General features: G+C 41.9%; 109 protein-coding genes and 1 tRNA gene (2 of these 110 cut by a window edge). 65 read left to right on the forward strand and 45 right to left on the reverse strand.

Features of this window, described 5'->3' with window-relative positions:
* Positions 1–1165, forward strand: partial view of a bifunctional aspartate transaminase/aspartate 4-decarboxylase gene (locus J3U67_RS01240; protein ID WP_100140570.1) — the 3' portion only. Its footprint begins 428 nt before the window's first position; 1165 of the gene's 1593 nt are visible here — the last part of the coding sequence; its start codon lies off the left edge, out of view; it ends in the stop codon at positions 1163–1165.
* 149 nt (positions 1166–1314) lie between these two features.
* The gene (locus J3U67_RS01245; protein WP_267403467.1) at positions 1315–2040 is read left to right on the forward strand and encodes a glutamine amidotransferase-related protein; all 726 of its coding nucleotides are present in this window, start codon (positions 1315–1317) and stop codon (positions 2038–2040) included.
* Positions 2041–2066: 26 nt separating this feature from the next.
* Here the strand turns inward: J3U67_RS01245 and J3U67_RS01250 are convergent, their stop codons facing one another.
* Together J3U67_RS01250 and J3U67_RS01255 are read right to left on the reverse strand one after the other, a co-directional pair.
* Entirely contained in the window at positions 2067–2429 is a 363-nt protein-coding gene (locus tag J3U67_RS01250; RefSeq protein ID WP_267403469.1) for a YkvA family protein, read from the reverse strand.
* A gap of 26 nt (positions 2430–2455) precedes the next feature.
* Positions 2456–2920 (reverse strand): SixA phosphatase family protein, encoded by a 465-nt coding sequence (locus J3U67_RS01255; protein WP_267403471.1) that lies wholly within the window; start codon positions 2918–2920, stop codon positions 2456–2458.
* Positions 2921–3169: 249 nt separating this feature from the next.
* On the opposite strand from J3U67_RS01255, the gene ubiA reads away from it, so the two are divergent.
* The 12 genes from ubiA (at position 3170) to J3U67_RS01315 (ending at position 14230) form a co-directional block, all read left to right on the forward strand.
* Positions 3170–4009 carry a 4-hydroxybenzoate octaprenyltransferase gene (ubiA, locus tag J3U67_RS01260; RefSeq protein ID WP_267403783.1) on the forward strand — a complete coding sequence of 280 codons (840 nt, stop codon included), beginning with the start codon at positions 3170–3172 and terminating at the stop codon, positions 4007–4009.
* A gap of 136 nt (positions 4010–4145) precedes the next feature.
* A complete protein-coding gene (gene ptsN / locus J3U67_RS01265; RefSeq protein WP_267390489.1) occupies positions 4146–4601 on the forward strand; it encodes a PTS IIA-like nitrogen regulatory protein PtsN in 456 nt (151 codons plus the stop codon).
* Between the two features lie 12 nt (positions 4602–4613).
* Positions 4614–5576 (forward strand): HPr(Ser) kinase/phosphatase, encoded by a 963-nt coding sequence (gene hprK / locus J3U67_RS01270; protein WP_267390412.1) that lies wholly within the window; start codon positions 4614–4616, stop codon positions 5574–5576.
* Positions 5557–6417 carry an RNase adapter RapZ gene (gene rapZ / locus J3U67_RS01275; RefSeq protein WP_267403473.1) on the forward strand — a complete coding sequence of 287 codons (861 nt, stop codon included), beginning with the start codon at positions 5557–5559 and terminating at the stop codon, positions 6415–6417. The genes hprK and rapZ overlap by 20 nt, the downstream gene beginning before the upstream one ends.
* An 85-nt stretch (positions 6418–6502) precedes the next feature.
* Positions 6503–7426 (forward strand): ribosome biogenesis GTPase YlqF, encoded by a 924-nt coding sequence (gene ylqF / locus J3U67_RS01280; protein WP_267403475.1) that lies wholly within the window; start codon positions 6503–6505, stop codon positions 7424–7426.
* A 53-nt stretch (positions 7427–7479) separates the two neighbouring features.
* Entirely contained in the window at positions 7480–8079 is a 600-nt protein-coding gene (gene scpB / locus J3U67_RS01285) for an SMC-Scp complex subunit ScpB (RefSeq protein WP_267403477.1), read from the forward strand.
* Between the two features lie 2 nt (positions 8080–8081).
* Entirely contained in the window at positions 8082–9143 is a 1062-nt protein-coding gene (locus tag J3U67_RS01290) for a pseudouridine synthase (protein WP_267403479.1), read from the forward strand.
* Between the two features lie 219 nt (positions 9144–9362).
* Positions 9363–9854: a PAS domain-containing protein gene (locus J3U67_RS01295; protein ID WP_257378004.1), complete on the forward strand. Its 492-nt coding sequence runs from the start codon at positions 9363–9365 to the stop codon at positions 9852–9854.
* Complete coding sequence (locus J3U67_RS01300) at positions 9851–10600, forward strand: PhnD/SsuA/transferrin family substrate-binding protein (RefSeq protein WP_267390407.1); 750 nt, start codon at positions 9851–9853, stop codon at positions 10598–10600. Before J3U67_RS01295 ends, J3U67_RS01300 begins: the two co-directional genes overlap by 4 nt.
* A gap of 79 nt (positions 10601–10679) precedes the next feature.
* On the forward strand, positions 10680–11702 hold the full coding sequence (locus tag J3U67_RS01305) for a tRNA dihydrouridine synthase (protein ID WP_267390406.1): 1023 nt from the start codon (positions 10680–10682) through the stop codon (positions 11700–11702).
* Positions 11699–12502, forward strand: coding sequence for a TrmH family RNA methyltransferase (locus tag J3U67_RS01310; RefSeq protein WP_267390405.1), 804 nt, complete (start codon positions 11699–11701; stop codon positions 12500–12502). Before J3U67_RS01305 ends, J3U67_RS01310 begins: the two co-directional genes overlap by 4 nt.
* Positions 12503–12646: 144 nt before the next feature.
* Entirely contained in the window at positions 12647–14230 is a 1584-nt protein-coding gene (locus J3U67_RS01315) for a YdgA family protein (RefSeq protein ID WP_100140581.1), read from the forward strand.
* A gap of 118 nt (positions 14231–14348) precedes the next feature.
* On the opposite strand, the gene mutL is transcribed toward J3U67_RS01315, so the two are convergent.
* Positions 14349–16280: a DNA mismatch repair endonuclease MutL gene (mutL, locus tag J3U67_RS01320; protein ID WP_267390404.1), complete on the reverse strand. Its 1932-nt coding sequence runs from the start codon at positions 16278–16280 to the stop codon at positions 14349–14351.
* 39 nt (positions 16281–16319) lie between these two features.
* Positions 16320–16964 (reverse strand): DedA family protein, encoded by a 645-nt coding sequence (locus J3U67_RS01325; RefSeq protein WP_100157092.1) that lies wholly within the window; start codon positions 16962–16964, stop codon positions 16320–16322.
* A gap of 148 nt (positions 16965–17112) precedes the next feature.
* Here J3U67_RS01325 and ettA point away from each other — a divergent pair, with 148 nt between their 5' ends.
* The 6 genes from ettA (at position 17113) to J3U67_RS01355 (ending at position 25910) form a co-directional block, all read left to right on the forward strand.
* Complete coding sequence (ettA, locus tag J3U67_RS01330; protein ID WP_267390403.1) at positions 17113–18780, forward strand: energy-dependent translational throttle protein EttA; 1668 nt, start codon at positions 17113–17115, stop codon at positions 18778–18780.
* A 240-nt stretch (positions 18781–19020) separates the two neighbouring features.
* Positions 19021–21426, forward strand: coding sequence for an endopeptidase La (gene lon, locus J3U67_RS01335; RefSeq protein ID WP_100140678.1), 2406 nt, complete (start codon positions 19021–19023; stop codon positions 21424–21426).
* 193 nt (positions 21427–21619) lie between these two features.
* Complete coding sequence (locus J3U67_RS01340; RefSeq protein ID WP_100140679.1) at positions 21620–21889, forward strand: HU family DNA-binding protein; 270 nt, start codon at positions 21620–21622, stop codon at positions 21887–21889.
* Between the two features lie 153 nt (positions 21890–22042).
* On the forward strand, positions 22043–23578 hold the full coding sequence (locus J3U67_RS01345) for a peptidylprolyl isomerase (RefSeq protein ID WP_267403481.1): 1536 nt from the start codon (positions 22043–22045) through the stop codon (positions 23576–23578).
* Positions 23579–23688: 110 nt separating this feature from the next.
* A complete protein-coding gene (locus tag J3U67_RS01350) occupies positions 23689–25035 on the forward strand; it encodes an aldehyde dehydrogenase family protein (protein WP_267403785.1) in 1347 nt (448 codons plus the stop codon).
* 110 nt (positions 25036–25145) lie between these two features.
* Complete coding sequence (locus tag J3U67_RS01355) at positions 25146–25910, forward strand: toxin-antitoxin system YwqK family antitoxin (protein WP_267390401.1); 765 nt, start codon at positions 25146–25148, stop codon at positions 25908–25910.
* Positions 25911–25926: 16 nt separating this feature from the next.
* Here J3U67_RS01355 and J3U67_RS09195 read toward each other — a convergent pair whose 3' ends face one another.
* The 5 genes from J3U67_RS09195 to J3U67_RS01380 form a co-directional block, all read right to left on the reverse strand.
* The gene (locus tag J3U67_RS09195; RefSeq protein WP_367423161.1) at positions 25927–26223 is read right to left on the reverse strand and encodes a CHY zinc finger protein; all 297 of its coding nucleotides are present in this window, start codon (positions 26221–26223) and stop codon (positions 25927–25929) included.
* Between the two features lie 180 nt (positions 26224–26403).
* Positions 26404–27642 carry an NADP-dependent isocitrate dehydrogenase gene (gene icd / locus J3U67_RS01365; protein ID WP_100140587.1) on the reverse strand — a complete coding sequence of 413 codons (1239 nt, stop codon included), beginning with the start codon at positions 27640–27642 and terminating at the stop codon, positions 26404–26406.
* A gap of 177 nt (positions 27643–27819) precedes the next feature.
* Positions 27820–28890, reverse strand: coding sequence for a DNA polymerase IV (gene dinB / locus J3U67_RS01370; RefSeq protein ID WP_267390399.1), 1071 nt, complete (start codon positions 28888–28890; stop codon positions 27820–27822).
* A gap of 439 nt (positions 28891–29329) precedes the next feature.
* Positions 29330–30397, reverse strand: coding sequence for a lysozyme inhibitor LprI family protein (locus J3U67_RS01375; RefSeq protein ID WP_267390397.1), 1068 nt, complete (start codon positions 30395–30397; stop codon positions 29330–29332).
* Between the two features lie 157 nt (positions 30398–30554).
* Positions 30555–31685 (reverse strand): M14 family metallopeptidase, encoded by a 1131-nt coding sequence (locus tag J3U67_RS01380; RefSeq protein ID WP_267403483.1) that lies wholly within the window; start codon positions 31683–31685, stop codon positions 30555–30557.
* Positions 31686–32083: 398 nt separating this feature from the next.
* Between J3U67_RS01380 and lepA the strand changes: the two genes are divergently transcribed.
* The 6 genes from lepA (at position 32084) to J3U67_RS01410 (ending at position 38807) form a co-directional block, all read left to right on the forward strand.
* Positions 32084–33874, forward strand: coding sequence for a translation elongation factor 4 (gene lepA, locus J3U67_RS01385; protein ID WP_267403485.1), 1791 nt, complete (start codon positions 32084–32086; stop codon positions 33872–33874).
* 3 nt (positions 33875–33877) lie between these two features.
* Entirely contained in the window at positions 33878–34864 is a 987-nt protein-coding gene (lepB, locus tag J3U67_RS01390; protein WP_267390392.1) for a signal peptidase I, read from the forward strand.
* A 124-nt stretch (positions 34865–34988) separates the two neighbouring features.
* Entirely contained in the window at positions 34989–35714 is a 726-nt protein-coding gene (gene rnc / locus J3U67_RS01395; protein ID WP_267390390.1) for a ribonuclease III, read from the forward strand.
* 575 nt (positions 35715–36289) lie between these two features.
* A complete protein-coding gene (gene era / locus J3U67_RS01400; RefSeq protein ID WP_267390388.1) occupies positions 36290–37213 on the forward strand; it encodes a GTPase Era in 924 nt (307 codons plus the stop codon).
* 138 nt (positions 37214–37351) lie between these two features.
* Positions 37352–37912, forward strand: a complete 561-nt coding sequence (locus J3U67_RS01405; protein WP_267403487.1) for a class I SAM-dependent methyltransferase — start codon at positions 37352–37354, stop codon at positions 37910–37912.
* 31 nt (positions 37913–37943) lie between these two features.
* The gene (locus tag J3U67_RS01410; protein ID WP_267403489.1) at positions 37944–38807 is read left to right on the forward strand and encodes an ATP-binding protein; all 864 of its coding nucleotides are present in this window, start codon (positions 37944–37946) and stop codon (positions 38805–38807) included.
* A gap of 236 nt (positions 38808–39043) precedes the next feature.
* On the opposite strand, the gene xseA is transcribed toward J3U67_RS01410, so the two are convergent.
* Complete coding sequence (gene xseA, locus J3U67_RS01415; RefSeq protein WP_267390385.1) at positions 39044–40396, reverse strand: exodeoxyribonuclease VII large subunit; 1353 nt, start codon at positions 40394–40396, stop codon at positions 39044–39046.
* 120 nt (positions 40397–40516) lie between these two features.
* Between xseA and lpxK the strand changes: the two genes are divergently transcribed.
* The 6 genes from lpxK (at position 40517) to J3U67_RS01445 (ending at position 44942) form a co-directional block, all read left to right on the forward strand.
* Positions 40517–41557, forward strand: coding sequence for a tetraacyldisaccharide 4'-kinase (gene lpxK, locus J3U67_RS01420; RefSeq protein WP_267390384.1), 1041 nt, complete (start codon positions 40517–40519; stop codon positions 41555–41557).
* A 295-nt stretch (positions 41558–41852) separates the two neighbouring features.
* Complete coding sequence (locus J3U67_RS01425; protein WP_267390383.1) at positions 41853–42041, forward strand: Trm112 family protein; 189 nt, start codon at positions 41853–41855, stop codon at positions 42039–42041.
* Positions 42038–42796, forward strand: a complete 759-nt coding sequence (gene kdsB, locus J3U67_RS01430; RefSeq protein ID WP_267390382.1) for a 3-deoxy-manno-octulosonate cytidylyltransferase — start codon at positions 42038–42040, stop codon at positions 42794–42796. The genes J3U67_RS01425 and kdsB overlap by 4 nt, the downstream gene beginning before the upstream one ends.
* 59 nt (positions 42797–42855) lie before the next feature.
* Complete coding sequence (adk, locus tag J3U67_RS01435) at positions 42856–43503, forward strand: adenylate kinase (protein WP_267390381.1); 648 nt, start codon at positions 42856–42858, stop codon at positions 43501–43503.
* Between the two features lie 122 nt (positions 43504–43625).
* On the forward strand, positions 43626–44156 hold the full coding sequence (locus J3U67_RS01440; RefSeq protein ID WP_267390380.1) for a CNP1-like family protein: 531 nt from the start codon (positions 43626–43628) through the stop codon (positions 44154–44156).
* A gap of 12 nt (positions 44157–44168) precedes the next feature.
* Positions 44169–44942 (forward strand): sulfite exporter TauE/SafE family protein, encoded by a 774-nt coding sequence (locus J3U67_RS01445; RefSeq protein ID WP_267403491.1) that lies wholly within the window; start codon positions 44169–44171, stop codon positions 44940–44942.
* A gap of 72 nt (positions 44943–45014) precedes the next feature.
* On the opposite strand, the gene tadA is transcribed toward J3U67_RS01445, so the two are convergent.
* Positions 45015–45770, reverse strand: a complete 756-nt coding sequence (gene tadA, locus J3U67_RS01450; protein WP_267403493.1) for a tRNA adenosine(34) deaminase TadA — start codon at positions 45768–45770, stop codon at positions 45015–45017.
* A gap of 221 nt (positions 45771–45991) precedes the next feature.
* Positions 45992–47041 carry a biotin synthase BioB gene (gene bioB, locus J3U67_RS01455; RefSeq protein WP_267390377.1) on the reverse strand — a complete coding sequence of 350 codons (1050 nt, stop codon included), beginning with the start codon at positions 47039–47041 and terminating at the stop codon, positions 45992–45994.
* A gap of 470 nt (positions 47042–47511) precedes the next feature.
* Here bioB and J3U67_RS01460 point away from each other — a divergent pair, with 470 nt between their 5' ends.
* Positions 47512–48228 carry an SDR family NAD(P)-dependent oxidoreductase gene (locus J3U67_RS01460; protein ID WP_267403495.1) on the forward strand — a complete coding sequence of 239 codons (717 nt, stop codon included), beginning with the start codon at positions 47512–47514 and terminating at the stop codon, positions 48226–48228.
* Between the two features lie 50 nt (positions 48229–48278).
* Positions 48279–49370, forward strand: a complete 1092-nt coding sequence (gene trmA, locus J3U67_RS01465) for a tRNA (uridine(54)-C5)-methyltransferase TrmA (protein WP_267403497.1) — start codon at positions 48279–48281, stop codon at positions 49368–49370.
* A 95-nt stretch (positions 49371–49465) separates the two neighbouring features.
* Here the strand turns inward: trmA and aspS are convergent, their stop codons facing one another.
* Entirely contained in the window at positions 49466–51274 is a 1809-nt protein-coding gene (gene aspS / locus J3U67_RS01470) for an aspartate--tRNA ligase (protein ID WP_267403499.1), read from the reverse strand.
* A gap of 70 nt (positions 51275–51344) precedes the next feature.
* A complete protein-coding gene (locus tag J3U67_RS01475) occupies positions 51345–52061 on the reverse strand; it encodes a DUF502 domain-containing protein (protein ID WP_267390374.1) in 717 nt (238 codons plus the stop codon).
* A 511-nt stretch (positions 52062–52572) separates the two neighbouring features.
* Here J3U67_RS01475 and J3U67_RS01480 point away from each other — a divergent pair.
* Positions 52573–54825, forward strand: coding sequence for a DNA internalization-related competence protein ComEC/Rec2 (locus J3U67_RS01480; RefSeq protein ID WP_267403501.1), 2253 nt, complete (start codon positions 52573–52575; stop codon positions 54823–54825).
* Positions 54826–54903: 78 nt separating this feature from the next.
* Positions 54904–55332, forward strand: coding sequence for a hypothetical protein (locus J3U67_RS01485; protein ID WP_267390372.1), 429 nt, complete (start codon positions 54904–54906; stop codon positions 55330–55332).
* Between the two features lie 52 nt (positions 55333–55384).
* On the opposite strand, the gene lolA is transcribed toward J3U67_RS01485, so the two are convergent.
* Positions 55385–55999, reverse strand: a complete 615-nt coding sequence (gene lolA, locus J3U67_RS01490) for an outer membrane lipoprotein chaperone LolA (protein WP_267390371.1) — start codon at positions 55997–55999, stop codon at positions 55385–55387.
* 188 nt (positions 56000–56187) lie between these two features.
* Entirely contained in the window at positions 56188–56601 is a 414-nt protein-coding gene (locus tag J3U67_RS01495) for a DUF1090 domain-containing protein (RefSeq protein WP_267390370.1), read from the reverse strand.
* A gap of 124 nt (positions 56602–56725) precedes the next feature.
* Here J3U67_RS01495 and J3U67_RS01500 point away from each other — a divergent pair, with 124 nt between their 5' ends.
* Entirely contained in the window at positions 56726–57607 is an 882-nt protein-coding gene (locus J3U67_RS01500) for a ferritin-like domain-containing protein (protein WP_416384668.1), read from the forward strand.
* Positions 57608–57662: 55 nt separating this feature from the next.
* On the opposite strand, the gene J3U67_RS01505 is transcribed toward J3U67_RS01500, so the two are convergent.
* From J3U67_RS01505 to J3U67_RS01535, 7 genes are all read right to left on the reverse strand, one after another.
* Positions 57663–58550: a metal ABC transporter substrate-binding protein gene (locus J3U67_RS01505; protein ID WP_416384669.1), complete on the reverse strand. Its 888-nt coding sequence runs from the start codon at positions 58548–58550 to the stop codon at positions 57663–57665.
* A gap of 42 nt (positions 58551–58592) precedes the next feature.
* Positions 58593–59468, reverse strand: a complete 876-nt coding sequence (locus J3U67_RS01510) for a metal ABC transporter permease (RefSeq protein WP_267390369.1) — start codon at positions 59466–59468, stop codon at positions 58593–58595.
* Positions 59469–59472: 4 nt separating this feature from the next.
* A complete protein-coding gene (locus tag J3U67_RS01515; RefSeq protein ID WP_267390368.1) occupies positions 59473–60201 on the reverse strand; it encodes a metal ABC transporter ATP-binding protein in 729 nt (242 codons plus the stop codon).
* Positions 60202–60403: 202 nt separating this feature from the next.
* The gene (gene mnmC / locus J3U67_RS01520) at positions 60404–61969 is read right to left on the reverse strand and encodes an FAD-dependent 5-carboxymethylaminomethyl-2-thiouridine(34) oxidoreductase MnmC (protein ID WP_267403503.1); all 1566 of its coding nucleotides are present in this window, start codon (positions 61967–61969) and stop codon (positions 60404–60406) included.
* Positions 61966–64128 (reverse strand): AsmA family protein, encoded by a 2163-nt coding sequence (locus tag J3U67_RS01525; protein ID WP_267403505.1) that lies wholly within the window; start codon positions 64126–64128, stop codon positions 61966–61968. The genes mnmC and J3U67_RS01525 overlap by 4 nt, the downstream gene beginning before the upstream one ends.
* Before the next feature lie 221 nt (positions 64129–64349).
* Complete coding sequence (locus J3U67_RS01530) at positions 64350–64823, reverse strand: copper chaperone PCu(A)C (protein ID WP_267403507.1); 474 nt, start codon at positions 64821–64823, stop codon at positions 64350–64352.
* A gap of 84 nt (positions 64824–64907) precedes the next feature.
* Positions 64908–65699 carry an inositol monophosphatase family protein gene (locus J3U67_RS01535; RefSeq protein ID WP_267390364.1) on the reverse strand — a complete coding sequence of 264 codons (792 nt, stop codon included), beginning with the start codon at positions 65697–65699 and terminating at the stop codon, positions 64908–64910.
* 244 nt (positions 65700–65943) lie between these two features.
* Between J3U67_RS01535 and J3U67_RS01540 the strand changes: the two genes are divergently transcribed.
* The 4 genes from J3U67_RS01540 (at position 65944) to clpP (ending at position 69849) form a co-directional block, all read left to right on the forward strand.
* Positions 65944–66756: an RNA methyltransferase gene (locus tag J3U67_RS01540; RefSeq protein ID WP_100140618.1), complete on the forward strand. Its 813-nt coding sequence runs from the start codon at positions 65944–65946 to the stop codon at positions 66754–66756.
* Between the two features lie 40 nt (positions 66757–66796).
* Positions 66797–67669: a DUF1853 family protein gene (locus J3U67_RS01545; protein WP_267390363.1), complete on the forward strand. Its 873-nt coding sequence runs from the start codon at positions 66797–66799 to the stop codon at positions 67667–67669.
* A gap of 162 nt (positions 67670–67831) precedes the next feature.
* The gene (gene tig / locus J3U67_RS01550) at positions 67832–69151 is read left to right on the forward strand and encodes a trigger factor (protein ID WP_267390361.1); all 1320 of its coding nucleotides are present in this window, start codon (positions 67832–67834) and stop codon (positions 69149–69151) included.
* An 86-nt stretch (positions 69152–69237) separates the two neighbouring features.
* Positions 69238–69849 (forward strand): ATP-dependent Clp endopeptidase proteolytic subunit ClpP, encoded by a 612-nt coding sequence (gene clpP, locus J3U67_RS01555; protein ID WP_100140621.1) that lies wholly within the window; start codon positions 69238–69240, stop codon positions 69847–69849.
* A 122-nt stretch (positions 69850–69971) separates the two neighbouring features.
* Here the strand turns inward: clpP and rodA are convergent, their stop codons facing one another.
* Genes rodA through J3U67_RS01580 form a run of 5 tightly spaced genes read right to left on the reverse strand, consistent with a single transcriptional unit; the run spans position 69972 to position 75575 of the window.
* Entirely contained in the window at positions 69972–71078 is a 1107-nt protein-coding gene (gene rodA, locus J3U67_RS01560; protein ID WP_100140622.1) for a rod shape-determining protein RodA, read from the reverse strand.
* An 11-nt stretch (positions 71079–71089) separates the two neighbouring features.
* Positions 71090–73129, reverse strand: a complete 2040-nt coding sequence (gene mrdA, locus J3U67_RS01565) for a penicillin-binding protein 2 (RefSeq protein ID WP_267403509.1) — start codon at positions 73127–73129, stop codon at positions 71090–71092.
* A complete protein-coding gene (gene mreD, locus J3U67_RS01570; protein ID WP_100140624.1) occupies positions 73126–73623 on the reverse strand; it encodes a rod shape-determining protein MreD in 498 nt (165 codons plus the stop codon). Before mreD ends, mrdA begins: the two co-directional genes overlap by 4 nt.
* Positions 73616–74506, reverse strand: coding sequence for a rod shape-determining protein MreC (mreC, locus tag J3U67_RS01575; protein WP_100152611.1), 891 nt, complete (start codon positions 74504–74506; stop codon positions 73616–73618). Before mreC ends, mreD begins: the two co-directional genes overlap by 8 nt.
* Positions 74507–74537: 31 nt before the next feature.
* Entirely contained in the window at positions 74538–75575 is a 1038-nt protein-coding gene (locus J3U67_RS01580) for a rod shape-determining protein (RefSeq protein ID WP_037405504.1), read from the reverse strand.
* A gap of 190 nt (positions 75576–75765) precedes the next feature.
* Here J3U67_RS01580 and gatC point away from each other — a divergent pair, with 190 nt between their 5' ends.
* From gatC to polA, 18 genes are all read left to right on the forward strand, one after another.
* On the forward strand, positions 75766–76053 hold the full coding sequence (gatC, locus tag J3U67_RS01585; protein ID WP_267390358.1) for an Asp-tRNA(Asn)/Glu-tRNA(Gln) amidotransferase subunit GatC: 288 nt from the start codon (positions 75766–75768) through the stop codon (positions 76051–76053).
* 90 nt (positions 76054–76143) lie between these two features.
* Positions 76144–77601: an Asp-tRNA(Asn)/Glu-tRNA(Gln) amidotransferase subunit GatA gene (gene gatA, locus J3U67_RS01590; protein WP_267403511.1), complete on the forward strand. Its 1458-nt coding sequence runs from the start codon at positions 76144–76146 to the stop codon at positions 77599–77601.
* A 15-nt stretch (positions 77602–77616) separates the two neighbouring features.
* On the forward strand, positions 77617–79059 hold the full coding sequence (gatB, locus tag J3U67_RS01595; RefSeq protein ID WP_267390356.1) for an Asp-tRNA(Asn)/Glu-tRNA(Gln) amidotransferase subunit GatB: 1443 nt from the start codon (positions 77617–77619) through the stop codon (positions 79057–79059).
* A 16-nt stretch (positions 79060–79075) separates the two neighbouring features.
* Positions 79076–79561, forward strand: a complete 486-nt coding sequence (gene lptE, locus J3U67_RS01600) for an LPS assembly lipoprotein LptE (protein WP_100157000.1) — start codon at positions 79076–79078, stop codon at positions 79559–79561.
* Positions 79558–80541 (forward strand): DNA polymerase III subunit delta, encoded by a 984-nt coding sequence (gene holA, locus J3U67_RS01605; protein WP_267390353.1) that lies wholly within the window; start codon positions 79558–79560, stop codon positions 80539–80541. The genes lptE and holA overlap by 4 nt, the downstream gene beginning before the upstream one ends.
* A gap of 49 nt (positions 80542–80590) precedes the next feature.
* Complete coding sequence (locus J3U67_RS01610) at positions 80591–81025, forward strand: type II toxin-antitoxin system RatA family toxin (protein ID WP_100140631.1); 435 nt, start codon at positions 80591–80593, stop codon at positions 81023–81025.
* The gene (locus J3U67_RS01615) at positions 81015–81299 is read left to right on the forward strand and encodes an RnfH family protein (RefSeq protein WP_267390352.1); all 285 of its coding nucleotides are present in this window, start codon (positions 81015–81017) and stop codon (positions 81297–81299) included. The genes J3U67_RS01610 and J3U67_RS01615 overlap by 11 nt, the downstream gene beginning before the upstream one ends.
* A gap of 55 nt (positions 81300–81354) precedes the next feature.
* A complete protein-coding gene (pth, locus tag J3U67_RS01620; protein ID WP_267390351.1) occupies positions 81355–81930 on the forward strand; it encodes an aminoacyl-tRNA hydrolase in 576 nt (191 codons plus the stop codon).
* 18 nt (positions 81931–81948) lie between these two features.
* Positions 81949–83427 (forward strand): 4-hydroxy-3-polyprenylbenzoate decarboxylase, encoded by a 1479-nt coding sequence (gene ubiD / locus J3U67_RS01625; protein ID WP_267390350.1) that lies wholly within the window; start codon positions 81949–81951, stop codon positions 83425–83427.
* Between the two features lie 61 nt (positions 83428–83488).
* A complete protein-coding gene (locus J3U67_RS01630; RefSeq protein ID WP_267390349.1) occupies positions 83489–85132 on the forward strand; it encodes a phospholipase D family protein in 1644 nt (547 codons plus the stop codon).
* A gap of 57 nt (positions 85133–85189) precedes the next feature.
* Positions 85190–85759: an aminodeoxychorismate/anthranilate synthase component II gene (locus J3U67_RS01635; RefSeq protein WP_267390348.1), complete on the forward strand. Its 570-nt coding sequence runs from the start codon at positions 85190–85192 to the stop codon at positions 85757–85759.
* A gap of 46 nt (positions 85760–85805) precedes the next feature.
* A complete protein-coding gene (trpD, locus tag J3U67_RS01640) occupies positions 85806–86849 on the forward strand; it encodes an anthranilate phosphoribosyltransferase (protein ID WP_267390346.1) in 1044 nt (347 codons plus the stop codon).
* Between the two features lie 90 nt (positions 86850–86939).
* Entirely contained in the window at positions 86940–88247 is a 1308-nt protein-coding gene (gene serS / locus J3U67_RS01645) for a serine--tRNA ligase (protein WP_267390345.1), read from the forward strand.
* 104 nt (positions 88248–88351) lie between these two features.
* Positions 88352–88427 (forward strand) — tRNA-Lys (locus tag J3U67_RS01650).
* Between the two features lie 381 nt (positions 88428–88808).
* The gene (locus J3U67_RS01655; RefSeq protein WP_267390292.1) at positions 88809–89792 is read left to right on the forward strand and encodes an SHOCT domain-containing protein; all 984 of its coding nucleotides are present in this window, start codon (positions 88809–88811) and stop codon (positions 89790–89792) included.
* Between the two features lie 165 nt (positions 89793–89957).
* Positions 89958–90488: an inorganic diphosphatase gene (locus J3U67_RS01660; RefSeq protein WP_267390291.1), complete on the forward strand. Its 531-nt coding sequence runs from the start codon at positions 89958–89960 to the stop codon at positions 90486–90488.
* Positions 90489–90639: 151 nt separating this feature from the next.
* Positions 90640–91059 (forward strand): type VI secretion system amidase immunity protein Tai4, encoded by a 420-nt coding sequence (locus tag J3U67_RS01665; protein WP_267390290.1) that lies wholly within the window; start codon positions 90640–90642, stop codon positions 91057–91059.
* A 300-nt stretch (positions 91060–91359) separates the two neighbouring features.
* A complete protein-coding gene (gene polA / locus J3U67_RS01670) occupies positions 91360–94155 on the forward strand; it encodes a DNA polymerase I (RefSeq protein ID WP_267390289.1) in 2796 nt (931 codons plus the stop codon).
* A 176-nt stretch (positions 94156–94331) separates the two neighbouring features.
* Here polA and rpe read toward each other — a convergent pair whose 3' ends face one another.
* The gene (gene rpe, locus J3U67_RS01675) at positions 94332–95033 is read right to left on the reverse strand and encodes a ribulose-phosphate 3-epimerase (protein ID WP_267390288.1); all 702 of its coding nucleotides are present in this window, start codon (positions 95031–95033) and stop codon (positions 94332–94334) included.
* A 115-nt stretch (positions 95034–95148) separates the two neighbouring features.
* Between rpe and J3U67_RS01680 the strand changes: the two genes are divergently transcribed.
* On the forward strand, positions 95149–95550 hold the full coding sequence (locus J3U67_RS01680; RefSeq protein WP_100140178.1) for a Spy/CpxP family protein refolding chaperone: 402 nt from the start codon (positions 95149–95151) through the stop codon (positions 95548–95550).
* Positions 95551–95658: 108 nt separating this feature from the next.
* Here the strand turns inward: J3U67_RS01680 and J3U67_RS09160 are convergent, their stop codons facing one another.
* From J3U67_RS09160 to dnaB, 6 genes are all read right to left on the reverse strand, one after another.
* On the reverse strand, positions 95659–96114 hold the full coding sequence (locus J3U67_RS09160; RefSeq protein ID WP_323811345.1) for a type IV pilin protein: 456 nt from the start codon (positions 96112–96114) through the stop codon (positions 95659–95661).
* 32 nt (positions 96115–96146) lie between these two features.
* Complete coding sequence (locus J3U67_RS01690; protein WP_267390287.1) at positions 96147–96761, reverse strand: pilus assembly PilX family protein; 615 nt, start codon at positions 96759–96761, stop codon at positions 96147–96149.
* Between the two features lie 36 nt (positions 96762–96797).
* Positions 96798–97739, reverse strand: coding sequence for a PilW family protein (locus tag J3U67_RS01695; RefSeq protein WP_267390286.1), 942 nt, complete (start codon positions 97737–97739; stop codon positions 96798–96800).
* On the reverse strand, positions 97739–98215 hold the full coding sequence (locus J3U67_RS01700) for a type IV pilus modification PilV family protein (protein WP_267390285.1): 477 nt from the start codon (positions 98213–98215) through the stop codon (positions 97739–97741). The genes J3U67_RS01695 and J3U67_RS01700 overlap by 1 nt, the downstream gene beginning before the upstream one ends.
* Positions 98216–98247: 32 nt before the next feature.
* Positions 98248–98958, reverse strand: coding sequence for a GspH/FimT family pseudopilin (locus J3U67_RS01705; protein ID WP_267390284.1), 711 nt, complete (start codon positions 98956–98958; stop codon positions 98248–98250).
* Positions 98959–99063: 105 nt separating this feature from the next.
* Positions 99064–100455 carry a replicative DNA helicase gene (dnaB, locus tag J3U67_RS01710; RefSeq protein ID WP_100140173.1) on the reverse strand — a complete coding sequence of 464 codons (1392 nt, stop codon included), beginning with the start codon at positions 100453–100455 and terminating at the stop codon, positions 99064–99066.
* A 213-nt stretch (positions 100456–100668) separates the two neighbouring features.
* Here dnaB and J3U67_RS01715 point away from each other — a divergent pair, with 213 nt between their 5' ends.
* The gene (locus tag J3U67_RS01715; protein ID WP_100140172.1) at positions 100669–101253 is read left to right on the forward strand and encodes a superoxide dismutase; all 585 of its coding nucleotides are present in this window, start codon (positions 100669–100671) and stop codon (positions 101251–101253) included.
* A gap of 55 nt (positions 101254–101308) precedes the next feature.
* Here the strand turns inward: J3U67_RS01715 and J3U67_RS01720 are convergent, their stop codons facing one another.
* The 10 genes from J3U67_RS01720 to radA form a co-directional block, all read right to left on the reverse strand.
* Positions 101309–102121 (reverse strand): MetQ/NlpA family ABC transporter substrate-binding protein, encoded by an 813-nt coding sequence (locus tag J3U67_RS01720; protein WP_267390283.1) that lies wholly within the window; start codon positions 102119–102121, stop codon positions 101309–101311.
* A 293-nt stretch (positions 102122–102414) separates the two neighbouring features.
* Entirely contained in the window at positions 102415–103083 is a 669-nt protein-coding gene (locus J3U67_RS01725; protein ID WP_100152537.1) for a methionine ABC transporter permease, read from the reverse strand.
* Positions 103080–104093, reverse strand: a complete 1014-nt coding sequence (locus tag J3U67_RS01730) for a methionine ABC transporter ATP-binding protein (protein WP_267390282.1) — start codon at positions 104091–104093, stop codon at positions 103080–103082. Before J3U67_RS01730 ends, J3U67_RS01725 begins: the two co-directional genes overlap by 4 nt.
* 179 nt (positions 104094–104272) lie before the next feature.
* On the reverse strand, positions 104273–105067 hold the full coding sequence (locus tag J3U67_RS01735; RefSeq protein WP_267403514.1) for a ChbG/HpnK family deacetylase: 795 nt from the start codon (positions 105065–105067) through the stop codon (positions 104273–104275).
* A complete protein-coding gene (locus J3U67_RS01740) occupies positions 105048–105461 on the reverse strand; it encodes a GtrA family protein (RefSeq protein ID WP_267390280.1) in 414 nt (137 codons plus the stop codon). Before J3U67_RS01740 ends, J3U67_RS01735 begins: the two co-directional genes overlap by 20 nt.
* On the reverse strand, positions 105458–106420 hold the full coding sequence (locus J3U67_RS01745) for a glycosyltransferase family 2 protein (protein WP_267403516.1): 963 nt from the start codon (positions 106418–106420) through the stop codon (positions 105458–105460). The genes J3U67_RS01740 and J3U67_RS01745 overlap by 4 nt, the downstream gene beginning before the upstream one ends.
* A 92-nt stretch (positions 106421–106512) precedes the next feature.
* Positions 106513–107988, reverse strand: coding sequence for a glycosyltransferase family 39 protein (locus J3U67_RS01750; RefSeq protein ID WP_267403518.1), 1476 nt, complete (start codon positions 107986–107988; stop codon positions 106513–106515).
* 176 nt (positions 107989–108164) lie between these two features.
* Positions 108165–108815 carry a fumarylacetoacetate hydrolase family protein gene (locus tag J3U67_RS01755; RefSeq protein ID WP_267403520.1) on the reverse strand — a complete coding sequence of 217 codons (651 nt, stop codon included), beginning with the start codon at positions 108813–108815 and terminating at the stop codon, positions 108165–108167.
* Positions 108816–108961: 146 nt separating this feature from the next.
* Entirely contained in the window at positions 108962–109279 is a 318-nt protein-coding gene (locus J3U67_RS01760; protein WP_267390276.1) for a putative quinol monooxygenase, read from the reverse strand.
* 82 nt (positions 109280–109361) lie between these two features.
* Positions 109362–110735 (reverse strand): DNA repair protein RadA, encoded by a 1374-nt coding sequence (gene radA / locus J3U67_RS01765; protein ID WP_267403522.1) that lies wholly within the window; start codon positions 110733–110735, stop codon positions 109362–109364.
* A gap of 561 nt (positions 110736–111296) precedes the next feature.
* On the opposite strand from radA, the gene putP reads away from it, so the two are divergent.
* From putP to secD, 4 genes are all read left to right on the forward strand, one after another.
* The gene (putP, locus tag J3U67_RS01770) at positions 111297–112784 is read left to right on the forward strand and encodes a sodium/proline symporter PutP (protein WP_267403524.1); all 1488 of its coding nucleotides are present in this window, start codon (positions 111297–111299) and stop codon (positions 112782–112784) included.
* Positions 112785–112904: 120 nt separating this feature from the next.
* A complete protein-coding gene (gene radC, locus J3U67_RS01775; protein WP_100140161.1) occupies positions 112905–113579 on the forward strand; it encodes a RadC family protein in 675 nt (224 codons plus the stop codon).
* A gap of 125 nt (positions 113580–113704) precedes the next feature.
* Positions 113705–114004: a preprotein translocase subunit YajC gene (gene yajC / locus J3U67_RS01780; protein WP_100140160.1), complete on the forward strand. Its 300-nt coding sequence runs from the start codon at positions 113705–113707 to the stop codon at positions 114002–114004.
* Positions 114005–114092: 88 nt separating this feature from the next.
* Positions 114093–115343: the 5' portion of a protein translocase subunit SecD gene (gene secD / locus J3U67_RS01785; protein WP_100140159.1), read on the forward strand. Its footprint extends 603 nt past the window's final position; the window shows 1251 of its 1854 coding nt (coding positions 1–1251); it begins with the start codon at positions 114093–114095; its stop codon lies beyond the right edge, outside the window.

Genomic DNA, 115343 nt, shown 5'->3' on the forward strand with positions numbered 1-115343 from the left:
TTTGTCTGAAGAAATCGTTAAAACCTACGTTCTTGAAGAAATGGGTGCCAAAACACTGGCTAACGATGATATCGACTTATTTGCCACTGAAGGTGGTACCGCCGCTATGGCCTATATTTTCAGCTCGCTGAAACAGAATGGTCTGATTCGTAAAGGTGACAAAATTGCTCTGGGTGCCCCAATTTTCACGCCTTATCTGGAAATTCCAGAACTGAATGATTACGAACTGGAAGAAGTATTAATCAATGCTGATCCGAAACTGGACTGGCAGTATCCTGAAAGCGAACTGCGTAAACTAGAAGATCCTTCCATCAAAGCATTCTATCTGGTTAATCCGTCCAACCCACCTTCAGTGAAAATGGACGACCGCAGTCTCCAGATTATCGCGGACATCGTGAAAAAACGTCCTGATTTGATTATCTTGACTGATGACGTTTACGGTACTTTTGCTGAGAACTTTGAGTCTCTGTTTACCATGTGTCCGTACAACACCATTCTGGTTTACTCTTTCTCCAAATACTTTGGTGCAACCGGTTGGCGTTTGGGCGTAATTGCCATGGCCAAAGAAAATGTACTAGATAAGAAAATTGCAGAACTGCCGGAAGAAGAACGCAAAATTCTGCATGAACGTTACTTGTCTATTACTCCGGAACCAGAAAAACTGAAACTGATTGACCGTATGGTAGCTGATAGCCGTGCTGTAGCGCTGAACCACACTGCTGGTCTGTCTACTCCGCAGCAGGTACAGATGGTACTGTTCTCTCTGGCCGAAATGATGGATACCAAGAAACAGTATAAAGACGCATTGATGGCTCTGATTCGCAATCGCAGCGCCGCTATGTACAAACAGCTGGGTATCAAACACGAGTTCAACGAAAACAGCGTAGATTACTATACTCTGGTGGATATGGAAGATACTGCCCGTCAGTTGTATGGTAACGAGTTTGCTGAATGGGTAGTTAAAACCAAAAACCCAAATGAACTGCTGTTCAGAATTGCAGATGAATCCGGCGTAGTATTGTTACCTGGTAAAGGCTTTGCGGTACGTCACCCATCTGGTCGTGTATCTCTGGCCAACCTGAACGAATACCAGTACAAAGCCATCGGTGCTTCACTGCATAAACTGGCTTGCGAGTATTACGAAGAATTTAAAGCCAGCAAATAATTAATTTTGTTTGAGCTTTAAATCAGCGCCGTACTTTAGAAAGTACGGCGCTATTATGTTCGCCTTTATCATGCACAGCTTTTGTTTTAGCTAGGATATTAGTATAGTTTAGTATAATTATTTAGCTGATTTATATGGAGGAGAACAGAATGCGAATACATTTTATTGTGCACGAAAATTTTGAGCAACCGGCAGTATGCCTTGAATGGGCGCAAAGTAGAGGGCATAGAATTTCGTTATCTGCTATTTATCAGGGAGATAAAGTGCCAACATCTGCCGATGATTTTGATATGCTCATTATCATGGGTGGCCCTCAGTCACCACTAACTACAATACAGGATTGTGCCTATTTTGACAGTGCCGCTGAGCAGCACCTTATCCGCCAAGCCATTGATAATGGTAAAGCAGTACTGGGAATTTGTTTGGGAGCACAATTAATCGGACAAGCGCTGGGCGGTATGGTAGAAAGCAGCCCTAATAAGGAAATCGGTAACTTTCCGATTCAGCTTACAGCGGCAGGTTTAGCCGATGAGATGATAGAACATTTTGGTCAGGAATTGACTGTGGGTCACTGGCATGGAGATATGCCTGGACTACCCCCACAGGCACAGATTTTAGCTTATAGTACTGGTTGTCCACGCCAGATTATCCGGTTTGCGCCAATAGCATACGGATTTCAGTGTCATCTTGAATTCAACCGCGCAGCAATTGAATCATTAATTCCCCATTCAAAGCTAGATTTACAGCATGCCGGTCAGTATCCGTATATACAACCTGCATCTGAAATTTTGGACTATGATTACGTTCCCATGAATCAGAAACTGTGTGTTTTTCTGGATAAATTATTGCATAGATATCAGACACAGAAGCATTAACACATAGCAAAATGCTTAAACCAGCTCTAAGCCTTGTTGGTAAAAAAACGGTTGATTGCGTTTTGAGCCTGTTCTTTCAAAGCTGGTGTGAGAGCAGTTTGTAGTTGTTTGCATACCATAGCAATAACGGCAATATCGTCGGTGAAACCAAGCGGCCCAAGAAAGTCTGGTATGAGATCTATTGGGCTAAGAAAGTAAAGCAAGGCACCTAGAATCAACATTTTACTGCGTAAAGGCGTATGCGGAGATTTAAGTAGCAGAAATAAAGAGTACAGCTGTATAACCACCGGTTTGCCCAAACGCAAAGCATTTCTGGATAGTTTGGCAAAAAAGCTTTGCTCATTAACCCATCCATGCAGATTGACCACACTTTTCGAAAAAAACTTCATGGCATTGTGTTTTCTTAATAATGGATTTATTTTAAATTTGACGGTGATAAAACCACTTTTACTCGTGCTTGATGGCGTTGCTGGTAAAAACGGACATCAAACCACCAAAAAGCCGATTTTTTTACTGACCAGAATTGTTGTGGCAGCCAGACACCATTAAGAAGATAAGCACAAAACTGGCCAATCCATGGCTGATGTCCTACCCATATCTGAGTGGATGCAGGGGGCTGCTGTTGCAGAAATGTGGCTAGATCAAGCGGGTGGCAGTCCGGATTGAATAATTTGTTTACAGTAAACGGCTGCTTCAGATAACGAGCAGTTTGCTGAGACCTGACAGCTTCTGAACAGTAAATTTGACAATTACCCGGCAAATGCTGACGCAGCCACTGCGCGCTCAGCTTTGCTTGCAGTTGGCCTTTAGTGGTGAGTTTGCGTGCCATATCCTCCCAGTTATCCTCGGCTTCGGCATGGCGCCATAAAATTAAGTCCATATCTTACTCCTTTGGATTATGGTGTCTGAGTGCAGTGTACTGTTATGCTTATGTTACAATTGTTTGGTTTCCATTCACAGTTTGATAGTAGAGCTAACCAGATGGTCTGGCAATGTCACTCGGGCTATCTTTGTATTTTTTAATCAAGCATTAACATTGGAAGACTAAACTGGCGTGAATCGATTTTCTGTAGAAGGTAAACTGGGGCAGAATCAAAGCTGGCGGCTGGCTGACCGTCTGCAAGTTTATATGCAGTTAATGCGTATAGACCGTCCTATCGGCACATTATTGCTGCTCTGGCCCACGTGGTGGGCACTGTGGATTGCAGGTGATGGCCATCCAGACTGGCTAACGGTATTGGTATTTACTATTGGTACTTTTTTAATGCGCAGTGCAGGCTGTGTGATCAACGATTATGCCGACCGCGACTTTGACGGTGCGGTAGACCGTACCAATCAACGCCCGTTTGCTTTGAAAAAAGTGAGCAAAAAAGAAGCGCTTTTGCTTACGCTGGTGCTGTGTATTTTGGCTGCACTGTGTCTGGAGCCACTTAATCGGCTTACTTGGTTGATGAGTGTACCGGCTTTGTTTTTGGCTATGACTTATCCCTTTACCAAGCGCTTTTTTCCGTTGCCGCAACTATATCTTGGCCTGGCATTTTCTTTCGGTATTCCGATGGCTTTTGCTGCAGTGAGCAAACAGGTACCCATGATTGCATGGGTTTTACTCGCAGCCAATACATTATGGACTCTGGCCTACGATACCATTTACGCGATGGCAGATAAAGAGGACGACCTGAAAATTGGTATCCGTACTTCTGCTATCACTTTCGGGCAGCATGATATTACTGCCGTGATGTTGTGCCATCTTGGTTTTGATATATTCATGATTATTGCTGGCGGGATGATTCAGGCCACTATATGGTACTGGCTTGCTTTGCCGCTGGTGCTGGTTTTACAGTATATACAGTGGCGGAATATTCGTACACGAGACCGCAAAATATGCTTTGCTATGTTTTTACGTAACAACCGTATCGGACTTATCTGGTTTGTAGGGCTATTGCTGCATTTTTGGCTAGGCCATCCTTAATACATAACCGTCTGTGCGATTAAAAGATAATATAATTGGGTAATTGATTAATAGTAATGGAAGAAATTGCACATCCTGTAGCTCAAGGGTTTAAGAACCGCTGCAATGAGCAATTTGATAGGAATAGAAAATGAGCATGAGTTTAATTGGGGATATATTACCGGTTTCACACGTGGTTCTCGATTTAAATGTTAGCAGCAAAAAAAGATTGTTTGAGGAAGCCGGAAAACTATTATCCGAGCAGGCCGGTCTGTCACAAGAAGATGTATTTAACTGCCTGTTTGCACGTGAAAAACTGGGTTCTACAGCTTTAGGCAAAGGCGTTGCTATTCCCCATGGTCGAACTGGTACCGTAAAAGATACTGTAGGCGCGTTTTTCCGGCTGCAAACCCCCATTGCCTTTGATGCACCGGATGAGCAACCTGTAAACATGGTGTTTGTGCTATTAGTGCCGGAAAATGCTTCCACTAAACATCTGAATGTATTATCAGAGCTGGCAGGAAAATTTTCCCAGAAATCAGTTCGCAATGCACTTTTGTCTGCTACCAGTGCTGAAAGTGTGCGCGATATACTTGTTGCCGAAGAGCTATAAGGACAGACTTTTATGCCCAGCATATCGGTACGGCGTCTGTATCATGATAACCAGACTAAGCTTAAATTGGCGTGGTCTGCCGGCACCGCTGGCGCTGATAACCGCATCAGTATCGATGCTGATAAACCGGTATTGGCTCTTGTCGGCCATTTGAACTTTATCCATCCCAATCAGATACAGGTAATCGGTATTGCCGAAGTTGAGTATTTGAATAAGATTGAGGCCGGAGAAATCAAAACTACCCTCAATGAATTATTCGACCTTACCATGTCTTTGATCATTGTGGCTAATGATTTACCAGTGCCTTATATGTTGCGTGATTATTGTCATACGCATAATGTGCCACTGTTAACATCAAAAACAGAAAGTCCCTTCCTGATGGATGTGCTGCGCATCTATCTGCAACGGGTACTGGCTGCCTCAACTGTTAAATACGGTGTTTTTTTAGATGTATTTGAAATCGGCGTACTTATTACCGGCCAGTCTGGACTAGGAAAAAGCGAGCTGGCACTGGAGTTGATATCCCGTGGCCATGGCTTGGTCGCAGATGATGCTGTAGAGCTGTACCGCATTGGGCCGGAAACGCTGGAAGGGCGCTGTCCTGCCATGCTGAAAGATTTTTTGGAAGTGCGTGGTCTAGGCGTGCTCAACATCCGTGCCATTTTCGGTGAAACTGCCGTGCGCCCGAAAAAACAGCTACAGCTCATCATCAATCTGGCACTTGCCGATGATAGCCACATGCAACGAATGGACCGTCTGAGTATCAAAAGTGAAACCGAAAGCATTCTGAATGTCTCTATACGTAGTGTGACCCTACCTGTGGCCGTAGGGCGCAATCTGGCCGTTTTGGTGGAAGCTGCAGTAAGTAATTTTATTTTACAAATGAGAGGTAAAGACAGTACCAAGGAATTTTTGGATCGTCATAATTCAATGCTGAAAGAGGATGCGGTGAATCATGAGGATAATATTGATTAGTGGATTATCCGGTTCTGGAAAATCTATTGCTTTGCGTTTGCTGGAAGATGTTGGATTTGTCTGTGTGGATAATCTACCAGTTAAGCTTTTACCCGGTCTGATTGAGCATTATGCCGCTAGCCAAACAGCTCAATTGGGTGTAAGCGTAGATATTCGCTCACGCTTTAATCCAGCAGAAGTGTTAGAGCTAGTAAAAAGATTGCGGCAGCTAGGGCATCAGGTAGATCTGCTGTTTTTAACTTCATCGGTACCTGTTTTGCTGCGTCGTTTTTCAGAAACGCGCCGCAGCCATCCTCTGGCGAAAGAGCACCAGACACTGAATGAAAGTGTCGCTGCCGAACAGGAATATATGTCTACATTACAAAGCTTTGCTTATGTAATCGATACTTCTTTGCTCAACGTACCTCAGTTGCGCCGTCAAATACAGCAATGGTTGAATCTGCCGGTAGCTCCCCTGCGTGTGGTACTAGAATCTTTTGGCTATAAATATGGAGTACCAGCAGGACTGGACTTTGTCTTTGATGTACGGTTTCTTCCCAATCCTTATTACGATTTTGATTTGCGTCCTTTCACCGGACTGGATGAACCAGTAAAGGATTTTTTTGCTCGCCAGCCGGTCATGGCAGAAATGATTGCAGATTTATCTGGTTTTTTATGCCGCTGGTTGCCCGAAATGGAAAAGGAAAGCCGCAGCTATGTTAATATCGGCATTGGTTGTACCGGTGGGCAGCATCGCTCTGTATATATTGTTCAGGCACTCGCACAGCAGCTTAATGCATATTCGGTAATCGTTCGGCATCGGCAGCTGGAATTGAGAAAAAATTCTGAAAAAACGGTATAATAAGTACAGTGAATTATTCAGGCAGCCTGAAATCAGGCTGCCTGAGTGTTTTCTGTGTTGGATTTTTAGCAGACAAGGACAGTTTATGGCGATTCAATGGTATCCCGGGCACATGAATAAAGCCAAAAAAGCCATTGCCGAGCGTATTAAAAGTGTGGATATGGTCATTGAGGTACTGGATGCACGTTTACCGGCTTCAAGTGCCAATCCATTGCTGGCCAAGCTAGCTGCCGATAAACCCAAACTGAAAATACTTAATAAACAAGATTTAGCCGATCCAGAGCGTACGGAGCTATGGCTGACCGACTATCGCGCCCAGCCTCATACCAATGTACTGGCACTGGATGCATCAGAAAAACAGGCAGCAAGTAAAATCATTGCAGCGTGCCGATCGCTGGTACCCAATCGCCATGGGTTAGACCGTCCGTTAAGAGTGCTTATTTGTGGTATTCCTAACGTAGGTAAATCCACATTGATTAATGGTATGCTGGGTAAGCGCAGTGCCAAAACCGGCAATGAACCAGGTATCACTAAGGCAGAGCAGCGGCTAATATTGGCAGATGATTTCTGGTTATATGATACCCCCGGTATGCTGTGGCCTAAAATCATTGTCGAAGAAGCCGGTTATAATTTGGCCGCTAGTGGAGCAGTGGGTCGCAACGCACTAGATGAGGAAACAGTGGCACTTGAATTACTAGATTATCTGCGCCGCCATTACCTTTCTTTACTGCAACTGAGATATCAGGCAGATTTGAGTGAAAGTCCGCACTGGCGTGATGATAATTGGCTAGAATGGATTGGTAAAAAACGCGGTGCCTTGTTAAGCGGAGGCCGTATTGATTACCAGAAAGCAGCTGAGCGTGTGCTCACCGATTTTCGCGATGGACTGATTGGCCGAATTACATTGGAAACCCCAAACCAATGGGCAGTGTGGCTGAAAAAAGGACAAATGCAGGAAGCTCTGCTAAAGGCTGAGCGCGCAGCCAAAAAAGCTGCACGAAAAAGTTGATTTCTTTTCTAGACCTTATCATGACTGCACTGACAGCGTAGGAACTCATGGCTATGAATCATACAGTCTCTATCGAAGCTTTGATTGAAGCTGCATTACTCACCCAAAGTGAGGCACTGAGCGAGAAGCAATTGTGCTCACTCAGGAAGCCGCCTTTATCAGCAGATGAACTGAGTAGTGTATTGTCTCATTTGCAGGAGTGTTGGCATGAACGCGCATTGAATTTGGTGCATTGTGCCGAAGGTTGGCGATTTCAGGTCACACCGGTAGCATATCCGTTGCTGGCCAGTCTGGATGTGCAACGCACACCGCGCTATTCACGTGCAGTATTGGAAACACTAGCAATAATTGCCTATCAGCAGCCGGTTACACGTGGTGATATAGAAGCAATACGTGGCGTGGCTGTTTCCAGCAATGTGTTACAAACATTGCAGGATCGTGGCTGGATAGAGATTATCGGACAACGCGACAGTGTAGGGCGACCCAACTTATGGGCCACTACCGCTACATTTTTAAGTGATTTACAGCTGGAAGATTTAAATCAGCTGCCACCTTTAACCGAATTGGGTGAACTGGTTTTACCTGAATTAAGTGAACCTGCGGAAGTTTCAACAACCGCAGAAGAACCGTCGGATGACGGATCGGGAGTTTAAACATGAGTCAAGCCAACAAAAAATTAACCAAGCGCCAGATACGCGATGGTGTGGCCTCAAAGAGTAATAAAGTCAGCAGTAAAGGCCGGCAAAATAATGAGATTAAAAAGGCTGCATCAGAACATAAAAATGCAACCACCAGAAAAAACACCGCTTTTGAACAGAAAGTGGATAACAAAGCACGTATCCAGCGCGCCAGAAAGCTGGTGCAGCGCACACCCAGTCAAGATATATTGCAACGTTCCCGTATACTGAAAGAACAGCGTGTTAACCTGGAAAAAATGGAACCAGTGCGCTTGCAAAAAGCCCTGGCTGCTTCTGGAGTCGGTTCACGGCGTGAAATGGAGCAGTGGATCAGTCAAGGACAGGTGCGAGTAAATGGCAAAGTAGCGCAGTTAGGTGACAGAATCACGCCAGAAGATGAAGTCAGCGTAAGAGGTTCTGCGATTAATATTAAATGGCCAGATCGCCTGCCGCGCATCATGGTGTATTACAAGCAGGAAGGCGAGATTGTCAGCCGTGACGACCCGCAGGGGCGAATTAGTATTTTTGATCGCCTGCCGCAAGCGGCCAGCAGCCGCTGGGTGGCAATTGGTCGTCTGGATATCAACACCTGCGGCTTACTGATACTGACAACTTCCGGTGAATTAGTGAATCGTTTTGCTCATCCGAGTTTTGAAGTTGAGCGTGAATATGCAGTACGCGTATTGGGTGAGCTCAGTGACGAGCAAAAACAAAACCTGCTGAATGGTGTAGAACTTGAAGATGGTATAGCAAAGGCTCAACATCTGTGGGAACAGGGTGGCGAAGGAGCCAATCGATGGTATAACATCATCATCAAAGAAGGGCGTAACCGTGAAGTACGGCGCTTGTTTGAAAGTCAGGGATTAACGGTAAGTCGATTAGTACGCGTACGCTTTGGTCCAATCTCCTTACCTAAACGTTTAAAACGCGGGCAGTATTATGAATTTAATGAATTTGAAGTTGCCGGTATCATGAAATGGGCAGGATTGTATCAATCTGATTATGCAAGAAAAAAAATAGATTCTTGGCATAAATTCTGAGCTTATAAGCACCCTATTTTATGTTATATCTGATTTACCCATGCAGGAAATTATTTACATAATTTCCTGCATTGTTTGATTTTTATCAAGAAATTGTGTGATTTTTTATACAAATTAATCAAATGCTTTGTATTATTTTGCTAATCGGCGCAATATATAAGGTATATAAGCTTTTGCATTATTCGTCTGGTTGTCCACATTCAAGAAAATGGAGTCAGAATGATTTCACCGATGCAGGTGCCTGAAATTGAGCACCGTACATTTGAATTGACACATTACGATGGGGTAACACGCACCGTATATTGTACTGATGTAGAAACAGAATTTCCTGATGGGTGTCTGATTACTTCTACTACAGATTTAAAGGGAATAATTACACATGCCAATGAAGTATTCGTGCATATGAGCGGCTGGTCGCGCGAAGAGCTGATGGGTGCTGAACATTATATCCTTCGTCATCCCGACATGCCGAAAGTGGCTTATAAAGATTTATGGGATACCGTGCAAGAGGGTAAGAAATGGCACGGCTATGTTAAAAATCTGCGTAAAGATGGTGGATTTTACTGGGTATATGCAACAATTGTGCCTAATATAAGGGATGGTGTGATTCAGGGATATACCTCAGTGCGGCGAAAACCATCTCGCAGCAAGGTGCTGGAAATGCAAAGTCTGTATGAAGGACTAATGAAAGAAGAACGGGGTAATTCATGACCATTAATTTTCTGATTGCACCAGATTTTCCCCCTGAATTCTATGCTGGCTGGCATTTTCTTAATACCCGTCTGCAACGCCTAATTGATGCTCCAGTGCACCTGTTTATGGCCAGCAATGCTGAAGAAGAGCAGCAGGAAATTGACAAAGACAATGTTGATATTATCTATGCAAATCCATTTAATGCTTCTAAGCTGATTAGAGAGCTGGGTTATTTGCCGGTCGTTCGTCCTGTTAATCGTTTCGATGAAATGGTGATTGCCAGTGCGGCTGACAGTGAAATAAAATCACTTCAGGATGTCAAACCAAGTATGAAGATTTTATGTACCGAAAATTATGATGTCAAATTGATTGCTTTACGTCTACTAGAAGCAGTAGATATTGAAGAAAAAGACCTTACTTGGGTAAAAAGTGAATCATTTTCAGCAGTGGCTCGCGGTTTGATTCAGCACGAAGGTGATATAGGCTTATTTATGTCTTCTGCCTATCATAAGCTGACTTCAATTACACTCAGCCGCCTAAATTTATTGATTGAAAGTAAAATCAATGATTTATATCATATGATTTTGCTACATCCGCGGCATGCAGAGATGCTGGATACTTTACAGAATGCATTTACATCCATGCATGAAACACCGGCAGGAGAAATGCTGCTGGAAGATCTGGGTCTGAATGATGGGTTTGCTGTTTTGAAGACAGAAGAAGTAGAATTATTGATCGACCTAATTGAAACATTACGCGATTAAACCTGCTACAACCATTTTTATTTTATAATTAAATACGCAACTTGTCAGACAACAGGTTGCGTTGTTTTTTGTAAGAGCAATGGTTATACGCGTGAGCAGTCCTGATATACAGACGAAAATATCTTTTCCCAGAATATTACTTGCCCCTATGCAGGGACTCATAGATGCCCCTATGCGCGATTTATTAACTCGTATAGGTGGCTTTGATATTTGTGTCACTGAATTTGTACGGATTACCCATACCATACACGGTAAGTCTATGTGGCTGAAATACATGCCAGAGTTGGTACAGAATAATCAGACTCAAGCCGGCACAGCTGTGGCTGTTCAGTTACTGGGTAGCCATGCGGAAAATATGGCTTTAAATGCATTGAAGGTAGTAAAATTAGGTGCCAACCATATAGATTTGAATTTTGGTTGTCCGGCTCCTACCGTCAATCAACATCAGGGTGGAGCCGTACTTTTGCAGTATCCAGAAAAAATCGAACAAATTGTTGCTACCGTACGTCAAAGTTTACCAGCAGAAATCAAACTGAGTGCAAAAATGCGACTGGGCTATGAACATAAAAATCTGGCACTAGAATGCGCTTACGCAATCGAACAGGGTGGTGCTGGTGAAGTCACCGTGCATGCACGTACAAAAACAGAAGGCTATCGACCACCCGCACACTGGGAATGGATAGGACGCATTCGCAAAGCTTTAAGCATTCCAGTTATTGCCAATGGCGATGTGTTTACTTTAGCCGATTATCATCAGATTCGCGAAATCAGTGGTTGTACCGATGTCATGCTCGGACGCGGTGCTGTTCAATGTCCGGACTTAGCCAGACAGATTGCCGCCACCAATCGGGGGATCAATCTTCCTGCTTTAACATGGACCGAAATTTTGCCATGGATTGAGGATTTTTTTAATGGCTGTTGTCAGCTACGAAATAGCCATGCCAATTATCCGGTGGCGCGTTTAAAACAATGGCTTGGCATACTCAGACTGCACTATGCAGAAGCCGGAGAGTTATTCATACAACTACGTAAAATAACGGCCATTGCAGACATTCAAAAAGAATTAAATCTACACACAGCAGAAAATGGAATTTCGGTATGAACTACAAAATTATCCAGTCAGCCAGTAATACCGAACTCAAGCATCTGTCGCGGTTAATTGCACAATCACATTATCGACGTCAGCACCGGCTTGCTGTAGTGGAGGGAATACACCTGATTCAGACATTTATGCAGGCAGGTCACCCCATCCACACAATGTTTGTACCGCAAGTTCGTGCAAATGATTTTGAAATAGTTGCCTTAATGAGAGAGCTGCCGGCACGGCAAATTGTACTAGTTGCCGACCATTTGTTAGAGAAAATCAGCGATTTAGCTCACTCAAAAGAACCAATTGCCATCTTATCCCTGCCTACGCAGATTAAAGCACCTATAGATAACGATGTAGTTGTGTTAGAACGGGTACAAGATCCAGGTAATGTTGGTACAATTTTACGCAGCGCTCTTGCGGCCGGTGTTAAGCATATTGTGCTCAGTAAAGACAGTACTGACGTTTGGTCTCCAAAAGTCTTACGGGCCGCCATGGGTGCACATGCTTATCTTTCTATACAGACGGTTGCTGATTTGGATATTTGGCGTGCAGAATACGCTCATCCCTTATACGCTACCGCATTAAGCACTGCAGCCAGAAACTTGTACACACTGAATCTGACTCATCCTGTTGGCTGGCTATTTGGTAATGAAGGCAGTGGCTTAAGTGCAAAAATGCTACACAGCGCTACCGAGCATGTAATAATACCAATGATCGGACAAACAGAATCACTTAATGTTGCCATGGCTGCAACTGTCTGTTTATTTGAACAACAGCGTCAGCGACTGACGGCTGGCGGTACACTAAATTAACCAAATTATGTGTCGGGTACATGCAAATCAAAATTGTTCACATTTGAATAAGTCTGTTTACACCGATAAACACCGCGGACAAACAGCCAGTTTGATGTTATCCTGCAACTCTTCCAGAACGTGGATATATAAGACATTTCGAGCATGAATAAACGGATTTTAACCATTATTGCCGCCATCGTGGCTGTCATATTGCTTGTCGTACTCGCTTTACCTTGCTATTTAGGGGTAAAAACGCAGCAAAGCATGGATGAACAACGCGATTTACTGGCTAAAAGCTCTTTTTTAATTATCGATAAACAAAGCTATCAGCGTGGATGGTTTACCTCTACTGAAACCATGCAGATTCGCTTTAAACCAAGTTTTTTTGCTGGTATTCAGCAACAGCTTCCTGATAATGTGCGTACCGTATTACAACAGCCTATTACCGTGGTTAATCATGTACGGCATGGTTTATTTGCCGGCAGCATCCGGCCGGTACGAGCACATGTGGAAACAGAATTGCGCTTTACCCCGCAGGCACAGCAGATTCTGGCTCGTTTTTTCGGGCAGGAAGCTCCGGTTAAACTTGAAAACACCATCAATTTGAGCGGCAGCGGGCAGATGCATGTAGTGATACCTAAATTTAATTATGAAGAATTATCTGGTATTAAAATAAATTGGCAGGGCTTGGATTCTACTATTGATTACGCTGAAGATTTCAATAGTTATGACAGCCATACAGTCAGCCCTGGTCTGGACATGATTCTGTCGACCAAAGGCCGTGCTTCTTATCAGGATTTGCAGTTTACCAGTCATACTGAGCATGGAAAGACATCCTTGGCTCTTGGAAACAGTGACCTTAGCATAAAAGATATTACTTTTATTTGGAATGATACCGCTGACAACAACATCCGTCTGGATCAGCTGGTTAATCTGGTTACTAATCTGCAAATAGGTGCCTTTATCAGTCCGGCCGGCAATAATATGCCCACCAAAATCAATATTCAGAATTTGAAACTTTCTACATCCACCAAAGAGCAGGATCAATGGATTAATAGTCAGGGTAAATTCGGCTTTGAAAGAATGCAGTACGGCAATGATGTCTATGGCCCTCTGGATATTGATGCAGCCGCAGAACATTTGGATGCAGCCAGTCTGGTAGCCATCAATAACAAAATTACTCAGCTATCTACCCAGAACCTGAATAATGATCAGCTACGCGCAGCCATTGTTTCTGCCGTACGAAACGAAGGATTGGGTTTGTTTACGCATGATCCTTTAATCAAACTCAATACCTTTAAACTGCAAATGCCACAGGGATTGATTGATATTCATGGTAATCTTGGTTTTAAAAATCTGCTTGCATCTGATATGCAGCAACTGAGCACCATGCTGAATAAAACTGAATCCGAAATGGATTTCGCCATACCGCAGGCAATAATGGAAAATTTTGCCATAAGTCAGGCTAGAGCTTTGTTTACTGTTGATGCCAGTGCTGGCGGTGCAGAAGCGCTAGAGGATATTGACCAGACCATACGTCTAATGATTGATAGTGCAATTAAATCCATGCAGGCAAAAGGCTACATTCAGGTGAGCAACGGTATTGTGAAAACCCATCTGAAATTAATCAATGGCAAAGTTTACCTAAACGGCAAAATGTGGAATATAGAGCCGGAGCCAGAAACCGAACCTGATTATGCTGAACTGCCAGCTGCATCTGCAGTAGCCGCTAGTACAAGCCATTAGACTGTTACTTTAGTCATAATCAACAAACCCTCTTTATCTTTTTAGATAAAGAGGGTTTTGAATTAAGATTATTTATAAAAGTACTGATATTTGTAATGCTTCTGAATATTGCACTGTTTTACTGTCCACGTAAAAATAAAGCATCTAAATCTTGCAAGCGCAATTTTACCCATGTCGGACGGCCATGATTGCACTGATTAGCACGTTCAGTCTTTTCCATATCCCGCAGTAATGCATTCATTTCTGGTAAAGTTAATCTACGTCCAGCACGAACTGAACCATGGCAAGCAAGAGTAGAAAGAATTCGATTTTCACGTTCTTTTACTACATCACTGCTGCCAATAGTTATCATATCAGCCAATACTTGCTGAACTAGTTGCTGAATATCACTTTTTATCAACATGGCCGGAACGGAATGCACCACCAGCTGCTGGTTATTCTCAATCTGAATGTCTAAACCATATTCCCGCAGCGAAATAGAATAGTCCTCTGCTGTAGCCACTTCTTCATTGCTCGCTTGAAAGCGTACTGGAATGAGTAATGTCTGACTACTTACTTTACCTGTAGCATCGCGTTGTTGTTTCATCTTTTCATAATTCACTCGCTCAGCAGTAGCATGCATATCTACCAAAATGAGTGCCTCTTCAGCTTGAGCCAAAATATAAATATCCAGTAACTGAGCAATGGCATAGCCCAATGGCGGAATTTCCGTATCATTTACCGTTGTCTGCTGCGTTGTTGAAGCAGTTGCTACACCTCGAGCCTGTTCCCACATTACGAGTTCACTATCTGCTTCCGACTCAAAATTGGCCGCTATAGAATTGTCTGTCGTAGACGGTTCCTGTTTATATAGCTGCGCATAAGTGTTCAGAGCAGCTTGCGATTCTCTTAGACTCAAGTTACGGTGCAGTGGCGTATGGCTACGCTGATAAGGAGCCGGAGTCTTCTGTAAATTGCTTTTATTTTCAGAATTTGCAAATAGCTGCTGTACATCAGCCGGTTGCTTTTGCATGATGTCAGCCAGTATGGTGGCTGGTTGCGAAACTGATTCGGTTTGAGCGGCATTTGTTGCCGCCAGACATTTATTCAGAGCATGGAAAATAAGCTGATGTACGGCCTGACTCTGCCGGAAGCGTACTTCCGATTTAGTAGGGTGCACATTGGCATCTACCTCTGTTGGTGGCAGAGTTAAAAAAAGCACGAATGCCGGTGTGAGCGCCTGATGCAAAACATCGTTATAAGCTTGTTTTACAGCATGTAAGATGATTTTGTCACGTACAAAGCGCTGATTAACAAATATATATTGCTGACTGGATTTTCCCTGCATAAAGGTCGGTTTGCCAATCAGCCCATACACACGCATGGTATTCATGCTTTCGTCCACATTTAGACTGGCAGCCGCAAAATCTGTACCCATAATAGCGGTACAGCGCTCAAACAGCGATTGAGCTGGCAGATTAATAACATCTTTGCCATTATGCTGCAAATCAAAAGCTACATCAGGATGTGCCATCGCCAGACGCTCAACCATAGTGCGGCAATGGGCAAATTCGGTACCTGCAGATTTGAGAAATTGTCGTCTGGCCGGAGTATTGAAAAAGAGCTCCACTGCTTCTACTGTAGTACCAGCCGCATGAGCAGCAGCTTTGATAGGGCTGAGCCGGCCATCTTCTGCGTATATCTGCGTGGCATGGTTGGCATCAGCAGTGCGACTGGTTAAGGTCAGACGGCTTACAGAAGCGATGCTGGCCAGACCTTCACCGCGAAAACCCATGCTCATAACTTTTTCCAAATCTTCCAAACTGCCGATTTTACTCGTGGCATGGCGATGCAGAGCAAGCGGTATATCGGATTCACTCATGCCTTGTCCATCATCTGTCACACACAAACGTTTGATACCACCAGCTTCCAGTTTTATATCAATATGGCTAGCACCAGCATCGAGACTGTTTTCAATAATCTCTTTTAGCGCATTGGCCGGACGTTCAATTACCTCACCGGCAGCTATCTGGTTGATTAAATGATCTGATAACAGATGTATCTGGCTCATATTTTTCCTGTAAATAGTTATTCAGCAGCAGATGAAGAATTATTTGTTTGTGCCTTTGCCCAGCTTATGGCGCATGATTTCAATAATTGCCGGTAGCAGTGAGATAGCAATAATGATTATCAGGGCCAAAGATAGATTCTCTTTGATGAACGGCAGATTGCCAAAAAAATAGCCTGCATATGAAAAGAGCACCACCCAGAGAATAGCACCAATACAGTTATAGCGAAAAAAATGACCGTAATGCATGTGCCCCATACCGGCGACAAAGGGGGCAAAAGTGCGCACAATCGGGACAAAACGAGCAATAATTATGGTCTTTCCACCATGTTTTGCATAAAACTCCTGAGTTTTGTGCAAATAAATCTGCTTAAATATCCGCGACTGTGGATTGGCAAACAGATGTGCACCGAATTTCTGACCCACATAAAAATTAACTGCGTCGCCAATAATAGCTGCCAGCAGTAATAACACTACCATACAATGAATATTCATTTCCCCGACGGCAGCAATACCACCAGCAGCAAACAACAATGAATCACCAGGTAGAAAAGGGGTAACCACCAACCCCGTCTCACAAAATATCAACGCAAACAGAATCACATAAATCCAGACACCATATTGAGAGACAATAAATTGCAGGTGCTGGTCAATATGTAAAATAAAATCAATCAGAGCAGAGATAATATGCATATGCTAAGGCGGCAAAATAAAAGGGGGTATTTTAACGCAAAGCTTTCCGCGAAAGCAGGAATATGCATGCTAAAATCAAAATCATGACAACCAGCCCCTAAATTGAGGCTGATACACATTAATTTAATCTACAGAATAAACTATGAGCCAATATGTGTACTCCATGCTGCGCGTAAGTAAAACCGTGCCGCCACAGAAACAAATTATCAAAGACATTTCCTTGTCGTTTTTTCCAGGCGCCAAAATTGGCCTGCTGGGTCTGAACGGTGCAGGTAAATCCACTGTACTGAAAATCATGGCCGGTGTAGACACCGAATTTGAAGGCGAAGCCATTCCAATGAGTGGCATTAAAATCGGCTATTTACCACAAGAACCCCAACTGGACGCTAATAAAACTGTTAGGGAAGAAGTTGAATCCGGATTGGGCGATGTGGCTACCGCGCAAAAGAAACTGGAAGAAGTTTATGCTGCCTACGCCGAACCGGACGCAGATTTTGATGCGCTGGCTGAGGAACAGGCTCGTTTAGAGGCCATCATTTCAGCAGGAGCTGGTGACAATATAGAGCATCAGCTGGAAATTGCTGCAGACGCCTTACGGCTGCCGGAATGGGATGCCCTTATCGGCAATCTCTCTGGTGGTGAAAAACGCCGTGTGGCTTTGTGCAAACTACTATTGAGCAAACCAGACATGCTTTTGCTGGACGAACCTACCAACCATCTGGACGCCGAATCCGTAGAATGGCTGGAACAATTTCTGGTTCGTTTTCCTGGTACTGTAGTAGCTGTAACGCACGACCGTTATTTTTTGGACAATGCTGCTGAATGGATTCTGGAATTAGACCGCGGTCACGGCATTCCATGGAAAGGTAACTACAGCTCATGGCTGGAACAAAAAGAAGCCAGACTGGAACACGAAGCCAAAGCCGAAGCAGCGCGAATAAAAGCTATGAAACATGAGCTTGAATGGGTGCGACAAAATGCCCGTGGGCGTCAGGCCAAGTCCAAAGCTCGATTGGCACGCTTCGAAGAAATGAGTAACTACGAATATCAAAAACGCAATGAAACGCAGGAAATCTTTATTCCTGTAGCAGAGCGTCTGGGAAATGAAGTTATCGAATTCGAACACGTCAGTAAAAGTTTTGGCGACAAATTACTAATTGATGATTTGAGTTTTAAAATCCCGCAGGGAGCCATTGTCGGCATCATTGGACCAAATGGAGCTGGTAAGTCCACATTATTCAAACTGATTACCGGACAGGAACAACCAGATCAGGGACAAGTGAAGATTGGTCAGACTGTTAAACTTTCTGTTGTAGATCAGAGCCGGCATGGCCTGCATGAAGATAAAACCGTTTTTGATGAAATTGCCGAAGGCAGGGATATTTTACAGGTAGGACAGTTTGAAATACCGGCACGAGCCTATCTAGGAAGGTTTAACTTTAAAGGGAGTGACCAGAGTAAAATCGTCGGCAAACTCTCCGGCGGTGAGCGCGGTCGGCTGCATCTGGCAAAAACTCTAATTTCTGGCGGCAACGTGCTTTTGCTGGATGAACCCTCCAATGACTTGGATGTAGAAACCCTGCGCGCACTCGAAGATGCTTTATTAGAATTTGCTGGCTGTGTACTAGTGGTATCCCACGATCGTTGGTTCCTCGACCGTATTGCCACCCATATATTAGCGGCAGAAGGCGATTCGAAATGGGTCTTCTTTGATGGCAATTATCAAGAATATGAAGCAGATAAAAAACGCCGTCTGGGTGAGGAGGGGGCCAAACCCAAACGTATCCGTTATAAACCGGTTACCCGCTAATTAGCTTTGGCCGGTTCAGCGATCACAATAAATCTATCCTGGCCGGCCTTTAGTTTATAGGCATATTAAATCCATTTATGCCTTTATCCAAAATCACATCAATGATTAATCAGCTCAAAAGCACTTGAAAAACGCTGGTTCAGCACCATTTTCTCATCCAATTTTATAGCATATTTACAGGAAAGATTGAGGCATTACATGGCTGAAGTTTATGATTCTTCTCCGGTGCAGCCAACAACTATGGCAATGTTGCCCCTACGCGACGTTGTTGTTTACCCGCACATGGTACTGCCCCTTTTTGTCGGGCGCGAAAAATCCATAGCAGCGTTGGATGCAGCTGTGGAGCATGACGAGCCCGTATTCTTACTGGCACAGAAAAATGCCGATACAGATGAACCACATGCAGAAGATATGTATGCAATGGGTACTGTAGCCAACATTCTGCAAGTACTCAAACTACCAGATGGCACAGTTAAAGTGCTGGTAGAAGGTCTGTATCGTGCACAAGTACAGTATATAGATGAGAGCGGACCTTACGCCGAAGCGCACATAGAAAAATGTGCCGACATCAATACCGATTCTCATGATGATGAAGCATTACGGCGTACATTGCTTTCCCAGTTTGACCAACTGGCAAAGTTAAACAAAAAAATTCCTGCTGAGGTAGTAACTACCATTCATGGGATTGAAGATTTAAGTAGACTTGCTGATACTATTGCCGCCCATTTGCAACTTAAACTAGATCAGCGTCAGCAAATATTGTCTATGATAAATGTTACAGCAAGACTGGAACATTTATTGCATCTGCTTGAATCAGAACTGGACATCCTTCAGGTAGAAAAACGTATTCGAGGCCGCGTCAAACGGCAGATGGAAAAATCTCAGCGGGAATACTATCTGAATGAACAGGTAAAAGCGATTCAGAAAGAGCTGGGTGAAGAAGATGATGATCTGGTTAATCTGGAAACTCAAATTCGTGACGCTGGCATGAGCAAAGAAGCTGAAGAAAAATGTCTTTCTGAATTCAAAAAATTACGCATGATGCCACCAATGTCAGCAGAGTCTACCGTAGTTCGCAACTACATTGACACTCTGCTGGAGCTTCCGTGGAAGAAAAAATCTAAAGTAAGCAAGGACATTGCCAAAGCAGACCTAATTCTGAATGCAGATCACTACGGATTAGAAAAGGTCAAAGAGCGTATTCTGGAATACCTTGCCGTACAGAAACGCATGAATCAGCTTAAAGGTCCTATTTTGTGTCTCGTAGGACCACCGGGTGTAGGTAAAACCTCACTGGGCGAATCCATAGCTAAGGCTACAGGACGAAAATATGTACGCATGGCATTAGGCGGTGTGCACGATGAAAGTGAAATCCGTGGCCACCGGCGCACTTATATTGGTTCCATGCCTGGTAAAATTCTGCAAAACATGGCCAAAGCCGGAGTGAAAAACCCACTGTTTTTGTTGGATGAAATTGATAAATTAGGTAATGATTTTCGTGGTGATCCAGCCAGTGCTTTACTGGAAGTGCTGGATCCTGAACAAAACCATTCATTTTCTGACCACTATGCAGAAGTAGAATTTGATTTGTCGGATGTAATGTTTATTGCCACATCCAACAGTCTTAACATCCCTTCTCCTTTGCTTGATCGCATGGAAATTATTCGTCTTTCTGGCTATACCGAAGACGAAAAAATCAATATTGCCATGAAATATTTAGTGGCTAAGCAAATCAAACAAAACGGTGTACGGGAAGGCGAAATCAGCATCGAAGAATCTGCAGTACGCGATATTATCCGCTATTACACTCGTGAAGCCGGTGTTCGCTCTTTAGATCGAGAAATAGCCAAAATTTGCCGTAAAGTAGTGATGAAACAGGCTGTTGCAGAAGAAAAACTTAGTGCCGGTAAAGCTAAAAAAACCAAAACCAAGCCTGAAGCAATCGTAATTAATGCTGATAATCTGCATGATTATCTGGGTGTTCGCCGCTTTGATTATGGCGTTGCAGAAAATGAAAACCGTGTTGGTCAGGTCACCGGGCTGGCTTGGACTGAAGTCGGTGGTGAGCTTTTAACCATTGAGGCAAGCAAATTTCGTGGTAAAGGCAATATTTTGCGCACCGGTAAGCTTGGTGATGTTATGCAAGAATCTGTTAGTGCTGCATGGAGCGTGGTACGTTCCCGGGCTGAAAGCTTAGGCATTGAACCTGATTTTTATGAGAAAAATGATATTCATGTTCATGTACCCGAAGGAGCGACCCCTAAAGATGGACCCAGTGCTGGCAGCGCCATCACACTGGCTTTGGTTTCTGCGTTTACCGGTATTCCGGTACGTGCAGATGTGGCAATGACTGGTGAAATCACTTTGCGCGGCGAAATATTGCCTATTGGCGGTCTTAAAGAAAAGCTGTTGGCTGCATTACGAGGTGGTATCAAACATGTGTTGATTCCAAAAGACAATGTCAAAGATTTGGAAGAAATTCCTGCCAACATCTGCGAAAAACTCACTATTCACCCAGTACAGTGGATTGATGAAGTGCTCAATCTCGGTCTGGCTTATCCGCCTACTCCATGGACAAGCGTGCCTGAAGAGGGGGTAATAGCTAAATCTGCGGCCAAGTCAACTACTAAAACCGTAAAACATTGATATGCAGCCATTCACCAACACTAATTGGTGAATGGCTTTGTTTTTGGCATGATTTAACCTTATGCAGCGGTGACGATGCTTGACATAAAGAATTTGGGCTTGTTATAAAGTAATCGTAATGTATTGTTCAGGTTCCACTGCACATATGGTTCCTGAAAATCAAATGAACATAACAACAGAAAGGGACTTTATTGTGAATAAGTCTGAATTGATTGAAGCCATTGCCCAAGAGGCTGATTTATCTAAAGCTTCTGCCGCCAAGGCTCTGGACGGTATGATTAGTGCTGTTACCCGCACTTTGAAAAGTGGCGACACAGTTACGCTGGTAGGCTTCGGTACTTTTTATGTTGGTGAGCGTGCAGCCCGTGCTGGACGTAATCCTAAAACAGGTGAACCGTTAGAAATCAAAGCAGCTAAAACGCCTAAGTTCCGTGCCGGTAAAGCACTGAAAGATGCTCTGTAATACAGTTTTATGTTTTAAATCAAGGCGGGATATCCCGCCTTTTCTTTTGTCTGTCGTTTTTGTGCATTAGCTGTACAAACAGCATGGTTGAGCCTCACAAAAAACGATACAATAGGCTTCTTTTATCTGCTTTAGAAAAGTTAACTGAATCTCATGTTCCACATTGTAGAAAAATATAGAACACCGGCTCAGATTATTCTCGGTGTGATTTGCTTGAGTTTTGTATTTGCCGGTGGTTACACACTCGCTGTTCCCGGTACAGATTACATCAGCAAAGTTGGCGACATTAAAATCAAAGTAAATGATGTTAATGATTTTCAGCGACGAATACAAAATGCTTCTGGGAATCCGGTAAGCAAAAAGCTGGTATATGATTCACTGGTGGATCAGGCATATGTGCAGCAGGGTGCAAATGATATGAATATCACTGTACCTATAGATCAGATAAAGCAGGTTATTGCATCTGATCCCAGTTTTCAGGAAAACGGAAAATTTGTAGAAGCCAAATATCGCGCTTTCCTGCAACAAGCAGGTATGTCTGAAGATGCGCTTATTGACGGTATGCGTAAACAATATGCCATGCAATCCATGCTTAATTTGATGAAAGCGGGAAATGTGGTCAGCGATGCTCAGGCCAAACAAATGGTAAATCTGTTACAGGCTGCTCGTGAAGTACAGACATTGACATTTCCTGCCGCTGATTTCACTCATAGGGTAGTAGTAGACGACAGCAAACTGAAAGCTTATTACGAAGCGAATAAGAAAAAATATTATTTGCCGCAGGCTGTCAAATATGAATATGTCCAGTTGTCTGCCATGGAACTTGGTGCTAAAGAAAGCGTGAGTAAAGCAGAGATACAGGAAGCCTATAATCAGATTCCGACTACGGCCTCAGCACCCAAACCGGCACTAGAGAACGTCCGTACGCAGCTGACACAGGAAATTCAAGCCCGTAAGGGTGCGGCTGTGGTAGCTAAATTAAAAGAAAATGTTAGTGACTTGGCTTTTAATAATCCGAAAACCTTGCAACCGATAAAAGACAAGCTAGGTTTAACGATTCATAAAATAGATCAGGTGTGGCTCACTCGAGACATGGCTAATAATAGTGGCATGCCCAAGGCGTTACAGGATGCATTATTTGGCAACGATGTTCTGGTTAAACGCTACAACTCTGAACCAATTGATATAGGCAATGGCAACTACTGGGTAGTTCGTGCTATCGATGTGCGTAAAGAACACCAGGCATCCTTTACGGAAATCAAAGCACAAGTTCAACAAGATTATGTGGCCGCAGAAAGCAAAAAATTGGCTTTAGCAGCAGCAAAGCAAGCTTTAAACAACGTTAGTACAAACGTCAATGCCAGTTTGAGCTGGTCGCAAACAGCTGATTTAACGCCGCAGCAGGCTGTAGCCATGATGTCTAAAACTGATTTTCAGAGCTGGATTAAAGCCAAACCTGTTAGTGGCAAACCTGCATACATTCTTTTGAGTGATCAGCAAAATCCAGTACTTGTAAAAGTTAATGCCATAAAACAACCACAGGATATGGCGAATGTTCTGCCGCAGGCAAAACAGGTAATCAGTCAGAATTTGGCACAGAATCTGGCCACCAGTAATTTGGCCTGGTTAAAGAGTCGTTATAAACTAAAACAAGGGGCACAAAAGCTGGATACAGCTGACGAGCAGTAATTTATACCATTGACCTTATAAATTTTATAAGGTCAATATTATTTGGGACACTGAATTTTTCTGTACTGCATGCAGTCTGAAACACTTCATGCAGATAAAGGATTGTTGTGTTGTATAACAGTTATCATGCTGTATCGGGTGAACTCCTATTTAGCCATACATGTCTGACAAAAACTGAATTTGATGTGCAAAGTCAGCAGCTCAGCCAGCGTCAATATGATTTTGCCAGTAAAAATGTTCAAACTCGTACACAGTATTTACTGAGCTTTGCATCCCGGCTTGAAGAGGCGCGAGACGAGCTGGCCTATCAGATTTGTATAGAGGTAGGGCGGTGTCTGCGTGAGTGTGAAGCTGAAATCACAAAATCGATAGCCCTTATCCGATACTACGCTCATCTGGCTCCAGAGCTGTTGGCGCATAAAACAATTGCTACACAGGCGAGTTTGAGTCAGGTACGCTTTGAACCGTTGGGTACGGTACTGGCAGTGATGCCCTGGAATTATCCAGTATGGCAAATTTTACGCTTTGCTATACCAGCCTTATGTGCTGGCAATGCCTGCATGGTTAAGCCCGCACTTTCTGTTGGCAAAATCAGCCAGATGCTGTTTGAATTGGTGGGTGAGGATTTACCTTTCCAACTAGTCTGGTTGGAGGAGGAAGATATTGAATATGCCATATCTCAGACACAGGCGCTGGCTTTCACAGGTTCTACCCATACTGGTCGGCATCTGGCGGCACTAGCAGGAAAACATCTGCGTAAATGTGTTATGGAGCTCGGTGGTAGTAATGCATTTATCGTGTTAAATGACGCAGATATTGAGCAGGCAGCTGCTGAAGCATGCTATTCACGCTTTCGGGACGCTGGCCAATCATGTAATGCAGCCAAACGCATTATTGTTCATGCTGATATAGCTGAAGAATTTATCGCAGCTTTTAAACGCCATTGTCAGAAATTACAGATGGGGGCTCCATGGTTGTCTGCAACCACACTTGCTCCTTTACATCGACAGGATTTGCGCGACAGTGTACACGCACAAGTGATGGATGCACTGGCACATGGCGCAGAATGTTTGCTGGGAGGAGAAATACCAGAAAATCTGCAGGGCTGGTTTTATCCCGCTACGATTTTAGATAAAGTTAATCGGCACTGCCGTGTATACAATGAGGAAGTATTTGGACCTGTAGCGCTCATTCTGAGAGCTGAAGACAGCGAACATGCCATAATGCTGGCCAATGATAATCCTTTCGGGCTTGGAGCCAGCATTTACAGCAATGATACAAATCATGCATGGCAGTATGCTGAACGCCTCAACGCTGGCAGTGTTTTTATTAACCGTCATACCAGCAGCGATCTGCGTTTGCCTTTCGGTGGCGTTAAAGATTCGGGTTTCGGACGAGAGTTGTCGGAATTTGGTATATATGAATTTGTCAATGTTAAAAGCTATTGGCAAAAATAGGCCATTTATTCAAATAGTAATGAATCTGTTTGAAAAATAATGTAATAATGATAGTAATAATTTTTATTGCATAAAATAATGATTCTGCTTAGTGAAAAGGGATATAAGTCATGTATGTAGCCAGACGTATTTACTGGTACGTACTCGCCGTAATACTCATTCTGATTGTGTTAGTGTGGCTGATATTTTCTCACACTCACAAAACTGTGTATTTTGATGCAAATGGTCAGATTGTAAACAAACAATCCGAAGCTCAATATGTACGTCAGTTTCATGATGATGGTAAAAAAATCGAAGTTCAGGATTTTTACTATCCAGACAAGAGCAAATATAGTGACAGCTATGCTTTACCGATAGATAAGCTGCAACAATTTATACCCGCAATGAAAGAGGGTAAATTGCAACTCTGGTATCCGGACGGCCAAAAAAAAATTCAAGGTAATTACAAAAACGGTAAACCTGTTGGAAAATGGCATACCTGGTATCCAAACGGCCAGATGGCGATTGAAATGAGCTGGCAGAAAGGGCAGCCTAGTGGCCGTACTATGAGCTGGTATGAAAACGGACAAAAGCGTGGCGAGCTGAATTTTATTAATGGCAAAGCTGAAGGGCGCTGGCAGCGCTGGTATCCGAACGGTCAGTTGAAACAGGATATGTATGTGCATCATGGTATCGTACAAACCATGACAACATGGGATGATAAAGGCCATTTGCTAGCCGATGTAGCCATCCACGAAAATAAAGTCAGTGGTGTGGTTTTGAGCTGGTATGACTCAGGGGCTAAAAAAAGCGAATCGGTTTTTGAGAAAAACGAACTAATGCGTAAAACCGAGTGGGATGAGGATGGTTTGGTTGTTGACCTGAATGACAACTAATCTAAATTTATAAAATTTATTTAAAATAAATATCTTTATGAAGTCCACAACGCGGATTGAATGCTGACTGACAAAATGGGCAACGGTGTTGCTGATATTGCGCATAGGTCAGAAGATGTCTACATTTACCACACATCACGGGTTTGCTGTTTTGCACCGGCATGGCAACAAACTTATGATTGCACAACTGGTCGTGACATTTGAAGCAGGCGTAATACAGTCTGCATTCTGCACATTGCAGCGCGGCAATGTCAAACTCTGTATGATAATGAGTGCAGCGACCACATGAATCGGTATCAATTCCAAGAATCATAGATATATTTATCAGCACACTAGCTCAGCAATTTAGATTAATTTTATTTTATCAGAATAGAGGCAACCTTTGGGCAGTAATTAAGACAGCATATAAAAAACTGATTTGGCAACGTGAAGTCTGAATATAAAAAACCGAATCTTAAGATTCGGTTTTTTTAGGACATTATCACATTACGCTTTACATGCGCTCAATCAAGGCTTTACCAAAAGCAGAGCATGAAACTTCTTTAGCGCCTTCCATCATACGAGCAAAATCGTAGGTAACAATTTTATCAGCAATGGCTTTTTCGATTGAGGCATTAACCAATTCAGCAGCCTCTTTCCAGCCCAGATGACGCAACATCATTTCAGCAGAAAGAATAATGGATCCTGGGTTAACTTTATCCTGACCAGCATATTTAGGTGCAGTACCATGGGTAGCTTCAAATACGGCATATTCATCAGAAATATTGGCACCTGGGGCAATACCGATACCCCCTACCTGTGCAGCCAGCGCATCAGAAATATAATCGCCATTGAGATTCAGTGTCGCGATGACATCATACTCTGCCGGACGTAGTAGAATCTGCTGGAGGAAAGCATCCGCAATGCAATCTTTAATTACAATATTTTTACCAGTTTTCGGATTTTTAAATTCGCACCAGGGTCCTTCACCAATTAATGTAGCACCAAACTCATTTTTTGCTACTTCATAAGACCAGTCTCGGAAACCGCCTTCGGTGAATTTCATGATATTACCTTTATGAACAAAGGTAACGCTGTCGCGGTCGTTATCAATAGCATAGCGAATGGCCGCACGGGTTAAACGCTGAGAACCTTCTTTAGATACAGGTTTGATACCGATGCTGGAGGTTTGCGGGAAACGGATTTTGGTTACGCCCATTTCACCTTGCAGGAAATTGATAATTTTTTTGGCATCAGCTGTTTCAGCCATCCACTCAATCCCTGCGTAGATATCTTCAGTATTTTCGCGGAAAATAACCATGTTTACCTTGCTCGGGTCTTTCAAAGGTGAGGGCACACCGGTAAAATACTGCACTGGACGGACACATTGATATAAATCAAGCTGCTGACGGATGGCTACGTTCAGTGAGCGGATACCACCTCCCACGGGTGTAGTCATCGGCCCTTTGATGGCTACTTTATATTCTTTAATCGCTTCTAATGTTTCATCCGGCAGCCAAGTATTTTCACCATACACTTTCGTGGCTTTTTCACCGGCATAAACTTCCATCCACACAATTTTTCTTGAGCCGTTATAGGCTTTGGCTACTGCTGCATCAATCACGTCTTTCATTACCGGCGTAATGTCAACACCAATGCCATCCCCCTCAATAAACGGAATAATTGGATCATTCGGAATGGGTTGGCCGGAAACGATTTTGTGACCTTCAGTAGGCACTTTAATGTGACTCATGGTAACTCCTGTAATGTTACTTTTTCTGATAGATGACTACATATTTCAGTTTGTAGTCCGTCACAATGATTATCCTTTATTTTGTTAACTTAAGCCAGCAAAATGTAGTGCAATGTAGTCAGAAATATGTCTAAAGCCATTCAGACATATAGCAGGTATAGATCTGAATGTGAAGTATTAGCAGCTGTGTTCTGGACTCCATAAATCAGCCTGATACTCATGCTGATAAAAATCGCTGATCCCAAGACCAATCAAACGAAACAATGCCTCATCATCAGGCATTCGTTGCATCAGATCCTTCCCAGCTGCTACCAAGGCAGTTGCATCCGGCAGTGGTGATGAATAGGTTTGAGAACGGGTATAAATCTGAAACTGAGTATTTTTTAATTTCAAAGTAATGCAATTACCCTGAAGACCCTTTCGCTGCATATTTTGTACTAAAACCTCAGCCAGATCGGGCAGATGGCTAGCAATTTCTTGCAGGCTTTCATTATTTTCTAGCGTAATTTCAGTAGAAATCTGCTGTCGGTTGCGTTCTGGTGTAACTACACGGTCGTCACGGCCTTGTGCCAAATCAAAGAGGCGATAACCCCAGCGGCCGAAATGGTGTACCAGAACCGACATGCTTACTTTGCTTAAATCTCCAACAGTTTTCCAGCCTAAGGCATTCATTTTCTGCTCAGTTACTTTGCCGACACCGGGAATCTTGCCTAAAGGTAGATTGTGTAGAAAGTCTAATACTTGTACTGGCGCAATCACAAACTGGCCATTGGGTTTACGCCAGTCGGAAGCAATTTTGGCAAGAAATTTATTAGGGGCGATACCGGCAGAAGCTGTAAGACCCGTTTCTTTCAGTATAGACGCACGGATTTCCCGTGCAATATCGCGAGCATAAGGCAAACGACCTTTGTAATCGGTAACATCCAGATAGGCTTCGTCTAAAGATAAGGGTTCGATTTGGTCAGTATAGCGCCTAAATATATTGTGAATCTGACTGGATACAGCCCGATATTTATTAAAATCTGGTGGGATATAAATTGCCTGCGGGCACAATCTTTTGGCTGTTGTTACCGACATGGCTGAATGTAAACCATATTGACGTGCCGGATAGGATGCAGCACAGATAACCGATCTGGGACCATCCCAGGCCACCACAACAGGTTGGTCTTTTAGTTCAGGACGGTCGCGTAATTCAACTGAAGCATAGAAAGCATCCATATCTATATGGATTATTTTTCGTTCCGTCATATTAAGTCAATAAATACAAAAGGATGATTTACAATTTTTCAGATTTGTTTAGGCTATTCCTCGTAGGCTTATCTTTTATCACCGCAAATACTTACCATCTTATTGTAAGCAGGAATCTAAACCCGTATTTGAGAATAGTCTACAATTTTTACCAAAAATCAGTTTATCAGAATAAAAGTGCTGATATATAACCATTCATTGCTGTAAGGATAATAGCCGCTAGTACCAATGCAAATGTGTACAAAGCAGAATAGACAGTATTTTTCTGTAAAAGATTGAGATTGTTTTTACACAGATTATAAACTTTGGAAACCTGAATGAAATATAAAAGTATTCAGTTTAAGGTATTCTGGCCGATGTGATTTAAGATATTTTTTCCACTCAAATTAAACAGACACCAATATTCAGCAGAATTATTGGTGCCTGTCTGGAAAATCAATTAGCGCAAAGTGTAGCCGTTGAGGTATTTGATGCGTTCATTAGTCAATTGAGTATCGCATTCCAGCCGCAGAAATTCTGCATAAGTTGCTGAGCTTGCTTTAGCTCCACGTGCCTGACACTGACTGGTTTTATTAGCTATCCATTTTTGTTCTTCGTGCTGTAAGGTTTTGCGCACGGTGTCGTCCAGATTACGCCATAATGTGTTGATTACATTGTTAGCGTTACGGTTGTTGTCACGTGCCAGCTGTAGCTGACTAGCATTTATCTCGCCCTGTCTGGCAGCATTTTCAGAATTCCGACTCATTGCATTATCATTAGCCTGATTGTCGTTAATTACAGCTGCTGCGTGGCCGTTCAGAATGGCACTGGCCATCTGTGCAGACTGGCTTTGTTGGTCAACCGGTGTAACTTTAGCATTAGGATTATTAATTAACTCAATGGCGTCAGCTCGTTTATAGGTATGGCCATTAATCACTACTATATCCTTGATACCGTAGGGCAATAACGCGTTGCCCAGTACAGTACCTAAAGTCTGTATGCCAGCCAAATCGAAGTTAGTAGCCGCACTGGTCGCAGACGCTGCATTAGATGCAGCATTGCCATTAATGGTTACAGGTGAATATTGAATGGGTTTAGTAAACTCATTGTCATGCAAAACCACTTCATTGCCTTGCAATTGCTTATTCATGCGAGCAATAAAATCTGTTTTACCAAAAAGCAGTGGAGCATTGGTTTTAATCTGCTGCCAGATATTGGTAGGGACAGTTACTTTAAGTTCACTGCTGCAAACCGGATTACCATTTCCATCTTTATCTAATTTACCTTCAGACAAAGCAATATTTAATTCGCCGCCGGCACTGATTACTTTATCGGCATCAACATACTGACGCCTATCAGTCTGAGCAAATTGACGGGCATTGTTATCAATACCAGTGTGCAGAGTATCTTGGATCTGGTTGCGGATTTGTTCGGTGTTACAGCTTAGTTTTTCTGATGAATCATCGCGAGAACAGGCAGCCAGTGAAAGAATGCTGATAATGCTATATACGAGTACGCTTTTTTTCATGATTATTTCCTAAACAAACATGGATAAAATACAGACAACTCAATTACATATAACCCAAGTTCATTATGCTGCGTATGTAACCATTAATCATTTGATTTTACTAAAAAATACAAAAAAGCCTGAACATTGTTCAGGCTTTGGATAATCGAGGTGAAAATTAACGCAAACTATCAAGAATAGAATAAATTGGGCTTAGAATTGCTTCCCCAAGACGCAGAGAGCGCTGACCATTCCATCCGAAATCATCATCTGGCCACTGATTATTATCTTTAAATGGCATTTCCAAGGTGTATGCCAGACATTTAAATGTTTCACCGATATAGGAAGTAGCAATATTCAGATTGGCCTGACCAGCTGCATCTTTTTCATAGCCATATTTATCTTGAAAATCGGGACTGGCCACCAAAAAAGCCTGTTTGAACTGCTCCTGTAATTGATGCAAACGCTCATCAAAAGAAGGAATACCTTCATTACCAGAAAGGAATACGTAAGGAATAGATTCGTCACCGTGTATATCCAAAAACAAATCCACGCCGGTCTCATGCATTCTTTCGCGTACCAGATACACTTCGGGGCTGTTATGCATACTCGGATGCAGCCACTCACGATTCAAATTGGCTCCGGCGGCATTGGTGCGCAAGTTGCCCAGTACCGAACCATCAGGATTCATGTTGGGAACAATATAAAAAGTAGCTCGATCCAGCAAGGCTCTTGCTGTCGGGTCTTGATGGTCCAGTAAGCGTCCAAGCACGCCTTCGATAAACCATTCAGCCATGGTTTCACCCGGATGCTGGCGCGCAATAATCCAAATTTTTAAATCACTGGCAACTTGATTGCCGATAGTGAGTAAATTGATATCACGTCCTTGGATAGTGCTGCCTAAATCTTCTATCTGACACAATCCACTACTTTGACTGTCACCCAGTAAATTCAGATGCTGTTCATAGGTATATGGTTCGAAATAGGCGTAGTACACACTGTTGGACAATGGCGTATGGCAAATGGTTAAGATGCCATTTTCTAAAGTTGTAGGGACACGAAACCAGTTTATTCTGTCATAAGAGCACATGGACTGATAATCTTCCCAGCCGGCTGGATAAGCTGATTCGGCTGTGTTGATAAAATTCAGACGAAGATTTTGGTAGGCTACGCCCTGCACGCGAAAATAAAACCACTGACGAAATTCGGCAGCATTGTCTTTGGGAAGTTTGAGCAGGATATTAGATGGATCATTGGCTTCAACAATTTCAACCTTACCACCATCAAACTGTGTGCTGATTTTAAGCATGCAACCACTTTCATTTAAACAACGGTCTTAATTCTTATTGTAATCTTTCTGTATTCGACTTACCACGTCTGCCAGAAAAATTTATGGCAATTTGATAATCATTTTATATTGAGCGATAAATTGCGATTGATAAAGGATTTAACGATTCCGCCAATGGAATGCTTTTTTCTGGACGTTCAATGCAATCAGAATCACTGGCAGCAGAAGTGATACCAGTCTAGGTGCGGCTATGAAACTTTTAGATTACTATTGTTTGAATTTTAAAATCTTTTTAGGATTATGATAAATTCTTCGGCGCACAGCAGCGCATTCCGCTAAAATAAGCAGTTATTTTCTGGTTTTTGGCTTTGCAATGGCCAGAATACTCCTATCAGAATTAATTTAAATTAATGGCTTACATGAACAATATACGCAATTTTTCTATCATCGCCCATATTGACCATGGGAAGTCGACCTTGGCGGATCGCTTTATTCAGTATTGTGGCGGTCTGGAAAACCGGGAAATGAGTGCTCAGGTGCTCGATTCGATGGACATTGAAAAAGAACGCGGCATCACTATCAAGGCGCAGACAGCAGCTTTGCAATACAAAGCGCAAGACGGGCAAGTGTATCAGCTGAATCTGATTGATACTCCAGGACATGTGGATTTTTCCTATGAAGTATCCCGCTCGCTGTCTGCCTGTGAGGGAGCTTTGCTGGTAGTAGACGCCTCGCAGGGGGTGGAAGCGCAGACAGTAGCCAATTGCTATACCGCAATTGATTTGGGCGTAGAAGTCCTGCCGGTGCTGAATAAAATTGATTTACCGGCAGCTGAGCCTGAGCGAGTGATTGAAGAAATAGAAGATATTATCGGTATCGAAGCCATGGATGCAGTGCGCTGTTCAGCTAAAAGTGGTGTCGGTATTGAGGATGTACTCGAAGAAATTGTCAAGAAGGTACCCGCACCCTCAGGTAAAGCAGATGCTCCATTAAAAGCTCTAATTATTGACTCATGGTTTGATAATTATGTAGGTGTGGTAATGCTGATTCGCATGGTGGACGGCTGTGTCCGTTTGAAAGATAAAGTGCGTTTCATGGCTACTGGTGCGGAAACACAGGTAGAACAACTTGGTATATTTACGCCCAAATCGGTGCAGAAACAACAATTAAATGCTGGTGATGTGGGTTTTTTGATTACGGGAGTGAAAGAACTCGGTTCGGCCAAGGTAGGCGATACCATTACACTGGCTCGAGAACCCGCCAGTGAACCTTTACCCGGATTTAAAGAAGTACAGCCACAGGTATTTGCTGGGCTATATCCGGTAGAAAGCCACGATTATGATGCTTTGCGTGAAGCGCTGGAAAAATTGCAACTGAATGATGCGGCGCTTAAATTTGAGCCAGAAGTTTCTCAAGCACTGGGCTTCGGATTCCGTTGTGGCTTTCTGGGTCTCCTGCATCTAGAAATTGTACAAGAGCGACTGGAACGCGAATTTGACATGGATTTGATTACCACTGCGCCAACAGTGGTTTATGAAGTGTTGCTAAAAAGTGGCGAGCGCATTGAAATTGAAAATCCATCTAAATTACCAGATATCGGCACACTCGAAGCCATTTATGAGCCAATCATTACCGCAACCATTTTATTGCCACAAGAATATGTTGGTGCTGTGATGACATTGTGCAACCAGAAACGCGGTGTACAGAAAAACATGCAGTACATGGGACGGCAGGTGATGCTGACTTATGAAATGCCAATGAATGAAGTGGTAATGGATTTCTTTGACAAACTCAAATCAACATCGCGTGGTTATGCTTCACTGGATTATGAATTTTTGGAATTCAGAGCAGCCGATTTGGTGAAATTGGATATTCTGGTCAACAGTGAAAAGGTCGATGCACTGAGCCTGATTGTACACCGTAGCAATTCAGTCCATCGTGGACGAGAGCTAGTTGCCAAGATGCGCGAACTGATTCCACGGCAGATGTTTGATATTGCGGTACAAGCTGCCATCGGCGGTAAGATTATCGCGCGTGAAAATGTTAAGGCATTGCGTAAAAATGTGCTGGCCAAATGCTATGGCGGTGATATTACGCGTAAGAAAAAACTACTGGAAAAACAGAAAGCCGGTAAAAAACGCATGAAGCAGGTAGGCAATGTAGAAATTCCGCAGACAGCCTTTCTGGCGATTTTACAGGTGGGAGATTAATACATGTCCAAGACAATGATTATCGGTGCTGCAGTATTGCTGGTACTGGGTATTTTGCTGTTTCTGAAAAGCACAAAAAAGCGTGAAGAAAACGGTGAATGGAGCGGTTCGCTGCAATGGGGCTACCTGCTGATGTTGGTAGGTGCGTTTGGTCTGTTATCAGTGCTGATGAGTTTTACTGCAGTACTACTGTTGTTTGTGCTGTTTACAGGCATAGCCTGGTTTAGTCATCGCCGGAAAAGGAAAAATTCTGCTCAGCCCGATGATAATCACTTTACTGATTACATGAGCGGTTTTTTTCCCATCATTCTGGTGGTTTTCATTCTGCGTACTTTTGTCGCCGAACCTTTTCAGATTCCCTCTAGCTCAATGCGGCCGGGGCTGATTCCGGGTGATTTTATTTTAGTAAATAAATTCGCCTATGGTATTCGCTTGCCTATTCTAAACAATGTACTGATTCCGGTACACAAGGTAGAGCGGGGTGATGTAATGGTATTTAATTACCCTCGTGACACTCGAGTAAACTATATCAAACGTGTAATCGGCTTGCCGGGAGATGTGATTACTTATAAGGACAGAACACTGACCATAAATGGTAAGGTAGTTAATGATATTGATGAGCAGAAAATATATAGCTACCAAGAACAGGTACCTAATCTGGGCAAAATTATGATTCAGGCACAACAGCAAACTGAACAGCTAGGTAACAAGGCAATCGAAGTATTGAAAATGCCGCAGCAACCAGCAGTTATCTTAGAAGGTGTTCATTCTGATTTTCCGAATAGAGAAATGTGCTCATATTATCCTGACAGTAGTGGCTTTAGCTGTACTGTACCAGCAGGCCAGTACTTTATGATGGGTGATAATCGTGACAACAGTGAAGACAGTCGTTACTGGGGTTTTGTGGATGATAAGCTGGTAGTGGGTAAAGCGTTTTTGATATGGCTGAATTTGGGTGATATGAAACGAATCGGCACTAAAATTCAGTAATGTCTGATTTTAAGCGCAAGAATCTGTCTTGCGCTTTATCTTTTGTAGTGCACCTGCAGTTAGTATGCGAATGTAGGAAATGTTTGTCGGTAAAGAAATTAGATACAGGATTTATAAATAATAAATGAAAAAAAATGATTTACGCCATGAAAATGCTTTGATTAATGTACAAAAAATGCTTGGCTACCACTTCAAACGCACTGATTTTATACAACAGGCATTGACGCATCGCAGTTACAGCGCGTTACACAATGAGCGGTTTGAGTTTATTGGCGACTCAATTTTAAATTATTCGGTAGCTAAAATGTTGTTTGAGGCCTTTCCACGCCTGACAGAAGGGGAGCTTTCCAGAATGCGTGCCAATCTGGTGAATCAGGATACTCTGGCTCAGATTGCGGCCGAATTGAAAATAGGCGATGCACTATTGCTGGGTAGCGGCGAACTGAAAAGCGGCGGATTTCGCCGGCCTTCAATATTGGCCGATGCCATGGAAGCCCTGTTTGCCGCGGTGAGTTTTGATGCAGATTTTAATACTGCTGAAGCCGTGGTAAGGCGTTTGTATGCGGAGCGAATCCGACATATTAATCCTCAAGACAGCGGCAAAGATGCTAAAACCCGCTTGCAGGAAGGTTTGCAGGCACGACACATGCCCTTGCCAAAATACCGAATTGTAGACCAGATTGGGGAAGGACAGGATCAGCAGTTTTTGGTGCAATGTGATCTGGGTGAAACCGGCTTCCAGACTGAAGCTGCAGGGCATAGCCGCCGTGAGGCAGAGCAGCAAACCGCACAAACAGCTTTGGATTGGATGGAAAAGCATTTTCCACTGGCCAAAACCAGAAAAAAATAAGAATTCATGGCTAAACTATAAATGATATTTCTCGGTTAGCGGCTTGCTCTAAAAGCAAGTTTTTTCAGCAGATGAAAATATCGGCATGAAATGTGAGATTAGATTAGATTAGCTTTTCTTTTGCTATGCTAAAAGCCTATCAAGTTTGGACAAATATTTTACAAATAAGCAGATATATATTGTCAATTCAAAGCTTTGCGTTAAGAAAAGCGATAGGTAATTTTGTATCCTTCTCCAGAAGGTTAATGCATTATTTGGTATTGTTAGATAGCAAAATAGCAAAAAAGCTTGATTATCTGGACTACCGGTTCATCTTAAAAAAAGCTAAGTTATTTTTTATTGATGGATTATGATATCTTCGATTTATCCTTTTACTGAAAAGCACCTCTTCAGAACATTGATTTAATAAGAAAAAAACTTTGAGTTTAGTTTTGGCGCAAATCATTTGTCTAAATGATAAGTAATCATTTATTCTGATGGCTAAGTAGGAATGAATAAATTATATGCACTTGCTTTTGCACGTTTTGTATTAATTTTAGCCTCGGCAAGGCTGTCTGTATTTTTTGAAAGAATGTATGTCTGTAAAGCCCGATTACCAGTATCCCTCCTCATCCGATAATTTCCGTTGCGGTTTTGTGGCCATCGTAGGCCGCCCGAATGTGGGTAAATCCACATTGATGAATCATCTGATAGGCCAAAAAATCAGTATTACCAGTAAAAAAGCTCAAACTACACGCCATAAAGTGAATGGTATCTATACCGATAACGAAGCTCAGCTGGTATTTGTGGATACACCCGGTTTTCAAACATACCATCGCAATGCATTAAATGACCGTTTAAATCAGAATGTCACCGAAGCAGTTGCCGGTGTAGATGTGATTGTATTTGTTGTTGAAGCTTTGCGCTTTTCTGACGCAGATCGTGAAGTTTTGCAGCAACTACCTAAGCGTATTCCAGTGGTATTGGTTATCAATAAAGTGGATAAGGCGAAAGCCAAAGACCAGAGCGTGATGCAAGCATTTATTGAGGAAGTGCAGCAAGAATTTACTTTTGCCAGCATTACCTTGGTCAGTGCCAAGCATGGTCTGGGTGTTGCACAGCTTGTACGCACGCTTAAGCCAATGCTTCCACACGGTATACCGCTTTATCCGGAAGACATGGTTACCGATAAATCGGCACGTTTTCTGGCCATGGAAATTGTTCGCGAAAAACTGTTTCGTTATCTGGGCGAAGAACTGCCCTATGCGATGAATGTAGAAGTAGAGCAGTTTGCAGAAGAAGAAGGGCTGTATCGCATATATATTGCTGTACTGGTGGATAAAGACAGCCAGAAGGGCATTCTGATTGGTAAGGGTGGTGAAAAGCTAAAAAAAATATCTACTGAGGCTCGGCTAGATATGGAAAAATTGTTTGAAACCAAAGTATTTTTAAAAGTTTGGGTAAAAGTGAAATCGGGCTGGGCGGATGATATTCGTTTTCTGCGTGAACTGGGTATGTAAGCTGTTTGGGGCTACCGATAGCAATCAATCAGTCATGGTAAATGATTTTGTTTACATCAAAATATTCTGATATCCTTAACATGTTGCAGAACAGATAACTGCAATGTTGCTGTGTTTGGAAAATCAGATGTCTACACAATGCTATTAAATATTCTAGATTTTGTTCACACTACAATCCGTCAGGTTGTACAGGCTGGAGATACTGTAATAGATGCTACGGCAGGTAATGGATACGATACGTTGTTTTTAGCATCCTGTGTAGGTCCTACTGGGAAAGTAGTGGCCTTTGATATTCAACCTGCAGCTATTGTATCTACACGTACCAAACTGGAAAGTGCTGGTATGAGTGATTGGGTAGATCTGATACAGACAGGCCATGAACATATGAATGAATATATCATAAGCGAAGTTCGTGCCATTATGTTTAATTTGGGCTATTTACCAGGTGCGGACAAAAATTGTACCACTACAGCCATTACCACACTTAAAGCCATGCAGACTGGATTAGCACATCTAGCACCTGGTGGCATACTGGCAGTGGTAATTTATCCTGGTCACGAGCAGGGTAAAATTGAGGCAGAGGCCGTTCTAAGCTGGGCAGAAGAATTGCCGCAACAGCAGATATCCGTGCTGCAATATGCTTTTATCAATCGTGTTCACGATGCACCCTTTGCTTTATTCTTACAAAAGCGCAATTAAAAAACTACGAAAATAATCATGAGGAAAACACATGAAACGCAAGGAACTCATACAGCTGGCTGCTACAGTATTGCAGCGGCTTGATGCCATACTACCGCCTTTGGCTCAGAAACCAGACTGGACAGCTATTGCCTACCGCTGGCATAGGCTGGGTAATAAAGGAGTTCTGGAAAGCCTGCCGCATCCGCATACATTTGATCTTAACTGTCTAGCCGCTGTTGATGAGCAACGCAAGCAACTAGTACGCAATACTGAACAGTTTCTAGCTGCTCGTTCTGCAAATAATGTATTGATGACCGGTGCACGTGGTACAGGCAAATCCTCACTGGTAAAAGCTTTATTGCATCAATATGCCAGCAAGGGTCTGCGACTGGTGGAAGTTGACAAAAATGATTTACTTACTTTGCCTGCGTTGCTGAATATACTAAAACAAAGGCCGGAAAAATTTATTTTGTTTTGTGATGATTTGTCGTTTGAAGATGGCGACGAAGCTTATAAGGCTTTGAAAACCACACTGGACGGCGGTTTATCACAACGCTGTGATAATGTATTAGTCTATGCAACTTCTAATCGACGTCACTTGATGCCGGAATATATGGCTGACAATATGGCTCAGACAAGCCAAGGCGGGGAAGTCCATCCACAGGAAGCGGTTGAAGAAAAAGTGTCTTTGTCTGATCGTTTCGGATTGTGGCTAAGTTTTTACCCATTTGACCAGAATGCTTACTTGCAGGCCGTAGAAAACTGGCTGGCTGAGGCAGGTTTACAAATGGATGATACTGCCCGACGCGCAGCACTAAACTGGAGCCAGAGCCGCGGCAGCCGTTCGGGCAGGGTGGCATGGCAATTTGTGTGCGATTGGGCTGGACGAAAACCAGAAGAGCGCACTCTTTAAGTATTGACAGCTTTAATCGTTGATATATTGGTGTCTCTAAACAAACATAAGACTTTTGATAAGGTATATTTTTATCAAAAGTTTTTTCAATGAGTAGTGGCTTGAGATTCTGAAACTAAGAATTGCGAGGAATCAGTTTTAAACCTTGATCAGCTAACGGACAGCAGTATGAATGGATGTTAAAAAGCTTTTATTCTCATCCTTTTGTGTCAGAATTGCTATCTTAAAATTCCAATTCAGTTATCAAATAAATCCGATTGAACTTTGGGCGGAGCGACCTGTACACTGCGCTCGCCGCTGGCAAAACGAATATTGAGAAACTGACCGGTTTTCAGTTTGTTACCATCACTAATGATATGTCCACGCTGATTGGTTACCACACTATAACCTCTGGCCAAAATCTGCAAAGGTGATACAGCCTCAAGTAACGAATTCTGCTGTTGTAATCTTTGCTGTGCCTGTAGCAGAATGTGTTGCCATAACTGCTGCAATTGCTGATGTTGAAAAACAAGCCTCTGGTGCGCATGGTCGGTTTGAGGCCGCAGATTGATTAAAAGGTGCTGTTGCTGTAAAAGATTTTGCTGGTGCTGCCTGAATTGCCGCTGCATGCTGAGCTGCAATACGCGCTGCATATCTGATAATTGCTGCTGTTGTTGCTGCCAATTTTGCTTTGGGTGTCTTAATTGACGTGCTAGCCAATCAAGTCGTTGTGAAGCATCATAATAGCGTTGCTGCAGTATTTGATAGACACGGTTCTGCAATAAAGCGACATTGCGCCGCAATTGTGCCATATCTGGGCTAACCAATTCTGCGGCAGCAGTAGGCGTAGGCGCGCGCACATCAGCGGCGAAATCTGTCAGGGTGAAATCAGTTTCATGACCCACACCACTCACGGTCGGAATAATGCTATCGGCTACAGCACGAACAACCATTTCCTCATTGTAAGACCACAAATCCTCAATACTGCCACCACCACGGCAGACAATCAGTACATCAGCTTGAGCATGTTGATTAGCACTGGCAATAGCCGCTGCAATCTGCATTTCACTGCCGGCTCCCTGTACCGCTGTAGGGTAAACAATCACACGAATACCACTATGGCGCCGGCGTAAAGTTGTCACCACATCGCGTAAGGCTGCTGCCGCCAGACTGGTTACCACGCCGACTACCTTCGGATGAGCAGGTAAAGGGCGTTTACGTTCGGCTGCAAACAGGCCTTCTACTGTTAATTGTTGCTTGAGTCGTTCGTAAGCTTCGTATAACTGTCCCAAGCCTTTATGGCGTACGGCATTAACGGTAATCTGAAATTCTCCACGGGCTTCATAAATACTGATTTTGCCGGAAACTTCCAGATGATCACCCTCTTGCAATGGCTGGCTCATTTGCTGTGCTACACCTTTAAACAATACACAGCGAACCTGCGCGCGCGCATCTTTTAGTGAAAAATAATAATGTCCACTGGCTGCACGGGTAAGATTGGAAACTTCTCCGCCTACCCACATACCAATCAGATTCTCTTCGAGCAACTGCCGCGCACATGCGTTTAGCTCAGAAACACTCAGCGCCGCAGGCGCAAAGAATTCAGACATAGAAGACACCATTATTTTTTTGTAAATTTATTAGGTGAATATTATACGGACTTTTATGTTGAGTTTCAGTTCCGTCTGCGCGCCATGGTATAGTAGTATTTTATCGTTGAGAGCCACAACATGGACTGGTTAGCCGGTTTAATACAGCGTCACTGGCAGCATCCTCAAATGGCTTTGAGTATCGCATTGTGGCCGCTTGCCAGAATCTTTCAGACCATAACCTGGCTGCGTCGATTATTTTATCGGACAGGTATATTATCTAGCACCAAATTGCCATGCCCTGTAGTGGTGATTGGCAATATTCATGTTGGTGGAGTAGGTAAGACACCGCTTGTAGCAGCTTTGGTAAAGGCACTGCAAGCGCGACAAATAAAAGTAGGTATTATCAGCCGGGGATACGGGCGCAGCAGTAAGACGACTGTTATTGTTGAAAATGGCGCTGTTGTCAGTGAGGCCGGAGATGAACCTCTAATGCTGTTTCAGCAAACACAGGCACCAATTGCAGTGGCCACCACACGTGAAGCTGCCGGCCAAGCACTGTTAGCTGCCTACCCAGACATACAGCTCCTGATTAGTGATGATGGCCTACAACATTATGCTTTGAAACGAGATATGGAAATCGTGGTTTTTCCATCTGCTGATATCGGCAGAAAAATGGATGTACTGCCAAACGGTCCTTTACGTGAACCTTTACGCCGGCTGCAATACGTAAATGGTATTATTTTTAGTCAGGGTAACCAGCAATCTATACAACAGGCCAACCAAGCGGAGCTAATCATTAATAACCAATGGAAAGGTTATAGCTCAATCAATTATGGCGCTTTTTATTCTTTGAATGAGCCGCATCGTACGGCACAGGCTCAAGAATTTAGAGGCAAACATTGTGCTGCCATAGCTGCCATAGGGCGTCCGCAGCGTTTTTTTCTGGCATTGCAAAATTTAGGGATTGAGCTTGTACAAACCGTAGCATTAAATGATCATGCCAGCATTGAATCGGCAGACTGGCCAGAGGCAGACGTGGTATTTATCACCGAAAAGGATGCAGTTAAACTGACCACATCCGTGCCTAACAACATCTGGGTTTTACCGCTTTCTGCACAGATATGTCCTGATTTAGCGCAGTTTATTCAGACTGAATTACAACTACAACAGCGCCCATAAATTCCGATAGTTATTTAATTAAACAGATGCCATCAGCACTGGCTGCTGGTAAAATTTGTTCTAGGAAAGTATCTTGGCTGATATCAATTGCCTCATTTACACGAGAGCATATTCAGAATAAAGCGGGATGAGTACGTAACGGATAGAGAAATGTTGTACTGTCTCACTATTCCGTTATATGGTAAAGTCATTGATGATTGCGATTGGAAATTAAATAAGCGGCTGTGCCTGATTCAAATACAATCCGAATCGATAAGGATATAGCTTGCCACTACAGTGGTATGAAGGACTAAAAATGGATCAAAAATATTTGGATATTCTGGTATGCCCCGAATGTAAGGGGAAACTACAATGGCATACACAGCAGCAGGAACTGTGGTGTCGGGCATCTCGTCTGGCTTTTCCGATTAAAGATGGTATTCCCTATATGCTGATTAATGAGGCACGTCAGCTATCAGATGAAGAATGTGCGGCTAGCGCATGAGTAATTTTATCGTATTAATTCCGGCTCGTTTGTCTTCCAGCCGTCTCCCTAATAAGGCTTTAGCAGATATCCATGGTAAACCCATGGTGGTACGCGTAGCCGAGCGTGCGCAACTAAGTAATGCAGACAGAATAGTTGTAGCTACAGACCATGCAGATATTCAGGCTGCCTGTCAGGAGCATGGAATTGAAGCAGTGCTCACAGCCACCGAGCATGAAAGTGGTACCACTCGGCTGGCTGAAGCTGCAAGGATTTTGAATTTGGCTGATCAGGATTGTGTTATCAATGTGCAAGGGGATGAGCCACTGATTGAACCAGAGCTAATAAATGCTGTGGCTATGCAGTTGGCGCAAAGCAAGGCTCCCATGGCTACCGCTGCACACAAATTAACTGATTACGCTGATTTTACCGATGCGAATTGCGTTAAGGTTGTGCTGAACAATCAAAATAATGCCCTTTATTTCAGCCGTGCCCCGATACCATGGCCGCGGGAACTAATGCGTAGCGGCGCTGAAGTAATGCCTACGGATATCTCCGTGTACCGGCATATCGGTATATATGGCTATCGGGTACAGTTTCTGCACCAATATACTGAGCTAACTCCATCACCATTGGAACAAATTGAGTCACTGGAGCAGCTACGGGTGTTATGGCATGGTTTTAGTATCGCAGTACAAATTACCTCTCACGCACCGGCGGCTGGCGTGGATACAGCAGCTGATCTTGAACGCGTACGTGCCAGCTGGACAAACTGACAACATCAAATCTGAACAGTTTATCTTTTATTTAACTTAAGTGTTTTTCAGGAGTTGCAATGAAAATTCTATTGTTAGGCGCGCCAGGAGCCGGAAAAGGCACTCAGGCACAATACATTACTGCTGCTTTCAATATTCCTCAGATTTCTACCGGAGACATGCTTCGTGCGGCTGTTAAAGCCGGCACACCTCTGGGTGTTGAGGCCAAAAAAATTATGGATGCCGGCGGATTGGTACGAGACGATATTATTATTGGCTTGGTTAAAGAACGGATTGCTCAGCCAGATTGTGCCAATGGTTTCTTATTTGATGGCTTCCCGCGCACGCTGGCTCAGGCTCAGGCAATGGAAAAAGCAGGTGTGCATTTGGATGCAGTGGTAGAAATCGCTGTACCAGATGAAGTTATTATCGAACGCCTATCCGGCCGCAGAGTTCATCAACCGTCAGGGCGTACCTATCATCTGATTTACAATCCACCCAGAGTCAACGGCGTAGACGATGAAACCGGCGAACCGCTGATTCAACGGGACGATGATCAGGAAGAAACCATCAAAAAGCGTTTGCAGGTTTACCATGAGCAGACAGAAGTGCTGATTGATTTTTATGGCAAACAGGATGGTGACAATGCGCCAGATTATATCCGTGTAGACGGTACACAGCCAGTAGATGCAGTGAAAACTCAAGTGTTGGCAGCATTAAAACTATAATATCAGTAAAATCATCAGGCTGTCTGTTCGAAAGGGTAGACAGCCTGAAAATTAGCTGCTATGTACCGAACGATTTCATAATCAAGAATACTGAATAGATATTCTGTTCCGGAGAATTTGGTATGAATATTGCCAAAACCGTGCTTGCAACCCTATTACTTGGTATATGTGCTCTAGCACTGGCACGAAAGGAAACCTTATATAACGAACACTATATAGGTCCAGACGAAAATCAGGCATGGGAAGAGCAGGCTGTACCATTACCCGCCTATCCTGCAGGTAACCAGCAGTGGGTAGATGTATATATCAACCAGACTTACAGCGGCCACCCCAAGCTTTTGCTCAACAGCATTTCCATCAATCCCGATCGAACTGTGCACTATATTCTGAATCAGCAATCTGCGCAGGGCATTAACAATCTTTCAGCAGAAGCGATTCATTGTCCTACACGACGCATGAAAGTATTCGGCTTTGGTGATGATGTTAACAAACGCTGGATCCAGCCACGCAATGGCCAATGGAAGGTAATCGGTACTTCACTGAATGAACTGGATAGAGTGCGCTCTGTACTGTATCAGACCTTCTGTGAAGACGGCTTGCCGCGGAACCACAATGAATTAATGCAGCGCATCACAACTCGCGCTATGCGCTAGACAGGAAGATATGTGGATTGGTTAAATGATGCCCATATTTGGTGGCTGTTAATTCTAGGATTTAGTGCTGGTCTGATGGATGCTGCAGTGGGTGGGGGTGGGCTGTTGCAGATACCTGGCCTCTTTGGTGTACTGCCAGCACAAACTCCCGCTCCAGTTGTTTTGGGGGTGAATAAATTCGCTTCAGCCAGTGGCACACTAGTGGCCACTGCTCAATATACTCGCCGCATATCTGTACCCTGGGCTATGCTGATACCTGCAGCTGTACTTGCATTTGGTTTTTCGTATCTGGGCTCTCATATTGTTGTATACTTGCCAACGTCATGGATTAAGCCGTCTATTCTGGTTATTTTAATCGTGATGGCGGCATATACGTTTCTGAAAAAAGACCTTGGACAAGTTGAGCGCCTAAGTGTGCTTACAAAGCGCGAATACATACATGGTTTGATAATCGGTGCTCTTATCGGCTTATACGATGGCGTTTTTGGCCCAGGCACCGGCAGTTTACTGGCTTTTGTGTTTGTGCGGTTTTTCGCCTTTGATTTTATTACTGCTACGGCTTCATCCAAAGTTATCAACCTGACCACAAATTTTGCGGCTTTGTGCTTTTTTATTCCTCATCACTATGTAATATGGCATTGGGCAATTCCTCTGGCCATAGCTAATTTAACGGGCGGGCTAATTGGAGCCAGACTGGCCATGCGTGGCGGTACTAAATTACTACGCAAAGGATTTATTGTTCTACTATGTATTATGATTGGTAAATTTGGCTACGATTTGATGTGATTGATAATAGAATAAATGATGCATATTTAAGATGCAAACGCGGCAGTAATTATTCAAATATCTATCTATAGTTCAGATTGAATTGTCTTCTGTGGAAAAAGAAGATGAACGCCTTTTACAGAAAAACTGTTGTAATATTTGTCGCGATTCTGATTCCATTATTCCGCCTAGAATGGCAGTGTGCTGATTAAGCCGGCGATCGGCAAATAAATCTATCACACTGCCGGCTGCACCAGTTTTGGGTTCTGCAGCGCCATAAATAACTCTATGTACTCGAGCCTGAATCAAAGCACTGGCACACATGGCACAAGGCTCAAGAGTCACGTAAACGTCACATTTCTGTAAACGATAGTTCTTTTGTTTTTGGCTTGCTTCTGTCAGTGCCTGAATTTCCGCGTGATGACTCACATTATGATCAGTGATGCAACGATTGTAGCCTAGACCAATAATATTATTTTTATAAACAACTACCGCGCCAACAGGTACTTCATCCAATAACTGTGCCTGATGCGCTGCCATTAATGCATGACGCATCCAAAATTCCATGTTTTCTTTTGCTGGAAATATTGCTACTGGCGGATGTTGTTTGAGTTGTTGTCGCCAATTTTCTTTCTCTTCTGTGCCTATGCTTTGAACATTACAGTTTTCAGCCAGTGCAATCAATTGCCATAATACTCTTTCAGTAGTACCTGTACTAATATTTCGCAGTTGTAAAAAAGTTGTAATCGGGCCACGGCGCCGCAAATCTTCCACATTATGTATATTAATTTGTTTTAAGAAAGTAATCGTTTTATGTGGTAATGGGGGCGTGGTCATTAAGGTATTCATATGTCAAAACAAAATTAATGCACTTTATCTTACTATAATTCAATTTGATTCAAGTGAATAAATTATGTCTCATTATTTTAAAATAGTATTATTTTTAAATAAAATCGAACGACATCACATTAAATATTCATCCTTAAATATTCATCCTTATATTTAACGGCAGGATATCGAAAAAAGATGTTTTTAATTTCAGTTAAAAACTTTTAGGTTTTGATTTCTAGTTAGGAAACTGAAGTTTTGTTTGAGTTATTAATCTGTCTTTGTTCATTAACGGCCTGAGCGATGGCTGCTAGATGAATTTCATCGCTGTGATCCTCATGTTTTTCTGGAATAATCCCGAGCTTCTGGAAAAGAGCCTGATCCTTTTCTACCTGAGGATTTGCAGTTGTTAATAACCTATCGCCATAAAATAATGAATTAGCGCCGGCTAAAAATGCAAGAGCTTGAGTTTGTTCATTCATCTTTTCCCTTCCTGCGGATAAGCGAACATGGGATTTTGGCATCATAATACGGGCTACAGCTAGGACTCTAATAAAATCGAACGGATCAATATCTTTTTCATTTTCCAGTGGGGTACCTTTAACCTTAACTAAATTATTAATGGGTACACTCTCTGGATGTTCTGATAAGTTGGCTAATTGAATTAACAGATTTGCTCGATCTTTAATTGACTCACCCATGCCAAGAATGCCGCCACAGCAAATTTTCACACCGGCTGCTCTGATATAAGCTAGTGTTTGTAATCTTTCGCTATAAGTACGAGTAGTAATTATATGACCATAAAATTCAGGTGAAGTATCAAGGTTATGGTTATAGTAGTCCAATCCCGCATCGGCAAGGGCGGTTGCCTGTTCTTGCGTCAAACTACCCAATGTCATACAGGTTTCCATTCCCAATGCTTTTACTCCTTTTACCATTTCTAAAACATAGTGCATGTCTTTAATAGTAGGATGCTTCCATGCTGCACCCATGCAGAAACGAGTGGAACCTGCTTCTTTAGCAGCTTTCGCTTTATCAATTACTTTCTGTACTTCAAGCAATTTTTCTTTATTCAGCCCGGTATTATAATGGCCTGATTGGGGACAATACTTGCAATCTTCAGGACAGGCACCTGTTTTGATAGATAAAAGTGTCGATATTTGTATTTGATTGGCTGGAAAGTTTTGTCTGTGCACAGTTTGTGCCATAAAAATTAAATCATTAAACGGCAATTTTAATAATTCCATAACTTCCGGCAATGCCCAGTTATGGCGAATAGCACCTAATGACATATAAATTTCCTTTTGGTGTCAATCTGATAATTACAGTGCATCTTAATATGTAAAACTTTGTTGTCAACCGTTTTGAATATATTTTTATATTAAAATAATAAATTTTGAATTACATCTCTTTGAATTAGTTTATTTTTCATTTATAAATTAAATTTTTTTATCAGGTAAAAGCAATAATGTATTTACTGCTTTATATGAGAAAATTTATTAGAATCGAGCCAATCAAAGGGTTAGAAATTTTATTTATTTCAGCGATATTATGTGTAGATATTAATTCAAAATTTAATTAAATTGTTGAATCAACAATGTTTACAAATTAAATATCAGTAAGTGTTAAAAATTAGTTTGTTTTTGCTATCTTTTAGCTGGAAAATTTATCTGGGGCTGTTTTAGAATAAATATAATTTGATTAGCTCAGTAGATATTCTTTTCTGCATGGAATGAGCAAAATACTGGAAAGGGAAATCAATATGCAAAATTGTGTCATAATCACTGGACATAGCCGAGGATTGGGGCGCGCATTGGCTGAATATTATCTGAATCAAGAGGTTAAGGTGATCGGATTATCGCGCCATGGCTGGGATAATCCGCCGGAAAGGCTATTACAATATGCTATTGATTTTGCCAATACTGAAGCTATATCCACACTGGTGCAATCGGCCAGTTGGCAAAACGGACTGGAAAATAAAAATGAGGTCACGCTGATAAATAATGCCGGAATAGTGGAGCCAAATGCTCTGGCGGGTCAGCAAGGCTGTGATGCCATTTCCAAAGCCATAGCTGTAAACATCACTGCGCCTATGCTGCTCACTAATGCAGTAATTGCAGCTGCCACCAAAGCTTCTATACGCATTGCCCATATCAGCAGCGGTGCCGGTCGCCATCCCATTGCCGGCTGGAGTGTATATGGTGCCACTAAGGCAGCTTTGGATCAGCATGCGGCTGTCATTGCTGCGGAGCAGCATCCACGCGTGCGTATTGCCAGTATTGCACCTGGTGTAGTGGATACCAATATGCAGCAATGCATCCGTACAGCAGATGCCGCCAAATTTCCCATGGTAAACAATTTTATTAACATGAAAACAAATAGCCAGTTGCAGAGTGCAGCCGAAACCGCACAGAAGATTGCGGCCATGATCGCTGCAGACGATTATGGTCAGCAAACACTGCGGGATGTGCGGGAGTAGACAAGGGTTTGTTATAATGGCTCCCTTTTTGCTTTGCCTGACAAAACTCCATGACCTCTGCCGCCTACCAGCAACAGCTTACTGAGAAACAATTTTATCTGAATAAATTATTTGCCGACTGTGCTTTTCCTGCGATGCAGGTTTTTACTTCACCTGCATCACATTATCGCATGCGTGCTGAATTCCGCATCTGGCATGATGGCGAAACATGCAGCTATGCCATGTTTGCTCCATGGGAAAAGGCTGGTAATGGTAATGTGCAAAAATTGCAGCACTTTGCTGTCGCTCACAAAAATATCGATTCACTGATGCCAGTATTGCTTGATTGCATACAGACTAGTGAGTTACTTAAATCACGATTATTTCAGGTAGAATTTCTGACTACACTGGCTGGAGATACGCTAGTTAGCCTGATATATCACAAAAAACTGAATAACGACTGGATGCAGGCAGCTAAAGTCTTAGCCTCTGAGCTGGGTATTCAGATCATAGGACGCAGCCGTGGACAAAAAGTGGTACTTGAGCGCGATTACGTTATCGAACGATTAAGCGTAGATAATGAAGTGTTTCAGTACAAACAATTGGAAGGTGGCTTTACCCAGCCTAATGCAGTAGTGTGTGAGTCGATGCTTAGCTGGGCGACAAATGTTGCGAAAGCTATTCATATGGGAGATTTACTGGAGCTTTATTGCGGTAATGGAAATTTTACCTTGCCATTGGCACGTCATTTCCGCCGCGTACTGGCTACCGAAGTATCAAAAACCTCAGTACAGGCTGCCCGCTGGAATATAGATACCAACCAAATTCAGAATATAGCTATTGCACGGCTTTCGGCTGAAGAATTTACTGAAGCCTATACCGGTGTAAGAGATTTTAAGCGTCTTGTCAGCGAACAGATTAATTTGGCTGATTATGAATTCAGTACGGTATTTGTGGATCCACCACGAGCCGGTATTGATGCAGACACGCTGCAACTATTACAGAAATTCGACAATATAATTTATGTATCCTGCAACCCAGTTACCCTGCATGATAATCTACAATCCTTGTTAACAACACATCAGGTAAGGCAGGCTGCGATGTTTGACCAGTTTCCGTTCACGCCGCATATTGAATCAGGTGTCTGGTTACAGAGATGTTAATATCTAATTCATAGCATGTTTTTCTATTTATTATATTTTATATCAATAAAAAAACTGCCTGATATTTGCAGGCAGTTTTTTTGCAGAAAAACATTTTAATTCTGTTCTTCAGTTTGTACTTTCTGGCGCAGGCGCAAGCCTAGTTCCCGCAGTTGCTTTTCATCAACATGGTTTGGTGCATCTACCAGCAAGTCTTGTGAGCGTTGGGTTTTCGGGAACGCAATCACGTCTCGAATGGAATCGGCACCCGCCATTAAGGTTACCAAACGATCTAAACCGAAAGCCAGACCGCCATGGGGTGGAGCGCCAAATTTCAGATTATTCAGTAAAAAGCCGAATTTATTCTGCTGCTCTTCAGGCGTGATTTTTAGCGCAGCAAATACTTTTTCCTGAATATCTGCGCGATGGATACGGATAGAACCACCGCCGATTTCCCAGCCGTTTAATACCATATCGTAAGCACGGGCAATACATTCTTCCGGAGTGCTTGCGAGCAGGTCTTCGTGGCCAGCCTTAGGAGCGGTGAACGGATGGTGCATAGCAGACCAGCGTTGTTCTTCCTCATCATATTCAAACATGGGGAAATCAACTACCCATAACGGGCGCCATTCATCAGTAAAGTAACCATTGGCAGCACCATGTTCGTGGCCAATTTTGATTCGCAAAGCACCAATAGCTTCGTTTACCACTTTGGCTTTATCGGCACCAAAGAAGATAATATCGCCATTTTGAGCACCGGTTTTGTTAATAATTGATTGCAACGCGGTGTCTGACAGGAATTTCACAATTGGTGACTGTAAACCACTGTCTTCGCTGTTATTTACTTTGCTAATATCATTAACTTTGATATAAGCCAGACCTTTGGCTCCATAAATACCCACAAATTCAGTATAGGTATCAATCTCCTTACGGCTCAAAGAGGCACCGTTCGGTACACGCAAAGCTACAACACGGCCATTTTTCATGTCGGCAGCCGCACGGAATACTTTGAATTCTTCCGTTTTCATTACGTCGGTGAGTTCGGTAAATTGCAGGCTAACACGTAAATCCGGTTTGTCTGAACCATAAAGGAACATAGCATCATGCCAGCTCATGCGAGGAAATGTAGGCAATTCAACGGACAAGGCTTTCTGAAATACCAGTTTTACCATGTTTTCAGTGATGTCCATGATTTCGTTTTCGTTCAGAAACGATGTTTCAAGGTCGATCTGGGTAAATTCCGGCTGACGGTCAGCACGTAAATCCTCATCACGGAAACATTTAACAATCTGATAATAGCGGTCAAAACCGGCCACCATCAGTAATTGTTTGAATAATTGCGGTGATTGCGGTAAAGCGAAGAATTCACCTGGGAATACACGGCTGGGCACCAGATAATCACGCGCACCTTCTGGAGTGGAGCGGGTAAGCATCGGTGTTTCAATATCGATAAAACCTTGGCTATCTAAATAGCTGCGCACGGCCATAGCAACACGATAGCGCAAACGCAAATTATTTTGCATTACTGGACGGCGTAAATCGATAACGCGGTTGGTCAGACGAACATTCTCGCTGATGCCTTCATCGTCAATCAGGAAGGGGGGCGTAGCTGCAGTATTGAGAATCTCAATTTCTTTGGCAAGCAATTCAATGCCACCAGAAATCATTTTGTCATTTTTAGTACCTTCCGGACGTGCGCGCACGCGGCCGGTAATGCTCAATACGTATTCATTACGTGCAGAATCAGCCAAGCTGAATGCTTGCGGTGTATCCGGATCAATTACAACCTGTACAATGCCTTCTCGGTCACGCAGATCTATGAATATCACTCCGCCATGGTCTCGGCGGCGATGAACCCAACCCTTCACGGTGACGGTTTGGTCGAGGTATTGTTCGTTGATTAAGCCACAATAGTTGGTTCGCATTTTGATGCCTTTGTTACTGTGATTACGGTTAATTGTGTTATCAGGAATATCCATTCCGGCCAGTTGTATGCTAATTTGGTCTGGCAGGCTTATGTAAAGAAAATATTGCCTGTAAAGATTGGTTGTGCGGTGGTTCATCCGGCTGCACCATTCCCAATGAAATAACATATTTCAGTGCATCGTCCACACTCATATCAATTTCACGTACATCTTTACTGTTGACCATAATATAGTAGCCACCAGTGGGATTGGGAGTAGTGGGCACGTAAACCGAAATATATTCATTGGACTGGGTAGCATCAGACTGCTTTGGCAATGCCGACGCAATATTATCCGGTATATGTCCAGATACAAATCCGATTGTCCAGATATTGGGTTGCGGAAACGGAATGAGAACCGGTGTTTTAAATGACTGGCGCGAATCTGACAAAAGAGATTCAGAAACTTTTTTTACGCCAGAATAGATACTTTTCACTACCGGAATACGTCCCCACAAGGCGTCCCATGCGGCAAATATTTTACGTCCGAGCATATTTGCAGCCAATAGGCCAGTGAAGAAAACCACGATTATAGCTGCTACAAGACCCAGACCATGAATTTTAAAACCGAAAAGTGCCTGTGGCTGCCAACGTGCCGGTAAAATATTCACCAGCTCATCAGCCATGCCGATGATATAGCTGATTACCCAAATGGTGACAATAATGGGCAACCAGACCAGCACGCCGGTGAGCATGTACTTTTTCAGAGATTTTTTTAGTTTTCCGCCCTCGGCAGGCTGTGGTGCCATATTTTGAGAAAGTCCTTTTAATCTGTTCTGATTACAAATATCAAACTTTATATTATACCCATATTTGGTTGTTTTCACAGTGGCTATTACTGATGTTGATTAAATTTTATTTTAAGGGGCAAACAAAGATTCAGAATTGGTTTGATGATGTCTGAGATACATCTTTATTAAATGTTATATGTGTTTGATTTGTATCGTCAGCATCGGTATGCTGAATTGATCAAATGTATGTATTTATATTTTCGTATACAATTAATTTGTTTGATTTTAAATTTTTGATATTAAATAAAAATAATAGAGAACCTTTTATTTTAGATTCTGCAAGCATTGGTTTACCGAATTTTTGAAGATTCACATTACCATATCAGCAAAATCGATTTAATTTCTTATTTGCAATTTATAACTAATGAATAATTAATAATTACAAATAAATTTTTATGTTAATCTATTTGGTATAATCTGTACCTTGATCAATATTCTTATAACGTTTTAGGAAGTTATAGCTTTCTGTATGGCCAGTTTCCGTTTTTTCTGTGCGTGGCTGACATGGTGGGTAACAGGTGTTTGCGGTTCTTTTTTACTACCTCAGGCTTATATCTGGCCATGGATTAGTGTTTTTTTCGTATTGTTGATACTGTTTGTGTGTTCTGGTTGGCTGTGGTGTCGTTGTGTTGCAGCACTATGTGCAGGTGTAATTTTTGGGTTATGGCGCACCGATACAGTCTTACAACAGCAGTGGCCAATAACCGATAAGGCTCAACTACAGATTGTGACTATTCAGGTTAAAGATATACCGCAGCAGGATACACAACGCAGCCGCTTTGTTGCTCAAGTAAACCTACCCGACGGCCGGCAGCAACAATGGTTGATTACTGATTACAGCAGGCAAGAATGGCCAGTGGGGAGCCGATGGGAGATTAAGGCCAAAGTTCGCGCTGTTATCGGGGAAAACAATATGATTGGGTTCAATCGTGAAGCGTGGGCGCTCAGTAATGGTATCGGAGCTATGGCTAATGTCGTTAAGGGACAACGTAAAGCTTTAACAGCTGCTTCAGATTGGAAAATAAAACTTGCTAAGTGGCGCATGTGGTGCAGCGCACGTTGGCATAATCAGGAGCAAAAATATCCGCAAGGTGTAGCTCTCCTGAAAGCGCTTGCTGTGGGGGAACAATCTGCATTACCAGCAAGCGCATGGCAGATATTCCGCCCGTTGGGACTAAATCATTTAGTCAGTATTTCCGGATTGCATGTGGGGATGTTGGCTATGCTGGCAGGATGGCTATGCAGCAAGTGCTTGCAGTATATGCCGGTACGAATCCATCAGCCGTGGATATATACGCGCTCTACAGCAGTTATAACTGCCATTGTTTACAGCGCTCTGGCCGGCTTTGCTGTACCTACACAGCGGAGTATGCTGATGATTATTATACTGGCACTTACGTGGCGTCGCGGTTATTTACGCGCTTTTCAAGTGTGGTGGCTGACCATAGCATTAGTGCTGCTGTTTGACCCGCTAGCGTCATTAAGCGTGGGTTTCTGGCTTTCTTTTCTGTTGGTAGCAGTGCTGATGTGGGCAGGTGACGGTAATAGTCAGCATGCTAAATGGCGGCAGATGGTACAGGGTCAATGGGCTGCCGGTATGGCTTCCGTGGTGCTGGTGGCTTATTGTTTCGGTTCGGTAGCCATTATCTCGCCACTGGTTAACGCTGTTGCCATTCCCTGGTTTACCTTGGTACTGGTACCACTGGCTTTGCTTTCGTTGATATTGCCATTAGATATCTTACGCACGATGGCGGCTTATCTGGCTGAGCGAACCATGCGTATGCTGCATTGGATTGCTGATTACGCTCCAGAATACTATCCGGCACAGGCACCGTTAGCCTTGTGGTTGATTGCTGCTGTTGCAGTTATGTTGTTACTTTTGCCTAAAGGCTGGTATTTGCGGCCTTTGTGTTTGCTTATTTTGCTTTTATTGCTGTGTTACCGGCCTCCTAAACCGGCTTTTGGCGAAACTAATATCAAAATATGGGATGTAGGGCAGGGACTAGCCATCAGCATTACTACCGCCAGACATGAATTGCTATTTGATACTGGTACAGCTTACGCGGCACAGTCTGTGCTTATGCCCAACCTGCGTGCGGCTGGTATCAATCGTTTGGATACGCTGATATTGTCACACCATGATAATGATCATGATGGTGGTGCTTCGTTAATTAGGCAACAGCTGCAACCACTGAAAATTATTGCTGGACAGAGCAAAGCCTATAACTTTCCGGTGCAACCCTGCCTAGGTGGTGAAAACTGGAAATGGGATGGAGTATGGTTTGAGTTTTTGAATCTACCAGTAACACAGAATAATAAAAAAAATGATTACAGTTGTGTTTTGCGAGTGATCAGCGCTGATAAGGCACTGCTAATAACTGGAGATCTGGGAAAACAAGGAGAACGAGCTTTAGTAGAGGCTTATGGTGATGATTTATTTAGTCAGATTCTTGTATTAGGCCATCATGGTAGTAAACATTCCAGTGAAAAAAACTTTCTTCGTACTGTGGCTCCTATCTATGCAGTAGCCAGTGCCGGCTTTGCCAATTCTTATAGCCATCCTCACACAGAGGTTCAACAGTTACTGAAACAAGAAGGTGTTACTCTATTACGCACCGACCGGCAGGGAGGATTACAGACAACTCTATCTTCACACCCACTACATTGGAAGTTATTACAAAACTACCGGCCTTATTGGCAGCGTAAACCAGCATTACTTTAGTTTACCAGCAACTGAACGCCATAATATACTGGCGTATAATGGATAAAATAAATAAACGGCTGATTTGAAGGATTCAACATGCACTGGCGTAAACTATCTATATATATCCTGACAGCTTTCATACTGGCTGCATGTGCTACCCCAGAGCAAAAAGCAGCACGGGCTGCGGCAGAGAAAGCTGCACAGCAAAAATTACAACTTGATCTAGCTGCTCAGTGCGACCCTCGCACCGCTGAGCTGATGCAGGCTCAGATGCAGAATCCAGCTTTTTTTTCTGACCCTGCTAATGCCAAAATAGCTCAAGAGTACATGCAGAAAGTAAACTTGCCTATTTTTCAAAGCTGCTACAAGCTGGCATGGAATAATTATATCAATCAGGTGAAGCTAGAGCAGGCGCGTAGCTGGGCCATGCAACGTAGATGGGACAATGATATGGACTGGATGATGTTCCGGCCGCGTTGGTGTCGAAGTAGTCACAATGGACGGACATTTGTTCATCGCTGCTAATGCAAAAAAACAGACAGGTTTAACCTGTCTGTTTGCCTTGTTATAAGTTTACTTACTGAGTTAGAACGTCTACACCTTTGGGAGGTGTAAACTTGAACTGTGCCCGGTTTAATTGTGGATGCGTATTGATTTTACTGAATGTAATCGTAGTCAGATTACCAAAGCTATCCTTTAGCTGCATATTAGCCAGATTCTCACCTTTAAAACCGATACGAATATTCTGATAGCCTGTATTACTACGTTTAGGTAAGGCACGGACATAGTCAATACCGTTGCTGCTACCATCATCAGATAATGAATAGTTGGCATTTAAGGCTGTTTTATTAGATAGAATGGCTGCTGGAGAATCGCCAATTGTCTGATTTTGAGCACGTTTTGTGACTTGAGCCAGATCCTGATCATAAAGCCAGACAGTGTTTCCATCACCTACTATTATCTGTTTATAGGGCTGGGTGTATTCCCAGCGAAACAGCCCCGGCCGCTGAATAGCAAAAATACCCGCAGTTGTCTGAGTTCGCTTTTTACTTTTCACTGACTGACTAAACTGTCCGGAAATACCATCTGTATCAGCATTGAATTTTTGCAAAGTTTCCAGTCCGCCTGCATTAACCCATGCAGTACTGAAAGCCAAAATGCCGCTGAGTACAGCCTGAGACAAAATCCGCATTAAATACTCCTTTGCTTAACAATTATTGAATATTTTAGCTGTTTACAGATAAAGTTGGAACAGAAAATCAATGTTTGATAGGTCATGCCATTCTGGACTAAGACCTAGACACGTCTGCACTTGGCATAAAAATACCAATAAAAAAGCGGATAAATCAGCTTTTTTATTGGTGTGGATATTAGCCTATTTTACTGTTTAGCAGCCTGCTCAAAACGGGCATAATTCTGTTTTGCCTGTTGAAGTTTGGTTGTATTTTCATTCATTTTGTTTTGCAGCTCTGCTACTTTATTGTTGTCGCCTTTTGCCTGAGCTTTTGTTAGCTTACGCTGTGTTTCATCAATTTTATTATTTAGCTTAGCGATTTTCTGCTGATATTTCTGACGCAAATCATTGTTGTTACAATTTTGCGCAATATCGGCTTTTTGTGCATTAAGACGGTTAATCTGTCTTTGATTATTATTAGCGCGGGCATATTGCATTTGATTATCAATCTGTTGCTGTTTTTCAGCACAGGTTTGCCATTGATGATCGGCCAAAGCTGGTAGGGCGGCAGACAATGACAGACTAAGCAGAGCCACTTTAAGTATACGTGTTGTTTTCATAAATTTAACCTCTAGAGAAAATTAATTCTGTGTATTGTAAAACTAAGCAGCGATAAACACTATCTAAAATGTAAATTCAGTTTAAATCAAAGTTTATTTTGTTACTGCAGCGCATGTATACTGAATGCTCAGTTTTTTACCCCTTTCTGTGAAAATGTCCATTGCTGCCTTATTGGAATCAGCTTTGTTAAGTACTTTGCCTGATGAAAAATGTTCTTTGAGCCATACTGCTCATAAATTATGTATTCAAACACCAGCCAATGCTCTGAAGAGGGAGGTAACGGCTGTTATACGTGATTTTCGTTTTGCCGGCCATCCCGCAAGACCTAAGCTGGTACCACCTTCTAAAGTGAAAAGCCGTAAATTTTCAATCGAGGAAGGATATGCGGCTTTATTACACGCCGTTTGTCATATTGAATTTAATGCAATCAATCTGGCGCTAGACGCAGCCTACCGCTTTCGTCTCATGCCAGAAGAATTTACCCGCGACTGGGTACGTATTGCAGCTGAAGAAGCACATCATTTTCAGCTTATGCGGCAACGTCTGCAAGCTTTCGGCTATGATTATGGTGACTTTGCTGCGCACAATCATTTATGGGACATGGCCTATAAAACCGCATTCGACCCACTGCTGCGGATGGCTTTGGTACCACGCGTTTTGGAAGCACGTGGGCTGGATGTTACCCCAGGAATGCGCTCTAAAATTGCACAAAAAGGAGATGAGCATACCTGTGCAGTATTAGATATTATCTACCGCGAAGAAGTAGGCCATGTTCAAGTGGGAAATTATTGGTATCAGTATTTATGCGCACAACGAGGGCTAGAACCACAGGCTTTATTTCGGCGTTTACTCAGCCGTTATGATTTATTTATTTTCCGAGGTTATGTAAATATCGAAGCACGAGAACAAGCAGGTTTTTCCCGTTTTGAACTGGAAATGCTGGAAAATTTCGAACAAAGCCGCCAGTCTGATGTACACAACTGGCGGCTGGCATTGCAAAACTAAATATGTATTCTGTTAGGTAATAACGGCAAAAGAATTCTGAAACTGTATTCTCAATCTATTTCATAGCCGCAGCGAGTGCATTAACATTAAAACGGAACATATCGATATAGGTTGCCGCTGGCGCTCCGTTGCTCAAGGCATCTGAGTACAAACGACCACTGATTTTTGTCTGAGTTTCGCTGGCAATTCGCTGCACCATTTTCGGATTTTTAATGTTTTCTATAAAAATAGCTTTGATATGCTCACGGCGTATCTGGCTAATAATTGCTGCCACCTGTCGCGCTGATGGCTCGGCTTCAGTGCTTACACCTTGCGGAGCAATAAACTGAATACTGTAACGCTTGGACATGTAGGCAAAAGCATCATGACCAGTCAAAACCTTACGTTTGTCTGCCGGTACAGTATTAAATATTTTAGTAGCCCAGTTATTGAGCTCCGCCAGCTGGCGCTGGTAAGCCGCCAGCCGCTGCTGGTAATAGGCTTTGCCTTGCGGATCAACTTTAATCAATGCTCCGGCAACATTACGCGCATAGGTCTGCATCAGAACCGGGTCATTCCATATATGTGGGTCTGTGTGCTGATGATGGTCGTGGCCGTCGTCTGCCATCATCAAAGGCTGAATACCCTGAGTAACAGTAGCCAAAGGTACACGGCTTTGTTGAGCAGCTCGTTGCAAAGACAATGGTTCTAGGCCTAAGCCATTAAGTAGAATCAGTCTGGCTGAGCGCATGTCGCGTAAATCCTTACTGACCAGCTGATACATATGCGCATCCTGATCATAACCAATCAAGCTTCTGACCTGTACACGTTCACCGCCAATTTGCCGTGTAACATCGCCCAGAATACTGAAACTGGTGATAACCGGCAGCGGTGCCGCCTGAAGCAGGCTGGCTAAACTACACAGAAACATACTAAGCAGGCAAATAAAAAAGCCTCGTTTCATTTTTTATATATCCTTCAGTGGTTTATGATGCAAAAATTATCTCTAAGCAACATGGTGTCGCTGACGTTTATAGACTCGCCATAGAATACCGCTTTCACTGCCAACAAATAATGACAGTATATAAACCAGACCACAGCACAGAATAATAGCCGGCCCAGATGGTAAATCAATATAGAAAGACAATAGCAGACCTATATAGCCACACAACACAGCAATAATAGCTGCTATCATCAGAATACCGCCCATAGATTTCTGCCACAAACGGGCACTGATAGCGGGCAACATCATTAAACCTACAGACATCAGTGTTCCTAAAGCCTGAAATCCAGCAACTAGATTCATCACAACCAGTATTAAAAAAATAATGTGCCAAAGCGTGCCTTTACCGTTCACAGCACGTAGAAAAAGTGGATCTATGCTTTCCAGCATTAGCGGGCGATATATCACGGCCAATACCAGCATTGATATACTGCTCACTATCGCCACCAGCGTCAGCGCTGACTTATCGACTGATAAAATCGAACCAAAGAGTAAGTTCAATAAATCAACACTGTTTCCGCCACGGCTCACCAACACCACACCTAAGGCCAAACAGGTAAGAAAAAAAGCGGCAAAGCTGGCATCCTCGCGCACATTGGCAAATCGGCTGGCCAAACCGGCCAGCAATGCCATCAACAGGCCAGCAATAAGCCCGCCTAAACTCATTGCTGGTAAACTTAAGCCAGCTAGCATATAGCCGGCTGCTGCACCCGGTAAAATAGCATGCCCAAGCGCATCCCCAACCAGACTCATACGCCGCATCATCAAAAAAACCCCAACCGGCGCAGTACCTAAAGCCAGAAATACAATTGAACATAATGCATAACGCATAAAATCGTAATCAGCAAAAGGCTGAAAGAGTAAATAGGCCATATTCATTAATTTACCTGTTACACCACTGATCCTGTTCGTATTGCTGCATTGCTGCGGCCGCCTGTTGCAGATATTGTTCAGTCAATACATGATCCGTTTTACCCGCTGCAATTTTTTCCCGAGCAATTAACAAAGTGTAGGGGAAATACGCCTGCACCTGCTCATAATCATGCAAAACCGTAATCACCGTACATTGCTTCTGCTGCTGGTATGCTTTCAAAATATCCAACAAAGCAAAAGTTGTAGCAGCATCAACTGCGTTAAATGGTTCATCAAGCAACAAAACACGAGCATTCTGAATCAACATGCGTGCCAGTAATACTCGTTGAAACTGGCCGTTAGACAACTGAGCGATACTGCGTGCCTGATATTGCAGCATACCAACTTGAGTTAATACTGCAATAATCCGCTGATGCATAGATTTACTGATACCCGCAAAGAAACCAGTTTCATACCATAACCCCATTGCAACTAGTTCAAACACACTCATAGGCTGACTGCGGTCAATATCCGACTGCTGAGGCAGGTAAGCTATATCAGAGCGCTGTAAATGCTGCCAGTAAATTTCACCACTATCGGGTCGTACTAGCCCCATAATGGCTTTGAGCAACGTGGATTTACCCGCTCCATTAGGGCCGAATATTGCCCACATTTCATTTGGTTTAAAATCAATGCTGAGATGATGGATAGCTGGTCGCTGGCGATAACTAACCGTGACATTGTCTACCTGAATACTCATGATGCACTCACTGCCCATGCATACATCAACCACATCAAAGCCAAAATAACGCCCACACCCATCAACCGTTTACCCACACCGCATAGCAAAAGTGAAAACATTGTGATGCCTCTACCGGATCAGCCCAATGACAATTTAATGTTATAGTATAACATTACATTCATCATACCTATACTATAAAGTTTTAGCAAAATGAGAAATTTTAAGCAGTCAAAGGAAATGATAAATGATGTGTTAGCGCTCTAATGGGCAAGCGGTTGGGATGCAAAGCTTGTTGCAGCCGCACAGATAAAGGAGAGGGCAAACCTAGTATGGCAGCAGCAATTGCTTCGGCACATAAAGGCGCTGTCAGCAAACCTCGGCTGCCATGAGCTGTATTAATAAACATACCTGGCTGCCATGGACAAGGTTGATTAAGCCGATAATTTTTGTCCAAACGCAAGCGGGCATACTGTTGCAGCATCGCCTCTGCATTGCCCACAGGCCCAGCCAAAGGCAAATGATCAAATGCATCACAGCGTATAGCCGCATGTCCCTGTGGTTTTGCATTCGGATTCAGATTTGCTGCGAGATGTGGTAGCCAGCGGCGCAATTGCTGCCAGTTAACATTTTCATCCTCTTCATTTAGGCTGTTATCGGTATTGTTCGGATGAAAAGTGGCACCAAAACAAAGTTTATCCTGCCATGCGGGGGTAATATAGCTATTTCCACTTAGCGCACAGGTTGGTTTTATAACATCAGTTCTAAAACAAGCTGTGGTAGTTTGTCCTCTGATTTTATGCAATGGCCAGCCAGCAACTGGAAAGAGCGTATCACTGTCCGCTCCGGCACAGATAACTACATGGGATGCTTCCAAAGTGAATGATCGATTCATATTCTGACAAACAATTTGCCAGCCATTATTCTGATACGCAACACTTGTAACTTTAGTTGCAGTCAACACCTCAATTATAGGTTGTCTAAGCAAAGCATCAACCCAGCTATAAGGATTGATGGCAGCACCAAATGGCCACCATAATCCCCCTGAAGGTAATTCCATACCGGCAATATCACCAGCCTGAGTCTGCGTGATAGATCGAAACAAAGCATTATCAGGATTTTGCGAAGCTAATAATCCATTGCGATTTTTTTCAGCATCATTGTAATTCAAATGGAGTACACCACAGTCTAGCCAGCCTTGACCCACTGGCAAACTATTTTGAAGCAGGCTACGGCTAAATCCATAGCCTGCCAGCAACAACTCTGTCTGCACAGTATAATTGGGAGAAATTTTGGCATACAACAGCCCGAGATAGTTGCCAGAGGCAGCACTGGCGATGGCATGTTGTTCAATTACTGTGACCGCAATCCCCCGTTTGGCAAGAGCAAAAGCAGTGGCAGCTCCAGAAATACCGGCACCGATTACCACTACAGATTTAACTGCTAGAGTGGGAGGCAATGTTAGCCAAGGTTTAAAACCACTAACACCAATGTCAGCCTTATCGTGTGAAAAACCCGAGTAAAACTGCACCCAGTGCTTATATTCTTGAGGCCGAATCAGAAGGAATTTACCTGCCGCTCGAAATGGATAGCTGAATACCGGTTGCTGTTGCCAGAATAATCTTGCCTGAGTCCAAAACCTCACTATCGCTTGCCCAGAGGCTGAGGTAGCCAATAATGTCTTCGGCCAGCTTTCGGCTACAACTATAACCTCAGCCTGCTCATCATTTCCCAACTGCTGAGCCAGCTCATCTGGCTGTGGCCAATTATGGAAGACATAAGCACTCATGGCAGCCGTACAGTTTCATTATGCTCAGCTGATGCACCGCTACCCTGATTTAGCCAGAGCCATTGCTGTTGCAACGTCTGCCGCAGACTATTCTGCTTTTGCTGAGAAGTATGTAAACCAGCAGTAAGTTTTTGATAATCTATGGAGAATGAGGGTCTAGTAAACGTACCGTTAATACGTAACGGCAGTAAAGTCTGTTGTTGTGCTCGTCGAGTGGCAATCAGAACATTATAATCCATCTGTTGTTGTAACCACTTCACATCACCAGTACCCTTGATATCAAAATTATCAGCATGTAGTTCCATACGGCTACTTCTGGTATTTCCATTACTCAATGGAATCTGCAAGCGAATATAGCGAAAAGGCGTTTGGCTAGTTTCGTTGTAAGCTACAGTTGTCTGACTGTCACTATTTTGCAGAATATTATTAATATCAATACCGTTCCACACACCTTGACGAATATGGATATCCGCCTGACCCGAAAGACTGGAAAGCCATTGCTGACGGTTGACACCTGTTCCATGGAAATCAAAGTCTGCATCGCCTTCACCATCAAGATTATGCAAACCAAATGTATCTTGTAAAAATGATTTCATTTGCACACCACGTGCATGTTGCCGTGCTTTCCAGCTTAAAGGATTAGAATTAGTCACCTGCAACAATCCATCAGTATTGCCACCATACATATTTAAACTGATAGGGTCCAAATTCAATGTACGTGCATTTAGAGACAACTGAGTTTTAAACTGATTCACAACTACCGTTGGTGTGAGCAGAGAATCAATGGATAGTTGTGCCGTAAGCGACCGTTTCCTAAACCAGCGATACCATAACTGTTGCCAGTCTGGCGGGAGCAAACTAGTACTGTTATCTGCATAAGGGCGTAAATTTAACTGTGCCAGATGAATGCTTCCGTTTATTTTTGCTTGCTGTTTATCATGTTGATAGTCAAGAGAAATGCTGACAGGCTGATTATCAAACTGGCCTTGCAGATTAAGCTGACCGTTGCCGGCATCGTCGCCCTGAACACTGCCAGATAAATCACTGATGAAACGGGAGTTGGGTAGGGCATTGACAGTATCCTGGTGGCTATTCACCGAAAAATTGTCAATTTTCCAGTGGCGCATATCCAACCATGATAGCTGACCGCTGACAGTAAGCGCGGTCTGGAACAAATGGCTTTGCCAACCGCTGTCAATCTGAAACTGAGGTAAAAACCAGTGATTCTGCAACCAGCTGGTATTGGTGGAAGACACCGTGGCATTAATCGCATTATCACCAATCTGAGCTGTAGCAACACCATTTAATTGTGGTAAAAACAGTTTAGCCCAGCCTACCTGCCAGTTTTGCCCATTGCCGGTCACATGCAACTGATTACGCTGACTATGCCACTGCCATTGCACAGCAGCTGTCTGCAATAACTGCTGCTGTGGCAACCAGCGTGCATCAAAATGCCACTGGCCGTTACTCTTACCCAAAACAGAGACTTTCGTATCTATTTCCAGATTAACATCTTTCCACTGCATCACAGCATCAGGATGATAAACAGCATTGAGCTTGCAATGCAGAGTTTGCATATCTTGGCCTCCTAAAATTCCCTCCAGTTGCAGTGCACTGGAGCTGCCAAGATTACGCCATTGAAGATTCATCTGCTTAATATACTGTAAGTTCTCATCGTCTTGAATATTAAATTTAGCGTTTTCTAGTATCAGCCGGTTTATATGTAAACGTTTACCCGAATATGCTTTCTGCCATAAATCAGCCAGATTCCACTGGCCGTTACTACCGCGTACCAGATTGATACTTGCATCGTTAAGCTGCAACTTTTCAATTGTCATGCGGCCAAAGAAACTTTGCCAGCCCAAGCCGATTTTCATCTCGCCTACATTAATGTCATTTTTTTTAGTGGCAACATTTTTAACCTGCACCTGATGTAATGTCACAGTAGGGCGCGGAAACATAGAACGGCTGATATCTGCATCAAAAAAAACTTGTCTGCCACTATCGGCCACAAACTCATTAGCACGTTTATTAATTTCTTTAGCATTAAACAAATAATGCAACACAGCCATATCAATGGCCAATAGTAAAAATATGCTCAGGCAGCCAAAAACCAGCAATTTCAACCAAAATTTGCCTGAATGCAATAATGAAATCATAAAAAATTAATTTAAAATTGTTTCAGAATATGGATTTGTCGGCTTCAAAACAAATCCATTCTGAAATAACCGTTACAATAGAAAACAATCCAAGCCTTACAAAAGCGTGGATTAAGTCCATATAAAAATACTTATATCAGTCCGCATCTGAAAACAGAGTTAATAAATTAATTCTGTTTAAAATTTACTTGCCCGTCATTTAATTTAAGACACAGATTATTTTAATGATGCATATGATGAGAATTTTCAGTTTGGCTTATATCAGCAGAAGCGGGTCCTATAGCAACAGGCACATTCAGAATAAGGGGGCGTGCATGACGGAAAGTCAATCGCACTGGAATAGTAGTATCTTTAGCCAATTGTTTTTTTAAACCCATCAGCATAATATGCATTTTCCCTGGCTGTAAATGTGTCACTTTGCCAGCAGGTAAAGGCAAACCTTTGGGCAAAGAACGCATTTTCATCACACCGTCAGTTTCTACCGTTTCATGCACTTCAGCAGACATCGCCACCGGTGTCGAAGCGCTAAGCAATATATCATCCCTGCCGGATTGATTATCCAGATCCATAAATACACCACTGGATGACATGCCAGGCACACTAAAACGAACCCAAGCATTATTTGCTTCAATGCCCTTAGCCATCAGCAGGCTAGCATAAGAAGCTAATAATGCAGTAAACAGTAGTTTTTTCATGTTATCGCCTTCAGCAAATTTCACAGTAATTTTGTTTGTGATGATTTAACCAGAATTAGCCTAAACCATCACAACTTACTTACATTATACCGCCAAATGAGGTGCAAAAATCTGCAATAATTGAGCCAGAATTTTCGGATTGGCAGCTACAATATCACCACTGTCCAGCCATGCCTGCTCACCTTGCATATCGGTAACAATCCCACCAGCTTCCTGAACAATCAGAGCACCGCCGGCAACATCCCAAGGTTTAAGATTAAATTCAAAAAAACCATCCACACGGCCACAGGCTACATTACATAAATCCAATGCGGCCGAACCTTCACGACGTGCACCGGCTGTTTTAGCCAGCACATCTTTTAAAATGGCTAGGTAAGTATTCATCATACTTTGATCAACCACCGGAAATCCGGTAGCAATCAGACTGCGCAGCAAGTCAATACGACCACTTACTCTAATACGTTTGTCATTTAGTAGCGCACCTTGCCCACGGCTGGCAACATATAGATCATTGTGCTCTGGAGCATAAACCAGTGCTTCAGCCAATGTTCCCTTGTGCAATAGCGCCATAGAAATAGCATATTGCTTATGTCCATGCAAATAATTCGTAGTTCCATCCAGAGGATCAATAATCCACTGATACTCAGCATGAATATTTCCCAGCTGGCCGGCTTCTTCACTCAGAATAGCATGCTGGGGATATACTTCCTGAATAGTGCTAACAATAATTCGTTCCGCCTCACGATCAACATCAGAAACAAAATCGTTAGCAGCTTTATTGTCAATTTTAATATTATTTAAATTGCTGCTGGCGCGATGCATCATCTGGCCGGCTTTACGCGCTGCTTTCCAGGCAGTAGTCAAAATAGGATTCATGCTCATTCTCGTGATATGGCTGATAAAAGCTTCAAACAGATAGAAAAGACGTGTTTTAAAGAACAAATGCCGCATTAAAACAACATAGCGGCAATGGAATAGAGAAATTAATTATACGGCAAAATTGCTTTTTCCAAAACCGGCTACTTTCATATACAGAATATATAAACTCATTTTGCTATAATATGCTGGATATATCAGCATTCTGCTATTTCTGAGCTCTTCCCCAGATTTAATATTAAACATGAACAAACCCGTACTTCCCGATTTTTTAAGTAACATACTTGTAGTACTCACACGTACCAGCCATCCGGCAAATATTGGTTCCGCAGCACGTGCCATGAAAACCATGGGGCTCACCAACCTGACACTGGTCGCACCAAATCTGATGCAAACTCCCATGACAACGCAGCCTCCAGTATTCGACAGTACCAATCCAGACACATTTGCTTTACCGGAAGAAAGCTTTATTCTTGCATCTGGAGCAAAAGATGTGCTGGAAAACGCACACGTAGTAGCCACACTTAATGAAGCTCTGGCTGATACCACATTATCTTGTGCCCTTACCAGTCGGCGGCGTGAGCTGACAGCTCCTTTGTACACACCACGCGAAATTATGCCTTCATTACTGGATACAGCCAGAGCTGGGCAAAAAATTGCATTAGTATTCGGTAATGAAACTTATGGACTAAGTATTGAGGAAGTACAAAGCTGCAATCGCCTAATTACCATCAACGGTAATCCTGAATATTTTTCACTAAATCTAGCTCAAGCCGTACAGGTAATCTGTTATGAATTATTCAGCCACGTAAACAGCAGTATGGCCCATTTGATACAGCCAAAAAATCTGGCCACACATCAACAAACACATGATATGGTGGCACATCTACGTCAGGTAATGGATAAAGCCGGATTCTTTAACCGGCGTAATGAAACAAGGTTAATGCGCCGTATGGCTGCCATGTTTGACCGAGCGCAACTCAGTACCGAAGATATTGACATCTTACGTGGCTTTTATAACACCATTAACCAGCAAATTCAGAAAAAGCAAGATTAACTTTCAATAAATCATGTTTATAAAGGAGAAAGCACTACTCATGAATTATGCTTCTGATCCCATCTGGTGGCGGTTAAAAAAAACCATTGTACGCGATTTGGCTAGTTTACTAACCGCTCCATCACCATGGATTTCTACCGTAGAATTGCCTATTTCCCAATTACTTGGGGATGATGGCTTTCGGTTTTTACTCGCTCTTGATAAACATCCCGAGGATTTATATTTATTCCTGAAAAGACACAGTGGTTACCAATCCCATCTGGGTATATACGCAGAAAAATTATTGCAATACTGGTTTTTAAATGCCCCTCATAGCCAGCTCATTGCCCATAATCTGACAGTGATGGATAAGCAGCGTACAGCGGGAGCCATGGATTTCATCGTACAGCTGAATAATCAGAAATATCATCTGGAATTGGCGTGTAAATATTATGGTAGTTATTCAAATGAACTGGAAAGCTTTAATGGCCTGAATCAGTCAGATCTGCTGAAAAACAAAAGGGATAAAATCATACAGCAGCTAGCATTGAGCACAAGTCTAGAAGCCAAAAAATCGCTGGCAAAGTTATCTGTGCAACCAGAAGAGCTCCGGCAAGCCAGTATAATCCGAGGCATGCTCTTTACCCCTACGGGCAACACACATTTTCACATACCAATAAATCCTTTATGCTGGCAGGGGCGATACATCGAAGACTGGTCTGTTTTGGAAGCTCTGGAAGACTCTCGCTTTTATCTTCTCAATCATTTATCTTTACTATCACCAGCACGCCTTAGCAGCAATGCAATCGTGAATTTTGATCAGATTAAACAAATAAAGCAGGGTATCATAGCAATAGTACAAAAGCATGAAGATGGTTACTGGCACGAAACAGAAAGAATCATGAAAAAAGACAAAAATCCTGTGCAACCATAAATTACTGCAAGTGTCTCGGACATTACATAGGCTTTTATAAAGGCTTATGGTAAACTTGCGATTTAATTTTGTCTGCATGAAAGAATGCCGGGTACTGACAGCCCAGGCAGTGCCTGAAGACAAATCAAACAAATCAGATTAACTGACATCTAAGGGTTAACGATGAGCGTAACAGTAGAAAAATTAGATAATTTAGAGCGTAAAATTATTTTGGCTCTGAACTGGGAAGACATCCGGGCAAAAGTCAATGCACGAATGAAAGTGGCACAGAAACGTGCTCGCGTTGATGGCTTTCGCCCTGGTAAAGCACCACTGCGAATTATTGATTCCATGTATGGCTATGGCATTCGCGATGAAGTGCTGAACGAAATGACCCATAAAGCTTTCGAAGACCTCATTGTAGCTGAAAAACTCAAAGTAGCAGGCCTGAAAAGCCTCACCGCTTTGGAAGATGAAGATCAGGACGATGAAAAATTCTACAAAATTGCTGTAGTGTATGAAGAATTTCCAGAAATCAAAATCGGCGATTTAACTTCTCAGGAAGTCACCAAATTCAGTACTGAAATCGGTGATACAGAAATCGATAAAACAATTGACATCTTGCGCCAGCAGCGTACCCGTTTTAATCACGTAGAACGGGAAGCACAAATTGGAGACCGGGTAATCATTGATTTTGCCGGCAAAATTGATGGAGAGGCTTTTGCTGGAGGATCTGCTGAAAACTATCCGTTCTTACTAGGGAAAGGCCAGATGCTGCCTGACTTCGAAACAGGTATTGCCGGTATGAAAGAAGGTGATGTAAAAGAAGTATCAGTTACCTTTCCAGAAGATTACCAGAGCAAAGAGCTCGCTGGTAAAACAGCTATTTTTACCATTACTCTAAAAAATGTTTCTGAAGCTGTTCTGCCGGAAGTAAATGAAGAATTTGCCAAATCACTGGGCATTGAAGACGGCGACGTAGAAAAAATGCGTGCTGAAATCAAAAAAAATGTCAGCCGAGAAGTAAACCGTCGCGTTAGTGAAATGACAAAAGATAGCGCTATTAACGCTTTGCTGGCCTCTACACCTATTGAAGTACCTACTTCTATGATTACCGAAGAAGCTAAAAGCATGGCAGCACGCATGAAAGAAAATTTTGCCGCGCAGGGTATGGATCAAAAAGATTTGGACTTGCCGCTTGACATGTTTAATGAACAAGCTAGTCGCCGAGTAGCCATTAGCCTGATTATGGGCGAATTGATACGCGAAGAAAAACTGGAGCCAAGCGAAGAACAGGTACGTAAAGTTATCAATGAGTTCGCCGACAGCTATGAAGATCCACAGGAAGTTATTGATTGGTACTATAGCGACAAAAAAAATCTGCAAGTGCCAACTTCTCTGGCTATCGAACAAAATGTTGTAGACTATGTCCTCAGTAAAGCCAAAGTTAGCGATAAAGTGCTTACTTTTGATGAAGTAATGGGACAGCAGGCACAGGCCTAAACATAGCAAACATTGAATAAATGACCAAAAGCACCAAAGTAGTTGAGAAGCTGCTTGGGTGCTTTTATTTCTATTGAGGAAAAAACATGTCACATATACAGAATCTTGGTCTCGTACCCATGGTGGTCGAACAAAGCGGCCGTGGTGAACGCGCATACGATATCTATTCACGTTTACTTAAAGAGCGGATTGTATTCATGGTAGGGCCTGTTACAGACGAAACCGCCAATCTGATCGTAGCGCAGTTATTATTTTTGGAAAGCGAAAATCCCGATAAAGATATTTCTCTCTATATTAATTCACCGGGTGGGTCTGTCACTGCCGGTATGTCTATTTTTGATACCATGAATTTTATTAAACCAGATGTAGCTACTTTATGCTTGGGTCAGGCTGCAAGTATGGGAGCTTTCCTTTTATCTGCCGGAGCTAAAGGTAAACGCTTCGCATTGCCAAACAGCCGTGTAATGATTCACCAACCTCTCATCAGCGGCGGCTTAGGTGGACAAGCATCTGATATCGAAATTCATGCGCGTGAATTACTCAAACTGAAAAAACAGTTAAACGAACATTTGGCTCGTCATACTGGCCAAAAACTGGCACAAATTGAAAAAGATACAGACCGTGATAATTTTATGTCAGCAGAAGAAGCACAGAAATACGGATTAATTGATGAAGTACTGGTTCATCGCCCCAAATAAACATTCCTGATGCTTAATTAACTAAGAGCAAGCTTTAAATCAATATAAAATCGAAACCAAAAATTGGTTTCGATTTTATATTTTTTCACAATACCTATCAGTATAAATTATTCGAGCTGAAGTCAGCTTTTACGTTGATTACTAATACCCATTAGCATCGCCAGTATCACCATTACTGATAAAGTAGCAGTACCACCATAGCTTACCAATGGCAAAGGCACTCCCACCACTGGCAGAATACCACTAACCATGCCCATATTAACGAATGCATAGCAAAATAATGTCATAGTCAGTGCACCAGCTAAAGTACGGCAATACAAAGTAGGTGCTTTAAGCGTAATATATAAACCGCGCACCAAAATAAATGTATATACACTCACTAGCAGAATATTGCCAATCAGACCAAACTCTTCTCCAAAAACTGCAAAAATGAAGTCAGTTGTGGATTCAGGAATATAATCAAGATGTGTCTGAGTTCCTTCGAGCCAACCTTTTCCCCAGATTCCTCCTGATCCAATAGCCGTCATCGATTGCAGGATATGATAACCAGCACCAAGACGATCTTTAGTAGGGTCAAGCAAAGTCAGTACCCTCATACGCTGATAATCATGCATCCCATAATTCCAAATTATAGGCAGCATAGCCACAAACCCGATAATCGCAGTAATAATAACTTTCCACGGTAAACCAGCAAAAAATATAACAAACAAGCCGGAAGCCATAATCAAAGTGGCAGTACCTAAATCAGGCTGTTTCAAAATCAGTGCTACAGGGATAAATATCAGCACAAAGGCAATAATATAGTGATACCAGCGAATATTACTTTCATTTTTCTGAAAATACCATGCAATCAGCATTGGTACAGCAATTTTCATGATTTCTGAGGGCTGAATTCGTCCTATCCCAATATTTAGCCAGCGAGTAGAGCCATTTACAGTGATACCAGCAAAATGTACACCTACCAAAAGTAATATACCTAAACCATAAAGGGGTAAAGCAAAATTACTTAATATCTGCGGTGGAGTCCGTGCAATCAGCCATAATAAAATAAAACTAAGAATAGTATGCAAAGTTTTATTTTCCAGCTGGCCAAAATCTTGTCCATCTGCCGAGTAAAGCAGAAATAAACTCATGACATAGATTATCAACATAGCATAAAACAGCCATACATCCATCGGTGCCCAGAGCTTATACCAGATACGTTTCAACCATTGCTTCTCATTAATCATATTTATTTATCTCACAAGCCTGACTGTGGATGATAGGCACGCAGTAATGGTGGCAGAGCAGCCTGATTATGCTCATCATGCTGTTGCGCATCCATCATGGCATTATTGGATAAATCATTTACCGGCAAATCAGAAGTATTACTGGCCACACCTGCGCTAGGAAGATTTTTGAGTTTCAACAGATAAAAATCGGCCAGCTGTCGAGCCAATGGTGCAGCCGTAGCTCCCCAGCCATTATTTTCAAGAATTACAGCTATAGCTATCTGAGGTTTGTCAGCCGGTGCAAAAGCAATAAACCAAGCATGGTCACGTAACTGCATTTTTAGTGCTGCAGCGTTATAACGAGCACCTTGCTTAATCTGTACCACTTGTGCCGTCCCCGTTTTACCTCCCATGGTATAACCCAGACCAGAGCCGATTGCAGCAGCAGTTCCACCCGGCTTCAATACTTTTTGCATTGCGTCCTTCACATATTCAAAATTGCTGCGTTTAAATGGCACAGTTCTGACAGGCTGAGGATCAATCAAGGTCATTTTTTGGGAATTATGGTCGAGTAAAGCCTGTACCAGATGAGGACGGTAAACAATGCCATCATTACTCAAAATAGCAGTAGCAAAAGCCATTTGTAATGGTGTATACGCATTGTAACCCTGTCCAATGGCCATACTGACACTATCGGCCGGTTGCCACACCCGTGCCTGTGGCTTATAACGAGCAAATCTTTTCTCTTTCCATGCACGAGTTGGCAACACACCTGCATATTCATGATTAATATCAATACCGGTCTGTTTACCAAGATTGAATTCGGCCAGATAGGGCGACATACGGTCAACACCCATTTCGTAGCCAAGCCGGTAAAAGAATGTATCCGATGATACCTGAATAGCCTTACTCAGATTAGCAGAACCATGTCCACCTCGTGCCGCATCTCGAAACTGATGCGTAGAGCCAGGAATACTCCATACACCTGGAGCAGGCAAGACGGTGTTCTGATTTAGTTTGCCACTTTCAAGTGCAGCCATAGCCAAAAAGGGTTTGAAAGTAGAACCGGGTGGATACATCCCTTGTGTAGCTCGGTTCAATAATGGATGGCGCCAATCTTCATTCAAACTTTTCCAGGTTTCCGTGTCTATTCCATCAATAAACAAATTAGGGTTGTAGCTTGGTTTGGATACCATTGCTAGAATGGCTCCGGTCTGCGGATTTATCGCCACCAACGCACCTCGTTTATTGCTCATCAGCCGGTCGGCTTCCTGCTGTACACGGATATCCAGTCCTAGCCTCAACGTTTGCCCTGGAATGGCTGGTACGGTTTTTATTGTCCGAACAATATGACCCTGAGCATCTTTTTCAACTTCACGATATCCAGGCACACCGTGCAGCTGGCGCTCATAATATTCTTCCAGCCCCATTTTGCCGATATGTGTGCTGCCACGGTAGAGGTTAGTAAGATTAGCCTTATCCAGCGCCGCCATATCACGGTCACTAATACGGCCGATATAACCAACAATATGTGCCAGTAACTCACCATACGGGTAATCCCGAAAAGTCCGGGCATTTATTTCCACACCCGGAAACCGATATAGTTCAGCTGCAAGGCGGCTGGCTTCTTCCATGGTGAGCTTTAGTTTTAAAGGGACTTTATCGTAAGACCGGTAATCAGCGCGAAATTTAGCAAAACGTTTCAAATCACTGGGTGTGATGTCTACATAAGCGCGTAAAGCATTAATAGTATCATCAATTTTTCCCGGCACCTGATTAGGGATAATCTCCAGCGAATATGCGGGATAATTATGGGCCAGCACTACACCATTAACATCTACAATTTCACCGCGTACCGGTGGCGTAGGAATCAGAGAAATACGATTATTGGTAGCCGCAATAACATAATCATCATATTTGATAACCTGTAAATAAACAAAGCGTGCAATTAACAGGCAAAAACAAACAATAATTAATATAAATGCTACTGCAATCCGTAAACCCAGATCACCATACTGAGCCGGTTTGGACGGACGTTTTTTTTTGGTTCGAAATTGCAGTGCTTTCATAGACGTCTAGAGTAGGCGAGATAAAGCATGAATTTAGATAACAGAGGCCAGAGCAAAGCACTGATAAAGGGTGAAACAAAAAGATTCCAGCCTGTGAACTGATGCGTAGAAAAAAAATGAACAATTACCAAAATTAGTGTCATCAGCATCAAGCTACCAAAAATGGTTAGTGCTTGAAACCCATATGAGTAACCAAGCATCTGGTGCCGGTTTTGCTCAATTACATACACCGCAGCAATCAAAGCAAGTGCATGCTGACCAAATGGTGTACCCTGACCAACATCCACAATCAGACCAAGTATAAAAGCCATGCCAATACCAACATTCTGCGGCCGGTGTAAGCTCCAGTACAAAGTCATCATTGCCGTACAGGCTGGCAGCCAACCGGCTAGTGGCTGGGGAATAGGAATTAAATCTAGAAATAATGCAGCCACAAGACTCAAAACAATAAGCCGTTTTCGGGTATGGCGGTGCAGGCTGTCAACTTCAGTCATGATTGGCGGATGTTGGGTTAGTCACTGCTACATCAGCAGAATAATGAGCTGTCTGCCCATGCTTTTGGGGAATAACCAGCACAAATGTGCTGCTACGCATTTGTGCCACCGGCTCAATCTGAGCACGATAATAGGGCGAACCATTACCACTTTGTGCTTTTGTGACGGTAGCAACTGGTATGCCTGCTGGATAAACACTATCCATTCCAGACGTTACCAGCAAATCATTAGGTAATAAACTGGCATTAGCCGGAAAATAACGCAAGTCCAAACTACCAGAGCGACCATAAACCAATGTACGAACTCCAGTGCGCATAACCATAGTCGGAATCACTGCATTAGTACTGGTTATCAGCATAACCTCCGAACTTAAAGGCTGAACTGCAGTAATCTGTCCGATTAGGCCATGCTCATCACTTACTGCATCTCCCATGCGAATCTGATGATGGCTACCTTTATTAATAATAAACCTATCAGCAAGCGGATTACTGTCATTTGATACAATCTGCGCTACCTGCGCCTGTGGCAAAGCTGCTTTTTGCACCTGATTCAGCTGATTCAGATTAAGCACAGACTTTAACTCTACTGCGTGCTGACTAAGCTGCAATTTTAATTGTGCATTCTGAGCCTTCAATAATCTGTTTTCATTGCTCAGATTTTGCTGCTTCTCAAGAAAAACCATACCATTGGAAACAGCGTTAACCGGCTGCATAGCCAGCCACTGAAACGGGTACAAAGCCGTAGCAATATAATTGCGGCTTATTTTAACCACATCATATCGGTTATCAAGCAAAAGCAACACTACCGAAACCAGTGACAGAACAACCAGTTTACTGGTACTGCGCAGACCATTGTGAACAAAATTTAGTGAAGGCTCTGCCATTATCAATTACATTGAACAAAAATTACGGCATTTAAGGATTAGATACAAATACAGAATTCATCTTACCAATCATATCTAGCGCATGGCCAGAACCACGGGCAACACAGGTAAGAGGATCCTCTGCAATCATAACTGGCAGACCGGTTTCTTCTGACAGCAAACGGTCAAGTCCTTTCAGCAAAGCACCGCCGCCGGTTAATACCAGACCACGATCGGCAATATCTGCACCTAATTCCGGAGGTGTTTGTTCCAGAGCATTTTTAACAGCCTGCACAATTTGATTTAAAGGTTCTGTCAGCGCTTCTAGCACTTCATTAGAACTAATTGTAAAGGCGCGCGGAATACCTTCAGCAAGATTGCGTCCTTTAACCTCAATTTCTTTAACTTCCATCCCGGGGAAAGCAGAACCGATATTTTTCTTAATTTCCTCAGCAGTTGACTCACCAATCAACATGCCATAATTGCGGCGCACATAATTGATAATGGCATCATCAAACGCATCACCACCCACACGGATAGAGTGGGAATACACCACGCCGGATAACGAAATTACCCCCACTTCAGTAGTGCCACCGCCAATATCCACCACCATGGACCCTGTTGGTTCTTCGATCGGCAAACCAGCACCAATCGCTGCAGCCATCGGTTCTTCAATCAGGTTTACGATAGATGCACCCGCTGCCAGAGCAGAATCACGAATAGCCTTGCGCTCAACCTGAGTAGAACCGCAAGGTACACAGATTACGATACGCGGAGCAGTAAAACGGCTATTGTTCACTTTTTTTATAAACTGCTTCAGCATCTTTTCAGTAACATTAAAGTCAGCTATCACACCATCTTTCATCGGTCTGATTGCTTGAATGCTACCCGGTGTGCGGCCCAGCATTTTTTTCGCCGCCGTTCCCACAGCCAGCATGCCGTTTTTGGCATTTATCGTATCGTTCTGTACCGCCACCACAGATGGCTCGTTCAATACTATGCCTTTATTTTTAATAAAAATCAGAGTGTTAGCTGTACCAAGATCAATAGCCAGATCATTGGATAAATATTTGGTAAAAAAGCGAAACATGGGGCTGTCCTAATGAACTTTAAAATTATCAGTATGGCAAAAGCAGTTGTTTGACACATTAACCAAAGCAAATCAATGCGCCATAGAATAGGGATTTCGGTTATAATTCCTGACTATGTAAAAACCGAATCAGAACGCGCAATGATACCGCAGTTTGCTCGTTTTGCTAAATCAAATTTAAGGATTTTTGATGGCTTTAACACTAAGTGATGTAGATAAGCTCGCACGCCTCTCTCGCTTGAGTCTTTCAGAAGCTGAGCGAAATAATATGCTGGCAGAACTTAATCATGTATTCGAACTGGTCGAAAAAATGCAGGAAGTCGATACAAACGAAGTTGAACCGATGGCACATCCTCATGAACTCGCATTACGTCTACGCAATGATATCGTGACTGAAACTGATCAGCATCAGGCTATACAATCTTGTGCACCTTTGGTTGGCAAAGATATGTACCTTGTACCTAAAGTAATCGAATAAGTTCAGATTTGCCAATTAAGCCATATCTTTAATTTTTGAAATTATCACAGACAGCTTCTTATCACACTGTTTGAACATTATCTGACCACCATGCCCAAAAACTACACATTGAAACAATGCAGTGATTTACTGCAAAGCAAACAGGCTTCAGCAAGCGAGTTGGCACAGGAATACCTAGCAGCCATTGCAGCGGATAATCCCAGCCTGAATGCCTATATTACGCTGGATAAAGAACATACTCTTACAGAGGCCAAAGTTGCCGATAACCGTTTGGCACAAGGTTCAGCCAGTGTATTGACAGGTGTACCCATAGCCTACAAAGATATTTTTTGCCAGCAAGGCTGGCGCAGCGCGTGTGCCAGCAAAATGCTGGATAATTTTACCGCCCCCTATACCGCCACTGTAGTACAGAATTTGCTGGATGCAGGTATGGTCACACTGGGTCGAACCAATATGGATGAGTTTGCCATGGGTTCAACTACTGAGACCTCACATTATGGCATTACCAAAAACCCTTGGCAGCATGATCATGTTCCTGGTGGTTCCTCCGGTGGTTCTGCCGCTGCTGTTGCGGCGCGACTGGCACCGGCAGCATTAGGTTCAGATACTGGTGGTTCTATCCGTCAACCGGCAGCTCATTGCGGCATCACTGGTCTGAAACCTACTTATGGTGTCATCAGCCGCTTTGGCATGGTGGCTTATGCTTCCAGTTTTGATCAGGCCGGCCCAATGGCACAAACTGCTGAAGACTGCGCTTTGCTACTAAACAGTATGGCCGGTTTTGATGAACGAGATTCCACCAGTATAGAGCGTGATAAGGAAGACTACACTCGAGATTTAAACCGTCCGCTTCAGGGTTTAAAAATAGGGCTGCCACGAGAATTTTTTGGAGAAGGGCTTGATTCACAAGTACATTCATCCATTGAGGAAGTATTAAATATACTGAAAAAACAAGGGGCAGAAATTATTGATGTCTCTTTGCCGCATACTGAATTATCCATTCCGGCTTATTACGTTTTGGCATCAGCAGAGGCCAGTACCAATTTATCTCGGTATGATGGTGTTCGTTACGGATACCGAGCAAAAGAATTCAGCAATTTAGATGAAATGTACAGTAAAAGCCGTGCTGAAGGCTTTGGTGAAGAGGTAAAACGGCGCATCATGATTGGTACCTATGTATTATCACATGGTTACTATGATGCCTATTATCTTAAAGCACAAAAACTACGTCGTATGGTTGCCAACGACTTTCAAGCTGTACTTAATCAATGCGATATTATCTTGGCTCCGGTAGCACCTACTGCTGCACCGAAACTAAGTAGCCACAGTAACGATCCAGTGCAAATGTATCTTTCTGATATATACACCGTCTCACTTAACTTAGCTGGATTGCCGGGCATCGCCTTACCCGCCGGTCAAACCACCAGTGGACTGCCTGTGGGCGTACAGCTCATCGGTAACTATTTCGCCGAAAGCCGCCTGCTTGGAATTGCACATCAAATACAGCAACATAGTGACTGGCATACCAGAACACCATTTGCACAATAACAGCCAGTATACGAATTGAAAGAAAACAGAATGAATTGGGAAACTGTAATCGGTCTGGAAATCCATGTTCAGCTAAATACACAATCCAAAATTTTTAGTGGTTCTTCTACTGCTTTTGGTGCAGCGCCGAATGTTCAGGCAAATGTAGTAGATTGCGCCTTGCCCGGTGCCTTACCAGTAATGAATCGCGAAGTGGTAAATAAAGCCATCAAGCTTGGTTTGGCATTGAATGCCACAATTAACAGGAAAAACGTATTTGACCGGAAAAACTATTTTTACCCTGATCTACCAAAAGGCTATCAGATCAGTCAATTAGATTTGCCGATAGTAGAGCATGGGCAGCTGGAAATCGTAGTAGGTGATGAAGTTAAAATCATCAACGTGACCAGAGCGCATATGGAAGAAGATGCTGGCAAATCTGTACATGATGAATTCGAACACTATACCGGCATTGATTTAAATCGTGCCGGTACACCTTTGCTAGAGGTAGTTTCCGAACCTGAAATGCGTTCCGCTGCCGATGCCGTTGCCTATGCTAGAGCAATGCATAGCTTAGTTACATGGCTAGATATTTGTGATGGCAATATGGCAGAAGGTTCATTTCGTATTGATGCCAATGTATCAGTGCGCCCTAAGGGACAGGCTGAATTCGGAACACGCTGTGAAATTAAAAATCTGAATTCTTTCCGCTTTCTGGAGCAGGCCATCAATTACGAGGTTGAACGGCAAATCGAATTGATTGAAGACGGAGGCAAAGTTATTCAGCAGACTCGCCTGTTTGACCCCAATAAGGGGGAAACACGTGCAATGCGCAGCAAAGAAGATGCTCATGACTACCGTTACTTTCCAGATCCAGACTTATTGCCGGTTGTAATTACAGATACAATGCTGGAAACGGCCAAAGCCTCCATGCCTGAGCTACCAAAAGAAATGGCTGCACGCTTCATAGAGCAATATGGTATTTCTGACTATGATGCACGCTTATTAACCAGTAACCATATTCAGGCCAGCTGGTTTGAGCAAGCTGCAAAAATAGAGGGGCATGGCAAACTTGTAGCCAACTGGATGCTTGGAGAACTTGCGGCTGCGCTGAATAAAGCCGGAATTGACATCTCAGCCAGCCCGATCAGTGCCGAGCGTCTAGCTGGACTGACTAACCGGATTGCAGATAATACCTTAAGTAACAAATTAGCTAAGCAGGTTTTTGAAACCATGTGGGACAGTAATCTGTCTGCTGATGCCATTATTGAGCGTGATGGCCTGAAACAAATGACAGATATCGGCGCTATAGAACAAATCATCGAGGAAGTGCTTGCTAAAAATCAGAAATCTGTTGAAGAATTTAAATCAGGTAAAGAAAAAGCATTCAACGCTTTAGTAGGTCAAGTAATGAAAGCTTCACGCGGCAAAGCCAACCCGCAGCAGGTGCAAACTTTATTACGCAGCAAACTGGCTTAAGCGTAAAGGATTAGATATGAAAAAATGGCTGGTACTGACTATCTTATTTGCATTGTCCGGCTGTGGCTTTCATCTGAAAGGCACATCCGCATTTGATACACCTTTGCCCTATCACAGCTGGAAAATAGATGGTGGTAGTATGCAACGGGCATTAGAAGTAGTATTGCGGCGTCAGCCAGATGTTGTTGTTGATACCGAACAGCCAGATGTGGTCGTAAAAGTAATTGCTGCTACTCAGGATTCAACTACATCTTCTGTAGACTTGTCCGGTGGAGCCAGTGAATATTTGTTATCACTGAACGTTACGGTACAAGCTTATCGCCACGACCAGCCATTAGGAGATCCTATTCAAGTAACTGTAAATCGTTATATGGATTATTCTGATCATGAAGTGCTGGCAAAAGAAAACGAACAAAACATGATTTGGCATGACATGCGTACCGATGCAGCAGAACAAATAGTGCGGCGTTTGGCTTTTCTACCCGTCAATACCACAGAATGAGTGAAATATCTATCCATCCTCTGGCCGCAGCATATCTGATTCATGGTGAAGAAGATTTATTGCGGCTAGAGGCTATAGACAAAATCAGAACAGGCGCACGCGAGCAGCAATATTCTGAGCGTGAAGTCGTCATAATTGAATCTGGCTTTGATTGGTCATCTCTATTGGCTTCAGTACAATCTGTAGGTTTATTTGCTGATACAAAACTATTGGAAATACATTTGCCATCTGGCAAACCTGGCAAAGAAGGTGCGGCAATACTACAGCAACTTGCTGAGCATCTACCAGAAAGCACTTGTCTGATGCTGATATTGCCTAAACTGGAACGTACACAAATACAGAGTAAATGGTTTGCGAGCTGGGTTAAAGTCGCTCAAGTCTATGAAGCCAAAGCAGTCAGCCAGACAGCTTTACCTCAATGGATAAAAAAACGCCTAGCTGAAGAAAAGCTTAGCATCGACAACGATGCTTTAGCACTATTTGCTGAAAAAGTGGAAGGTAATCTTCTAGCGGCAAAACAGGAAATTGACAAAATTGTACTTATCCATCCTGCTGGTCATATTGTTACACTGCCTGAAGCACAAGCTGCAGTGGCAAACGTGGCGCGATTTGATGTATTTCAGCTATCAGCTGCATGGATGAGTGGCAATTCCGAAAGGATGGTACGACTGCTTGATGGACTGGCAGCAGAGAGCAATGAACCAGTATTACTTTTATGGGTAATCAGTGAGGACATCCGTACCTTATTACGCTTACTGGCAGCACAAAAACAAGGAAAACCCCTCAGCGAATTACGCCAAAGCCTGCGCTTATGGGGAGAAAAACAGACTCTGGCTCCGCTGGCAGCCAAACGCATTGGTGTAAAACGTTTACTAGGCGCTTTGCAGACATGTGCGCACATCGACAGACAAATCAAAGGTGTGGAAGAGGGTGATGCATGGTCTGAAGTTAAGCACCTGTTTCTGACTTTGACAGCTTGATTACCATGCAAACTAATTCTCTTCCATATCGCAATAAATGTGACAAAAAATGAAAACAGTTGAAAAAAGCGTTTTAGTACTCCATAGTGCCGAGCACATATTTGATCTAGTCAATAACGTTGAAGATTATCCTCAGTTTTTGCCATGGTGTAATCGAACAGAAATTTTAAAAAGAGATGAACATTCACTTGAAGCAGTGTTGCATATGGATTACATGAAAATACGCCAATCCTTTGCTACTCGGAATATCAATCACAGACCTCACAAAATACAAATGAGTTTGCTTAACGGCCCGTTTCGCCGGCTAGAAGGTTTCTGGCAGTTTACCCCTATCGATAATTTAGGCTGTAAAATTGATTTTCGCTTGGAATATGAATTTTCTAGTGCCGTACTTTCAGCACTAATTGGACCTGTTTTCAACCATATAGCTACTACACTAGTAGATGCATTTATTCAGGAAGCCGACAGACGCTATGATGACTGATATTATGGTTGAAGCCGTGTACGCAACATCTGAATGTCAGCATCTATGGCAAGGTAAAGTCGCAGCGGGAACCACAGCACGTCAGGCATTATTAGAATCAGATCTGCCACAACAATTTCCACAAATTGATTTTCGTACAGCCCCTATAGGTGTATTTGGCAAAAAAATTAAAGATGATTACATCCTGTGCAACTGGGATCGCATAGAAGTTTACCAGCCATTACTTATCGACCCAAAAGAAAATAGACGTCGTAAAGCACAACAAAAAAAGTAATCCGTTTTTTCTTGTATTTAATTATCTTACTTGCAAAACATTCTAAGGAAAATCTATGTCCCAAATACGGCTCATAGTAGGTCTGGGCAATCCGGGCACAGAGTATGAACATACACGTCACAACATCGGTTTTGATTTTGTCGATGAACTGGCCAGATTATGGAAAACCAGTTTCAGAGAAGAAAAAAAATTTTTTGGACAAATCGCACGAGTTAATCAGGCTAATAGAGAAATCTGGCTATTAAAGCCATTTACATACATGAATAAATCTGGCACTTCTGTTCTGGCGCTGGCAAAATTTTATAAAATTACACCTGCAGAAATTTTAGTAGTTCATGATGAGCTTGACATACCTTGCGGACAGATAAGATTCAAACAAGGTGGTAGCAATGGTGGTCACAACGGCTTAAAAGATATTCAGGTGTGGCTTGGCAGCCCAGATTTTTATCGCTTACGCCTTGGCATCGGCCATCCCGGTGACCGTAACCTTGTTGTCAGCTATGTATTGCATAAACCACAAGCCCAGGAACAAAACTTAATCAATGAAGCAATTCAAAAGTCACTGACAGCTATGCCTTTACTACTTGAAGGCGAATACAGTAGCGTACAACAACGATTACACAGTAAATGAATTTTGAAAGTTAAAGTAATGAAATACCGTGATTTACGAGAATTCATTGCCATGCTCGAGCAGCAGCAGCTATTAAAACGGGTTCAGATCCCTGTATCACCATATCTGGAAATAACCGAAATAGCAGATCGGGTATTACACAAACAAGGGCCGGCTTTGCTGTTTGAAAAAACAGTCAGTCAGTCAGGAAAACCATATAATTTTCCGGTTTTAGCCAATTTGTTTGGCACAGCAGAGCGAGTGGCCATGGGTATGGGCGCAGAAAGTACTGCTCAATTAAGAGAGATAGGCAAAACTCTAGCTTATTTGAAAGAGCCTGAACCGCCCAAAGGTATTAAAGACGCCTTTGCCAAACTTCCTTTACTCAAAGATTTATGGAGTATGGCGCCACTTATCACAAAAAAAGCACTCTGTCAGGAAATCATTCTTGAAGGAGATGCCGTCGATTTAACGCAGCTTCCTATTCAGAAATGCTGGCCAGAAGATGCAGCGCCACTCATAACATGGGGATTAACCGTCACCCGCGGACCGGACAAGAAACGTCAGAATCTTGGTATTTACCGACAGCAATTACTAGGAAAAAACAAACTCATTATGCGCTGGCTAGCACACCGTGGTGGAGCACTTGATTTTCAGGCATTTAAACAAAAATATCCTCATAAGCCTTATCCTGTATCAGTTGTACTTGGCTGTGATCCGGCCACAATACTGGGAGCAGTTACTCCCGTACCAGACAGCTTGAGCGAATATCAGTTTGCCGGATTATTAAGAGGTTCACGTACCGAACTAGTAAAATGCATTGGTAACGATTTACATGTACCAGCCAGAGCAGAAATTGTGCTTGAAGGCGTGATACAGCCAGATGAAATAGCGCTCGAAGGCCCATATGGAGATCATACGGGTTATTACAATGAACAGGACTATTTTCCAGTTTTCACTGTAGAACGCATCACTATGCGTGAAAATGCTATCTACCACAGCACCTACACTGGCAAACCGCCAGATGAGCCTGCTGTTCTAGGCGTTGCCTTGAATGAAGTATTTATTCCTCTATTACAAAAGCAGTTTCCTGAAATAATTGATTTTTATCTTCCTCCCGAAGGATGCTCTTATCGTATGGCTATTGTCAGCATGAAAAAACAATATGCTGGACATGCCAAAAGGGTCATGATGGGATGTTGGAGCTATTTGCGGCAATTTATGTATACCAAATATATAATTGTTGTGGATGATGATATCAACATACGTGACTGGAAAGAAGTCATTTGGGCTATTACCACTCGCATGGATCCCGTACGGGACACAACACTAATCGATTATACACCAATAGATTATCTCGATTTTGCCAGCCCCATCAGTGGCCTAGGAGGTAAGATGGGATTGGATGCCACCAATAAATGGCAAGGAGAAACTAACCGTGAGTGGGGCAAAGTGATACGCAAAGATGCAACAACCATAGCCAAAATCGATTCCATATGGCAAGATTTAGGTTTATAAATTGCTATTGGCTCCATGCAGTTTAAAAAATTTAGCAGCATAATCAACATATGGTATGCACATGAATAGTAAGATATTTAATCAAATCTGTACTATCTGTTTCAAACTGTGCACACTTTTTATATTAACTGCCTGTCAGACATTACCGTCACTTCAGGGAAGAACAACAGAAACCCATGTTGCAGCCGATATCCCATCTTCATTAGCTTATGCAAATGCTTCTCTTGTTAGCCAGCATCCGGGATTTTCGGGTATATACCCACTTGATGATGGCCATGAAGCCTTTGCAGCACGTGTTGCCTTGATACGTGCAGCTGAGAAAAGTTTGGATGTTCAGTATTACATATGGCGCAATGACACATCTGGGCAGCTATTATTCCACGAACTTGTCTTAGCTGCTCAGCGAGGCGTACATGTCCGTCTACTATTGGACGACAATAACACAGTAGGACTGGATAAAGTTCTCACGGCTCTCAATCAGGAACCTAATATCGAAATCCGGTTATTTAACCCCTTTATCCATAGGCACTGGCGCGCGTTAAGTTACATTACCGACTTTGCGCGATTAAACCGACGCATGCACAACAAATCCATCACTGCAGATAATCAGGCTACCATTCTTGGTGGGCGTAATATCGGTGATGAGTATTTCGATATGGGAAAAGGTACGTTGTTTGTTGACTTGGATATTCTCGCCATAGGTCCTATCGTCAATCAGGTATCTAATAATTTCGATCGCTATTGGAACAGTGCATCTGCATATGATTTTAGCAGCATAGTTCACAGACGCAACAAACTTCAACCTAGTATGACAGTATTTAAGCGGCGTAGTTTCAACCGTTTGCGTGCAGATAGTTACGACAATGCCTATAATCGTGACAATTTCGTCAATCGCTTACTAGATGGCTCACTTGACTACCAGTGGGCACATTTAATTTTAGTAAGTGACAATCCAGAAAAAGCATTGCCTAAAAGTAAACAGGAAACAGCTAAGCAAAATATCGAGACAGGTATTGTAATTGCTCCAGATACAAAAGATACCAATTATCAACATATCATAAAATATGAAAAAGTCAGTTTAACTCTGAATGCACTTGCCGCATCAGTTGTTGAACCACAAAAAGATTTACTGGTTATAACTCCTTATTTTGTACCAACTCAAACGGGTCTAGAATATCTGCAAAAACTCAGAGAAGAAGGGGTAAAAATCAGAATTCTTACCAACTCACTGGCTGCAACAGATGTACCAGTAGTCCATTCGGGCTATTCCCGCTACCGTATTCCTTTATTAAAAGAGGGTGTTGAAATATACGAACTGAAAAATCAGGGTTTTATCAAAGGTCACCGTGACAGGGCATTTACAGGTAATTCTGAATCCAGTCTTCATGCCAAAACATTTACTATAGACGGACAACAGCTTTATATTGGTTCCCTGAACTTCGACCCACGTTCCGCCAGACTCAACACCGAAATGGGTGTTGTTATTCAATCACCCGAAATGGCACAATATATGAATCAGGCCATCAATGAGGCCTTACCTGACGTGACTTATCAAGTAAAACTCTCACCTGAGGGAAAACTAGAATGGTTGAAAAATAACGACAAAAATCAAATCAAGGTTTATCATCATGACCCAGATACCAGTGTGTGGAAACGAGCTTGGGTAAAAATACTATCATGGTTACCATTGGAAAGCTTGCTTTAAGACCTTAACTAAAATTATCTAATCTCAATTAACACCCAAAAATACAAGGTAAAGCTAATGCTGCTATTTATCGACAATTACGATAGTTTCACCTACAACATCGTGCAATACCTTGGTCAGCTAGGTGAAACAATAACCGTTAAAAACAATGATGAAATAACTCTGAAAGATATAGAATCCTTAGCTCCAAATAAAATTGTCATCGGCCCAGGTCCCTGTACACCGAAAGAGGCAGGAATATCAGTAGCCACTATCCAGCATTTCGGCGGCAAAATCCCTATTCTGGGTATTTGTCTTGGACATCAGGCCATTGGCTTTGCTTATGGAGGCAATATAGTCCGTGCAAAAAAAGTAATGCATGGTAAAATTTCGCCTGTTTATCATCACAACAATTCATTGTTCACTGGCCTGCCTAATCCAGTAAATTGCACCCGTTATCATAGTCTGGTTATAGAAAAAGAAACTTTACCAGACAGTCTTGAAATCACCGCATGGACAGATGATAACGAAATTATGGGTATCAGACACCGCTCCCTTAGAATAGAAGGGGTACAGTTTCATCCTGAAGGCTTACTCACAGAATATGGCTATCAGATGTTACAAAATTTTTTAGAGCAACACCCATAACCATAATCACATCTGCAAAACGAAATCTACTCTAGAAAGAATAAATATGATTACGCCGCAACAGGCTCTAAACCGTCTACTGGACAATAACGAATTATTTTACGATGAAATGACCGACTTAATGCGCCAGATTATGAATGGGGAAGTGGCGCCAGAAATCATAGCTGCCATACTAATTGGTTTACGTATCAAAGTAGAAAGCGTATCTGAAATTGCCGCCGCAGCAACAGTCATGCGTGAATTTTCCACTAAAGTACCCGTACAACAACGGGATCATTTGGTAGATATCGTAGGTACCGGAGGCGACAATGCTCATACTTTCAATATTTCAACTACCAGTATGTTCGTCGTAGCCGCAGCAGGTGCCAAAGTTGCCAAGCATGGTGGGCGTTCAGTATCCTCTTCAAGTGGTTCTGCCGATATTATCGAAGCCATGGGCGCGGCTCTCGAACTAACGCCCGAACATGTAGGCGAATGTATTGATCAGCTAGGTGTCGGATTTATGTATGCTCCCAATCATCACAACAGCATGCGTTATGTTGCTCCGGTACGCCGAGCGCTTGGCGTACGTACCGTATTTAACATCTTAGGACCATTAACCAATCCGGCAGAAGCATCAAATCAGGTTTTAGGTGTATTCCACATAGATTTAGTGGGTATATTATCACGTGTACTGAAACAGCTAGGCAGCAAACATGTGCTTGTGGTTCATGGCAGCGATGGCCTAGATGAAATTACGCTCACTGGTACAACCCGCGTAGCCGAATTGAAAAACGGTACTATCATGGAATATGATATTCATCCAGCACAATTCGACATGCCGGTTATCGAAGACCTGAAACCCCTTAAAGTAGCCAACAGCGAAGAATCACTGCATATCATGAACGCTGTACTAAACGGAGAAAAAGGGCCTTGTCGTGATATCGTCGTTTTGAATGCGGCTGCCGCCATTTATGCATCCGATATCACTACTTCATTGGAAGAAGCAGTGGATTTAGCAATTACTGCCATTGATTCTGGCAAAGCCAAAACCAAACAGACAGAATTTATTCAGAAAACACAACAATTAGCTGCCATACAGAAAACTTAACATGCAGTAAGCTTGCAGATGTTCACCCTGCATCACTGCAATTAATCGTTTACAATAAACGCTACAAACCGTCAACAACACATTAATATCATGTTAGACATTCAAATACTCCGACAAGACATCGACACAGTTGCCCGAAAATTACAAACCCGTGGTTTCCAGCTGGATATTGCAGCATTCACCCAACTAGAACAGCAACGCAAACAATTGCAGATTCGTACTGAAGAACTGCAAGCTAAACGCAATAGCCTGTCCAAACAGATTGGCGCCTTGAAAAGCCAGGGTAAACATGATGAAGCCAACGAAGTGATGGCCGAAGTAGGCAAAATTAAAACAGAGCTCGAACAGACTGATCAGAATTATCAAAATATACAAAGCCAGATAGATAATTTAATCCTAACCATACCCAACCTTCCTCATGACGATGTACCAATAGGAAAAAACGAAACCGAAAACGTAGAAATCAGACGTGTTGGTACACCACGGCAATTTGATTTTCAGATTAAAGACCATGTCGATCTCGGCGAACCACTAGGCTTAGACTTTAAAACAGCTTCAGAACTGTCTGGTGCCCGTTTTGCATTAATGCGTGGTCCGATAGCACGACTACACAGAGCATTAGCACAATTTATGCTTGATACTCATACACAGAAGCATGGATATGTTGAGCATTACACCCCTTATATCGTTAATCCCGAAATACTCGTAGGTACAGGACAGCTCCCTAAATTTGCTGAAGACATGTATAAAGTTACTTGCGGCGGAGAAGAAAACAATCAGGAACAATATCTGATTTCTACCGCAGAAATCACCCTTACCAATACCGTACGTGAACGCATTCTGAGTAAGGAAGAATTACCGAAGAAATTAACCGCACATTCACCGTGCTTCCGCTCCGAAGCCGGATCATACGGTAAAGACACACGCGGACTGATACGACAGCACCAGTTTGATAAAGTAGAAATGGTACAGATTCAGCATCCTGAAAATTCTTATGCTGCACTTGAAGAAATGGTTGGTCATGCAGAAAAAATACTTCAGCTTTTGGAATTACCCTATCGAGTAATCATATTATGTACAGGAGACATGGGCTTCAGTGCAGCCAAAACATACGATCTAGAAGTGTGGGTACCTGCACAGAATACCTATCGCGAGATTTCCAGTTGTTCAAACTGTGAAGATTTTCAGGCACGACGTATGCAAGCGCGCTTTAAAGATAGCGAGGGTAAAAACCAGCTAGTGCATACATTAAACGGTTCCGGTTTAGCTGTCGGCCGCACATTAGTAGCTGTGCTAGAAAATCATCAGAATGAAGATGGTAGCATCAACATTCCTGTCGCTTTACAACCTTATCTAGGGGGGCAAAGCATATTAAAAGCACAAGCAGATACTCTATAGATCATTGAATTTGAATATTTCTATCAAAATTTAAAGGACAATATAACTGATCCATTGTATATATTGTCCTTTAATGTAAAGACGAGTATAATTATCTCCCTGTTGGGTCGTTAGCTCAGTTGGTAGAGCAGTGGACTCTTAATCCATTTGTCCAGGGTTCGATCCCCTGACGACCCACCATCATTATAATAATTAATTTAATATTTTATCTTGCGCTACAATCGTACATATACATCCATTAAATTTCGGTTTTGACAATTTTTGACATATCAACATAATAACATTGTCATTTTTATATTAGAATACAAATACTTTTTGATTATTAATTCTAAGCAATTATTAATTTTTAGAATAAGTTATCCCTAAAACACTTGTACAATATATTAGCTAATATCATTTATTACCCAAATATTACTAAAATGAAAATTGTATATTTTCATCCAATATAACAATAACCTGTAAACTAAATTTATTTGCTGAAAACGAGCATAAAAGCTTGCAACAAATATATCTTTACTTTATGTTATCAACAATCACATAATTTTTTTACAGGGGTAGGGTATGGATAAATCTTCTCTTACAGAAGAACTAGAAGCATTATTTAAACTATTTGAAAAAGGTGCGATAACCAAAGAAGAGTATGAAGCTCAGAAAGCCATACTTTTATCATCTAAAGCCAAAACTTCGACTTCCGAAGAAGATGAGAATCAGGAAACTGTTCCGATATTTATAGAAGAACCATATCAAAAACAAAACGAACCAGCACACAGTAATAGCGTAAAGATAATTTTAATCATCATTATCGGACTTATTATTATAGTGGCCATGTATTTCATTTTTGCTGGTAACAAAAAAGACCTGCAACCCAACTATGGTTCCGGTACCTTATCTGCAAGCGCAGCAAGTGAAAGCATTACCGTAAATGCGCAGCAAACGAGTAATACTGCGGATAAAAATCTGGAAGACGACTCCGATAGTACTGGCCTAAATCTGAATACCAAGACGCCGGAAGAATTAAATCAGCTTTTGAATAAATTCCAGCAGGATCGTGCAAAAGCATTAGCTAATCTACGCAATATATGGTCAAATCTTGATCCGGATTTTAAAGCGACTATACAACAAGAACAAAAAGACTGGGATAACATAGCATTAACCACTTCGTGCTCGCTAACCGGCTATCATACAATACTGGCTCAACAGGTTGCCAACCAATATTGTGAATCCGTCATGCTGAATAATCGTGCTAAAGAGTTGCTGGATGAGCAGGCATCAAATCTGACAGATATAAAACAAGAAAAAGCAGCTCAAATGGATGCAAAAGCATCCGATGCACTTAAAAGAGTAAATATTACTTGGTCAACCATACCTAACGATATTCAGCAGAACCTCAATCAGACATATGAACAGTGGTCAGATGAAATCAATAAATATTGCATTTCCAGACCGACAGCTAAAAACCTCATTGAAACTCAGATAAATTTTGATAATTGTATTATCAATAAATCTGAAAATAAAATCAAAGAATTAAATGGTTACAAGATTTAGTAATGATACAGAAAGTCAGATTTGAGAAATACTGGCTTTCTTACTTTAATCTGAAATAAAACAAAATATCAATGAAAACTAACATTTTATCCAATAAAATATGGGCAAACAAAAATCCATTGTTTACAATACCGCCACTCAAAACTATTGCAGGACATTTATATCATGGCAGATTTCAATAAAATTCTCGATGCCGGTAATGTAGACGGCGGTATTATCAACGTAGTTGTAGAAATTCCAGCAGGTTCAAATCATAAAATAGAGTGGGACCGCAAACTTGGTGCTATGAAACTTGATCGGGTTGAACCCGTGATATTCGCTAAACCCACCAATTATGGCTTTATTCCGCAAACTCTCGATGAAGATGGTGATGAGTTGGATGCCTTAATTATCACTGATCAGCCTTTGAGTACGGGAATTTATCTGGAAGCAAGAATTATTGGTGTTATGAAATTCGTAGATGATGGAGAAGTTGATGACAAAATTGTTGTAGTTCCGGCTGATGACCGTAATAATGGCAACAATGTTCAAACATTAGCAGACTTGCCAGCACAATTAATCAAACAGATTGAATTTCATTTCAACCATTATAAAGATTTGAAAAAGGCAGGTACCACACAGGTAACGCATTGGGGTGACATCGACGAAGCTAAATCAGTCATACGCGAATCGCAAGAGCGCTGGCAGCATCAGTAATCAAAGCATAAAAAAATATAGTGAAAGATAAGCTGCGAAATTTTTATAAATTCAAAATTTCGCAGCAACTATTGTTATGATTACTGTTATTTTAGTGAAAATGAGCCTGAAAAGGGATATGTAACACTTCAAGCCAATTTTTGGGACTGAAATGAAAAAATTTAAATTGCAAATAATATCCAGCTGCTGCATATTATTGCCATTGATTAGCCAAGCATCAACTCCCGAGGCAGTGAACCGTACCTTTATAGAAAATTATAAGGATATGGTTTTTGCATCTTGTGTCACCAAAGCATACAAAGGAAACAAGGATGTAGCAAAAGATACAGGCAGCAGTGTAAGTGCGCTAAAAGACTGGATTGATTACGACATTGATAAAAGTATAGATAAAGAAATTATACTAATCGATTCTTATTTATCCCGTAATTATTTTAATCCAGTGGCTGAGCAGGAAGTTAAAGGAATAAAATTTGATTTTCTAAAATGTCTGGATCTTTACCATAGCAAAGAGCTGGATAAACTTGCCAGAAAAGTAATTTCAAATTTGAATGAAAAGGTGACTAAAGATTGAAAAGCAAAAGATAGACAAGATCAGAATGAATAGTATAATTTAACATAATATATATTATGCGAAATATGCAAATTATAAATCAATATAAAATATTATTATTTATCGCATGTAGCACTTACATATTTGCGAATCCATAACTACGCAAACATACTTTACCCAGTAAGCCAATAGTTTAAATTACGAACCATATTTTTTATCGTAAAATACAGATATGCTCTGCAATATACTGACATAGACAGGCTATAAGAACTGAATGATTTTGAAAGTTTCTGGGCTAAATTTGATAATTCTGGAATTACAATGCAAAAAAAATTATTACTGGTTGACGGTTCATCTTATTTATACCGCGCATATCATGCTTTAGCACCTTTAACCAGTCCTACAGGAATGCCCACGGGAGCATTATACGGTGTACTGAATATGCTCAGACGTCTGCGCATGGATACAGCACATGATTATGCCTGTTGCGTATTTGATGCAAAGGGCGAAAATTTTCGCCATCAGATGTATCCAGAATACAAAGCTAACCGCCCCCCTATGCCTGAAGATTTAAGGCCACAGGCTGAGTCTTTACCAGAACTAGTCAAATTAATGGGATGGCCTGTATTATCTGTTAGCGGTGTAGAAGCAGACGATGTTATAGGTACATTATCCTGCATGGCACAACAGGCTGGATACGAAGTAATTATTTCCACAGGCGACAAAGACATGGCTCAGCTGGTAAATAATCAGGTGACTCTAGTCAATACCATGAGCAATGAAAAACTTGATATCACAGGTGTAATAGAAAAATTTGGTGTTAAGCCAGAACAAATTATTGATTATCTAAGTTTAATTGGAGATAAGGTCGATAATGTGCCAGGTGTCGATAAATGCGGCCCTAAAACAGCTGTAAAATGGTTAAAGGAATATGAAACCTTGCAGAATATCATCCAGCACGCCAACGATATTAAAGGTAAAGTTGGTGAAAACTTACGCCTTGCAATACCTAAACTCCCTCTTTCTTACCAGTTAATCACAATTAAAACAGACGTAAACCTGCAAGATGTATTACCACGCGGAATAGAAGATTTAAAACGTCAGAAGCCAAATTGGCAAGAATTGATACCAAACTTTCAAGAACTTGGCTTCAAAAATTGGTTAAAAGAAGCGCAAACGCATCTTGATGAACATCACTTAAGTGATTCTAAAGAGCCAACAGAAGATTTGTTTGCCGAATCAGAAATCATTAAAAACTCTGGTACAGACAATAATGCAATTAGCACTGAAACGGATTATCTAAGGAACATTCCTAAACAATATTCAGCAATTACAACAAATGAACAATTAACAGAATTAAAAACACAGTTAGAAAACGCCCAGACCATCGCTCTGGATACTGAGACCGATAATCTAGACGCCATGAAAGCTAATCTAGTGGGTATCAGCATCGCATTAGAACCAGGTAAAGCCTTTTATATTCCTGTAGGTCACACCCCTACTGCTGTTAATGAACAGCTACCTTTAGAAACGGTATTAACCTGTTTGAAGCCTTATCTAGAATCAAATAAGCTTGGCAAAATCGGTCAAAATATTAAATATGACCAACACGTATTAGCCAATTATAACATCGGCCTAAATGGTATTATTGGCGACTCTATGCTTGCTTCTTATATTGTCGAAAGCCACCTTGGCCATAGTCTGGACGAGCTAGCGCTCCGGCATCTAAACTGGCAGACTATTAAATATGAAGATTTATGTGGTAAAGGCGCCAAGCAAATTTGTTTCTCCGATGTGCCTCTGGATGATGCTGTGAATTATGCTGCAGAAGATGCAGATGTGTCATTGCGTTTAGAAATTTTACTCCGGCAGCAAATGAATTCAGCTCAGCTAGAGCTTTACCATCATCTAGAAATACCAATTGAGCGCATATTATTTCTCATGGAACGTACTGGAGTATTAATTGATCGACAAGAATTAACACAACAGAGCCACGAGCTAGGCAATCAGCTAATCAAACTTGAAGAACAGGCATATCAGCTGGCAGGCCAACCATTTAATTTGAATTCCCCCAAACAACTGCAGGCCATTCTATTTGATAAAATGGGTATCCCAACTACGGGACTTAAAAAAACATCATCTGGTGCAATTTCAACTAATGAAGCTGTGCTTGAGAAACTGGCAACGGATTATCCCCTTCCCAAGCTCATTCTACAGACACGAACGCTGGCAAAACTGAAATCCACATACACCGACAAACTACCTCAGCTGATTAATTCAGACACTGGGCGTGTACATACTACCTACGCGCAAGCCGTAGCCATCACAGGTCGACTGGCTAGTAACAACCCAAATCTGCAAAATATACCTGTCCGTACAGAAGAAGGCCGCCGAATCCGCAAAAGTTTCATCGCCCCACCCGACCAGCTAATCGTTTCTGCCGACTACTCTCAGATAGAACTACGTATCATGGCACATCTTTCAAAAGATGCCACCCTGATTGATGCCTTCCAAAATGATGAAGATATCCATAAACGCACAGCAGCAGAAATTTTTTCTACTTCGCAAAATGAAATAACAGCTGAACAACGTCGGTATGCTAAAACGATTAATTTCGGACTGATTTATGGTATGAGCGAATATGGTTTGGCGAAATCATTAGGAATCGAATTGCAAGCAGCTCAACATTTCATATCACGCTACTTTAGTCGTTATCCAGGTGTGCATGAATATATGGAAAAAACTAAAGAACAGGCATTCCAACACGGTTTTGTAGAAACTTTATTTGGTCGGCGCCTCTACTTACCTGGTTTAAAAAGCAGCAATGGTACAGAACGTGCTGGAGCTTTGAGAGCAGCCATCAATGCGCCAATGCAAGGAACTGCTTCTGATTTAATCAAGCGAGCTATGATTGCAGTGCAAGATTGGCTGGAACAACAAAATATGCAATCAAAACTCATTATGCAGGTACATGACGAATTGGTGTTACAAGTAACAGAATCAGAACTTTCCGATGTAATGCATCAATTACCAGAATTAATGTCAGCTGTTGCCAAATTAAGCGTTCCATTAATTGCTGATGTTGGCAGCGGACATAACTGGGAAGAAGCTCATTAAACAAGCATTTTGTAGAAATATTTCAATTGCAAATTGAGAGTAAAAGCAGTCTGCTATAAAAGGACTGCTTTTTCATAACCTACTGAATATATAAAATTAAATGTTAATATATAAAATTAACAATCATATGGCAATATAAACATAAATTATTAACATATTAATTTTATGCGATTTAATTATATTTGTCCTTCTTTAGCTAATTGTTCACGCATTGCCGATATTTGTTTGCCATAATCCTCAAACCCAAATATAGCAGAACCAGCAACAAAAGTATCAGCCCCTGCTTTTGCTATTTCAGCAATATTATCTATCTTAACCCCCCCATCCACTTCAAGACGTATATAGCGTCCATTATTATTGGCATATGTATCAATTATGGAGCGAACTTGTCGAATTTTTTCTAAAGTCGAAGGAATAAAACTCTGACCACCAAATCCCGGATTCACAGACATCAGTAATATTACATCCAATTTGTCCATTACTTGCTCTAAAACATATAATGGAGTAGCAGGATTTAAAACCAACCCAGCCTTACAACCTGCTGCTTTAATCAGAGATAAACTTCTGTCTACATGCTTACTCGCTTCAGGATGAAAAGTAATAATATCTGCCCCAGCGCTAGCAAATGCATTAATCATATCGTCTACTGGCTCTACCATCAAATGCACATCTATAGGAACAGAAGCATAGGGTTTGATAGCCTGACAAACCATGGGTCCAAATGTCAGATTCGGCACATAATGATTATCCATTACATCAAAATGTATCCAGTCTGCACCTGCGTCAATAACGGCTTTTATTTCATTTCCCAGAAAAGCGAAGTTTGCAGACAATATACTGGGTGCAATAAAAAAATCAGGCTTTTTTAAGTTATTCATAAATAAAAGACTCCAAGTATATAATATTCTTTACGCAAGTTTACGGCCATTATATGTGCTTGACTGCTAATGAAGTATACTCATATTGTCCGATGGAAATTAAAGGGAGAACACAATGGTAGCACTTTGCTGGCAAAAAATAGTACGCTATTGTACCGGCATTGCACTATTCGCATTCACTTGCTCTACTTTTGCTTCTGGACAAGTCAATTGTGATGTCCGCAAGCTAGAACTAACACAAATGCAAAAAGCCAGACTCAGATTTATTAGAATGCAGTATAAACGAAATCAGGATACCAACTTACAACGTACTGCAAACAACAAACGTAAAAATGAACAATTAAATCAGATTCTGATGCAACCTAAATTTGATGAAGCTGACGCCAAACGGTATGTTTTAAACCATTATATGCCGCGGATGCAGCAAGACGTAGATGAATTAAAAGTTCAACATGAATTTTTACAGGTTTTAAATCGGCAACAACGTCTTAACTGGATAAATAACTGTTTGCGCTGAAATTATAAATATCGATTTGTTTAAATATCAATAGTAAGAATATAACTAAGATATTTATTCTTATCCATTAATATATTAGTATTAAAAAATTTTAGCGTTCGCTTTTAATTATTGTTTTTTACATTCAGGGTTTCCAGAGGGATCACTTATATTACTGACGTCTTTATTATCACAAATATAAGTACTTGAATCACTGCTCATCCAAATGGATTTTTTTAAATTTATTCCCCCTTTTGGTTCAGCATATAGATGAAAATCACTGCAATTATCGGTACTATCACAAACTCCGGCTATTGTATATTTCCTATCCACGTTAGTATTTTTACCAACATGATTTTTAATTGCTTCGTCTATATTTGACTTTTGTATATTACTATTAAACAAACTCAGTTTTTGCTGGGCAACATCCTGATTGATCATAATCAATGTAGAAGTAGCATCTGCTAAATCTGCTTTTTCTATATAGTTATCATAGGCTGGTAAAGCAAGAGCTACCAGTATTCCCATAACAGCTACTGCGATAATAAGTTCTATTAAAGTAAAACCATTATTATATTTTCTCATGCATCTGCACCAAGTATAAAGTTTATATCTTATCAAAAATCATATAGAGATGCCTGAATGGTTTCCTCAACAATGCTAGTAGTACTATCATTTTTTCCCCAACCTTTGGCCGTAATTCTAAATAAATATATACCAACACCTGCATTTTTATCGGGTCCCAGATATTCAATGACATATCTAGATTTTACGTCTTGATTTTGTGGTGAGGAAGGAGTGGTATTATCTGGTTGAACTTTAGTTGATGGGTCTTTATTGTCTTTGCCATCTATATTTGAAAAAACATTTGTTCGTTTCCAAACATCAGGCAATTCACCACAATTCTTTTCAACAGCAGCTAAAACACTTAATACTGCGGCTGCATCAATCCCATTAGCTGCACATAATCCATCTTTACAATCACATGAAAATATTTGTTGTGTTTTCAAACCTGGCCATTTGCTAATTCTATCTTCTGCTGCTTTCAAACCAATCTGAGCATTTTGAAGAGCAAGCTGATGATCACTATCATTAGCACTGGTTCGAGTATCCATTGATGTGCTTTGCATCGTAGCTACAACCAGAAATGCAATAACAATCATCATTATCAGAACTAGAAATAATGCAAATCCAGACTGTCTGGTTTGTAAGGATCTATAATCGATTTTCATGTCAGATGTCATATTCCAGAATAGTTTATCTGTAAATTATTTACCACTTGTACAAACTTCACCCTGTCTAACACTTGCATTGATTTCATAATCTATTTCAGTATTATTTGTACTTGTGCTTGTCAAATTTGGATTTACACTAAGTGTAGTTTTAATCATTACCGGAGGGTGCAAAAAATCCAAATCTAAATCTTGTTTATGGCTAATATTTGGTTCTAACGGCTTCTTTTGTCCTGCTTCAGATGCACTTGAAGCAGCTGAAGCCTCCGAAGCTCCGTGAATAAGTGGACATTCTGAATCTTTATGTGCATCATAATAAAAATCATATTTGGCTTTTACGACATTACTCACGATCAACTCTGGAGCACTCCACATTTGATTAATGTAATTTATACGATAAAAACCGGGCTTAGAATCAAAAACTGTCGTCCCTACCAAATAAACAACCCCACTTACAGCTTCACCAAGTTTTTCATGCTCACCCAGTTTTTTAATGTCAGTATTGCATTGGCTAGCAAGAATATTATTGGCTAATTTATCATTTATAAACGTAAGTACTAAAGGTTTGCTTCCTGCTACAGGTGTGACACCAATATCTTTAGTGAATGTAGTAGATAAATACTGTTTATTATTAGAGTTGGTGAATGCTCCAGTAAAAATGTCATTTAATTCATTAATATCAGGGGGATTCATACAGCTAAAATTAGCTAGCTGACGCATATCACTTCGTATAACATTCGAAGCATTACGAACATCTTGTTCATAATTTATCCGTGTCTTAACCTGCTCTTTTAATTTATAAGTTGCTAGAAAGGTTGAGCTTGCTGCTAGTAACACAATAATACTGATTGCCGTTGCCACCATGAGTTCAACCAAGCTGAACCCTTGCTGTCTGACTAGAAAATTCTTTGGTTGAGGCTCTATATGGGATTTTCTCATCAGTACAATCCTAATATTTTTATTTAATGTTTTTTTCATTATTGGCCTGCAGTCAGAGTATACGAAAAGCTATTATTATTAACATTATTATTCTTATCGTTTTTGTCCAGTGCCTGACCACTCCAAGAAACATCTATTTTACCATTTCGAATAGTACAGGAAGTTATTTGTGCATTAGTTAAATGAATATTTAAACGATTATTACAGTTGGCATCATCAAAATTTGAATAATCTTTAGCTATATATAATATTTTATTTTTATTTTCATCTAATTTTTCTTTAAGGGAAATTCTGGCTTCTGAATTCATAAGTTCGATATAATTTTGCACTGCTCTTGTTACTTCTCCTTGGTTTGCAGCATTAATTGAAGTATGCACCGCTGTAATCTGAGCCAGCATCAATGCCAATACACCAAATGACAATACAAACATAGCCACAATTGCTTCTACAATTGTAGAACCATTTTGTTTCTTTAATTTATGTAATGAATATACAACTGAATGGCATTGATTCATAAACTTATCCAAATATTTTCATATTAATCATTTTAGTTAAATAATTGAGAAGTACAAATCTGAGTATTTGAAACCGAATCATTCCCAGATTTTCCATAACAGGCAATCGGCTTACCGCTTGGTGTTATTATGATTCGTCTTTTAATGTCTTCATATTTAGCATCAGTAACTTCTAAAGCTACACTGGATTGCCCTATATCCCAATTAGATGAATTTTTGCCATTACCTAATCCAAACTGACCATTTGGCATGAAAGCTAGCATTTTGGATTCTGCAATTTCGTCTTTACAATCAGCCTTGCCATTTTTACACACACCCCAATGCATTTTAACTTTGATTTTATTTATATTATCATCATAATTCTGATTTAAAGCTACTGTGCGTACTGATGTATCTTTAGAGGCATTATATGCACCATCTAAATCATTATCACTGAACGCAATAAAACCTTGCCATTTTGTACCATTTTCATAATCGCCAAAATTTACACAAGTATTAGAAGTAGAAGTATTTTTTCTAATTAATGTGGGGCAGATTAAAACTGGAGTATTAGTACGTATAGCCTCAGCTCTGGCAAACTGAAACATTGCAAGTAATTGATCAGCACGGTTATAAGCTCGATGGGAAGCAACCAAATGATTCATAGCTGGTAAGGCTACAGCCGCAAGTATGGCTGTAATTGCTATAACGATTAACAGTTCTATCAAGGTAAAACCAGCATTACTTGGTTTGGATGAAACCATAATTCAACCCTAAAAGTGCCCAAATTAAGTTAATATGGAATTATTTTCGTATAATTTTACAACATTTCACTGGTTTATGACTATTTTTCTGGCTTGAAAACTGAATTATTCATCAAAATAACCTTCAGGCATGGCCGCATTGTCAAATTTAGTAAACTGACCTTGGAATGTCAGATGCACTTTCCCTGTTGGACCATTACGGTGTTTACCGATAATACATTCTGCCAATCCCTTAAATTGGCTGTCTGGATGGTAGTATTCGTCACGATACATAAACATAATCAAATCAGCATCCTGCTCAATTGCACCTGATTCCCTTAAATCTGACATCATGGGTCGTTTATCTGTTCTCTGCTCAACTGTACGCGATAATTGTGACAATGCGATGATGGGCACCTGCAGCTCTTTAGCTAAGGACTTAAGAGAACGTGAAATTTCTCCTAATTCTGAAGCTCGGTTATCTGAGCGTCCAGAGCCGGACATTAATTGTAAGTAGTCAAGCACGATGAGACCCAATTTACCCCCTTGCTGTCTGGCAAGACGTCGCGCACGTGCACGTACTTCTAATGCAGTCAAACCTGGGGTTTCATCAATAAACATAGGAGCATCAGTAAGTTTAACTACTGCATCGTTAAGTTTACCCCAGTGTTCATCCTGCAACTGTCCGGTTTTAAGTACACTTTGGTCTACTCGCCCTACTGAACCAAGCATACGCAGAACCAGCTGTGCTCCACCCATTTCCATTGAAAAAACCGCAACCGGCAATTTTTCTGCTATAGCTACATGTTCTGCAATATTCAAAGAAAAGGCCGTTTTACCCATAGACGGGCGTCCGGCTACAATAATCAAATCCCCTGGCTGTAGGCCAGAAGTCATTTTATCCAGATCAATAAATCCAGTTGACACTCCAGTTACATCGTTTTTATTGTCCCGTGAATATAAATAATCAATCCTTGTAACAACTTCTTTCAATAACACTGGCATGGTTAAAAAACCCTGCTTCGACCGTGCGGTAGATTCTGCTATCTGAAATACACTATTTTCGGCTTCATCGAGCATCTGTGCAGCATCTTTACCCTGCGGACTATAGGCTGAACGTGCTATCTGTGTCCCTACCTGTGCCAGCTGACGCATAATAGAACGCTCTCGAACTATCTCGCCATATCGGCGAATATTAGCTGCAGAAGGTGTATTCTGAGCTAATGTAATTAGGTACTCAAGGCCGCCAGCTGCATCAAGCTCTTCTCTTCGTTGCAGCTCTTCCTGCACGGTAATGACATCTGCAGGACGGGAAAGCTCAACCAGTGTTTTTATACCCTTAAATATAAGCCGATGTTCATGACGATAAAAATCATTTTCATCGATTACATCCGCGATTCGGTCCCAAGCACTGTTTTCCAACATTAAACCACCCAGAACAGACTGTTCAGCCTCCATTGAATGTGGTGGAACGGCCAGCTGACTGATTTCTTCGTTGTTTATATTGTTTTCTTCCATATATTCTTACTTTAATAACTTTTTTTTCAATTTTACCATTAAGACCATGCTTATTTGCCGCAGATGAGAGCAGTGTATTACAATATTAACGAACCATATAAAGGTTTAAGGTGAGTTAAACGTTCTATATATTTGCAAATAGATATCATTTGCCTGAACGATAGACGCACTGTAAAACACAAACTAACCACTCTATCAGAAGGAATCGCAACCATGGAACATAAATTACCAGTTTTGCCTTATGCTTTAGATGCATTAGCACCTCATATTTCCAAAGAAACCATGGAATATCACTACGGTAAGCATCATCAGACTTATATCACTAATATGAATAATCAGATTAAGGGTACTGAGTTTGAAAATATGCCACTTGAAGAAATTGTTAAGAAATCTTCAGGCGGTTTATTCAATAATGCTGCACAATCATGGAATCACACATTTTACTGGTTTGGTTTTGCACCCAAAGGCGTGGCACTAACTGAAAATGGAGCCTTGGCACAGGCCATCAATGCTAAATGGGGCAGTTTTGATGCATTTAAAGAAGCGTTTGATAAAGTAGCTGCCGGAACATTCGGTTCTGGCTGGGCTTGGCTGGTAAAAACACCGGCAGGTGAATTGGATCTGGTATCAACCAGCAATGCGGCCACTCCATTGACAACTGATAATAAACCTTTGCTGACATGTGATGTATGGGAACATGCTTATTACATTGATTATCGTAACAGCCGTCCTAATTACTTAAGCAATTTTTGGGAAATTGTTAACTGGAGCGAAGTTGAAAAACGCTTTGCAGCCTGATACAAAAATAAAAAAACTGCCTTAATTTAAGGCAGTTTTTTTATGGATTCCTGTTTCAGTTTTTTTCTCCAGGAATATACCAGTAGTGCTTGGTGTTATGAGTTTGCATATATTGCTTGAAATCATTTGAATTATATGCAGCCTTTACTGCTTGAGCCCATGGTTTTTGCACATTATCTGACCTTACAGCAACTACCAGCTCAAATGAAGGGACAATGTCTTCCTGAAGCAATGCCAGATCAGGATTAATTTTAGCTGCATAGGCTCTGCTTCCAGGAATAACTGAATAATCGAAATCAGACAAAGTGCGAGGAATATTTCCCGGATCCAGTTCAGTAATATTCAGCTTATAGGGATTTGATTTAATATCATTTTTGGAAATCATACCTGGATTAGATAAGGGGCTTAGAGTAATCCATCCTGCTTTGGCTAACAATCGGTATGCTCGTGCAGCATTTGCCGGATCATTAGGTACAGCAATTGCACTCCCATTTTTTATTGCTTGTAGATTGGTATGGCGTTTGGAATAGATTGCTGTAGGTACGGTGGGTATATGAGTTAATGCTACCAAATTAGCCTTTTTATTTTGGTTAAACGCATCCATATAGGCAGTATGTTGATCAACATTGATGTCGACACTACCTTGCTGCAAGGCAATGTCTGCCTGCATCAAATCTGAAAAATCAATTTGCTTAATTTGATAACCCTGTTTTTCCAGTATTGGCTTGATGGCATCAAGAAACAACTGGCTATAGGGTCCGGGCGATGTGCCGATAACAATCTGTTTAGTACTGCTCTGTTCTTGCTGGCATGCAACGAGTGCCAGACATGTCACAATTAATATCAAAAAATACTTTATCAGTTTCATACCATTTGTTCCGATTGTGGGTAATTTAAAATTTCATTTTATAAAATAATATCTTTTTATTTTTGAATGGAAATTAATAACATTAATTGATTCCGTGAAAAAAAATTTGTTTTACTCTGCAATTCCTATTTGCTCGCTGATGAATATATCGAGCATAGGTTTTACTCAGAATAAAATTAGTCTGTATATTCTCTTGAATAGCAGCAATGATAATAGAATAGTTATCTACTAACCAAAGAACGTAATTTTATAAGGTTATAATTAAAAAAGACGGCTTTAAGCCGTCTATAAGGTTAATTTTTTTTGGCTCTGGCCGCCAGCCAGTTACCCAAAGTCTGAATGATTTGTACGATTAATACCAACACGATAACAGTAACGATCATAATTACATAATCAAAGCGCTGATAACCGTAATTTACTGCCAAATCACCAATCCCCCCTCCTCCTACTGTTCCGGACATTGCTGTGGCATCAATTAAACCAATCAACGCTGTGGTTAGGGCAAGAAGTATTGATGGCATCGCCTCTGGTAATATAAAGTAGCGAATAATCTGAAAATTTGTGGCACCCATTGATTGAGCTGCTTCGATAATTCCTGCGGGCACACTTAGTAATGAATTTTCTATTAGACGAGCAATGTAGGGTGAAACAAATATTATCAACGGAATAATCATTGCTTTAGTGCCAATAGATGTATGAATAAATATACTGGCAACCGGCAAGACACATATCAACAAGATGATAAAAGGTAATGAACGGACAATATTTATAATGATATTTAGCAGGTTATACAAAATAGGTTTAGGCCACACGCCACCCTGACGTGTCAGCAACAGCAAAACGCCTAATGCAGTACCCAGTATTGAACCGAGTACAAAAGAAATGCTGACCATATTAAAAGTCTGCAATAAAGCTGTACCAAACTGGTCAGCTGTTAGTGAGGTATCCATCCAATGATTCATACACCACCTCTTTCAACCTTAACGCCTCTTTCCTGCAAAAACGCCACTGCTTTGTCAACATCTGTTTCTGTGCCATTCATCTGAATAAACATGCTACCAAGCACAACGCCTCCTATTTCACGCATATTGGCAAAAAGAATATTGATTTCTACCAGCTGCTTCAAAATTAGCTCATTAACAACAGGTTCTCTGGCTGAATCACCTAAAAATTCTAATCTAAATATATTGCCTTGTTCTGTCAGACTCTCTAATACAGCTTCTGGTATTTCTGCATTGATAACGGTACTAACAAATTTTTTGGTTGTTTCTTGCTGAGGTGCTGAAAAAATATCCAGTACAGAACCTTGCTCGATAACTTGACCTTTCTCCATTACCGCTACTTTATTGCAGATAGAACTGATTACTTCCATTTCATGGGTTACCAGCAAAATTGTAATATTGCGCTCACTATTGATTTGTTTTAATAATTTTAAAATAGAAAGGGTTGTCTGCGGGTCTAGCGCTGAAGTAGCTTCATCGCATAAAAGTATAGAGGGTTCAGTAATTAAAGCTCGTGCAATGCCAACGCGCTGCTTTTGTCCACCGGACAATTGGCTGGGATAACTCGCTTTTTTGCCGGACAAATCAACATAAGAAAGCATGGCTTCTACTCGGCGCTCAATTTCTTCCTTGTTTATGCCCTGTAAAACTAATGGAATGGCAATATTCTGAGCTACAGTTTTGGATTCTAGCAAATTGAAATGCTGAAAAATCATGCCAATTTTTTTCTTGTGCGCACGTTGTGCCTTCACATCCAGCTTATTTAAATCAACACCATCTACTTTAACGATACCAGAAGTAGGTTTTTCCAGTTGATTAACCAGCCGGATTAAACTGCTTTTGCCTGCTCCACTCCAGCCGATCAACCCGAAGATATCACCGGTATCTACAGTAAGATTGATATCATTTAAGGCATGTACTTGCTGTTTGTTTTTGATATAAGTTTTTTTTATATTTTCAAATATGATCATAACGACCCTTAATAACCCTGAGCGACTTCTTCCTGTTTATATATGTGAAATGCGATACAAATAGTGTACTTGATATATTATGAATGTGCAGAGGGATTCACCCAAGCCAAAGGCTAAAAAATGCAAGTATACTGTAAATAGTAGTGAAACTGGCTAGAATTGTGATATTAAAATAAAGTTTACTGAAGAGTTAGGCTTTGTAGCAATATTTGCCAGTTTGCCTTTTGACATTGATGCTGCTTCCAGCACAAAGCAAATGCTTCGCTTTTCAGCCACAACCATTCAGTTTCACGCGCCGCTTTAATCTCATCGGTCCAAAATTTGGATGGTACAGCCGGATGGCACATGATAAGCAAACCACTATCAGAAGCACTTGCCAACCATTCATTCCATTTAAACTCTAGTATCTGTCTGTCAGCTTTAAAATTGTAAATACCAGCAAAAGCATGATTGTGCGGTATATGTACACTTTGTAAAGATTTATCCAATTGTGAGCCGCCTAGGGCATGAATTATCTTAGCTTTTATATCTCGTTGCGTGGTTTTTGTACTTCGAATAGCAATTGTATTGTCGTAACGTCGCAATAATGTATTAATCAAAACGGAACGTATCTGCGGAAACTGATGGACATGTTGATGGCCGTCCACAAAAACTGGTTTCGCGCCGATTTTATCTTCAAATAAATCCAGTTGTTGATTAATTGCATCCTGTATTTTGTTTTGTTTCCATCCATGCAGATAGGATTTGAATAATACTCGTTTTAGACCATCCGAAGCCGCGAAACCGGTTAAATCAAAGTGCAGGCCTATATCGATGTGATGCCTTTTGAGCTCAGCCACCTCATCTGGTGCAATTGTCCCAAGACTCATAAAACTGCTAGCCTGTATACGTTGCATCTCCGCTAAGCGCAGAACGGCTTCATTAACAGCTGGAGACAGCCCCAAATCATCAACATTAATCATGACTGGTTTCATGGCTTACTTTCTCATTAAAGGCCCAAAACTTACCCAGTAAAAAAGATAATACCATTACGATTGCGGTTACAATAAACCACAACCACCAGTAGGCCTGATTTCCAAACCAATTGATTCCGGCCATAAACAGAATCTGATTTAATGCAAATCCCGTCAAGGAACTGCAAAACCAGCGCCAGAGTGCCTGCAGCCAAGTATAGCCTGTTTGGCTGAATGTAAAACGGTAGTGGCCGGCAAAGCTAACTACAAATCCACATAAAAAGGCCATTGGATTAGCGATTACAGGCAACAGTTTTGCATACTGTACGAGCAGTACAAGACAGGAAAAGTGCGTTGCCGCAGCAGCTGAGCCTACAACAACAAACCACAAACCCTGTTTAGATAATGATTTCATTTTTGGTCGCGACTGTCCCACACTTTGTCCACCAGATAAAGCGGCCGTTGTTTCACTTCTTCATAAATACGGCCTATATACTCACCAATAACCCCCAGACAAACCAATTGAATGCCTGCGGAAAACATTATTCCCGCAGCCAGTGTAGGCCAGCCGGCAAGATCTTTTCCAAAAAACAGGGTATCACCAACGATGTATAGTCCGTATATGATAGCCAATAAAGAAAGAATCAGACCCATACGTGAAATCCAGCGCAAGGGTCGTTGTGAAAACGAAGTGATTCCAACAAGAGCCAGCTCAAACAGACTAAAATAATTAAATTTACTCTTTCCTGTCTTTCGCGGAGAAGCCTGAAATGGAATATACAGGGTGGAAAAACCTACCCATGCGTACAACCCTTTCATAAATCTCTGGCGCTCCGGGAGTTGTAATAAAGCTTGAACAACACGTTGCTTCATCAAACGAAAATCGCCCGCATTCGGGGTCAGCTCATAACGGTGCGTATCCTGCATGAATTGATAAAACCCATTTTTTAATGTCCGGATTAACAGGCTTTCGTGTTCTCGCGAGGTTTGTACTGCTGCCACTACATCCACATCTCTGGTATGCATTAAGTCCAGCATTTCCTTCAGCACAACTATTGGATGCTGTCCATCTGCATCCATCATCGTCACTAGCTCCCCCTGAGCTTGTGCCAATCCAGCAGTAAGTGCTGCTTCCTTACCAAAATTGCGCGAAAATTGTATTAGTCGCAAAGCTGTATTTTGAGGAAGCTGTTCTTTGAACTGCTTATAAGCAGCACTTAAATGGTCTTTACTACCATCATCAACTAGTATCACTTCACAAGCTTGCTCCTGCTGTCCAGTAAAAGAAAATAACTCTGGCAAAAAACGTTTTACCGCTGCTGCATCATTGTATATTGGTAAAATAATACTCAAACCAATTCTATTTTTTTCCATTTAATTTACCTCGCAGGCTAATACCAAAGCAAATAGCTCAAATTCTGAGTAAATAATAGCCAATTTTCATGCTATAAAAAATATACCTGTTGTTATTTAAGACATTTTTTAGGTATATAAGCCTGCCAGATTACTTTCAGCGGTTCGCGCTCAGGTAATTTTGTCCATTTTATAAACCATTCTCCTTGTTTCAACACCACATCAGGCTGTTGATTTAGTGTTTGCAACCATGGCAGGTTTGGCTGCTCATTAGCCGGCCATATTGCTAAAGTTCCATGCTGATGCAAGCGTTCAGCGTTCATCCATGGTGAATAGGCTGCTTCACCAGAAACCATCACCGAAGGTGAAAATTCAGAATAAGAAGCCACTAGTAAAACAATCCAGTCAGAACCCGTAACACTATCCAGTCTACATGAAGAAAACGTTTGCCACTGCATATCTGCTTGTGTAGCCAGAGCCTGCTGCGGCCAGTCCATGCGTGAAGGTTTATGACGTATGCGTGCACCAAATTCAACATAGATAGCCATCAATATAGTAACAAGCAATGCCCAGATAGCAATGCCTTTGAGCAAGGAACATTTTTTAAGCGTAAACTCCTGTTCAGGAATCAGCGCAACTATAATCAATCCGGAAAGTCCCCACATCGGCATGCCCCACATGTCGCGTAAACCTAATCCAAAAATCAAACCAGCACCAACAAGTAACAGCGTTGGCATCAATCCCATCCATAATAGGAAACGCCAGTCTGACTGCTGAAGAATTTGTGCTGGTGTACGCAAGCTCAGGCGTGTCCGATTACAAAGCAAAATCAGCAATAGTGGAAGATGATTGATTATCTGTGTCCCCAGATAGCCCAATGCAGCCAAATGGCCATTGCGACTGGCATCTTCAGCAGAACGGGCAGAAGCATAAGTTAACGGTAGCCAATCATGCTGTATCAGCCAATATACATTCGGAGCAAATACCATCAAAGCCAGAAGCATTGCCAGCCAAGGTTTCGGTGAACACCACAAGCGGCGGTAAGAAGTGAACAAGGAATACAGTAGCATGGTAAAAATCAATACTGCCACTGTGTATTTCACCAGCATGCCGGCACCGGCCATAAATCCAAATATTAACCAATAGCGCCAGTGATTTTTTCGTGTCGCAAGATAAAATGTATAAACCAGCCCCAACCAGACTGGCATTTGTGCAATATTATGATTAAATTCCAATGATGGCCAAGTATAATAAAACACAGCCAATAAAAACAAACTGCCTAAAAAAGCTCTGGCCGGACTCATCAGCTCACGTCCAAACAAATAGGCCAACCAAAGGCTTAAAGCTATAGTGCACTGGCTCAGGATATAGGGACCAATGTGTCCAAAAAGATTATAAAAAGAATACAAAACCCAGCTTGAAAGAGGTGGATGCTTATAATATCCCCATTGCCATTCTCGACCCCAGTAAATACCTTCAGGTACGTCCAAAGGATAGCTGGCGGAAAGTATAAATGGCAGTACTGCCCAAATAATAAAATAAAGTGCCAGCCACCAAGGCAATCTGACTGAAAACGGTTTGCTTGACATGGAAAGTTTTAGTTTTTGGAAACCTACTATTATAAAGGTATTGAAAAAAATAGGGGTAAATGGAAAACACAAACCCTGCGCTGAGCAATGATCGGATGCTGATTACTTAAAATCCGACAGAAAGCTTAAGCGCAACTGGAAAACCAATTGCGCTTAAATATCTCCAGCTAGATCATCTACGCCACTTGAAATTTAACTGAAATTTTTTCCGGCCAGATTAATTCCAATTCATCTCCAGATTTAATGGCTGCAACACCTGCCGGTGTACCTGTATAAATAATATCACCAGCCTGTAAGCCATATACACGTGATAAATAACTGATAATTTGGCAGCAAGTAAACATCATATCACCACTGTTTCCACGCTGACGTATCTGCCCATTAACCCTTAAATAGAAATCCTGCTGCTGAATATCATTAATTTTATCGGCAGCAATGAAGGATGAAATACATGCAGCAGTGGGAAAACCTTTAGCTTTCTCCCAAGGCAAACCTTTCTCCTTTAACTTACTCTGCACGTCACGTGCTGTTAAATCCAAACCAATTGCATATCCGCCCACAAAATCTAAAGCGGTATCTTCCCCAACATCTTTAACGTCTTCTTTAATGTAAATTACTAGTTCACATTCGTGATGCACATCCTGACTATATGCAGGCAGTATGATATTTTCTCCAGCCTGTACCAGTGCAGAAGTGGGTTTCATAAATACCACGGGTTCTTCAGGTTTAGCATTATGCAATTCTTTTACATGTTCGGAATAATTGCGACCGATACAAAAAATATTACTTACAACAGCCTCTTGGCCCTCGATCTGAATGGTTTTCAATCTCGTGTCCCCATAAAATATCGTTCAGTCTGATAAAGCTATCGGTTGGATTCTTACAGCTTTACACATAAAAAAAACCAGAATATTGAAAACTGATTCTGGCTTTATTATGAGCGATTACATAGTTAATTACCGCCTAAACCGACTTAAAAACTGGTAATTTCACTCAATTTTAACAACTGCATAGGTTCTTTTAAATAAGGTTCTACAGTTTTAATCAAAGTTTGAAAATGAGCAGTTTGTCCATGCTCGTTAATGGCTGCTTCATCAGCCCAGCATTCCACAAATACAATGCGGTCTTTTTTATCAAGATCTTTATTAGCTGTATAAAATACATTGCCCCGTTCCTGACGTGACATTTTCACGCATTGCTCAACCGCTGCTGAAATGTTCGGCCATGCATCTGCTTTCAATTCCATTGTAGCTACAAGCTTGATAGGATTTGACATAATTTTTATCTCCATTTTTTAGAACCAATACCATTTAAAAATAGTATTTATCACTAACAAGACTATTCCTTTAATCGTATTCTGGCAAATATAATCATCAATTGCGCCGGCTGGCATCCACTCCCTCCTGTACCGAATTGACACCAATAATCGTTAACCCCGGAAAATCTGCTGCTCGTTTCGGACAATTGGCTACCGGCACAATGGCATGAGTAAACCCCAGTTTTTCTGCCTCTCGTAAACGCTCCTGGCCGCGAGGCACAGGGCGAATCTCTCCGGATAAGCCCACCTCGCCAAATACAATCAGCTTTTCCGGCAACGGACGGTTACGATGGCTTGATAACATAGCCAGTATTACAGCCAAATCGGCAGCCGGTTCGGTAATTTTTACACCACCAACCGCATTGAGAAACACATCCTGATCATAGCAAGCAATACCTGCATGACGATTAAGTACAGCCAGCAGCATTGCCAGCCGCTCCTGTGCTAGTCCCACCGTTAAACGTTTTGGCGCAAAACCATGCGCATCATCTACCAATGCCTGAATTTCCACCAGTAATGGGCGTGACCCTTCCTGAGTAACCAGTACACAGGAACCGGGCACATCATCACGGTAACTGGATAGAAACAAAGCAGATGGATTAGATACCCCTTTAAGCCCTTTTTCAGTCATAGCAAATACGCCTAATTCATTGGCAGCACCAAAACGATTCTTAATCGCACGAATCATGCGATAATTAGAGTGAGTTTCACCCTCAAAATACAAAACCGTATCCACCATATGTTCTAAAACACGTGGACCGGCTATTGCACCATCCTTAGTAACATGTCCTACCAGCAGCATACAGATGCCCTGCTGCTTAGCTAATCTGGTTAGCTGAGCAGCACATTCGCGTACCTGCGAAACCGATCCAGGTGCAGAAGTAATGCTGTCGGAATACATCGTTTGAATTGAATCAATTACCACTACTTTGGGATTCAGACGTGCTATAGCAGCGCTTATGGCCTCAACACGGATTTCTGCCAGTAAGTGCACCCTATCCGCTTGGATACCAAGTCGTTGAGCTCGTAAAGCCACCTGTTGCGCAGATTCTTCACCGGAAACATACAGTACTGACTCTTCTTCAGCCATTAAAGCAATTGTTTGCAACAGTAAAGTAGATTTACCTATGCCGGGATCTCCACCCAGCAAAATAACAGCACCATCCACCAGACCTCCGCCAAGTACCCTATCAAGCTCATTCATACCAGTAGGCGTACGCTGGACTTCCACTGCGCTTACCTCTGCCAGTAACTGTACTGCAGACTGACCAGAGGCCCATGATTGAAAGCGGCTATTGCCACTAGCAGCAGGCAAAACCATCGTTTCTTCTAGCGTATTCCATTCACCACAGTGCGGACAACGACCTTGCCATTTTGGCGATTGACCACCGCAACTGCGACATTGAAACTGAGTTTTTTGTTTTGCCATTATTTCTTTCCGATAACCCGCTTAGAGTAGAAAACCATTTTAAGAATTTAAATATTCCTGCTTTTGCCATTACCTAATGCGAAAAACACAACCATTACAAGCCTTATTCATGCCTCATATAAATAGAATCTAATGATTTTTGATAAACAACAATATTTATATCTATATTGCCAGATTAAAAACTTTATCAGCGTATCTAAATAAATCGTCACTGCTGGCATAAAGTTGAAACTATCTAAAAATATCCGAATAGCTTTTCAATGTATATAATGAGAAATTGGGATGGCAGATATACAAAATAATTCTCAAGAATATATATATGTAAAGTATTATATACTTCTGGTATCGAACCTATGCAGGATAAATTGAAACTATCCGGATGCACATAATCAGTGTCCAATAAAACAATGGTTATTACATTGCACTGATTTTACTATCTGTATCTTTTGCAGACATATAAACAATTCTGTAAATTATTTCAAATAAACCTCCTGATTTTAGGCATATTACCTTTACCAAAACTGATATCATATTCCATATACATAAACAGGTTTTAAAAAAATGTCCTTACCAATGATTGTCACCTTTGCAGTGTACATAGTAGGAATGATAGCGATTGGATTTTTTGCATATCGTTCAACGCAAAATTTCGGCGATTATATCTTAGGGGGACGTCGAATTGGCAGTATTGTTACTGCACTCTCAGCCGGAGCTTCAGATATGAGCGGCTGGCTGCTAATGGGTCTGCCGGGAGCTGTATTTTTGTTTGGGATATCACAAAGCTGGATAGCCATTGGCCTGATTATCGGAGCGTATTTAAACTGGTTACTGATTGCTGGTCGTCTCCGAGTATTTACTGAAATTAATCATAATTCTCTGACACTGCCAGATTATTTTGCACACCGTTTTGATGACAATAGCTCTTTACTACGTATTATCTCAGCGCTGATTATTCTTATCTTCTTCACCATTTACTGTGCTTCAGGGGTAGTTGCCGGTGCCAAACTATTTGAAAGTACCTTTGGAATGAGTTACGGCTGGGCTATGCTGGCAGGAGCAGGTGCGACAATCATATATACTTTTGTCGGTGGTTTTTTAGCTGTAAGTTGGACAGATACTATTCAAGCCAGTCTAATGATGTTCGCTTTGGTTTTAACACCTATTATGGTAATAATAAATGCCGGCGGTCTTTCAGATTCAATTGTCTATATTCACTCCTTAAACCACGACTACACTAATTTATTTGCCCATATGGATTTGGTTGCAATTGTTTCTTTGCTAGGCTGGGGTCTGGGCTACTTCGGGCAGCCGCATATTCTTGCCCGCTTCATGGCTGCTGACTCACATAAAGTGATGAAAAATGCCCGTCGCATCAGTATGACATGGATGGTTTTATGTCTGGCTGGGGCGGTTACCGTTGGCTTTTTCGGCATAGCCTTTTTTGCCCGACATCCTGAACTGAATTATCTAGTGAGCCACGGTAAACATGAACGTATTTTCATCGAACTGTCAAAATTGCTTTTTAATCAATGGATAGCTGGCATCATCCTAGCCGCCATACTCGCTGCAGTAATGAGTACCCTGAGTTGCCAATTACTAGTTTGTTCCAGCGCCCTCACTGAGGATTTCTATCGCGCTTACTTTAGACCTAAATCAAAGCAAAGAGAGCTAGTATGGGTAGGACGAAGCATGGTGTTATTGGTTTCGGTCATTGCCATCTTATTAGCAATTAATCCGGATAACAGCGTGCTGGATTTGGTCAGCCACGCATGGGCCGGCTTTGGAGCAGCTTTCGGACCAATCATAATTTTTTCAGTATTCTGGTCACGAATGACACGTAATGGCGCTTTGGCCGGTATGATTACAGGGGCGATAACCGTACTTTTGTGGATCAATTTCAAGTGGTTTAATATTTATTCGCTTATCCCGGGCTTTCTGCTTGCTTCAATAGCCATTGTGCTATTCAGCCTGTTTGATAAAAAACCAAATCAATTGATACAAAATCATTTTAAACAAGCACATGATCGTTATCATAACAAAATGGATTAAATTACAATCTCGCTTATAAATATTTCAACATCAGGTACCCTAACCAACACAACAGCAAACCAATTTATTTTATTACAAAGTTATATTATGATTACGTCTTTAAATGACATAATCGTAAAAATGAGTATCAAACACTGGCCTAAACACGATCGTCCAAGGGAAAAACTGCTCAAACAGGGTGCCAGTGCACTCAGCGATACAGAATTATTGGCCATATTATTGCGTACAGGAACGAGGGGGAAAAGCGCCGTTGATTTGGCAAGAGAGCTAATTGCCAAAACAGGCAGCCTGCGTGCTTTACTTGAGGCAGACTGTCAGCAAATTTGTCAGTACCATGGCATGGGTGTAGCCAGTTATACCCAATTTGCTGTTATTCGTGAAATCAGCCGACGCATGCTGGCAGAAGAAATACATTGCCGTCCGGTTTTCACCCAGCCTGAAACAGTCGCAGATTTTCTACGTTTGCTTATAGGGCATGAAAAAGTAGAAGTTTGCGTGGCCTTACTACTAAACCAGCGCAATGAGCTAATGCATACCATTGAGCTTGCCCGAGGTACCATCAATGAAGCCAGAGTATATACGCGCGAAGTAGCTGCTGCTGCCTTGAGCCACCATGCAGTATCGATTATTCTGGCACATAATCACCCTGGCCAATCAACTATGCCTTCATCAGGAGATATCCAGCTTACTCGTCAGATTAAAGCAGCACTTAACCTTTTGGATATCCGCTTGCTCGACCATTTTATCGTCACTGCAGAAAAAACCACATCTATGGCAGTATTAGACCTGCTGTAACCAGCATAAGCATCTGAATCTAAAGATTCAGACAATACATTGTACAAAACTGGATAAAATCATCATTGCAGATTACAATAACGGGTTTAATAGTGTTATTTACCTGAATCACACGGAGTAAGCCCATGATTGATTTTGCTTATGCTGCCAACACTGCCGGTACACAAAGTAGCCTGATGCAGTTTTTACCTCTCTTATTAATTCTAGTTGTATTTTATTTTCTGATTATTCGTCCGCAGCAAAGCAAACATAAAAAACATCAGCAGATGTTAACTGAGCTGAAAAAAGGCGATAAAGTAGTTACACTGGCTGGAATGGTCGGCAAAATTACTAAAGTAAACGATCAATACTTCACCATTGAAATCGCACCGAAAGTAGAAGTTGAATTTGAGCGCAATGCCATCAGTGGCAAGGCACCAGAATAAAGCCTGTTATCTGCCGCAACGTTTCAGTTGCGGCCTTTATTTTCTTTACTTATATTGAAAACAACAGTCTGCAAGTAAGGCAGCAAATATGAATCGTTATCCTTTATGGAAATATCTGCTTATCATCGTCACCATAGTTTTGGGGCTGCTCTATACCATACCAAACTTCTTCGGCGAGATACCAGCAGTACAAATCTCTACCAACCGTCAAGCTATTACAATTAACGAGCAGACTGAAAACACGGTTAAACAAGCACTGGCAGCTGCACATATACAGCATCAGGGTATGTTTATTACCGATGGTAGTCTAAAAGTTCGTTTCAGCGATACAGAAACTCAGCTTAAAGCACGTGATGCCATTGCTTCTCAATTTGGAGATGGCTATATCGTGGCTTTAAATCTGCTGGCCAACACGCCGGAATGGATGGAAAAAATTCACGCCAAGCCTATGTTTCTAGGGCTAGACTTGCGCGGCGGTGTGCACTTTACCATGCAGGTTGATATGGAATCAGCCGTAGACAAGACCTTAGACAGCTATGCCGGCGATATTCGTCGTCAACTGCGTAAACTACAAATTCGCAGCGGCAATATTGTTAAAAACGGACAAACACTGACCATCCCTTTTCAATCAACCAGTGACGCCAACAATGCAACATCTGGTCTGAAAAAATATCTCAACGATGCCACACTTACTCAAAACGGTGACCGTTTAATCGTCAGTCTGAGCAATACCGCGCTGGCTAGAATCCGCACTGATGCAGTGACCCAAAACATCAATACCCTTCACAACCGTGTTAACGAGCTAGGCGTGGCAGAACCTGTCATTCAGCAGGCAGGCCCTGACCGAATTGTCGTACAGTTACCAGGTGTACAAGACACAGCTAAAGCCAAAGATATCATTGGCCGTACCGCCACCCTGCAAGTGCGTATGGTTAGTGACGATCCCAATCTTTATCAGCAGGCACTTCAAGGACACAATCCGGATGGTTATGAACTATTACCTTCTGCTGGTAATGGAGCTCCCACATTGGTGAGCAAGCAGGTTGAACTAACTGGCGATAACATTAATGATGCACAAGCAAGTTTCAATGACAGAGGGCAACCCGGAGTCAGTGTGAACTTTGACAGTACCGGTGCAAGTATTTTCGCAGACCTTACCCGAAATAATGTAGGTAAGCGCATGGCCATGGTACTTATTGATCAAGGTAAAGCCGAAGTTATAACTGCACCGGTAATCAATGAACCTATTCCGGGTGGCAAAACTATCATTTCCGGCAACATGAGCATAGCCGAAGCCAATGATACTGCCCTGCTGTTGCGTGCTGGTTCTCTGGCTGCG

The organism is Snodgrassella sp. B3837 (assembly GCF_026535955.1).
GTDB classification, from domain to species: domain Bacteria; phylum Pseudomonadota; class Gammaproteobacteria; order Burkholderiales; family Neisseriaceae; genus Snodgrassella; species Snodgrassella alvi_E.

Bases quoted from the DNA above. Each gene is read 5' to 3' on its own strand.
- J3U67_RS01355 (WP_267390401.1), top strand. From the start codon at position 25,146: ATGTATGTAGCCAGACGTATTTACTGGTACGTACTCGCCGTAATACTC.
- J3U67_RS01615 (WP_267390352.1), top strand. From the start codon at position 81,015: ATGATGACTGATATTATGGTTGAAGCCGTGTACGCAACATCTGAATGT.
- J3U67_RS01515 (WP_267390368.1), bottom strand. From the start codon at position 60,201: ATGAGTATTCAGGTAGACAATGTCACGGTTAGTTATCGCCAGCGACCA.
- J3U67_RS01660 (WP_267390291.1), top strand. From the start codon at position 89,958: ATGGCAGATTTCAATAAAATTCTCGATGCCGGTAATGTAGACGGCGGT.
- J3U67_RS01250 (WP_267403469.1), bottom strand. From the start codon at position 2,429: ATGAAGTTTTTTTCGAAAAGTGTGGTCAATCTGCATGGATGGGTTAAT.
- J3U67_RS01535 (WP_267390364.1), bottom strand. From the start codon at position 65,699: ATGAATCCTATTTTGACTACTGCCTGGAAAGCAGCGCGTAAAGCCGGC.
- J3U67_RS01740 (WP_267390280.1), bottom strand. From the start codon at position 105,461: ATGAAATCATTATCTAAACAGGGTTTGTGGTTTGTTGTTGTAGGCTCA.
- bioB (WP_267390377.1), bottom strand. From the start codon at position 47,041: ATGTCATTAGGTGCTATTCGCCATAACTGGGCATTGCCGGAAGTTATG.
- rapZ (WP_267403473.1), top strand. From the start codon at position 5,557: ATGAGGATAATATTGATTAGTGGATTATCCGGTTCTGGAAAATCTATT.
- J3U67_RS01715 (WP_100140172.1), top strand. From the start codon at position 100,669: ATGGAACATAAATTACCAGTTTTGCCTTATGCTTTAGATGCATTAGCA.
- gatC (WP_267390358.1), top strand. From the start codon at position 75,766: ATGGCTTTAACACTAAGTGATGTAGATAAGCTCGCACGCCTCTCTCGC.
- polA (WP_267390289.1), top strand. From the start codon at position 91,360: ATGCAAAAAAAATTATTACTGGTTGACGGTTCATCTTATTTATACCGC.
- J3U67_RS01305 (WP_267390406.1), top strand. From the start codon at position 10,680: ATGGTTATACGCGTGAGCAGTCCTGATATACAGACGAAAATATCTTTT.
- lon (WP_100140678.1), top strand. From the start codon at position 19,021: ATGGCAATGTTGCCCCTACGCGACGTTGTTGTTTACCCGCACATGGTA.
- J3U67_RS01440 (WP_267390380.1), top strand. From the start codon at position 43,626: ATGAATATTGCCAAAACCGTGCTTGCAACCCTATTACTTGGTATATGT.
- ptsN (WP_267390489.1), top strand. From the start codon at position 4,146: ATGAGTTTAATTGGGGATATATTACCGGTTTCACACGTGGTTCTCGAT.
- lepB (WP_267390392.1), top strand. From the start codon at position 33,878: ATGTCCAAGACAATGATTATCGGTGCTGCAGTATTGCTGGTACTGGGT.
- J3U67_RS01725 (WP_100152537.1), bottom strand. From the start codon at position 103,083: ATGAATCATTGGATGGATACCTCACTAACAGCTGACCAGTTTGGTACA.
- J3U67_RS01735 (WP_267403514.1), bottom strand. From the start codon at position 105,067: ATGAAACCAGTCATGATTAATGTTGATGATTTGGGGCTGTCTCCAGCT.
- J3U67_RS01680 (WP_100140178.1), top strand. From the start codon at position 95,149: ATGGTAGCACTTTGCTGGCAAAAAATAGTACGCTATTGTACCGGCATT.
- J3U67_RS01410 (WP_267403489.1), top strand. From the start codon at position 37,944: ATGAAACGCAAGGAACTCATACAGCTGGCTGCTACAGTATTGCAGCGG.
- rnc (WP_267390390.1), top strand. From the start codon at position 34,989: ATGAAAAAAAATGATTTACGCCATGAAAATGCTTTGATTAATGTACAA.
- J3U67_RS01730 (WP_267390282.1), bottom strand. From the start codon at position 104,093: ATGATCATATTTGAAAATATAAAAAAAACTTATATCAAAAACAAACAG.
- J3U67_RS01405 (WP_267403487.1), top strand. From the start codon at position 37,352: ATGCTATTAAATATTCTAGATTTTGTTCACACTACAATCCGTCAGGTT.
- rpe (WP_267390288.1), bottom strand. From the start codon at position 95,033: ATGAATAACTTAAAAAAGCCTGATTTTTTTATTGCACCCAGTATATTG.
- hprK (WP_267390412.1), top strand. From the start codon at position 4,614: ATGCCCAGCATATCGGTACGGCGTCTGTATCATGATAACCAGACTAAG.
- J3U67_RS01480 (WP_267403501.1), top strand. From the start codon at position 52,573: ATGGCCAGTTTCCGTTTTTTCTGTGCGTGGCTGACATGGTGGGTAACA.
- dnaB (WP_100140173.1), bottom strand. From the start codon at position 100,455: ATGGAAGAAAACAATATAAACAACGAAGAAATCAGTCAGCTGGCCGTT.
- J3U67_RS01700 (WP_267390285.1), bottom strand. From the start codon at position 98,215: ATGAATCAATGCCATTCAGTTGTATATTCATTACATAAATTAAAGAAA.
- tadA (WP_267403493.1), bottom strand. From the start codon at position 45,770: ATGAATACCTTAATGACCACGCCCCCATTACCACATAAAACGATTACT.
- J3U67_RS01425 (WP_267390383.1), top strand. From the start codon at position 41,853: ATGGATCAAAAATATTTGGATATTCTGGTATGCCCCGAATGTAAGGGG.
- lpxK (WP_267390384.1), top strand. From the start codon at position 40,517: ATGGACTGGTTAGCCGGTTTAATACAGCGTCACTGGCAGCATCCTCAA.
- adk (WP_267390381.1), top strand. From the start codon at position 42,856: ATGAAAATTCTATTGTTAGGCGCGCCAGGAGCCGGAAAAGGCACTCAG.
- J3U67_RS01610 (WP_100140631.1), top strand. From the start codon at position 80,591: ATGAAAACAGTTGAAAAAAGCGTTTTAGTACTCCATAGTGCCGAGCAC.
- clpP (WP_100140621.1), top strand. From the start codon at position 69,238: ATGTCACATATACAGAATCTTGGTCTCGTACCCATGGTGGTCGAACAA.
- J3U67_RS01630 (WP_267390349.1), top strand. From the start codon at position 83,489: ATGAATAGTAAGATATTTAATCAAATCTGTACTATCTGTTTCAAACTG.
- pth (WP_267390351.1), top strand. From the start codon at position 81,355: ATGTCCCAAATACGGCTCATAGTAGGTCTGGGCAATCCGGGCACAGAG.
- era (WP_267390388.1), top strand. From the start codon at position 36,290: ATGTCTGTAAAGCCCGATTACCAGTATCCCTCCTCATCCGATAATTTC.
- mnmC (WP_267403503.1), bottom strand. From the start codon at position 61,969: ATGAGTGCTTATGTCTTCCATAATTGGCCACAGCCAGATGAGCTGGCT.
- J3U67_RS01545 (WP_267390363.1), top strand. From the start codon at position 66,797: ATGAATTATGCTTCTGATCCCATCTGGTGGCGGTTAAAAAAAACCATT.
- ubiD (WP_267390350.1), top strand. From the start codon at position 81,949: ATGAAATACCGTGATTTACGAGAATTCATTGCCATGCTCGAGCAGCAG.
- holA (WP_267390353.1), top strand. From the start codon at position 79,558: ATGAGTGAAATATCTATCCATCCTCTGGCCGCAGCATATCTGATTCAT.
- trpD (WP_267390346.1), top strand. From the start codon at position 85,806: ATGATTACGCCGCAACAGGCTCTAAACCGTCTACTGGACAATAACGAA.
- putP (WP_267403524.1), top strand. From the start codon at position 111,297: ATGTCCTTACCAATGATTGTCACCTTTGCAGTGTACATAGTAGGAATG.
- mrdA (WP_267403509.1), bottom strand. From the start codon at position 73,129: ATGAAAGCACTGCAATTTCGAACCAAAAAAAAACGTCCGTCCAAACCG.
- J3U67_RS01745 (WP_267403516.1), bottom strand. From the start codon at position 106,420: ATGGAAAAAAATAGAATTGGTTTGAGTATTATTTTACCAATATACAAT.
- yajC (WP_100140160.1), top strand. From the start codon at position 113,705: ATGATTGATTTTGCTTATGCTGCCAACACTGCCGGTACACAAAGTAGC.
- J3U67_RS01245 (WP_267403467.1), top strand. From the start codon at position 1,315: ATGCGAATACATTTTATTGTGCACGAAAATTTTGAGCAACCGGCAGTA.
- J3U67_RS01705 (WP_267390284.1), bottom strand. From the start codon at position 98,958: ATGGTTTCATCCAAACCAAGTAATGCTGGTTTTACCTTGATAGAACTG.
- aspS (WP_267403499.1), bottom strand. From the start codon at position 51,274: ATGCGAACCAACTATTGTGGCTTAATCAACGAACAATACCTCGACCAA.
- J3U67_RS01665 (WP_267390290.1), top strand. From the start codon at position 90,640: ATGAAAAAATTTAAATTGCAAATAATATCCAGCTGCTGCATATTATTG.
- kdsB (WP_267390382.1), top strand. From the start codon at position 42,038: ATGAGTAATTTTATCGTATTAATTCCGGCTCGTTTGTCTTCCAGCCGT.
- J3U67_RS01720 (WP_267390283.1), bottom strand. From the start codon at position 102,121: ATGAAACTGATAAAGTATTTTTTGATATTAATTGTGACATGTCTGGCA.
- J3U67_RS01580 (WP_037405504.1), bottom strand. From the start codon at position 75,575: ATGTTTCGCTTTTTTACCAAATATTTATCCAATGATCTGGCTATTGAT.
- J3U67_RS01300 (WP_267390407.1), top strand. From the start codon at position 9,851: ATGACCATTAATTTTCTGATTGCACCAGATTTTCCCCCTGAATTCTAT.
- J3U67_RS01695 (WP_267390286.1), bottom strand. From the start codon at position 97,739: ATGAAAAAAACATTAAATAAAAATATTAGGATTGTACTGATGAGAAAA.
- lptE (WP_100157000.1), top strand. From the start codon at position 79,076: ATGAAAAAATGGCTGGTACTGACTATCTTATTTGCATTGTCCGGCTGT.
- J3U67_RS01525 (WP_267403505.1), bottom strand. From the start codon at position 64,128: ATGATTTCATTATTGCATTCAGGCAAATTTTGGTTGAAATTGCTGGTT.
- J3U67_RS01255 (WP_267403471.1), bottom strand. From the start codon at position 2,920: ATGGACTTAATTTTATGGCGCCATGCCGAAGCCGAGGATAACTGGGAG.
- dinB (WP_267390399.1), bottom strand. From the start codon at position 28,890: ATGACGGAACGAAAAATAATCCATATAGATATGGATGCTTTCTATGCT.
- mreC (WP_100152611.1), bottom strand. From the start codon at position 74,506: ATGGCAGAGCCTTCACTAAATTTTGTTCACAATGGTCTGCGCAGTACC.
- scpB (WP_267403477.1), top strand. From the start codon at position 7,480: ATGAATCATACAGTCTCTATCGAAGCTTTGATTGAAGCTGCATTACTC.
- J3U67_RS01540 (WP_100140618.1), top strand. From the start codon at position 65,944: ATGAACAAACCCGTACTTCCCGATTTTTTAAGTAACATACTTGTAGTA.
- J3U67_RS01495 (WP_267390370.1), bottom strand. From the start codon at position 56,601: ATGAAAACAACACGTATACTTAAAGTGGCTCTGCTTAGTCTGTCATTG.
- xseA (WP_267390385.1), bottom strand. From the start codon at position 40,396: ATGTCTGAATTCTTTGCGCCTGCGGCGCTGAGTGTTTCTGAGCTAAAC.
- ubiA (WP_267403783.1), top strand. From the start codon at position 3,170: ATGCAGTTAATGCGTATAGACCGTCCTATCGGCACATTATTGCTGCTC.
- radA (WP_267403522.1), bottom strand. From the start codon at position 110,735: ATGGCAAAACAAAAAACTCAGTTTCAATGTCGCAGTTGCGGTGGTCAA.
- J3U67_RS01655 (WP_267390292.1), top strand. From the start codon at position 88,809: ATGGATAAATCTTCTCTTACAGAAGAACTAGAAGCATTATTTAAACTA.
- J3U67_RS01315 (WP_100140581.1), top strand. From the start codon at position 12,647: ATGAATAAACGGATTTTAACCATTATTGCCGCCATCGTGGCTGTCATA.
- radC (WP_100140161.1), top strand. From the start codon at position 112,905: ATGAGTATCAAACACTGGCCTAAACACGATCGTCCAAGGGAAAAACTG.
- J3U67_RS01475 (WP_267390374.1), bottom strand. From the start codon at position 52,061: ATGGCACCACAGCCTGCCGAGGGCGGAAAACTAAAAAAATCTCTGAAA.
- tig (WP_267390361.1), top strand. From the start codon at position 67,832: ATGAGCGTAACAGTAGAAAAATTAGATAATTTAGAGCGTAAAATTATT.
- J3U67_RS01635 (WP_267390348.1), top strand. From the start codon at position 85,190: ATGCTGCTATTTATCGACAATTACGATAGTTTCACCTACAACATCGTG.
- J3U67_RS01485 (WP_267390372.1), top strand. From the start codon at position 54,904: ATGCACTGGCGTAAACTATCTATATATATCCTGACAGCTTTCATACTG.
- J3U67_RS01345 (WP_267403481.1), top strand. From the start codon at position 22,043: ATGTTCCACATTGTAGAAAAATATAGAACACCGGCTCAGATTATTCTC.
- J3U67_RS01505 (WP_416384669.1), bottom strand. From the start codon at position 58,550: ATGAAACGAGGCTTTTTTATTTGCCTGCTTAGTATGTTTCTGTGTAGT.
- J3U67_RS01760 (WP_267390276.1), bottom strand. From the start codon at position 109,279: ATGGAGATAAAAATTATGTCAAATCCTATCAAGCTTGTAGCTACAATG.
- J3U67_RS01510 (WP_267390369.1), bottom strand. From the start codon at position 59,468: ATGAATATGGCCTATTTACTCTTTCAGCCTTTTGCTGATTACGATTTT.
- J3U67_RS01295 (WP_257378004.1), top strand. From the start codon at position 9,363: ATGATTTCACCGATGCAGGTGCCTGAAATTGAGCACCGTACATTTGAA.
- J3U67_RS01690 (WP_267390287.1), bottom strand. From the start codon at position 96,761: ATGAAAATCGATTATAGATCCTTACAAACCAGACAGTCTGGATTTGCA.
- mreD (WP_100140624.1), bottom strand. From the start codon at position 73,623: ATGACTGAAGTTGACAGCCTGCACCGCCATACCCGAAAACGGCTTATT.
- J3U67_RS01530 (WP_267403507.1), bottom strand. From the start codon at position 64,823: ATGAAAAAACTACTGTTTACTGCATTATTAGCTTCTTATGCTAGCCTG.
- J3U67_RS01750 (WP_267403518.1), bottom strand. From the start codon at position 107,988: ATGTCAAGCAAACCGTTTTCAGTCAGATTGCCTTGGTGGCTGGCACTT.
- J3U67_RS09195 (WP_367423161.1), bottom strand. From the start codon at position 26,223: ATGATTCTTGGAATTGATACCGATTCATGTGGTCGCTGCACTCATTAT.
- gatA (WP_267403511.1), top strand. From the start codon at position 76,144: ATGCCCAAAAACTACACATTGAAACAATGCAGTGATTTACTGCAAAGC.
- icd (WP_100140587.1), bottom strand. From the start codon at position 27,642: ATGAGTCACATTAAAGTGCCTACTGAAGGTCACAAAATCGTTTCCGGC.
- J3U67_RS01460 (WP_267403495.1), top strand. From the start codon at position 47,512: ATGCAAAATTGTGTCATAATCACTGGACATAGCCGAGGATTGGGGCGC.
- J3U67_RS01375 (WP_267390397.1), bottom strand. From the start codon at position 30,397: ATGAAAAAAAGCGTACTCGTATATAGCATTATCAGCATTCTTTCACTG.
- J3U67_RS01380 (WP_267403483.1), bottom strand. From the start codon at position 31,685: ATGCTTAAAATCAGCACACAGTTTGATGGTGGTAAGGTTGAAATTGTT.
- J3U67_RS09160 (WP_323811345.1), bottom strand. From the start codon at position 96,114: ATGAGAAAATATAATAATGGTTTTACTTTAATAGAACTTATTATCGCA.
- J3U67_RS01290 (WP_267403479.1), top strand. From the start codon at position 8,082: ATGAGTCAAGCCAACAAAAAATTAACCAAGCGCCAGATACGCGATGGT.
- mutL (WP_267390404.1), bottom strand. From the start codon at position 16,280: ATGAGCCAGATACATCTGTTATCAGATCATTTAATCAACCAGATAGCT.
- J3U67_RS01310 (WP_267390405.1), top strand. From the start codon at position 11,699: ATGAACTACAAAATTATCCAGTCAGCCAGTAATACCGAACTCAAGCAT.
- trmA (WP_267403497.1), top strand. From the start codon at position 48,279: ATGACCTCTGCCGCCTACCAGCAACAGCTTACTGAGAAACAATTTTAT.
- ettA (WP_267390403.1), top strand. From the start codon at position 17,113: ATGAGCCAATATGTGTACTCCATGCTGCGCGTAAGTAAAACCGTGCCG.
- lepA (WP_267403485.1), top strand. From the start codon at position 32,084: ATGAACAATATACGCAATTTTTCTATCATCGCCCATATTGACCATGGG.
- lolA (WP_267390371.1), bottom strand. From the start codon at position 55,999: ATGCGGATTTTGTCTCAGGCTGTACTCAGCGGCATTTTGGCTTTCAGT.
- ylqF (WP_267403475.1), top strand. From the start codon at position 6,503: ATGGCGATTCAATGGTATCCCGGGCACATGAATAAAGCCAAAAAAGCC.
- rodA (WP_100140622.1), bottom strand. From the start codon at position 71,078: ATGATTAATGAGAAGCAATGGTTGAAACGTATCTGGTATAAGCTCTGG.
- J3U67_RS01500 (WP_416384668.1), top strand. From the start codon at position 56,726: ATGCTCAGTTTTTTACCCCTTTCTGTGAAAATGTCCATTGCTGCCTTA.
- serS (WP_267390345.1), top strand. From the start codon at position 86,940: ATGTTAGACATTCAAATACTCCGACAAGACATCGACACAGTTGCCCGA.